A 112575-nucleotide genomic window follows, 5' to 3' on the forward strand; every position below is an offset into this window, starting at 1 on the left:
CGGTGTCGCGGGCACGCTCGCGGGCATGCCGATGCTGCCGCTGGGCACCCCGGTGGTCACCGCGCTCGGGGCCACCGCCGGTGCGGCGATGATCACCGTTCCGGCGGCCGTCGTCGGCGCGGCGATCGGCGCGGGCGTCGGCGCGGCGAGTGGATATCTCGCTCCGGCCGTCGATGCCGCCGCCCCCGATCCGGGAGTGGCAATCGTCGAGTGATCGACCGAGAACCAGGGCCGGGGCCGCCATCTGCGGCTCCGGCTTTTTCAGTTAACTGGTCGCTATACCAAGACATTTCGACGGGTTCGTATTTCCACCCATCCAGGACCGCCGCGGATCCGAATGCAGGTCGTCGAGCAGAGTCCGAGGAGAAAGGTCGTTATGGCCGCAGGTAAACACAGAGCCCCGAATCCGCACCGGCAACGGGTGAGCACCGCCTTCGCGGCCGGTGCCGTGCCGTTGGTGCTGGCCATCGTCGGGGGCGGAACGGCCAATGCCGCACCCGCCGAACCGAATACGACTGCCGCCGCACAGGACACGCCGCGGCCACAGTGGCCCGCCACCGACGCGCCCAATGTGCAGCCGTACGAGGGTCTGCACATTCCCGGTGACACCTACAGTTCCATGCAGAATGCGCGATCCCTGCCCGATCGCACCTACCTGGCCCCGGTCGGCGTGCTGCATCCTCCTGCGCCCGTCGCCCCGGTTCCGCCGATCGCTCCACCCCCGGGCAAGTTCCGCTTCGGTGACGTCCAGGTCGACGTGCCCGCCGGAATGGATCGTGAACAGGCGATCGAGATCAATGACCAGTCCGCGCAGATCGAGGCGAATTTCGCCACGTTCCTGGATTCGGTCGGCATGGAGCGCAGTCGCTCCGATCGCATCGCCGGACAGGCGGTCGGCACCGCGGCCATGGGCGCGGTCGCCGGTGCGGCCATGGCCTCGCCGTTCGCGCTCACCGGCGGTCTGGTCGGCGGCGTGCTCGGACTCGCCATCGGCCTGCCGTTCGTGCCGGTCGGCGTGATCGCCGGACCCGCGCTGGGCGCGGCCATGGGCGCGGGTGTCATCACCGTGCCCGCCGCGGCGGTCGGTGCGGCCGCGGGTGCGGTTGTCGGCGCGGTCAATTCGTTCAACGCCCCGCCGCGCGTAGTCGGCGACTGAGCACCACCGGATCTCCCGGGGCGGGGACGGCCGACGATGTCCGCTTCCCGCCCCGTTCGCGTGCCCTGTCCACCAGACACGAAAGGCGAACCCTATGAGCCCGTTCCGCATGCTTGTGCAGACCATGTCGGCCGAATGGCAGTTCGTCGCGACATCGTTCGAATCGTGGCTCTCACTACTGCTGTGCCCGTAGGCGATCAGACCGAGGCCAGTGCCGTCGCGGTCCGGGTGAACAGCGAACCGCCCGCGGCCAGCGGCAGCAGCGCCGCGTCCAGGCCCGCGGTATGGGCGGGACGGTCGTCGGGATAACGCAATTCGCTCTCCAGGGCGCGCGGCCCGGTGAGCCGATCGTCGGTGATCGCGTCCGCGCCCAGTTCCAGGCGATGCCGCAGCAGCGGCGTCTCACCCAGATCGGCGACGAGTTCGCCTGCCCACCACCCGATGTCCTCACCGGTGCGACCGATCTGCACCCGCTCCCGCAACCGCAGCCGGGCATCGCTCGAAAGCGCGACGCTCGTGCGTGCCTCGTGTTCCGCGCCGCCCGCGACGACCGTGGGTTCCGGATCGAAGTCCAGCTCGCCCCCGATCTCGAAGCGCCAGCGCGCCGATGACCGCGCGGTGGCCCGGCCGGGCAGCGCGATGGTCGCGGCGACCGAGCGCACCACCAGCCGCGCACCGGGTTCCACCACGATCGCGATATCGAGTTCGTCCCCGCCCAACGGCGTCGCGGCCGTGCCGATCAGATGTACGATATCCGGCCCGGTGCGCCGCGCCGCCAGCCCGCCGGTGGCGTGGATGTGCGGCAGCGCGCCGGGCCGGGCGTGGATGCGCAGTTCAGTGCGCAACTGCCCCATCCTGTTCGGCGATGACGCGCAATTGCTCACGGACCCAGGTCAATACGGGAGTCGCGGCCGGATCCTCGGTGAGCGAGGTGAACACGAACGGGCGGCCCTCGCGCACGGCCGTGGAATCCCGGTCCATCACACCCAGATCCGCGCCGACCAGCGGGGCCAGATCGGTTTTGTTGATCACCAGCAGGTCCGAGAAGGTCACGCCCGGACCGCCCTTGCGCGGCACCTTGTCGCCGCCGGCGACGTCGACGACGAAGATCTGCGCATCGATCAGCCCGGAGGAGAAGGTCGCGGTCAGATTGTCGCCGCCGGATTCGACCAGGATCAGATCCAGCGGCGGATTGGCCTCGATCAGATCGTCGATGGCGTCGAGGTTGGCGGTGATGTCGTCGCGGATCGCGGTGTGCGGGCAACCGCCGGTCTGCACCGCGGTGATGCGCTCGTCCGGCAGCACGGCGTGGCGGCGCAGGAAGTCGGCGTCCTCGGTGGTGTAGATGTCGTTGGTCAGCACGGCCAGCGACAGTTCCGTGCGCAGCTGCCGACACAGCGCCGCGACCAACGCGGTCTTACCCGATCCGACCGGGCCGCCGATGCCGATCCGCATCGGCTCGCCCGCGGTGCGCTCGCGCTTGGGGCGGTCGTGGGCGTGGTCGTGCGGTTCGCCGTCGATCAGATGTGGGGGCATGGTGGTGCATTCCTTTCTACGAAGCGAACAGCGGCATATCGCGCCCGATGTGGCGCTCGGCGAGGACGTCCTGGAGCGGATCCGACAGGGCGGCAAGACCTTTCACCGCCTCGGCGGCGGTGCGATCACAGACCGCCGTGAGCCGGACCGTACAGGCGGCCACGGCCGCGGGATCCAGGGCCAGCAACCGCTGCGCGGCCGTGGCAGCGCCGGTCATGGTGGTGTAGACGACGACGCCCGCGATCTGTTCCGGCGTCGCCCCGGCCACCCGGCCGACCTGTCCGAATACCGTGGACAAATGCGGCCGCGCGCCGAATGCGCGCCAATCCTGTTGCGGCCATACCTGTTTCGCCAGACGCGCGAGACCGCGCCCCTGCGCCCGCGACGCGTTGCGCGCCGCCGGGGCGGGCGTGCGCGCATCGGCCTCCGCCTCGGCCCGTCCCGGATCCAATTCCCCCGCGCACACCGCCGCCGCCAACGAGGCGGCCACCAGACCGGAGGTCCGCACCCGCCGCCGCAGATAGACCTCCACCGACCCCACATCCCGCACCAGACCGGAGGCAATCGCCTCCTCGACCCCGCCCGAATGTACGTGACCACCAATGGGCAGGCGGGAATCGGCCAGCGTCAACAACATCGCCAGACTCATCCGACAGCCTCGCTGACGCTCGGCCGCGGCATAGGTCTGTGATCACGCACCCCCCGATCCTACGGTCGGCCCGAACGGGCTCGACGGCGGCTCAGCGGCGACTCGACGCCGGGAAACCGCACGACGGCCCCGACCGACTTCCAGCGACTCAGCGCCGGAAACTGCGCGACATGAATCGTTGGCTGGGGCCGCGGGTGATATCGGTCCAGGCCTGCAGTGGTCCGGTCCACCACGGGGAGATCTCCAGCGGTTTGGCGACCACCGCGTGGCACACCACATCCGCGGCCTCCTCGGCCGTCAGGCCGGGCATACTGCCGAAATTGGTGGGCGCGCTCATGCGGGTGTGCACCAGCGGCATGTAGATGGAGGTGGTGGTGACATTGTCGTTGGCGATTTCGGTGGCCACGGTGCGTAACCACATGTCGAAGGCCGCTTTCGACGCGCCGTAGGCCGCCCAGCGCGGGGCCGGGGGCATGCGCAGACCCCAGGTGGAGATGTTGACGATATGTCCCTCGCGCCGCTCGCGCATGCCGGGCAGCAGGGTGAGCAGCAACCGCACCGGGCCCAGATAGTTGATATCCATCGTGCGGGTGAAATCGTGGAAGCGATCGTAGGAGTGGTCGATCGCGCGTCGAATCGACTTGCCCGCGTTGTTGATCACGACATCCACATGCCCGTGCGCGTCGAGCAGTTCGCGCCCGAGCCGATCGGTGGCATCCATATCGGACAGATCCGCGGTGTAGGCGAAGGCCTTACCGCCCGTGTCCGTGATCTCCGCGGCGATCTCGTCCAGATCCTCGCGCGACCGCGCCACCAGCAATACGGTCGCCCCCGCCCCGCCGAGCTTCTGCACGGTCGCCTTCCCGATTCCGTGCGACGCCCCCGTCACCAGGACCACCCGCTCCGAAACCGCTTCCCGCAAGGCCTTTTCCCGCGGCCGCGACGTCGGATACAACAGCCGGGTAGCCACCCGTTCGGCCAACGGCCGCCCGTTACCTGTGGTGTCGTTCACACCACGACTCTAAGCCCGCCCTTTGATCTTCGCCCGCAAACCCGACCCGCCGCCCATTCCGAAGGCCGAACGCGCCTCAGCGCGAAGCGCACTCGGCCGGGACGCGCGCCGATTCCTCCGAGGCGTCCGATCGGGTTCGGGAGCGCCCCGCGATCAGGGCGATGATCGCCATGCCGATCAGCAGCACCGCGCCGACGGTGGTGGCGGTATGCATTCCGGTAACGAAGGATTCGCGGGCGGCGTGGGCGAGGGCCGGATTGTTGGCGGCGTGGTCGAGGGTTTCGCCCAGGGTCGAGGCGAAATCGCCGCCGGAGCGGAAGACCAGGGCAGCGAGCGAACCCAGCAGCGACAGGCCCAGCGCATTGCCCAATTCGAAACTGGTCTCGGAGATCCCGACCGCCGAACCCGCCCGTTCGGCCGGAACCGAGGCAACCGAAACCTCCGAGACGAGGGTGAACACCACGCCGTAGCCGATGCCCGCGACGGTCGAACCGGCCACATACCACCCGACCCCGCCGTCCACGCCGACCCCGAACAGCATGAGATTGCCCACGGCGGCCGCGCCCAGCGCCAGCACGAACGAGGCCCGCACGCCGAGCCACCGCGCGACCTTGGCCCCGTTCATCGAGCACAGGAACACCACGATCGCCTGCGGAATGCCCAGCAGCGCCGCGGCCAGCGCATCGCGTCCGGTCACCGATTGCAGATACACGCTGGTCAAATAGCTCAGCGCGGCCAGTGACATCATGCCGATCGTGGACGAGCCGATCGCCACCGAGAACCAGCCCTGCCGAAACAGCGACAGATCCAGCAGCGGATCGGCCAGCTGCCGCTGCCGGCGCACGAACAACACCAACACCACCACACCGAATACGCCGATAACCGCCACCCGCGGATCGATCCCATCGGCCGCGGCCTGTTTGACCGCGTACACCAGCGGCAGAATGCCGCCGATCGACATCACCACGCTCAACAGATCCAACGGTCCCCGCCCGGTCGAGCGATGTTCCGGCAGCACGAACATCCCGAAGGCCAGCAGCACCAGCAACACCGGGGTGTTGATCAAGAACACCGTGCCCCACCAGAACTGATGCAGCAGTACGCCGCCCACGATCGGCCCGATCGCCGAACCGCCCGCGAAGAACGCCGTCCAGATCCCGATCGCGGTGCCGCGGGTGCGCGGATCCGGGAACAGGCTCGAGATCAGGGCCAGACTCGACGGCAGCAGCGTCGCCCCGCCCAGACCCATCAGCGCCCGGGCCGCGATCAGTACACCGGCGCTCGGCGCGAAGGCCGCCAGCACCGAGGCCACCCCGAACACCGTCGCACCGGCGAGCAGGATATTGCGCCGCCCGATCCGGTCGCCCAGATTGCCCATGGTGATCAGCAGCCCGGCGATCAGGAAGCCGTAGATGTCGAGAATCCACAGCTGCTGGGTCGCCGAGGGCGCCAGCGCCTCGGTGAGCGCGGGCATGGCCAGGTACAGCACCGACATATCCATCGACACCAGCAGTACGGGCAGGATCAGCACGGCCAATCCCAGCCAGGCACGCCGGGGCGTCGCGATGTCGTGGGTATCGATGCCAGTCATCACCTATCCTTTGCGAGTCGCGCGTACAACGTACGCGTCAGGGGCTGGGTACAGCGTACGCACCCGGGCGCCGAAACGAAAGCGAGTAGTTTGCATGACCGATCCGAAGCTCACTCGGACCGCCATCGTCGACACGGCGATCGAACTGGCCGACGAGGCCGGACTGGACGCCCTGTCGATGCGGCGCATCGCCGAGCGGATGGGAGTGGGCGCGATGTCGCTGTATCGGCATGTGCCGAACAAGGACTCGCTACTGGCCGATATGACCGACGAGGTCGCCCGGCGCAATCCGTATCCCGCGCCGGAATCGACTTGGACCTGGCGCGATCGGGTCCGCATCGCCGGGGAGATCGATTGGCGGCTGTATCGGGAACATCCGTGGGTGCTGTTCACCTTCGCCGTACCCCGCTACAACTTCGGCCCGTCGAGCCTGGCCTGCCTGGCGTGGCTCGTGGAGGGCTTCGGCGAGGTGACCGATGACACGCGCGAGGCGACGCGGATGTCGCTGTCGGTGTGGAGTTACATCGCCGGCATCGCCCTGCAGAACGTCAGCGCCGCGATGCTCGAACGCCGCGACGGCGAACAGGAGGAGTCGGCCTTCCGCGCGCTGCTCGACGGCAAACCGCGCTGGCCCACCCCGCCGCCGCTCGCACCGCTCGAGGGCACCGGCCGCGGCGATCTGCTCGATCCCGAACAGCTGATGTATTCCGGCCTCGCGGCCCTGTGCGACGGATTCGACCGCCGCCGATGAATCGGCCCGCGCCGCAGCGTCTGCATCATTGCATCGAGTGCCATCGCGCGTCGCGGCACTCCCGATCATGATCGAAGGAGAGACGTATGAGCGGCTTCGCCACCGGCGCGCCCTGCTGGTTCGACGTCACCGCACCCGATATCGACGCCGCGGGCGAGTTCTACAGCGCGCTGTTCGGCTGGACCGCCGAACGACCCGACCCCAGCGGCGGTGACTACGCCGTCCTGCGCCAGGACGGCGCATACGTGGCGGGCATCGCCTGCGCCACGACGCCCGACGGCGGCGTCAAACCCGCGCTGTGGCTGCCGTATTTCGCGGTCACCGAACTGGATCGGGCCGTGGCGGCCGCGACCGCCCACGGCGCAACGGTTTTCGCCGAACGCGTCGAGATCCCCGGCCAACTCGAATTCGCCATCCTCGCCGATCCGGCGGGCGCGGGCTACGGATTGGCGCATCTGACCGGCCATCCGGGCACCGAACGCTGGGGCGCGCCGAACAATCCGATCTGGGTGCAGTACACCGCGACCGGCACGCCGTCGCGGGCGATGGCCCACTACGCCACGGTACTGGACTGGACCTACCGCGACGCCGGCTGGGAGACCGCGACAGTCGACCCGTACCAGGCGTTGACCACCGCCGAGGGCGGCCGTGAATTCGGCGGCGCGGCCGCGGCGCAACCCGGTGAACCGGCCCCGTTCTGGGCGTTGACGATTCACGTCCTCGACTGCGACGCCACCGCCGCCCGCGCGGTCGAACTGGGCGGCAAGATCGTCGCGGAACCGCACGACAATCCCGGCCCCTCACGACTGGCCGTCATCTCCGATCCCGCGGGCGCGACCCTGGCCCTCATGGCATTCCCGCACTGAGTGCCGATCAGGCGGCCGGATAGAAGCTCCGGCCGCCGACCCCACCCGAGACCGACCACACCTCGACGATTCTCCCGTCCACGAAACGCAGGATGTCGGTCCCGCTGATATCCATCTCCCCCTCCGGCGTCGGCCGCCGCGCGCCGTAGGGCCGGGCCACAATGCCCGTTCGCGGTCCATCCAGACGGACCACCGCCTCGCCCTGCGCCTCGTAGCGCAGCCCCGGCCGCTCGGCCCGGAACCGCTCGATCTGCCGCGCCAGCGCCGCCGGATCGCCGATCGTGTCGAATGCGTCCGCACCGGGCTGCGCGTAACGCAGCGTGACATTCCGCGCAATGATCTCCTCGGCCACCGCGAGATCGCCGTTCCACAGCACCACCCAGCGATCGAACAGTTCGATACCGAAGTCGCTCATACCTTCTCCTCAATAGTCTCATTGATACCGTCGCGACGAGATCAAGCTATAGTCTCAATGAGATGGTGTCAACGAGAGGCAGAGGAGAGGCGGTTGTCCGAACTCGGACCGCAGGATCACGTCGTACTGGGTCTGATCGCCCGGCACGGTCCGCTCACGCCGTACGAGTTGAAGGCGCGGGTGGAGGAGAGCGTCGACTACTTCTGGCCGATCCCGCACGCACAGCTGTATCGGGTGCCGGTGCGCCTGGCCGAACAGGGCCTGCTGCGCGAGGAGGCCGAGGAGTCCGGACGCCGCCGCCGCGTCTTCCACCTCACCGCCGCGGGCCGTAAGGCGCTGCGGCACTGGCTGTCCGAACCGAAGTGCCCGCCCCCGGAGACCCGGGATCCGGCGCAGCTGAAACTGTTCTTCGCCGATCTGGGCGAACCGGGCGATGTGGTGGCCCTGGCCCACGATCAGGCGGCCGAGCACCGCCGATGGCTCGAGCTGTACCGCCGGTTGCGCGCCGAGATCGACCCGGACGACAGCGTCCGGGCCGAATCACGCTCACGCATCCTCGAACTCGCCGTCACGCACGAACAGGGCTATGTGGATTTCTGGGAGGGGCTGGCACAGCGGCCGAAACGCTCTCCCGGGCACTGAGAATCAGTCCAGCACGACCGCGTAGGCGAAACCGTCCCAGCCCTTGCTGCCGACCGTCTGCACCGCGGTGGCGTCCAGCCGCGGCTCGGCCGCGAGCAGTTCCAGCACCTCGCGGCTGCCGCGCACACCCGGCTCGTCGGAATCGGCCTGCAGCACAGCGCCGTACCGGACGACATTGTCGACGATGATCACCGAGCCCTGCCGGGTCAACTTCAGCGCCCAGCGCACGTAATTCGGATTGTTGACCTTGTCGGCGTCGATGAACACCAGATCGAACGGCTCCGGATGTTCCTGCGCGAGCACCGGCAGACTGTCCAGCGCGGCCCCGACCCGGATGTCGACCCGATCCCCCACGCCCTTGCCGTCCAGATTCTTGCGCGCCACCTCGGCGTGGTGCGGATCGTATTCCAGCGTCACGACCCGCCCCTCGGCCCCGACTGCCCGGGCCAGCCACAGGGTGCTGTATCCGCCGAGCGTGCCGATCTCGAGCGCCCGGCGCGCCCGGATGGACCGCGCGATCAGCGACAGGAATTTGCCCTGTGCCGGGGACACATCGATCGGCGGCAGATCCGCGGCCGCATTCGCCTCCAACACATCGGAATCGGCGTCGCCGACCAGCGTGTCGACCAGGTACGCATCGACATCGTTCCACCCGGATGCAGTCATGGCGACGAGTCTGCCACCACCGAGCGGCAGGCGTCAGAACAGGAAGTACCGCTGGGCCATGGGCAACTCGACCGCCGGATCCTCCGCCCACACCTCGCCGTCGACGCGAACGGTGAAGGTGTCCGGATCGACCTCGATGCGCGGCATGGCGTCATTGTGCGGAAGGTCCGCCTTGGTGCGTTTGCGAACATTGGCCACCGGCACCAGCTTCCGGCGCACGGACAGCCGCTCGGCCAGACCCGATTCGACGGCCTGCTCGGAGACGAAATGCATCGACGCGCCCGCGGCCACGGCCGGATTCGCGCCGAACATCGGCCGCGGCAGCACCGGCTGCGGGGTCGGGATCGAGGCATTGGCATCGCCCATCGCGGCCCAGGCGATCACCCCGCCCTTGAGCACCGCGTGCGGGCGCACGCCGAAGAACGCGGGCTCCCACAGCACCAGATCGGCCAGCTTGCCAACCTCGATCGAACCGATCTCGGCGTCCAGGCCGTGCGTGATCGCCGGGCAGATCGTGTATTTCGCGACATAGCGCCGCACCCGCATATTGTCGGCCGCCCCGTCGCCGGGCAGCGCGCCGCGGCGGCGCTTCATCACATGCGCGGTCTGCCAGGTGCGCAGCACCACCTCACCGATGCGGCCCATGGCCTGCGCGTCCGAGCCGATCATCGAGATCGCGCCCAGATCGTGCAGCAGATCCTCCGCGGCGATGGTCGAGGGCCGGATCCGGCTCTCGGCGAAGGCCAGATCCTCCGGAATCGCCGGATTGAGGTGATGGCACACCATGAGCATGTCCAGATGCTCGTCGAGGGTGTTGACCGTATGCGGCCGGGTCGGATTCGTCGAACTCGGCATGACATTGGGGTGGGAGGCGACGGTGATGATGTCGGGCGCGTGCCCGCCGCCCGCGCCCTCGGTGTGATACGAGTGGATCGCCCGGCCCGCGATCGCGGCCAGGGTGTCCTCCACGAATCCGGCCTCGTTGAGCGTGTCCGAATGCAGCGCGACCTGTACGCCCGCGGCGTCGGCGACGGTCAGGCAGGCGTCGATGGCCGCCGGGGTGGTGCCCCAGTCCTCGTGCAGTTTGAAACCGCCCGCGCCGCCGCGCAATTGCTCCCACAGCGCCTCGGACCGCACGGTATTGCCCTTGCCCAGCAGCAGAATGTTCACCGGCCAGCCGTCGGTCGCCTCGAGCATGCGGGCCAGATGCCAGGAGCCGGGGGTGACGGTGGTGGCCTTACTGCCCTCGGCCGGGCCGGTGCCGCCGCCGATCATCGTGGTGATGCCGCCGCTGAGCGCCTCGTCGAGGATCTGCGGACAGATGAAGTGCACGTGACAGTCGATGCCGCCCGCGGTGACGATGCGCCCGTTGCCGGAGATGATCTCCGTCGACGGACCCACCACCAGCCGTGGATGCACCCCGTCCATGATGTCCGGATTACCGGCCTTGCCGATCGCGCAGATGCGGCCGTCTCGAATGCCGATATCGGCCTTGATGATTCCCCAGTGGTCGACGATCACCACGCCGGTGATGACGGTATCGGGGGTGCCCTCGGCGCGGGTGGCCCGGGCCTGGCCCATCGACTCGCGCAGCACCTTGCCGCCGCCGAATACCGCCTCGTCGCCCGCGAAACCTGGTCCGCCGCTGCGATCCTCGGTGATCTCGATGAGCAGATCGGTGTCCGCCAGGCGAATTCGGTCGCCGGTGGTGGGCCCGAACAGTTCGGCGTAACGGGCGCGGGAGAGTTCGGCCATCAGGCGTCCAGCTTTCCGGGAGCGTCGAGGGAGATACCGTGCACCTCGCGGGCGCCGCGCAGCGGGATCAGCGAGATCCGCTGGGCCAGACCGGGTTCGAAGCGCACCGCGGTTCCGGCGGGAATATCGAGGCGGCGGCCGTGGGCGGCGGCGCGGTCGAATTCCAATGCCGCGTTGGCCTGCGGGAAGTGCACGTGGCTGCCGACCTGCACCGGGCGGTCGCCGGTATTGACCACATCCAGCGCGATCCGGTCCGCGCCCGGATTGATCTCGATGGGGTCGGCGGCACAGAGGTATTCACCGGGAATCATGGTCACGCCCTAGCCGATCGGATGGTGGACGGTGACGAGTTTGGTGCCGTCCGGGAAGGTCGCCTCCACCTGGACGTCCGCGATCATCTCCGGCACCCCGTCCATGACGTCGGCGCGGCCCAGAACCGTACGACCCGAGGCCATCAGCTCGGCGACCGTGCGGCCGTCGCGCGCGCCCTCGAGGACATGATCGGTGATGATCGCCACCGCCTCGGGGTGATTGAGCTTGAGCCCGCGCGCCTTTCGACGCCGGGCCAGCTCGGCCGCGTAGCTGAGCATCAGCCGTTCCTGCTCGTGCGGCGACAATCGCATGCGGTGCTCCTCGCGATTCCTCGTGGCGTGTGGCGCAATTCTGGCACGACCGCACCATGACGGTGCGGCGACGGGCTCAGCCCCCGGCCAGATTCTGCAGCCGCACCTGCCCGCGCGCGACCACGCGATCCTGTTCGTCGGTGATCACCACCTGCCACAGCTGCTGCAGCCGGCCGCGGTGCAGCGGGGTGGCCTCCCCGCGCAGCACGCCCTCGCGGACCGCGCGCAGGAAATCGGTGTTGTTGTTGACCCCGACCACGGTGCCGCGCTCGCCGAACCAGGCGCCGCCGCCCGTACTGGCCAGGGTTTCCACGACCGTGCAGTACACGCCGCCGTTGACGATGCCGAACGGCTGATGCAGTCGCGGCGACACGGTCCACTCCCCGACCACCCGATCGGGCCCGAGCTCGGTGAACTTCAGGCCGATCAGTTCCGAGAAGGTGCCCTCGCTCATCTTCGTCATGAGTTCGGGGGTCATCTGCCCCATCGAGCGAACCTCGGGCCGATCGTGCTGTGTCATGGAAAAACAGTTACACAAGGCAATCATCGAGCCGTGCGCGGGTGGGGGAAAACGATGCGGCGGGCCTCACCTCGAAGGTAAGGCCCGCCGCGGCACAGGATCGGGAGTCGACCGCAGCCCTCGGGACTCCACACGATCCGAACGCCGAGTCCCAGTGTAGGGCAGGCTTACCTAACAAGGCAAGAGCGTCGCACGGGCAATCCGAGATCCTCCATCGCGGCCAGCAGCGCCTGCCCGCGTTCGGCGCCGACGACCGAGGAGGTTCCGGCCAGATCGGGCACGTAAGTGGCCGCGCCGACGACGGTTTCGGCGACCAGCGGCCAGAATCGCCGCGCGCTCAACGCCGCGCAGCGAGACATGCTGTGCTGCACCAGTTTCAGCGCCCCCGCACAGCGATGGGCCAGCCACACCGTCAGCGCGCGCTCACACGGCAGCACGACCACGCCCTGCTCCCCCGCCAGCGGATCGCCGTCGACCACGCGAATCGTCGTGTCGGACAACCCCGCCCAGTCGATGCCGCCGTCGTTGTCGGTATGCACCCACAGATTCTCCAGACCGGGATCCCATGCGCGCCCCTCGGCCACCCACAGCGCCACCACGCGCCCGACCACGGCGTGGATCAGGGCGGTGGCCACCACCTCGGCGGCGATATCGGAGCTGATCATCTCCGCGGCGTGGCGGCGATACATCAACTCGATGCGACCCTCGCGCAATCCGTCGGCGAGACGCCACCAGCGCCGCCGACCCTGTTCGGCCATCGCGGCCATGGCGTAGACGCGCGGATGTTCCGGTTGCAGAGCGCGCAGCCGCCCGCAGGCCTGCCCGAAGGCGAGCTCGGAGGGGCGTGTCGGGCAGGCGGTCATCGGTTCGGGCATCGAACCTCCTCGTCGACGATTGACATTGCGGGCCGAAACGGAAGATAGGTTAGGCTTACCAGACTTACCGAGCAATGGAAGAAATCACGTCAGGAGTTATTCGTCGCCGTGCCCGCTGTAGTCACGTCCAAACGGCGCCGCGCGGCAGGACTCGCGCTCCTGGCCGCGCTGCTGCTGATCGCGGTGGTCGCGGGTATCGCCATCGGCGCGCGCGCATTGTCACCGCCGACGGTGCTGCACGCCCTGAGCTGCCCCGACGGTTGGCCGCTGACGTGTCCGGCCGCGACGCCCGCCGATCAGATCGTGCGTGAACTACGGCTGCCGCGAACGGCATTGGCGGTGCTCACCGGGCTGGCGCTGGGTATGGCCGGCGCGCTCATGCAGGGCTACACCCGCAATCCGCTGGCCGACTCCGGACTGCTCGGACTCAATGCCGGGGCCGCGTTCCTGGCGGCGCTCGGTATCCATCTGTTCGGGCTGTCGCATCCCCAGCAGTACATCTGGCTGGCCTTCGCGGGCGCGGCCGTCGCGGGCGTGGTGGTGTTCGCGGCCTCCTCGGCGGGCGGCGGCAAGGCCGGTCCGCTGAGTCTGGTGCTGGCGGGCGCGGCGGTGACCGCGCTGCTGCAGGCGCTCACCAATGCCGTTGTGCTGCTGGATCCCACGGCCACCGAGACCTATCGGTACTGGGTGATCGGCTCGGTCGCCGGACACGATATGTCGGTGCTGCGCCAGGTGCTGCCGTTCATCGCCGCCGGAGTTGTGCTGGCCCTGGCGGCCGCGCCCGGCCTCAACGCGCTGGGCCTCGGTGAGAACATGGCCCGCGGACTGGGTGTGAACATCGCCCGCAATCGGGCCCTCGGCCTGGCCGCAGTGGTGCTGCTGACCGGGGCCGCCACGGCCGCGGTCGGACCGATCGCCTTCCTCGGTTTGATCGCCCCGCATCTGGCCCGATTCGTCACCGGCCCGGATCATCGCTGGCTGCTGCCCTATTCGGCGGTGCTGGGCGCATTGCTGCTGCTGATCGCCGACATCGTGGGGCGGGTGATCGCGCTGCCCGGGGAATTGCAGGCCGGAATCATGCTGTCGGTACTCGGCGCTCCGTATTTCATCCTGCTGGTACGCCGTCGAAAGGCCGTGACGCTGTGAGATCTTCGCCGCCCACGACCACCGTCGCCCGCGTCCGGCCCGCGCTGCGGGTGGGCGCGGTCTCGACCGTCTGGCGAATCACCATGGTGCTGACCGTGATCGGACTGTCGGTGGCGCTGCTGGCGCTGTTCGCGGTGGACATCTCCATCGGAGAGTTCCAGATTCCGCTGGGCCGGGTGGTCGATGTGCTCACCGGCGGCGGGTCACGCGCGCAGCGATTCGTCATCCTCGACTCGCGGCTGCCGCGCGCGGTCACCGGCGTGGTGGCCGGTGCGGCGCTCGGAATCGCCGGGGCCGTCACACAATCGATCCTGCACAACCCGCTGGCCAGTCCCGATGTTCTGGGCATCACCTCCGGCGCGGGTTTCGCCGCGGTGGCCGTCCTCGCCGGAACCGGCGGCGCGACAACCGGATTCGCGGCCGCCTTCGGCGTTCCCCTGGCCGCGCTCGCGGGGGCGCTGCTCACCGCGACCGTCATCTACCTGCTGGCCTGGGGTCGTACCCACACCGGCGACCTCGGCGTCACCGGAATTCGGCTGGTGCTCATCGGCATCGGCGTCAATGCCGTACTGATGGCGGGCATCAGCTGGCTGCTCACCCGGGCCACGCTCGCCGACGCCGCCCGGGCCCAGCTGTGGCTCACCGGATCGCTGGACGCGGCGGACTGGACCCGCGCGGTCCCGGCCGCGGTCGGCCTCGGGCTGGTCCTGTTCGTCACCGCGGCCTCGGCCCGCACGCTCGCCGCGCTGCGCTTCGGCTCCGACACCACCCGCGCGCTGGGCGTGCGAATCCAAACTCAGCAGGGGTTGCTCATCGCCGCCGCGGTCGCCGCGGCCGGACTGGCCACCGCCGCGGTCGGGCCGCTGTCGTTCGTCGGTTTGGCCGCACCCCAATCGGCTCGACGGCTGCTGCGCACACCGGGCGAGCCGATCATCGGTTCGGCGATCACCGGCGCGCTGCTCGTGGTGGGCGCGGATATCCTGGCCCGCACCGTATTTCCCGTCGATCTGCCGGTCGGTATCGTGACCGCGGCACTGGGCGGCCCGTTCCTGCTGTTACTGCTCGTGCGCGTGAACCGGAAGGCGACCCTGGTATGACGACTCATCGACTATCCGCCGCCGAGCTGTCGCTGGGCTATGGCAATACCGTCGTCGTCGATGGTCTGTCGCTCACCGTGGAACCCGGTCTGATCACCACGATCATCGGACCCAACGGCTGCGGCAAATCCACACTGCTGCGCGCGCTGGGACGACTGCTGAAGCCGCGAGCGGGTCAGGTTCTGCTCGACGGCAAGGCGATAGCAACCCAGAAGACCCGCGATATCGCCCGTGTCCTGGGCATGCTGCCGCAGACGCCGATCGCCCCCGAGGGCCTCACCGTCGCCGATCTGGTCGCCCGCGGCCGCCACCCCCATCAGTCCTGGCTGCGACAGTGGTCGGCCGAGGACGAGACCGAGGTCGCCGCCGCGCTCGCCCAGACCGGCGTCGCCGACCTCGCCGAGCGCACCCTCGACGAGCTGTCCGGTGGCCAGCGCCAGCGCGCCTGGATCTCCATGACCCTGGCCCAGGGCACCGACATCCTGCTGCTCGACGAGCCCACCACCTATCTCGACCTGGCCCATTCCCTCGAGGTCCTGGATCTGGTCGACCGGCTGCACGACGAACTCGGCCGCACGGTCGTAATGGTGCTGCACGATCTGAATATGGCCATCCGCTACAGCGATCGGCTCGTGGTCATGCGCGAGGGCCGCGTTCTCGCCCAGGGCGCGCCCGCCGAGGTGATCGATGCCGAGTTGCTGCGCGCGGTCTTCGGGCTGCGCGCCGAGGTGCACACCGATCCGGTCTCGGGACGGCCGATGGTCGTGCCGATCGGGACGCGGCACGTGCTCGCGGCTCACGCGACGGGCCCGGAGGCGGCAGCTTGCGTAACCACGGAGGGCACCGCGTGAGCCGCCATCGAGCACCGGACGTTCGGCGACTTCGGATCGTGCCCTTCGCCACTATGAAAAATCCCACAGAGCTACCGACGGGTTACGACATCCAGTAGTACGCATTTGTGTCGGAGGCTCCGTAAACTGGTGTGATGGCAGGTCTTGGTGAACTCGAGAAAGCGGTCATGGACCAGTTGTGGTCGGCCGACGAACCCCAGACGGTCCGGCAGGTCCACGAGGCCCTCGCGGCGCGCCGCGAGCTCGCGTACACCACGGTGATGACCGTTCTGCAGCGACTGGCGAAGAAGAATCTGGTCGTGCAGCAGCGCGACGATCGCGCGCATCGCTATGCGCCGGTCCACACCCGCGACGAACTCGTGGCCAGTCTGATGGTCGACGCGCTGCAGCAAGCCGACGAGGTCGGCAGCCGCCGCGCCGCGCTCGTGCACTTCGTGGAGGCCGTTGGTAAGGACGAGGCTGCCGCGCTGCGAGACGCACTCGCTAAGCTCGAAGCTGCCGAGGCAGCGCGCAATGCGTCAGACGATGACAAAGGAGTCGCACCGCCGCAGTAACGCGCCGCGGCCTCGGGCCCCTGGCCCCACAACGCAGTGAGCTGAGCATGAATGCAACCGCGCCGGTATTCGCCGGTCTCGCTTTGCTTCTCGCGGGACCGGTCCCGTCCCTGCTCGCTCGATCCACCTGGCCCTACCGCACGCCCCGCGCCGCCCTGGTGCTGTGGCAGGCGGTCGCGCTGGCCGCGGTGTTGAGCGCGTTCGGATCCGGTCTGGCGATCGCGAGCGAGCTGCTGGTACCCGGACCCGACGGTCGGCCCACCACCTCACCCACCCGCGAGATCGATGCGCTGGGTCTGCCGCTGTGGCTGGCGTATGTGATCGTGTTCGCCCTCACCCTGCTGGTCGGCGCGCGCCTGATCTACGCCGCGATTCGCGTCGGCGTGCACACCCGCCGCCGCCGCGCCCGCCACCGCATGCTCGTGGATCTGCTCGATCAGGGCGGCGACTACCGCCACACCGATCCCAAGGCCGCCGATATCCGCGTGCTGGCCGCCGCCGAGCCCATCGCCTACTGTCTGCCCGGGCTGCGGCGGCGAGTCGTGTTGAGCCAGGGCACATTCGCCAATCTGACCGATGCCGAGCTGACCGCGATCGTCAGCCACGAGCGCTCCCATCTGCGGGCCCGCCACGATCTGGTGCTCGAGGCGTTCACCGCGGCGCACGAGGCCTTTCCGCGCTGGGTGCGCAGCAAATCGGCGCTGGATTCGGTGAAATTGCTGATCGAACTGCTCGCCGACGATTCCGCGGTCAAGGTGACCGGACCAACCCCGCTGGCCCGCGCGCTGGTGGCCTGTTCGAATTCCACCGCGCCACAGGGGGCGATGGCCGTCGGCGGACCCACCACCCTCATCCGCATCCAGCGCTTGGCCGGACCGCTGGGCGATCTACGCGTGGCGACCGCGGCCTATCTGGCGGCCACGGCCATCCTCGTCGTCCCGACCATGGCCGTGGCGATCCCGTGGCTGGTCGAGCTGAGCCGGTTGTTCAGTGCCTGATCCCCGTTTCGCCGAGCTCGGCCTGCCGGTCGCGCTGGTACAGGCGCTGCGGCGCATCGGACTCGAGACCGCCTTCCCGATCCAGGCCGCGGCGATTCCCGATATTCTCGCGGGCCGTGATGTATTGGGCCGGGCCGCAACGGGTTCGGGTAAGACGCTGGCCTTCGGGCTGCCGATGCTGGGCCGCTCCGGGGCCTCGGCACCGAGAAAACCACGCGGTCTGATTCTGACTCCGACCCGCGAACTCGCCCTGCAGATCGAGCGGGCGCTGGACGAACCGGCACTGGCGGCCGGTGCGCGCCTCGGCAGCGCGGTCGGCGGTGTGCCGATCAAGCGCCAGGCCGAGCGATTGACCCGCGGCGTCGATCTGCTGATCGCCACCCCGGGCCGCCTGGCCGATCTACTCGCACAGGGGGCCGTGGGACTGGACGCGGTGCGGGTGGTCGCGATCGACGAGGCCGATCACATGGCCGAACTCGGCTTCCTCGATCAGGTCACGCTGCTGCTGGACCGCATCCCCGCCGACAGTCAACATCTGCTGTTCTCGGCCACCCTGGACGAGGCCGTGGACACCCTCGTGCGGCGCTACCTGCGCGATCCCGTGCGGCACGCGGTGACCGATGCCGTTGCCGCCCCGGTCGATTCATCCACCACCGAACCATCGATCGCCCATCACCTCTTGGCGATCCGCAAGGCCGACAAGCGCGCGATCGTCACCGACATCGCCGCGCGCGAGGGCCGCACCCTGCTGTTCGTGCGCACCCAGTTCGCCGCCGACAAACTCGCCCGGCGGCTGCGCGAGGCCGGAATCGCCGCGGTCGCCCTGCACGGCGGCAAGGCCCAGAATCAGCGCAACCGCGCGCTGACCGCCTTCACCGACGGCCTCGCGCCCGTGTTGGTCGCCACCGATGTCGCCGCGCGCGGCATCCACGTCGACGACATCTCACTGGTCGTGCACGTCGACCCGCCCGAGGACCCCAAGGCCTATCTGCACCGCGCCGGCCGCACCGCCCGCGCGGGCGCGACCGGCACCGTGATCACCCTGGCCACCGACGAGGAGCGCGCGCCCACCGAACAGCTGCTGGCCGAGGCGAATATCTCCGCCGAGCTCCTGCGCGCCCGCCCCGGCGATCCGACCCTGATCGCCCTGACCGGCGCGCGCACCCCCTCGGGCACGCCGGTCCCCGATCCGGCCGCCGCTCCCGCATCCGAACCCGCTCCGCGAAATCGCCGACCCGCCAACAGGACTCACACGCGCCGTCGCCGACCCGCCTGATCGACCCGCTAAACTGTGCATAACGGACAGATCATCGAAGGAGATGGGATGACCGAACGCAAACCGCCGGGTCTGAGCCAGGAATCGTGGCTGGACAAGCAGATTCGCGATGCGACCGAACGCGGCGATTTCGACGATCTGCCCGGTAAGGGCAAACCGCTACCGGATGCGGGCCAGCGCTACGACGAGAACTGGTGGCTGAAGGACTATCTGCGCCGCGAGAACGTCGGCGGCGAGGGCATCCTGCCGCCCTCGCTGATCCTCAAACGCGATCTGGAGCGACTCCCGCAGACCCTCGCCCGCCTGAACTCCGAACAGCGCGTGCGCGAGCACATCGGCGAACTCAACGATCGCATCACGACCTGGCTGCGAATGCCGCACGGACCGTACGTACATCTCGCCCCGGTCGAGGTCGAGGAAACCGTGCGGCAGTGGCGAACCGCCAGGCAACGACCGCGACCGGACGCGAAACCCGCCCCGGCGCCGCCTCGTTCGCGCACCGGATGGTGGCGACGGCTGCTGGTCCGCGACTGACCCGTCATTTCGGCGTGCTTTTCCGCCTGGAAATATGCCGGAACGATCTCGGAGGCAGGCTCAGCACACCCCGGGCACTCCCGTAGAATTGCCGGAGTGCGATTTCTCCCGGGCCACACGCCGCCGTACGACCTGACCTACGACGACATCTTCCTGGTCCCGAACCAGACGGATGTGACGTCGCGTTTCGATGTCGACCTGTCGACGACCGACGGGACCGGCACCACCATCCCGATCGTCGTGGCGAATATGACGGCGGTCGCCGGTAAGCGGATGGCCGAGACGGTCGCCCGCCGCGGCGGCATCGTGGTGCTCCCGCAGGATCTTCCGATGAGCGCGGCCACCAAGACCATCTCCTACGTCAAGAGCCGCTCGCTCACCGCCGAGACCCCGGTCACCCTCGGCCCGGATCATTCGGTCTCCGAGGCGCTGGCGCTGATCCACAAGCGCGCCCACCGCGCGGTCGTGGTGATCCAGGACGGCAAGCCGGTCGGCGTGGTCAACGAGGACTCCTTCTCCGAGGTCGACCGCTTCGCGCGCCTGCACACCGTCGCGGTCACCGACTTCCTCACCGCCCCTGCCGAAACCGCCCCGCGCGAGCTGTTCGAACTACTCGAGACCCAGCACTCGCCGCTGGTCGTGCTGACCGAGGCCGACGGCACCCTCGCCGGTGTGATGACCCGCAAGGGCGCGGTCCGCGCCGGAATCTACGATCCGGCCGTCGACGCGCAGGGCAAACTGCGCGTGGCCGCCGCGGTCGGCATCAACGGCGATATCCCCGCCAAGGCAAAGGCGCTCGTCGACGCGGGCGCCGATGTGCTGGTCATCGACACCGCGCACGGCCATCAGCTCAAGATGCTCGAGGCGCTGCGCTCGGTCGCGGATCTGAAGCTGGGCGTGCCGCTGGTCGCGGGCAATGTGGTCTCCGCCGCCGGTACCCGCGACCTCGCGGCCGCGGGCGCGGACATCATCAAGGTCGGCGTGGGCCCCGGCGCGATGTGCACCACCCGCATGATGACCGGCGTGGGCCGCCCGCAGTTCTCCGCCGTCGCCGAATGTGCCGCGGCGGCAAAGGAACTGGGCGTGCACATCTGGGCCGACGGCGGCGTGCGCCACCCGCGCGATGTCGCCCTGGCGATCGCCGCGGGCGCGTCGAACGTGATGATCGGCTCCTGGTTCGCCGGAACCTACGAGTCGCCCGGCGATCTGCGCACCGACCGCGACGGCAATGTCTACAAGGAGAGCTTCGGCATGGCGTCCAAGCGCGCCGTCGCCGCTCGCACCGCCACCGACAGCGCCTTCGACCGGGCCCGCAAGGGTCTGTTCGAGGAGGGCATCTCCTCCTCGCGCATGCGACTGGATCCCGAGCGTCCCGGTGTCGAGGACCTCATCGACCACATCTGCTCGGGTGTGCGCAGCGCCTGCACCTACGCGGGCGCCCGCAGTTTGGCCGAACTGCACGAGAAGGCGGTCCTGGGCGTGCAGTCCGCCGCCGGCTTCGCCGAGGGCCGTCCGCTGCCCTCCGGTTGGTGATCTTCGTCCCGTCATTCCGGCGAAATCCCACGCCGGAATGACGGGACCGGGACACCCCCGACGCCGCGGCGGGCAAACCCCGTAAAGAACCCGGTAACATGTGGGACATCCGAGCCGTCTCGCGATACGAGACCGAGCGCGTAGCACACTCCCACCTGCGAAAGGAACCAGTTGTCACCCGCGTCCAAGGGCGCCACACAGGAGGGCTCCTCTACCGAGCCGGGTGACCAACCCGGCGCCTCCGATTCCGCAGTTCCTCCCGCCGTCGCGGGGTGGTGCTGACAGTGACCGTCGTGCTCACGGTGCTCAGCCTGGTGGGTTTCATCGCACTCACCGCGGGGACCGCGCTGTTCGTCGCCGCCGAATTCTCCCTCACCGCACTGGAACGCAGCACCGTCGAGGCGCATGCCAGAGACGGTGATCTGCGCGCCCGCCAGGTTCGCCAGGCGCATCGCACCCTGTCGTTCCAGCTGTCGGGCGCCCAGCTCGGCATCACCATCACCACCCTGGTCACCGGTTATATCGCCGAGCCCGTCCTGGCCCGGCTGATCGAACCGCTGTGCACCACGCTGGGCGCGAATGCCTCCACCGCGCACGGCATTTCGCTGGCGGTGGCCCTGGTGCTGGCCACCTCACTGTCGATGACCTACGGCGAGTTGGTGCCCAAGAACATCGCCATCTCCGCGCCGCTGACCACCGCCCGGTGGACCGCCGCGCCGATGATCTTCTTCTCCACGACCTTCGCCTGGCTGATCCGCTTCCTCAACGGCAGCGCCAACTGGGTGGTCCGCCAATTGGGCATCGAACCCGCCGAGGAATTGCGTTCGGCGCGCTCCCCGCAGGAGCTCGGCTCGCTGGTGCGCACCTCGGCCAAGCGCGGCGTGCTGGATCAGCGCACGGCGATGGTGGTGGACCGCTCCCTGGAATTCGGTGAGCGCAGCGCCGAGGAACTCATGACGCCCCGGGTGAAGATCGAAACCCTCGATCAGGACGATACGGTCGCCGACCTCATCGCCGCCGCGAGCCGCACCGGCTTCTCCCGCTTCCCGGTCATCGACGGCGATCTGGACGACACCCTCGGCGTGGTGCACATCAAACAGGCGTTCCTGCATCCGGTTTCGCAGCGCGGGCGGGTCAAACTGCGCTCGATCGCCCATCCGGTGCCCATCGTTCCGGCCAGCCTCGACGGCGACACCGTGCTCGAACGCGTGCGCGCCGACGGTATGCAGGTCGCCCTCGTCGTCGACGAATACGGCGGCACCGCGGGCCTGGTCACCATGGAGGACATCATCGAGGAGATCCTCGGCGACGTCCGCGACGAGCACGACGAGGAGGAACTCGACGTGCGCCGCACGGCCGCGGGCTGGAACTGCTCGGGTCTCATGCGCATCGATGAGGTCTCCCGCACCACCGGTTACGACGCCCCCGAGGGCGAATACGAAACCCTCGGCGGCCTGGTGCTCACCCGGCTGGGTCGCATACCGGTCGCCGGCGACGAGGTGCAGCTGCCCGAACCCAACCACGGCGGCCAGACCACCGGCGGCTGGCTCGCCCGCGTGGAACGCATGGAGGGCCGCCGCATCGACCGCGTGCTGATCCGGCCCGTCGACGCCGACGCGCTGCAGACCTGGGAGCTCAGCCATGGGTGATCTGTTCGGCATTCTGCTGGCGCTGGCGCTGCTCGCGGGCAACGCGTTCTTCGTCGGCGCGGAATTCGCGCTCATCACCGCGCGCCGCGACCGCCTGGAAGGGCTTGCCGCCCAGGGCAAACGGGGCGCGAATACGGTCATCCGCGCCGGTGAGCACCTATCGATGATGCTGGCCGCGGCGCAACTGGGCGTCACGATCTGCTCACTGCTGCTGGGCCGCATCGGCGAACCGGCGGCCTCGCATCTGTTGGAGCGGCCGTTCGCTCTGCTCGGCGTGCCCGACGAATTGCTGCACCCCATCGCGTTCGCGCTGGCGCTGGCCGTGGTGGTGATGCTGCACATGCTGCTGGGCGAGATGATCCCCAAGAACATCGCGCTGGCCGGACCGGAACGGGTTGCGCTGCTGCTGGTTCCGCTGCTGCTGCTCTGGCTGCGCCTGGCACGGCCGCTGATCACGCTGTACAACATGGCCGCGAATCTGACCCTGCGGGCCCTGCGCATCGAACCCAAGGACGAACTCGACGCCACGGTCTCCACGGTCGAATTGGCCGAGATGATCGGTGAATCCCGTTCCGAGGGCCTGCTCGACGAGGAGGAGCACCGCCGACTCACCCAGGCGCTGGGCACCACCGATCGCATCATCGCCGATGTCATGGTGCCGCTGGCCAAGACGCGCTGTGTCCCGCTGCGCGGCGACGGCACCACCCTGGGCGATATCGAGACCGCGGTGGCCGAGACCGGTTTCTCCCGCTATCCGGTCCGCACCTCCGACGGTTCGCTGGTCGGCTATCTGCATGTGAAGGATGTGCTGGACAAGGTCGCCGACGATTCGGCGGGCCCGTCCACGCCGATCCCGCGCACCGATATCCGCCCGCTGCCCACGGTCAGCATGGGCACCACGCTCTACGAGGCGCTGGCCCGCCTGCGCCGCACCAGCAGTCATCTCGGCCGCGTGATCGACTCGCGCGGCAATACCGTCGGCATCGTCGCGCTCGAGGATCTGGTGGAGGAGTTCGTGGGCACGGTCCGCGACGCCACCCACCGGATCGCGGAATGACGCTTCTCGAGGTCGTCCCCGAGCACGAATGGCGTGCTCGGGCAGCGACGCATCGAGACCGGGTGAACCAGCTGATCGGGCCGTACGTGGAACGCCGCGCGGCCGGGACGAAGCATCCGGTGATCGACTTCCTGTTCACCTACTACGGCCACAAGCCCGCACAGCTGCGCAGGTGGCATCCGGGCTACGGGGTCGGGCTGGAGAATGCCGCCGAGTACGCCGGTTCCCGGGGCTATCGCGAGCTTCCGGCAGAGTCCTCCGGCAGGCCTGGCGCGGAGACGATCACGGCAGGACCCGACAGCGGGCCAGCTCCACGGGTGTGGGCCGCCGACCCGGCCTTCCTGGCCAAACGCCGCGACACGGTCGATTTCATCGCGAACCTGTTGCGCGCCACCGCTACCCGCCCCACCCATCTGTCCTGTTTCGGCCTGCACGAGTGGGCCATGGTCTACCGCACCGACGACGTCCGCCACCACCAGGTCCCCCTGCGCCTGGGCCGGACCGGCACCGACGCGGTCGTCGAGTCGATGCCTTTACGCTGCACCCATTTCGACGCCTACCGCTTCTTCACCCCCGACGCCCTCCCCCGCAACGCCGCCCCCCTGACCCGCGACGACCAACTCACCCGCGAACAGCCCGGCTGCCTACACGCCAACATGGACCTCTACAAATGGGCCTTCAAACTGGTCCCCCTCATAGACTCCACCCTTCTGCTGGACTGCTTCGAACTCTCCTGCACCGCCCGCGAACTCGACATGCGAGCCAGCCCCTACGACCTCACCGACTTCGGCTACACCCCGGTCCCCATCGAAACCCCCTCCGGCCGCGCCGAGTACGTCCGAGGTCAGGCTGAGCTGGCCGAACAGGCCGCACCGCTGCGCGCGCGGCTGCTCGCGCACTGCACGAACCTGCTCGCACCGGTGGTGCCGTAGGATTGCCGTGCTACACGGCTTCGATCCGCCCCCGCCGACTCCGACCGATCGGGCAACTGGATCCTCGAATCGAGCCGAGGCAAGACGTGGGTGGGCGGCCTCACCAGGCTCGGTGACGACTTCCATTTGGTCAGCGTGGACTTCCGGCCCGACGGAAAGCGGATCCTGGATTGCCACCTGATCGGCCGGATCGGCCGGACGAGCACCCTGACCTGCCGCGACACCTGGGACGTACCGGGTGGAACACAGTCGACGACAATGACTTTCACGGGCCAGATGTCCTCGACCACATCACAGCGGGACGGCCGCAGCCGATTCCGCTTCACCGGCGATCCCACGGCCGAGTCCGAACTACAGGAACATGTGATCCTCCGCCCGCAGTAGTGACATCTCCCAACACGATCACTTTCCCAAAACCCCTCGCTCGAGACGATGAATGGGTTACCGTTTCGACGTATTGACGTAACCGGCGGTACGCGGAAACGCGGGATGCGTGGCGGCGGGTTGAGGTTCGAAGGTTGGGGGTGCCGCAATGTTGCGGTTCAACAGGTTTCGGCGGTCGCGGACGCTGATCGTACTGGCGGTATCGCTGCTCGGGGCGGCCGTGTTGCCGCTGGGCGGCGCGTCGGCGGATCTGCGGTCCGATATCGCCGATCAGGTTCGGCAGTTCCTCGATGTGGGTCAGGTGTCGGTGCCTCGGGCCGACTGTGGGCCGGGGTCGATGCCGGAAACCGGTCTGCAGGGCGATGTTCCGGCGGGCGATCGCGGGAGCGGGCGCAGTGCGCGCGGGTACAGCTGCAATATGTCGCGGGTCGGCGGGTTCGTCGGTCACGGCGGCGGCATCACCTCCACCACCTATGACCACTGCTCCTACACCGGCTCGTTCTTCCCGGGCAATCTGCTCGATCCGGCACAGGGCGTGCAGGTCATCGATGTCGCCGATCCGGCGCATCCGGTGCTGACCGGATCGCTCACCGAACCGGCCATGCTGCAGGGCACCTGGGAGAGCCTGAAGGTCAACGCCGAGCGAAAGCTGCTGGTGGGCACAGGCGTTCCGGTCGGCACCGGCGTCGGCTACCTGTCGGTCTACGACATCTCCGACTGCGCCCATCCCCGGCTGCTCAATCCCGGCTCGGGCACCAATCTGGCCATGCCGCTGCCCATCACGACCCACGAGGGCGGCTTCTCACCCGACGGTCGCACCTACTGGTCCTCGGGCATCGCCCCCGGTTTCGTCAGCGCCGTCGATCTCACCGATCCGACCAATCCCCATGTGATCTGGCAGGGCCTGACCGGTATCGAGGCGCACGGCTTCGGCATCAGCCCCGACGGCAATCGCATGTACCTGTCCGCGCTCGGCGGATTCACCGTGCTCGATATCAGCGCCGTCCAGCGCCGCGATCCCAATCCGCAGGTCAACCACATCGGCCGGGTGTTCTGGACCGACGGCTGGGCCACTCAGCACAGCGTCCCGGTGACCTACGACGGCAAGCCGTATCTGTTCACCGTCGACGAGGGCGGTTCCGGCGGGGTGAAGCTCGTCGATATCTCCGATGAGAACAACCCGAAGGTCGCCGCCAAAATCAAACTCGAGATCAACCTGCCCGCCAATCTCGACAGCCAATTGGCCTCGGCGATGGGCGGATCGGCGTTCTCCTACGATCCGCACTACTGTGCGGCCGACCGTCCCGACGATCCCACGGCGCTGGCCTGCGGCTGGGAATCCTCGGGCATCCGCGTCTTCGATGTGCGCGACCCGTTCGACGTGCACGAGATCGCCTACTACAACCCACCCGCGCGCACCGGACAGAACCTGGACCTGTGGAACTCCCCGCACGCGCTGGCCTCGATCATCGGTCCGCCGGTGATGCAGGGCTTCTCGATGGCACGCGCGGTGCTCAACGGGCAGTTCGATCCGGCACAGGCACTGTCGCAGCGCACCGGCATGCTCGCCTTCGGCGATGTGTCCTCCGACTGGTGTTTCGCCCCGCCGGAATGGCACGGCAGCCAGCTGTGGACGACCTGCAACGACAACGGTTTCATGGTGCTGCAACTCGACAACGACGTGTATTCGCCGCCGCCGGACCAGCATTCGATCGTCGGTTCGTGATGCGCGCCCTGGCCTACGCCGCCGCGGCGGTGATCCTGCTCGTCATGGGCGCGGCCCTGCGACCGCTGATACTCCCCGACAACGCAACCCCCCCACCGATTCTCAGCGATACCGAGATCGGCTTCGCCCAGGACATGACCGCCCACCACCAGCAGGCGATCCTGATGGTGGCGCGGCTGGATCCGGGCGTCGATCCGGCGGTGTGGCGGGTGGCCCAGCAAATAGATCAGACCCAGCGCACCGAGATCGGCACCATGCTGGGCTGGCTGCGGCTGGCCGATGCCTCCCCCACCGCTCGCCGTCCGATGGCCTGGATGAGCGATACCGTTGCCGCGCACCACGGTTCGACCCCGCCCGCGCCGCCGGAAATGACCACCATGCCCGGCCTCGCGTCCATGGCCGAGCTCGACCGGCTGGCCACCGCCCGCGGCCGCGACGCGGAGGTCCTGTTCCTGCAACTGATGTACCGCCACCACCAGGGCGGCATCGCCATGGCCCGCGCCGCGGACGCCGAAATCCACTCGGGCCCGGTCAAAGAGGCCGCGCGCGGCATGCTCAGCGGCCAGAGCCAAGAACTGGGTCTGATGGCGGTGATGCTGAATCAGCTTGGCGCACAGCCACTTCCGTAACCCCCGCGAACGCGGCGCAGCCCTACCAGCGCACCGGCAACCGCCGCACCCCGTGCACATTGCCGTGGCGCAGCGGCACCTCGCCCGGCTCGACCGCCAGAGCCAGATCGGGGAACCGGGACAGCAACGCGGGCAGGGCAACCCGCAGCTCCACCCGGGCCAGCTGATGCCCCAGGCACAGATGCGCGCCGTGCCCGAAGGCCACATGTCCGGTCGCGCGCCGCCGCACATCCAGAACGTTCGGATCCTCGAACCGATGCGGATCGCGATTGGCGGCGGCCATGGACAGCGCCACCGTGGTTCCCGCTTCGATCGTCTGCCCGCCCAATTCGACATCCTCGAGCGCGGTGCGGGCATTGGTGTGCGCGATCGACAGATAGCGCAGCAGCTCCTCCACCGCCGAATCCCACAGCTCCGGATCCGCGCGCAGCAGCGCGAGTTGATCCGGACGATCCAGCAGGACCAACACACCGAACGCGATCATATTGCGCGTGGTCTCGAGTCCCGCGCCGAGCAGGAAGGTGCCCAGACCCGCCAGTTCCGCGTCGTCGAGATCGGTTCCGGTGAGCTCGCTGAGCACATCGTCGGTGGGCGCGGCGCGCTTGGCCACGGCCAGCCGAGCGATGTAGTCCGCCAACCGATTCCACGCCTGCCCCAGCTGTTCCATCGACTCGGGCTCCATCACCTCCGACACCTGGCGTTGGAAGAACTCGTGATCGTCATAGGGCACGCCGAGCAACTCGCAGATGGTCAGCGCGGGCACCGGCTGCGCGTACGCGGCGACCAGATCCACGACCGGGCCCTGCCGCCGCATCGCGTCCAGATGATGCGCGCAGATCTGCCGGATGCGCTCGGTGAGCAGTCCCATCCGCCGCACGGTGAACCGCGAGGCCACCGCGCGCCGCAGCCGGGTGTGCTCGGGCGCGTCGACGCCGCTGAGATCGCCACTCGGGGCGGGACTCAGCGCGCCGCCCGCATCGTGGAACGGATCGTGCAGCAGTTCGTAGCGCGAGCTGAAGCGCGGATCGGCCAGCACCGCCCGGACCAGCTCGTGACTCGTCACCAGCCAACCCAGATGGCCGTCCGGAAAACGCATTCGTGCCAGCGCGGGTAGTTCGGTCAGCCCCGGCGGCAGTTCGAACGGCCGTCTCGCATCACGAATGAGCGGTAATGTCACTGTGTCACTGGGTATTTCGGTCATCTATCCTCCTCGGTCGCTGATCTCACGGTAGGAACCGTTCAACGCACCGGCAATGAAGTAATTCGTAAATCACCAGGACAGCACGCCATCTCATGTCGCTTTGTTGCAATGACCGTGCGGGATAATGCAATTCGATCGCAAATCCGTTGCAATGAGCTGCCGACGAATGTCACCCTGGAGGCGACCGCCGACCTCAGGAGCAACCCATGCCCGGCAGCCGACTCGCCTATCCCGAACGTCGCCAGATCACCGCGGGCCTGTCCGCCGGACTCACCTACGCCGAGATCGCGCGCCGCATCAACCGCCCGACCTCCACCATCAGCCGCGAGATCGCCCGCAACGGCGGCCCGGGCAACTACCGGGCAGAACCCGCGCAACGCGCCACCCAGCAGCGCGCGCGACGCAGACCGCCCGCCACGACCACGCCGCCGATCGACGCCCCACCCGCCGACGATGGCGCACTCGCCGCCGTCGACGCGGGACTGACCCTCGTCATGGTGCGAATGGGTTTGCCGCGCATGGCCTCCCGGGTCTTCATCCGCATGTTCCTGTCCGACGCCGAGGATCACACCGCCGCCGAACTGTCCGCCGCGCTACGGGTCAGCCCCGCCTCGATCTCCAAGGCGATGGGCTATCTCACCGATGTCGGCCTGGTCCTGCGCGAGCGCGACGGGCGCCGCGAGCGCTACCGCGTCGGCCGCGATGTCTGGTCCCGCGCCTGCTCGATCAGCGCCGAGCTGAACCAGACCCTGTCCGACACCGCCCGCCGCGGCGCGGAACTGCTCGGAGCGCGGACCCCGACCGGGGCACGGCTCACGGAGATGGCCTGGTGCTTCGAGAATCTGTACGGACTCGATACCCGCGGGGCGTCCCGCTGGGACGCCTTCCTCGAATACGCCGCGGGCGCACGACCTTACGATCCGGACATCCCGACCGCCCCGGCCGCGCTGCACTGCCCGGACTGCGGCGGCGCGGTCCCGATACCGGACCATCTGGTCGACAACCGGCTCGCCCGGTAGCGTCGGCGACATGAGTTTGCACGGACGCGTCGCCCTGGTGACCGGCGCGGGGCGGGGAATCGGCCGGGCCATCGCACTCGGACTGGCCGCGGACGGCGCGGATGTGGCGGTGAACTATCGCACCGACGCCGACGCGGCCGCCGCGACGGTGGCCGCGATCGAGGCGCTGGATCGGCGCGCGATCGCCGTTCGCGCGTCGGTCGATTCGATCGAGGACGACGAGCGCATGGTCGCCCGCGTGCTCGACGAACTCGGCCCGATCGACATCCTGGTCAACAATGCCGGAATCGCCAGCCGCGGTAACCCGGTGGCCGACACCGATCCCGCCGAACTGCAGCGCGTACTGGGCATCCACGCGCTCGGCGCCCATCACGTCACCCGGCTGGCGCTGCCCTCGATGCGCACCCGCCCGCGTGGCGACATCGTGATGGTGTCCAGTACCGCGGTGGCCCAGCACGCCGCGGGCAGCGCACCCTATGCCATGGGCAAGGCCGCGCTCGAGGCGCTGGCGCTGACCCTGGCGAACGAGGAGCGCCGCAACGGTATTCGCGTGAATATCGTCGCGCCCGGTCTGGTCGACACCGAGATGGGCCGCCGCCTGGTCCGGGCCGTCGCCGGTGTCGAGGACATCCGCCAGCTCGACGCGGCGTCGCCCTTCGGGCGGGTCTGCCGTCCCGAGGATGTGGCCAATACGGTCCGCTTCCTGGTGTCGGCCGACGCGGAATATCTCACCGGCCAGAAGATCACGGTCGACGGCGGCGGAGGCGAGCTCGGATGAGCGCGGACGAGCAGACCATCACCATCCCCGGCCATATCCAGGGCTATCCGGGCGTAGCGTTCGGCGGCTATGTCGCGGGACTGCTCGCGCAGCGCGCGGGCGGCGACAGTGTGCGGGTGAATTTCCGGCGGCCCATACCGGTCGAAACGCCCGTGCTGCTCGTCGAAACCGCCTCGGGCGCGGCGCTGTCCGACGCGGCGGGCGTCGTGCTGGCCGAGGCGCTGCACGACACCGACGCGGGCCTGACCATTCCGGAGCCGCCCTCGATGGCCGAGGCGAAGGCCGCCTCCGCGAAGGCCGCGCTGGTCCGGCAGCCGATGCCCTACTGCTACGGCTGCGGCAATGCCTGCCCGCCGGGCCGCGGCCTGCGGCTGTATCCGTGGGGTGTGCGCGAGCGCGATCAGGTGACCGCGGCGTGGATTCCCGATCGCGAACTCGCCGACGCCGACGGTCGCTTGCCGGTGGCCAATATCTGGTCCGCCCTGGATTGCCCGGGAGGCGGCGTCGCGATCGCGGTGTCGGGTATGGCCCCCGGGGCCGTCACCGCGGCCATGCGCGTGACCCGCTACCAGCCGGTCAGCGCGGGCGAGGAGTATCTGGTCCACGCCTGGCCGATCGCGGCGCAGGGTCGCAAATACACCGTGGGCGTGGCGCTCTCGACCCCCGACGGCACCGCGTGCGCGACGGCCGAGGCGCTGTGGATCGAACCGCGCGAATAACCCGAAACGCCGAATGCCACGGTCTCCCGTGGCATTCGGCGTATCTCGCGGTCAGCGTCTCACAGCGGCGGCGCACCGGCCGAGCCGGTGGTGGCCCAGCCCCAGAATGCGTTGATATGCGCGATGAGCACATTGGCGAGATCGATCACGGTGCTACCCATGGGATTCCTCACTACGGCGAGTGCACTTGCAGCGCCCAGGGTAACGGCAACATCACGACGCCGACGCGTTTTGCCCTCACTTCCCAGGCCTTGCCGCTTCCGATCGGAAGCACAATCATCACGTCATGCCCATCGCTGAGTTCTACAGATTGCCCACCGCGTGTTCGAGCCTGCGCGCGACCAGTTCGCGCGCCTGCTCGCGCAGCGCCGGGCGATAACCGCTGGGGTACACCGGATCCGCGGGGACGTACTGCTTGAGCACCTCCTTGGCGAGGGTGATCTTGTGCACCTCGGTGGGCCCGTCCGCGATCGCCATCACCTCGGCGTAGGCCAGCATGTCCAGGAACGGCAGATCCTCGCTCACGCCGAGCGCGCCGTGCAGATGCATCGCCCGATGCGCGATGTCGTGCATGACCTTGGGCATGGCGACCTTGATCGCGGCGATGTCCTTGCGCACCTTCAGATAGTTCTGCTCCCTATCGATGCGCCAGGCCGTGCGCAGCACCAGCAGCCGGAACTGTTCCATCTCGATCCAGGAATCGGCGATGCGCTCCTGGGTCATCTGCTTGCCGCCGAGTACGCCGTTGCCCATCGGCCGCGACACCGCGCGCTCGCACATCATGTCGAAAGCCTTGCGCACCAACGCGACCGTGCGCATGGCGTGATGTACGCGCCCGCCGCCGAGGCGGGTCTGCGCCACGATGAAACCCTGTCCCTCCGCGCCCAGCAGATGATCGGCGGGCACCCGCACATCGGTGAACCGCAGATGCGCCTCGTGCTCGCTGAACCCGTGCACCTGGAAGTTCTTCACGATCTCCACGCCCGGGGTGTCGGCGGGCACGATGAACATCGACAGCCGCTGATGCGGCGGCGCGTCGGGCGCCGTGACGACCATGACGATGTGGAACGTCGCGAATTCGGCGGCGGTGTTGAACCACTTCTCGCCGTTGATGACCCAGCTGTCGCCGTCGCGCACGGCGGTGGTCTTGAACGAGGTCGGATCCGATCCGCCGGTGGGCTCGGTCATCACGTAGCAGGAGCCGATCTCGCCGTCGAGCAGCGGCTGCAGATACTTCGCCTTCTGCTCGTCGGTGCCGTAGTGGGCGAGGATTTCGGCGTTACCGGAATCCGGCGCCTGACAACCGAATACCATCGGCGCCCACCCCGAGGTGCCGAGTACCTCGTTGAGCAGGGCCAGTTTCAGCTGTCCGTAACCGGGGCCGCCGAGTTCGGGACCGAGGTGGCAGGCCCACAGACCCTGCTCCTTGACCTGCTCCTGCAGCGGCCGCAGCAGCGACCGCACCTGCGGATCGGACTTGTTGTAGGGATTGAGTCCGATCAGATCGAGCGGTTCGACCTCCGTGCGGACGAATTCGGCGACCCAGTCCAGTTTGCGCTGGTACTCCGGGTCGGTCTCGAAATCCCAAGCCATGATCAGCCTTTCGTATCGGTCGTGTCCACGAGTCCGTCCAGGACCGTGCTGGCGAGTATGTCGGCGATTTGATCGGGGCTGCGCCCGCCGTGCGGGCGATACCACAGTGTGACCGAATTCAGCATGGCGAGAATGCCATTGGTGACGACGTGATCGGCGGTGCGCAGCGTCCCGGCGGCCCGTCCGGCATCGATCACATCCTGCCAGCGGCGCTGGATCAGATCGCGCAGCTCCTGGAGTTGCGCACCCCGCTCGCCGGTCAGCGCGGAGACGTCGCGCAGCTGGATGGCGACCTCGCGGCGATGTTCGATGACCAGGCGCAGATGGCTGTGAATCAGCTTGCGCAGCTTGGTGATCGGATCGTCGGCGCTCGCGGCGATGGCAGTCGCCTCGGCGTGCATCACCGCGGTGTAATCGCGCAGGATCTGGAACAGCAATTCTTCCTTGGAGCCGATGTGGTAGTACAGCGCGCCGCGTTGCACATCGGCACGGTCGCCGATCTCGGCGACGCCGGTGCCGTGAAAGCCCTTCTCCGCGAACAGTTCCACTGCCGCGCGCACGATGCGTTCGCGGGTCCGCTCCGCCGCCGCGGCCGGTGGTCGGCCGCGTCGCCGGGCCGGCGCGGCGGTCATCGCCAGCCGCCGTCGAGGGCCAGCGTCGCGCCGGAGCAGTAGCCCGAGGCGGCGGAGTCGGCGAAATACAGTGCCGCGCCGACTATTTCGTGCGGCTCGCCGACCCGGCCCGCGGCGGTGCGCTTGCCCAGTTCGGCCGCCGTGCCATCGGGCCACGCGGCGGAGATGTCGGTCGCGAACGGACCGCACTGAATCGTATTGACCCGCACGGCCGGACCATAGGTCTGGGCCAGGCCGAGCGTCAGGGCGTTCAGACCCGCCTTCGCCGCGGCGTAGGGCACCGCGAGCGGTTCGGGTCGGACCGCCTCGAGGGAGGACACATTGATGATCGCGCCACCGCCCGCCGCGGCCATCCGCGCGCCGATCAGGGCCGAAAGCCGGAACGGCCCTTTGAGATTCACGGCGACGACCTTGTCGAACAGCGCCTCGCTCACCTGGTCCAGACTCGGATACAGCGGCGAGAGCCCGGCATTGTTCACCAGTACGTCGACCCGGCCGAATTCGGCGTAGCAGGTTTGTACGAGCGCGTCGCACTGCGCCCACTCGCTCACATTGCACGCCACCGGAAGTGCGCGGCGGCCATGGACCTCGGTCACTCGCTTCGACAACTCGGCGCAGGCGTCGAATTTACGGCTGGCGATCACCACATCGGCTCCGGCCGCGGCGAAGGCGAGCACCATCTCCCGGCCGAGACCGCGGCTGCCGCCGGTGACCACAACGACCTTGTCCGCCAGACCCATCGGGCGCCTCCCAGGAGAAATGTTCCAACCAGTACATTAAATGTACCGGCCGATACAATCAAGGGCGAGGGCCACAACCGGCGACTTCTACCGCCGAGTAACATGACAGGCGTACTTTTTCCATCCGGCTTCTCGAAATGAGGCAGTACATGACAGAGCGGATTCAGGTCGGCGGGCTTCAGGTGGCGAAGGTGCTGCACACGTTCGTCGAGAACGAGGCGCTCCCCGGCTCCGGCGTCGATTCCGCCGCGTTCTGGTCGGGTGCCGAGCGGGTCATCAACGACCTCGCGCCGCGCAACCGCACGCTGCTGGCCGAACGCGACGAGATCCAAGGCAAACTCGATGCCTGGCATGCCGAGAACCCCGGCGCCGGCTACGACAAGGCCGCCTACAAGCGGTACCTCACCGAAATCGGCTATCTGCGCGACGAGCCGGCCGATTTCCAGATCGCGACCCAGAACGTCGACGACGAGATCGCCACCACCGCGGGCCCGCAGCTGGTCGTGCCGGTGATGAACGCGCGATTCGCCATCAACGCGGCCAATGCCCGCTGGGGCTCGCTCTACGACGCCCTGTACGGCACCGACGCCATCCCGGAGACCGGCGGCGCGGAGAAGGGCACGAGCTACAACAAGGTCCGCGGTGACAAGGTCATCGAATGGGCCCGCAACTTCCTCGACGATTCGGTGCCGCTGATCACCGGCTCGCATGTCGGCTCCAAGAAATACGCCATCGTCGACGGCGAGCTCGAGGTCACCCTCGAGGACGAGACCACCATCGGCCTGGGCGATCCGTCGGCGCTGGTCGGCTACCGCGGCGAGCCCGAGAATCCGACCTCGGTGCTGCTGAAGCACAACGGGCTGCACATCGAGATCCAGATCGATCCCGAGTCGCCGATCGGTAAGACCGACGACGCGGGCGTGAAGGATCTGCTCATCGAGTCCGCGGTCACCACGATCATGGACTTCGAGGATTCGGTCGCGGCGGTCGACGCCGAGGACAAGGTGCTCTGCTACCACAACTGGCTGGGCCTGATGAAGGGCGATCTGTCCGAAGAGGTTTCCAAGGGCGGCAAGACCTTCACCCGCACCATGAATCCGGACCGGGTCTACACCGCGCTCGACGGGTCGGAGCTGGTGCTGCACGGGCGTTCGCTGCTGTTCGTGCGCAATGTGGGTCATCTGATGACCTCCGACGCGATCCTCGACAAGGACGGCAACGAGGTGCCCGAGGGCATTCTCGACGGCCTGATCACCTCGCTGATCGCCACGCATTCGCTGCGCGACGACGCGAAGCTGCGCAACTCCCGCAAGGGCTCGGTCTACATCGTGAAGCCGAAGATGCACGGCCCGGACGAGGTGGCCTTCACCAGTGAGCTGTTCGGCCGCATCGAGGATGTGCTGGGCGTGCCCCGCAACACCCTCAAGGTCGGCATCATGGACGAGGAGCGCCGTACCACGGTCAACCTGAAGGCGTGTATCGCGGCCGCCAAGGAGCGCGTGGTCTTCATCAACACCGGCTTCCTCGACCGCACCGGCGACGAGATCCACACCTCCATGGAGGCCGGGCCGATGGTCCGCAAGGCCGAGATGAAGGCCCAGCAGTGGATCAAGGCCTACGAGGACTGGAACGTCGACACGGGCCTGGCGACCGGACTTCCGCACAAGGCGCAGATCGGTAAGGGCATGTGGGCCATGCCGGATCTGATGAAGGACATGCTCGAGCAGAAGATCGGCCACCCGCGCGCGGGCGCCACCACCGCGTGGGTGCCCTCGCCGACCGCCGCGACCCTGCACGCCACCCACTACCACCTGGTGGACGTGTTCAAGCGGCAGGCCGAGATCGCCAAGGACGGCCCGCGCGCGAGCGTGGACCAGTTGCTCGAGATCCCGCTCGCGGCCGAGACGAACTGGTCACCCGAGGAGATCCGCAGCGAACTGGACAACAACTCCCAGTCCATCCTCGGCTACGTCGTCCGCTGGATCGACCAGGGCGTCGGCTGCTCCAAGGTCCCCGACATCCACGATGTCGCCCTCATGGAAGACCGTGCGACCCTGCGCATTTCGAGCCAGCTCATGGCGAACTGGCTGCGCCACGGCATCGTCACCACCGACCAGGTCGTGGAAAGCCTCGAGCGCATGGCCCCGGTCGTCGACCGCCAGAACGCGAACGACAAGGCCTACAAGCCCATGTCCCCCGATTTCGCCGCCAGCGTCGCCTTCCAGGCCGCCAAGGAACTCATCCTCGAGGGCACCACCCAGCCCAACGGCTACACCGAACCCATCCTGCATCGGCGTCGGCGCGAGGCAAAGGCATTGGCCGAGAAGAACTGACGGTCCTCTTCAGGTGATGTCCTCGGCCGCGATGCGGCCGGGGACATCCCTTTTCCCAGCCCGCACTACTCCACGAAGAGGTCGTCGAGCGAAGCGGCAGTCACAGCCCGGTGCTGTCTCGGTCGTCAATGTCACCACCGCATCGGCCCGGTACTCCGTCGGATCGATATCGGGAAAATGGCGATGCGTTCACCCGTTGCCTGTGACCCAGCTAACAAACTCATCGGTACGGCTATAAGCAGGTATGAGTCATCTCTTCAAACTCGCGCCCTCGCTCCGGCGGATCGGGGTCGCGATCGCTACTCTCGCGCTCGGGATCGTTTTCCTCGCGGTTATGGCTCCGGCGGCCCCGGCCGAGGCCCAAGCCTGCACGTTGGCTCCTACCAATGGACCCGTCGAACACACCATCAAAAGCCCGTTCCCCTTGGAACACGGCGGCCTGATCGACGTCGACCGCACCTACATCCTCTACGTTCCGCCGGGCCTGACCGGTTCGGCTCCGCTGATGGTCCTCAACCACGGGGCCAATGCCACCGCCGAGAACATCGAGCAGAACACCGGCTGGGATCAGTACGCGACCGACCACCACTTCATCGTCGCCTACAGCCGGACCCTGGTTCGGACGGATCAGCTGCCGATCATCGGGCCGGTGATCGGGTCGATCATCTATCCCGGCAACGTCTGGTTCTTCAATCAGGACTCGTTCGATGTGGCGTATCTGAAAAACGTTGTCGCCGATATCAAGAGCTCGTACTGTGTCGACGCGAAGCGCGTCTACAACTGGGGCTTCTCCGAGGGCGCGATCATGGCCAATCGGATGGCCTGCGACGCGCCGGACGTCTTCGCCGCCGCCGTGTCGTGGGAGGGCTCCGACGCCACGGTCCCCAGCGCGAGCAGCCTCGACGCGGCGCTGAAACTCGGCCTCGGGCCGGTACTGGGCCTGACGCCGCTGACGGAGTGGATCTATCACCTGAATGTGCCGGTCTCACCGTGCAATCCGAGCAGACCGATCGCAGTAGGCGTCTATCAGGGCGATCAGGATCTGTTCTCCCAGCAGCCGGTCGGACGCCAGAACGTCTACCAGTGGAACCTCCGCAACGGCTGCCCCACCGATCCCAGCACCACGCAGACCAACGTCGGCTACTGGTCGGCCATCTACCAGTACAGCCCCTGCGCCGCAGGCATCACCGAGGTCTGGCAGACCATGGCCGGTGAACCCCACGGCTGGCCATCCGATCCGGCCAAGGCCGCCGCGCTACGCGACGCGCAGTGGAACTATCTGAGCTCCTACATCCTGCCCTGAAATTCACTGCGCAACCGAACAAGCCGACTCAGGCGGGCGGTTCCGGCCAGGTGTCGTCCACCGGCCAGCCGCCCGCCACCAGATGCGCCCGCACCCGCGCCAGATCCGATTCCCGCGGCATTTCGTCGGTCAGCCGGGTGATGATCACCCCGGCGTCGGCCCGCTCGGCGGGGACAGCCCCCTGCTCGACGAGCGCGGACGCCACCTGCCGCACCTCCTCCCGCGACAACCGCCGCGACAGCAGCGCCAGCAGGGGCAGGTAATCCGACTCCGGCACGCCCTGCGGATAGCCCGCGCGCAGCCAATCGACGACCTTGGCGAGGAATTCGGATAGCGGCATCGATCTCCAGTTCCGTTCGCGGCGACTATGTTTCAGGCATCGGACGGGTGCGCGAGCGGCCACCCTCCGGCCGCCAGTCGCGACGCCACCCGGGTGACATCGTCCTGGCTGGGCTTTTCGTACGCAAGCCGGGCGATCGCCGCTTCGATGTCGACGCGCTGGACCTCGGCGGCGGTGCCGTCGCGGACGAGCTCGTCGACGATCTCGTTCACTTCCTGCTCGGTCAGCTTACGATGCAGCACCGCGAACAGTGCGACGTAGTCCTCCCTCGGGACCCCGTGCGGATATCCGGCCCGCAGCCACGCCAGCACCGTGGCGAGAATGGATTGATGGCTCGTCATAGTGCTACTTCTTCGGGGGTTTGGCGCCGAACAATTGGACATCGAAGGTATGGCTGATGAAATCCTTTGCGATATAGAGGATTCCAGCGACCACCGCGACGATCACGACCGCGAAGCAGATATAGGCCACGGCCTGCGCGACCGGATTGCGCCGCGCGACCGCGCCATCGGGCCCGACGGTCTCCATCGACCAGAACCGGATGCCGAGCCCGAATACGATGGGCAGCCCGGCCCCCAGCACCACGGCGATGGCCACGACCTCGCCGAGCGATTTCACGATGGCGGTGAAGGTGTGCACGCTCGATCCTCCTATGCCGCCGCGCCGGTGGCGGTGTCGGCGAGATTGGACGGCGGAGTGAGCCCACCCTCCCAATCCTCGTTGACATTGTCGGTGTGCACCGGATTGCGCCGCGCCCGCAGATACATGTAGGTCGAGAGCCCGATCAGGATCGCGAGATCGAACAGCACGCCGCCCAGCCCGCCGATCAGATGCGCGATGCCCCAGCACAGCGCGCCGGTCAGCGCGGCCAGCGGCAGCGTGAGCACCCACGCGACCACCATCCGGCCCATTACGCCCCAGCGCACCTCCGCACCCGGCTTGCCCAACCCGGTGCCGAGGATCGAACCGGTCGCGGTATGCGTGGTCGACAGCGGCAGACCGAACTGAGCCGAGGTGAGGATAATTGCGGCCGAGGAGGATTCGGCGGCGAAACCCTGCGGCGGATCGATTTCCACCAACCCCTTGCCGAGGGTGCGAATAATCCGCCAGCCACCCAGATAGGTGCCCGCGGCGATGGCCACCGCACAGCAGATCTTCACCCAGATCGGTATGTCGTCCGCATTGGTGTAGGTGCCGTGCGCGACCAAAGCCATGAAGATCACGCCCATGGTCTTCTGCGCGTCGTTGGTGCCGTGCGCCAGCGAGACCAGCGAGGCCGAACCGATCTGACCCCACCGGAATCCGGATTTCACCTTGTTCTCCGCGGAGCCGCGGGTGAGCCGATAGATGACGAAGGTGCCCAGCGCCGCGACCAGGGCCGCGACGAAGGGCGCCAGCAGCGCCGGAACGATGATCTTGTTGATCAGACCGGTGCTCTTGTCACCGGTCCAGATCACCCCGCCGGCGCCGAGTGCGGCGATCGCCGCCCCGATCAGCCCACCGAACAGGGCATGGGTGGAACTCGACGGCAGACCCAGCAGCCAGGTGAGCAGATTCCAGAGGATGCCGCCGACCAGGCCGGCGAACACGATCTGCAGCAGGGCCATACCGTGCACGGAGGAGATGTTGAGCAGACCGCCGGAGACGGTCTTGGCGACCTCCACCGACAGGAATGCGCCGACCAGATTCAGTACCGCCGAAAGCCCCACCGCGACACGGGGTCCCAGCGCCCCTGTAGCGATCGAGGTGGCCATGGCGTTGGCGGTGTCGTGGAACCCGTTCGTGAAATCGAAGGCGAGTGCGGTAACGATCACAATCGTGAGCACAATGATTTCTGCGGTCACGCGTCCAGTGTTCGCCGCCCGGGGCGCGGAGGCGAGACGGGTTGCTGTCAATTCATGGAATGTTCAGCCGGGGCGGCCCGGGCAATAGTTCCATCGGGACGGAATTGCTTGTCCGCGAGTGGAACAAATCCGGCAGGCCCCTCGTTGTATCCGAGACGGGCGGCCCGTCGCGGCCCCGCCCCCCGAAAAATCACCCGACAACGGCGTAACGCTGTGTCACCATTGGCGATGATCACTCCGGCGAGCACCAGGAAGGAGGAGGTGGCCGATGCAGCCCGACCATATGAATGACCGTGGCATACAGCGACTTTCGAGTCACGAGCGGCGATCGCCGTACGGCCGCCTCCCGGCACGGGCCTGACCCTCCCCTTCCCGATACCTCCCGCTTTCACGAAACATGGTGACTCCCATGCTGTTCCGCCGCGCCGCCGAGGCGACCCCCGATCCCGACAACTGGATACACACCGACGTCCTGGTGCTCAATGCCTCCTACGAGGCGCTCACCGAGGTCGGCGCCGACCGCGCGGTGGTGCTGCTGGTCTCCGGCGTGGCCGAGACCGTCGCCGCCCGGGAACCGTATTTCCCGATTCGCTCGAAGCATCTGGAAATAGCCCTGCCCGAGACGATTCGGCTGCTGCGTTACGTCTATCTCGAACACAAGGTGCTCGTGGAGGACGAGAGCCGGGCCACCCTCGCCGGTGTGCTGCGCCGCGACCGGCACCGGTGCGGATACTGCGCCGGTTGGGCCCGCACCGTAGACCACATCCGCCCGCGCAGCCGGGGCGGACCGAACACCTGGAACAACCTCATCGCCGCGTGCGGTCCCTGCAACACCCGCAAGGCCGACCGCACGCCCGAGGAGGCCGGGATGCGACTGCTGTGGGAGCCCAAGGCGCCCACCGAGCCGGCCCGGACCCAACGGCGGATCTGGAAGGACCTGGCCGCCGCCACCTGAGAACCCCGAGAAGGAGGGGACCGGAAATGACCAACGCAGTACACGAGCTCACACTGGTGGATCTGCTCCCGCTCTCGGATTCGCAGAGCTGGGAGCAGGCCGCCTGCAAGGGTGATCCGAACCACGAGGCGTGGTTCCCGTACCCGTCGCAGGACTTCACCTACGCGCGGAGCATATGCGCCGAGTGCCCGATTCGTCGTCAGTGCGGTGAGTTCGCCGCGGCCACGAGCCAGACCGGCGTCTGGGGCGGGCACGAGTACGACCGCGGCCGCCTGGTCCGGGAGTAGTCACCCTAAACTGGCACTTCGTGGGTACACATCGCAGTGCGGGCGGTTCACGGGGCGTCAGCAAGGGGCTGGTCATATCCGTGGTGGCCGTGCTGCTGGCAGTCGCGGCGGTCGTCGGCTGGTTCTGGCTCAGCCATCGCGCCGCCGACGAGAGCCGCAGCGCGGCCGCCGAGTGCGTCGAGGGCGCGGCCAGCCTGAGCGTCACCGTCGACCCGGATCTGCTGACTCCCGTGCGGGCCGCGGCGGACCGCTTCAACGCCACCGCGCCCAAGGTCCGCGATCACTGCGCGAGCGTGCGGGTGATCGCCCAACCCTCGACCGCGATGGTGGCCGGATTCACCGCCCCCGCATGGAATCCCGCCCTCGGCGCGCAGCCCGCGCTGTGGATCGCGAACTCCTCGCGGTCGGTGGAGGCGATGCGGGTGCCCGGACTGGTCGAGGGCACGCCGACGCCGGTCGCGGCGAGCCCCATCGTGCTGGCGGTGCCCGATCCGCTGCGCCAGGCGCTCGAGACCGCGAAGACCGGCTGGGCGGATCTGCCCAAGCTGCAGCAGGGTTCGCTCGGCGAGATCGGACTCCAGGGTTGGGGCGGGCTGCGGTTGGCATTGCCCGGCGGCGACGGCTTACAGCCGGGAACCCCGGTCGAGGACGACACCCTGGCCGTCGCGGCCACGGTCGGCGCAGCGCTCGCGACCGATGATCCGCTCACCGTGGAGGAGGCCAAGTCCGGCCAGGTCGTCGCCGCCATCTCCAAACTCGCCGCGGGCGCGCCGAAGGCGACCGACTCGGCCGCCGCGTTGGCCGCCCTCGCCGAACCCGGCGATCCGGCCAAGGCCCCGATTCACGCCGTCCCGGTGACCGAACAGCGGCTGAAGGCCAAGGGCGGGATCGCGGAATTCCGCCCCGCCGGAACCGCGCCGGTGGCCGACTATCCGGCCGCGCTGTTGAACGGCCCGTGGGTCGACAAGACCCAGAACCTCATCGCGGGCCTGTTCGTCGACTACCTGCGCGCACCCGAACAGCAGAAGCTGTTCGCCGACAACGGATTCGCCGCCACCCCCGCGACCGCGACCGCATCGCCCGCGAAAGCCGTTCTGGAGCAGGTTCGTTCGGTGCTGGCCAATCCGGTGCTGGGCGTGCAGGCGACCGTCCTGATCGACACCTCCGCGGCCATGGGCGTCAATGACGGCACGCTGACCCGTCTCGGCAACACCCTCGGCGCGCTGCAGTCGACGATGAACACCATGCCACCGGACTTCGGTCTGGGCGTGTGGACCTACGCCCACGACACCGATGGCGACACTCCGTACAAGATCGTCTCCCCGACCGGTCCGCTCACCCAGCAGCACCGCACGGAAATGGCCAAGGCCCTCGCCGATGTCAGCGCCACCACCGCGAAGACCGATCGCACCTATCCGGCCCTCGAGGCGGCCTACCGCAGCGCCGCGAGCGGATTCGCCGCGGGGCGAACCAATTCCGTGGTGTTGATCACCGGCGGCCCCAACGACGATTCGAATATCACCGGCGATCAGCTCATCGCCGATATCGCCGCCGCGACCGATCCGGCCCATCCGATCCGCATCGACATCATCGTCATCGGCTCGAAGACCAGTCCGACCCTGCAGACCCTGGCGCAGAAGTCCGGCGGCACGCTGACCCGCGTCGCCAGCACCGACGATCTGGCCTTCGGTACGGCGATGAGTCAGACCCTCACCACGCCCTGACGCCGTTCAGACGATCGAGCGACGCAGGACGGCATCGCGCAGGGCGCTGGCGGCATTGTCGGCGCCTCGTTTGAGAATGCTCTCGATCGCGCGGTCCAGCGGTTGGATATCGGTGGCGACGCGGCCCTCGCTGAGCAGCGCCACCCCGAGCAGGCGTTGATCGGCGAATCCGCACACCCCGCGTTCCCCGCCGCCGCGCACCTTCTCCGGCGGCAGCCGCACGGTATCCGGCCGCGCCGCGGCGATCAGCAGGAAACCACCGGTGGCGAATCCGGTCAGCGCCCCCAGCGACCACTCCTCGATGCGGCCCTCTTCGGTCGTCTTCACCCCGAAGCCGGTCTGGGTGCTCGCGGCCTCCTCGCTGGGTTTGTCATCGCGCGCGGGCCCCGGCCACAGTCCGCCGAAGGTCTCGTAGGTCATGATGTTCAACGCCTGCGTCGGGTCGGTTCCCCGCGTGATCACCACGAACTGCGCCTGCTCGAGCTTGCCCAGCTCCTTGTCCTGCGCCCGCTGCGCCCGGGTCAATTGCAGGGCCCGGCTCTGATTCTCCTTGTCTCCCAGAAACTTCCGACAGGTCTCCGCATCGGCCTGCCACTTGGCCACCCGCGCCTGCGCCAGCCGATGCAGCTTCCGGTAGGCCGCGATCACATCGGCGTCGGTGAACATCTGCTCGGAATCCCGAATGGCCTCCTCCACCACCACGGCGAGCAGTTTGTGCAACACCCCCGCCCCGCCGGTCGGCGGATCCACCCGCCCCGCGAGCGCTTTCGCCGCCGCGGAGAAATCCTTCTGCGGAACCTCCCGCGAGCCCTCGGGCGCGGACTTATCGATGAATACGAGCATGACGTCTCTCCAGCACACCGGTAGGTCGAACCCCCTCAGTGTGCGCCGCCCGGGAAGCCACCAGACCGGAAACCAACAACCAAGCGCCACAGTATGTTTCGCGAACAGACCATACGAACCGGTTCGCCCGCACCCGCACCTGTCGGTACCGCGTGGGATCCTCTCACCCATGGGGAGGAGACAGTGGATCCCGTGCACCTACATCATGGCCGACAGGCCACAGGGCATGCTGTACGTGGGCGCGACACGCAATCTCGTGGGGCGGATCTGGCAGCACAAGAACAATGTCGTCCCGAGCTACACCAGACGCCACGGCATTCACACGCTGGTCTGGTACGAGGCACACGCAACCTTGGAGAACGCCCTACTCCGCGAACGACGGCTGAAGGGGTACAGCCGCCCTCGCAAGATCGCGTTGATCGAGGCATCCAACCCGGACTGGGACGATCTGTACCGATCGCTGCTGTAGCGGATTCACAACGGCGCGAACCCCCCGGACGTCCGCTACCGAGCCCCTGCCCGTGAGCGGACGTCCGGATCGCTGGAGGCCTACTCCGCGTACGCTTCCAGCGGCGGGCATGAGCACACCAGGTTGCGGTCGCCGAAGGCGCCATCGATGCGGCGGACCGCGGGCCAGACCTTGGCGCGGGCGGCGTGGACGCCCTGGGGGTAGACGGCCGTTTCGCGGGAGTAGGGGTAGTCCCACTCTCCGACCAGTGCGGCGGCGGTGTGGGGAGCCCCACGCAGCGGGCTGTTCTCCACCGGCCACGCGCCCTCGGTTACCTGATCGATCTCCGCCTTGATCGCGATCATCGCGTCGATGAAAGCGTCCAGTTCTTCGAGGTTTTCGCTTTCGGTGGGCTCGACCATGAGGGTGCCCGCTACGGGGAAACTCATGGTGGGAGCGTGGAAGCCGTAGTCGGCCAGCCGCTTCGCCACATCGTCGACCGTGACGCCGGTGCGCTTGGTGATCTCGCGCAGGTCCAGGATGCACTCGTGGGCGACCATGCCGTTCTCGCCGGTGTAGAGCACCGGGAAGTGCGGATCCAGCCGCCGCGCAATGTAATTGGCCGACGCGATGGCGGTCAGGGTGGCGCGGCGCAGGCCGTCGGCGCCCATCATGCGGATGTAGGCCCAGGTGATCGGGAGGATCGAGGCCGAACCGTAGAGCGCGGCGGAGACCGCGTGCGAGCCGGATTCGAGCGGATCGCCGGGCAGGTACTTCGCCAGATGTTCGCGCACCGCCACCGGGCCCACGCCGGGACCGCCGCCGCCGTGCGGGATGCAGAAGGTCTTGTGCAGGTTCAGATGCGAGACGTCGCCGCCGAAGCGGCCTGGACGGGCAAGTCCCACAAGGGCATTGAGGTTCGCGCCGTCGACGTACACCTGACCGCCCGCGTCGTGCACCAGCGCGCACAGTTCGGCGACCTCGTGCTCGTACACGCCGTGCGTGGACGGGTAGGTGATCATGATGCAGGCCAGCCGATCGGCGTGGTCGGCGATCTTGGCGCGCAGATCGTCCAGATCGACGTCACCGTTGTCACGGCACTTCACGACCTCCACGCGCAGCCCGGCCATGGCCGCCGAGGCCGCGTTGGTGCCGTGCGCGCTCGACGGGATCAGGCACGTATCCCGGTGGGTGTCACCGCGATCGAGGTGGTAACGCCGAATGGCCAGCAGTCCGGCGTACTCGCCCTGGCTGCCCGCGTTGGGCTGCAGGCTGACCCGGTCGTAGCCGGTGACCGCCGAGAGCCAGCCCTCCAGATCCTCGATCACCCGCAGCATGCCGGGCACGTCCTCGACCGGCGCGTACGGATGCAGCCGGGAGAAGCCGGGCCAGGTGATGGGTTCCATCTCCGCGGTGGCGTTGAGCTTCATGGTGCAGGAGCCGAGCGGAATCATGCTGCGGTCCAAGGCGATATCCTTGTCCGACAGGCGGCGCAGATACCGCAGCATGGCGGTTTCGGTGTGGTAGCTGGTGAACGCCGGGTGGGTCAGATACTTCGAGGTGCGAGTCTCGATCGAGGGCAGCTCACCCTCGCCCGCGACACCGTCGGCGCCGAAGCTCTCCAGCACGATCGCGACATGCGCGTCGGTGGTCGCCTCATCGCAGGCGACGGCGACGTGATCGGCGTCGGCCAGGCGCAGATTGATCCCGCGCCCCTTGGCCTTGGCCACCACGGCCTCCGCCCCGCCGGGCACATGCACCAGCACGGTGTCGAAGAACCGTTCGTGCACAACGGCTTCGCCGAGTCCGGCCGCCAGTCGCGCGGCCAGCCCGTGCACCCGGCGCGCGATCGCGCGCAGTCCGTCGGCCCCGTGATAGCTGGCGTACATGGCGGCCACGATGGCCAGCAGCACCTGCGCGGTGCAGATATTGGAGGTCGCCTTCTCGCGGCGGATGTGCTGCTCACGGGTCTGCAGCGCCAGGCGGTAGGCCCGGTTGCCGTCGGCGTCGACCGAGACGCCGACCAGACGGCCCGGCAGCTGCCGCGCGTGGGCGTTGCGCACCGCGAGATAGCCCGCGTGCGGGCCGCCGAAGCCCAGCGGCACGCCGAAACGCTGCGTGGTGCCGAAACAGACATCCGCGCCCTGCTCGCCGGGCGAGGTGATCAGCGTCAGCGCCAGCAGATCCGCGCCCGCGGCGACCAGCGCGCCGCGCTCGTGCGCGGCGGCGATCAGCGCGGTCCAGTCGACGATGCGGCCCGAGGCGCCCGGGGCTTGGACCAGCACGCCGAAGAAATCGCCCTCGGGCAGCACGCCGGAACTCAGGTCCGCCTCGACGATCTCGATGCCCAGCGGCTCGGCCCGGGTGAACAGCACCGTGCGGGTCTGCGGGAACAGATCGGTGTCGATGAGCAGTCGGGCGGACTTGCTGACGCGGTTGGCGCGCTGCAGCAGCGTCATGGCCTCAGCGGCCGCGGTGGCCTCGTCGAGCATGGACGCGTTGGCGACCTCCATGCCGGTCAGATCCGACACCATGGTCTGGAAGTTCAGCAGCGCCTCGAGCCGGCCCTGGCTGATCTCGGGCTGATACGGGGTGTAGGCGGTGTACCAGGCCGGATTTTCCAGCAGGCTGCGCACCAGCACCGGCGGGGTCAGCGTGTCGTAGTAGCCGAGGCCGATCATCGAGGTGGCCACGGTATTCGAATGCGCCAGGGCGGCAAGTTCGTTCAGTGCCTCGTGCTCGGAGGCCGGGGCGGGCAGCACGCTCAGATCGTTGCCGGCGGGGTCGTCGAGGATGCTCGCCGGGACCGCGCGGGCGGCCAGCTCGTCCAGCGAGCCGATGCCCAGGGTGCGGAGGATGTGATCGACGGCAGCGGAATCGGGTCCGATGTGACGATCGGCAAAGGAACGGGTCACGGCAGCTCCCAGGAGGGTCGGGTCGGGCCCTCCCCCTCTGTCGTGGCGCCTGAGAGATTCAGGGCCCCGGACTCGGGCTCCCTTTTCCCCATGGGCGGGTGGTCTGCATTGTGTGCAGCCACCTCTTTCCAGAGGCGTCGAGTGTCCGTACGGTCCCTGGTGCCTGAGAGATTGACGGGGAGGTGCTGCTCCTTCGGCGTCCGGTTACCCGGAACTCTCCCGCACGGCGGCGACGCAACCGCCAGTCTAAGCAATGGAAGGTGAACAGCGTATTACCGACCCGGTCTAACCCGTCTTGCTCATGCGCGCCTTGCGCCGGAACGCCAGTTCGTCCTCCGGGCGGTCGCTCGAGGATTGGACCTCGGCGCGTTCGGCCGGGAAGTTGGCGATCGCACCGGTCAGCTCGCGCATGGCCCCGCTCACGGCGATGCCGAAGACGCCCTGTCCGCCCTGCAGTAAATCGACGACCTCTTCCGGGGAGGTGCATTCGTAGACGGTGGCGCCGTCGGAGAACAGGGTGATGCCCGCGAGATCTTCCACGCCGCGGCTGCGTAGGTGGTCGACGGCGATGCGGATGTTCTGTAGCGAGATGCCCGCGTCGAGCAGCCGCTTGACGATCTTGAGGACCAGGATGTCCTTGAACGAATACAGTCGCTGGCTGCCCGAACCCGAGGCGCTGCGGATCGAGGGCACGACCAGACCCGTCCGGGCCCAGTAGTCGAGCTGGCGGTAGGTGATGCCCGCCACCTGGCACGCGCTCGGGACCCGGTAGCCCACCAGTTCGTCGGGGACCGTGTCATCGGGGAACAGCCCTGGCTGCACCACACCCTGCTGCGGTTGATCTGCCACGAACAACTCCCCTCACTGCTTCGCCGAAGTAGAACAACGGCCTAACTATCGAGGCTACTCCCTCGATTGTCTCGGCTCGATCGGCCTCGGATCAAACTCCGCGAGCGGCGTGTTTTTCAACCTCAACGTGAGGTTGAAGGGTGAATCCGTACCAAAAGGACTCTAACTGTCGGTGGCCTTGAAATCGTCCGGCGACACCGACTCGAGAAATTCCTTGAACTTCTCCACCTCGTCCTCGCGCTCGTCGGGCATGACGAGCCCGGCCTCCTCGAGGACCGGCTCCTCCGCGTAGATCGGGCAACCCACCCGCAAGGCGATGGCAACCGAATCCGAGGGACGCGCGGAGATGCGTAAGTCGTTCTCGAAGACCAGATCGGCGTAGAAGGTGCCCTCCTGCAGGTCCACGATCCGGACCTCCTTGAGGGTATGGCCCAACTCGTGCACGAGGATCTTGATCAGATCGTGGGTCAGCGGCCGGATCGGCGTGACGCCCTCCTGCTCGAGGACGATCGCCGTCGCCTCCGCCTGCCCGATCCAAATGGGTAGGTACCGATCCCCATCAACCTCGCGGAGCAGCAGCACAGGCTGGTTCTGGGGCTGCTCGACACGAATGCCGATCACACGCATCTCACTCATGACTCCACCTCGCTGGCGCTCGCTCGCTGGCGCTCGACGGCCGTATCACCGAGTCTAGGCGAAGATTTCAGCCACCGAGGGCAGCGCGCACCGAGGTCTTCACCAGACTGGTATGCAATGTCAACGACAGCGCCGCGAGCTCGCGGACCGTCTCTTCCGCCCGGGCGCGCGCGTCGGCGTCGCGCCCCTTGGCGATCGGCGCGGCGATCTGGGCGACCATGGCGGCCTCCCGATCGGCGGCGAGTTTGAAGGCGCGCAGATGCCTTGCCTCCAAACCGAATTCGCTCATCGCCTTGGCCGTACGGGCCAGGATCACCGCCTCGGCGTCGAAGAATCCCGCGGCGCCCGGGGTGATCAGATTGGCTCGGATCAGTTCGGTGAGAAATTTCTCATCGATACCGGCCTGTTCGAGCAGATCCGTTCGCGTGACCCGGATTTCGTGATCGAATCGCAGCTCGTCCGGCGAGATCTCACCCGGTACCACGCCGAGCCTCCGCGGTGGGTTCAGACCATTGGCCGCGGTGACGGAGTCGGGCGCACGCCCCGCTCCGGCCGCGTCGACGCCGTCGGCCCGGGCGCGCGCCTCGCGCACCCCGAGCGTCGCGGCGCCGCTGTCGATCGCCTCCAACTGCTCCTTGATCACCTTCAACGGCAGGTACTGGTCGCGCTGAGCGGTCAGGACGAATTTCAACCGCTCGACGTCGGCCACCGAGAACCTGCGATAGCCCGAGGGCGTGCGCTCCGGGCTGATCAGCCCCTCGGATTCGAGGAAGCGGATCTTGGAAATGGTGATATCCGGAAAGTCCGGACGCAGCAGGTCCAGCACGGAGCCGATCGACATACCTCCGCGGGTCCACTGCGCTGCGCCTGTCATCTACGATCCCGGCCGGTTAGAGCGCGCCCGCCGCATCGCTCTGGGCGGGCCGCGGGCCGGTCAGGAAGACCAGCCGGAACTTGCCGATCTGCACCTCGTCACCGTTCTGCAGCTCCGAGGAGTCCACCGGCTCCCGGTTCACATAGGTGCCGTTCAAGCTGCCCACATCGACGACCTGGAAGGTGTCGTCGTCCTGACGGAACTCCGCGTGACGACGCGAGACCGTGACATCGTCGAGAAAAATGTCGCTGTCGGGGTGACGCCCCGCAGAGGTGGTGGGCTGATCCAACAGGAACCGCGAGCCCGCGTTCGGACCCCGCTTGACCACCAGCAGGGCAGCACCCGGAGGCAGACCCTCGACCCCTTGGACCGGCTGTTCGCCGGTCGCTTCCCCGGAGCGCGACGCGTCGACCTCGTTGAGGAAGTCAGCGCGGAACACCGATGTCGTCTCGGCCGCGCTCTCCCCGTACCCCGGGTCTTTGTTCTCGCTCACCCTTGCTCTCCTCCTCGAACCGATTATCCGTACAAGCTTGTCGAAGCCGTCACCCAACGCGACCGGCTGTCGCGCCCTTGGAAATTCCGGCACCGGCCGCCGGCACATCTGTTGGCATTGACCGTACCCTGCCAGGGCGATCCCGTGCAGGTAGAACTGTGAAGGCGGCTTCAGCCCCCGATAACTCCTTGATAACCTGCGGCATCGAGCAGTTCACCGAGGGTCGCGTCGAGCGTTGCGGCGTCGTCCACCTTCAGCTCGAACATCCATCCGTCGCCGTAGGGATCGGTGTTCAACGTCTCCGGCTCGGAATCCAGAAGATCGTTCACCGCAACGACTTTCGCGCTCAGCGGCGCGTAGATGTCGGAGACGCTCTTGGTGGATTCCACCTCCGCGATGCCCTCCTCGGCCTTGACATCCGCATCGACCGCGGGCAACTGCACGAACACCACGTCACCGAGCTGTGACTGAGCGTAGTCGGTGATGCCGACACGCACACGAGTCGGATCGATCCGGCGCACCCATTCGTGCTGCTCGGTGTAGCGCAGATCCTCGGGAATGGAGGTCACTGGTGCAGTCCTTTCACAGGGCTCGTACTCACTCGCGTCGTGCTCACCTTATCGGCTCCCGGCTGCCGTGCGGCACAGCCGGTATCGCTCGGGCCACGGCCAGCGCCTTACCGAGGTAGAGCACACCGGTCCAGACGTAGGCGGCCGTACCCCAGATCATCAGCGCCCAGCCGAAGGCATGACCGAAACCCGCTGCGGCCCAATCCATCTCACCCGCCAGCAGCCACGGCAGCGCCGACATCAGCGCGAAGGTGGCGGCCTTGCCGAGATAGATCACATCCGGCGGCGGCAGCTCGCGGCGGCGGTAGATCACCAGCGTTGCGGTCAGGATCGCCTCGCGCACGAGCAGAATCGCCACCACCTGCCAGGGCAGGATGCCGCGCAGCAGCAGGGCCAGGATGGTGGCGATCAGATACAGCCGGTCCACGAACGGATCCAGCAGCGCGCCCAGCCGCGAGGACTGATCCAGCAGCCGAGCCAGCTTGCCGTCCAGGAAGTCGGTCACGCCGCTGACGATCAGCAAGGTGAACGCCCAGCCATCGGCCCGCTCGACCAGCAGCAACCACAGCAGCACCGGCACCCCGATCAACCGCAGCACACTCAGCGCGTTGGGCACGGTGAGGATGCGGTCGCTGCCGGGATCGTCCGGGTCCGAGGCGGGTTCGGTGGTCACAGCCTGTTGCATACCCGAATCCCGTCGACACCGCCATTCGGGCACGCCGCGCGGGGTGGCGGCGGGAGGATGAGAATCGGGATCCACGCGGACTTTCCCGTCGTCACAGCGAAGTGACAGAATGAGTCGCAAATCGTTTCATTTGTGCGGTGCAGAGAGGATGGCCATGCCCGACTTCGACTACGACGTGGTGGTGATCGGCTCCGGTTTCGGAGGGAGCGTGAGCGCACTGCGGCTGACCGAGAAGGGTTACCGGGTGGCCGTGCTCGAATCCGGTCGCCGCTGGCCCGCGGAGGCCATTCCCAAGACGAATTGGAATGTGCGCAAGTCGATCTGGGCGCCGCGACTGGGGCTGACCGGCCCGCAGCGGATCAGCGTGCTGGGCAAATGCGCGGTGTTCTCCGCGTCCGGGGTCGGCGGCGGATCGCTGATCTACGGCAATACCCTCTACGAACCGCTGCCCAACTTCTATCGCGACAAGCAGTGGGCGCACATCACCGACTGGCAGAGCGAACTCGCGCCCTACTACGACCAGGCCAAGCGCATGCTGGGCGTGGCGCCGAATCCGCGCATGACACCCGCCGACGAGGTGATCCGCTCGATCGCCGAGGACATGGGCGTGGCCGACACCTTCCACCCGACCAATGTCGGCGTCTTCTTCAACGAGGACGATCCGGGCGTCGAGGTCGACGATCCCTATTTCGGCGGCGTCGGCCCGCGCCGCAGTGGCTGCATCCACTGCGCGCGCTGCTTCACCGGCTGTCCGCACAACGCCAAGAACACCACACCCACGAACTATCTGTATCTGGCCGAGCAGGCCGGGGCCAAGGTGTTCGAACTCACCACCGCCACCCGGGTGCGGCCGATGGTCAAGGGCGGCTACGCCATCGAGACCGCGCGTTCGGATCGCTGGATCCGCAAGCAGCGCAGAACCTTCACCGCCGAGCAGGTGGTATTCGCCGCGGCCGCGCTGGGCACGCAGAAGCTGCTGCACAAGATGCGCGACGAGCGGGTGCTGCCGAATCTGTCGCCGCGCCTGGGCGAGCTGACCCGCAGTAATTCCGAGGCCATTCTCAATGTGGTCAGCCGCGCCCGCGACGATTTCGCCGAGGGCATCGCGATCACCTCCTCGATCCATCCCGAACCCGACACCCATATCGAGGTGTGCCACTACGGAAAGGGGCAGAACGCGCTGTTCCCGCTGTCGGCGCCGATCGTGGACGGCGGGGCGTTCCGGTTCCTGCGCTTCCTGCTGGCGATGTTCGCCCATCCGATGGTGTTCCTGCGCAGCCTCAATGCCCGTCGGGCGTCGGAGAAGTCGGTGATCCTGCTGGTGATGCAGTCGCTGGACAACTCGCTGACCTCGTTCCGGCGCTGGGGCCAGCTCAAGACCCGCCAGGGCACCGGCGAGCCCAATCCGACCTGGATTCCACTGGCGCACGAGGTCGGTCGCCGCTTCGGGGAGAAGGTCGACGGCGATGTGCAGGGTCTGGTGATGGACGTGTTCAATATCCCGGCGACCGCGCACTACATCGGCGGCTGCGTGATCGGCGAGGATCCGCAGAGCGGCGTGGTGGATCCGTATCAGCGCGTATTCGGCCATCCCGGTCTGCATATCGCGGACGGTTCGTGCGTGACCGCCAATCTCGGGGTCAATCCCTCGCTCACCATCACCGCCCAGGCCGAGCGCGCAATGGCCTTCTGGCCCAACAACGGCGAGGCCGACACCCGTCCGGAGCTCGGCGGCGGCTACCGCCGCATCCAGCCGGTGCGCCCGCACTTCCCGACGGTCCCGGATGCCGCCTTCGGCGCATTGCGCCTGCCCATCAGCCCGGTGGAGGGACGCCACGCCGCCCGACCGCTGAGCTCGACCACGCCCGAATAGACCGATAGCGCGGCGATACCCGCTCGAACCGGCGCGCCCACTTATGCTTTCGAGTACGAGTGTCGACGCAGAAGGGCGGGTCCGCATGCTGGTGCGAGTGCAGAACGCTGCGGGCACCCTGGCCGAGCGGGTGCTGATCGACTGGCTGCGCACCTGGAAGGGGCCCGGGGATCCGCACGGCGTGGCGACGGTGAATTCCAGTCTGTTCCACGCCGATCGGCTGCATCAGTTCGACGCGGTGGTGTGGACGCCGGGCAGCTGCGTGATCATCGAGACCGAGGCGCTGGTGGAGCGGGTGAGCGGTGAGCTCGAGGTGCCGCTCAACGGGCCGTGGCGGGTCGGCGGTCAGATGGTCACCCTCGAGGGCGCCGATCGCCGCACGCCGCTGGACAAATCGCGCGAGCACACCTTCGCGCTGCAGAGCTGGCTGGCCGAGCGCGGTCTCGGCCAACGGGTCGTCCACGGTGTGGTGCTCGTGGTCCCGCCGCACGGGGCGAATCTGCGGATCCGCCAGCTGTGGAACGATCCCAGCTTCCAGGTGCTGCTGGGTGATGATCAGCGCAAACTGGCCGACTATCTGAATACGCTGGCCTCCCAGGGCCGGGCGCAGTGGACGGTCAACGATGTGGCCATGGCGTTTCGCGGTCTGGGCATCCTGCCGTATCTGCCCTCACCGCAGGATCTGGTCGCCGAGGGCTTCGGCGGTCCGGTCGACACCACGCTGTGGTTCGGCGGTCCGCAGCAGGCGCAGGCCGAGGCGTTCCTCGAACAGCAGGCCCTCGCCGCACAATCCTCGGCGGGCCCGCTCGCTTTCCGCGCGCCCTGGTACAGCCCGTGGGAGCTGTATCCGAAGGAGTCCGAACACATCGATATGGGCCGGGCGTTCCTGCGCATCACCATGGCCCTGGGCATGCTCATCGCGGCGGCGTGGGTGCTGTGGTTCGTGATCTCGGTGCTGCTGACCTACGCGCCCTGAGCGCGCACAGTCCCGCGTACAGCGCGGTCACCGCCGCGATCGCCGCGCCCGTACCGCCGAGCACATCGGTCGGATAGTGATATCCGAGCCCGATCATGCCCACCGCTATTCCGGCCAGGACCACCGCCGCCACCACGATCGTCACGACGCGGGTGCGCGTCCGCTCGGCCACGAGCACGAAAGCCGTTGCCACGGAGACGAATTGGACAGTGTGCCCGCTCGGATACGCCAGGTAGTCGTGTAAGTGCCGATGCCACAGAGGCTTCAGCGCCACCGCGTTGACCGCCACCACCAACTCCGGTGCCACGAGCAGGAATCCGACGATCCACCACTGCCGCCGCCCGGCGTACCAGACGGCACCGATGACCAGCAGCGGCAGCACGATGTACCCGTTGCTGGGAATCACCAGCGCCTCGAATACGCCCGGATGCGTGCCCAGCGCACGATCGATCCCGTCCCCGATCCACCGATCGAAGCCGGTCGGCCCGCCGTCGTTCGGAATCACCGCGCCGATCGCGATGGTCGTGATCGTCGCGACGACCACCGCGACCAGCAACCACAACTCCCTACTCCCCCTGATGCGAGCTCGGATCGTCGAGCATGGCCGCGTGCAGCATCGCCTCGGGTACGCCCAGGGCCTCGACCAGGGTCGGTGCGTGCGGGCGCAGGCGGTCGACCAGTTCGTTCACGCCGCGGCGGACGGATTTCGCGCGGTCCACGGACATGAAGCGGTGCATGATGAACCACGCCTGGTTCTGTTCGATGGTCGAGTAGACGAACAGATCGCAGACGCTGTCGGCCAATTCGCGGGCCTCGGGATCGTCGATTCCGGCGATGCCCTCGATGAACGCCTCCAGGATCAGCCGCTCGATATGGGCCTCGCCCGCCAGCAGGATGTGGTCCTGCGCGTTGTTGAACGCCTCGAACGGATTGGTGTCCTGGGCCCGGGCGCGCAGCCGGTGCGCGGCCGTGCGGACCAGATAGTCCTCGCGGTCGGCGAACAGCTGCAGTTGCACCGAGCGGCGGGCCAGATCGCCGTCGTCCACGCCGTTGTCGGACAGATCGCGCAGCCGCTGGATCAGCTGGCGCACACCGGAACTCTCGCGCACCACGTCGCGGGCCATGGTCGCGGCGAACCGCACCCAGCCCAGCGCGTCCAGATCGCGCACCTCATCGGCGTAGGAGGTCAGCAGTTCCTTGGCCACCAGCTGGGTCAGCACCAGATTGTCACCCTCGAAGGTGGTGAACACATCGGTATCGGCCTTCAGCGTCACCAGCCGGTTCTCGGTGAGATAGCCCGCGCCGCCGCACGCTTCGCGACATTCCTGGATGGCGATGGTGGCGTGCCGGGTCTGCGCGGCCTTCAGGCCCGCCGCCCGCTTCTCCAGCGCCCGCTGCGCGGTCGGATCCAGATCCTGTCCGGTCTGGATGACATGCATGCGCCGCACCAGATCGTTCTGCGCGAACGCCAGCGCGAACGAACGCGCCACCAGCGGCAGTAGGCGACGCTGATGGCTGCGGTAGTCCAACAGCACCGTCTCCTCGCCGGTCTCGGGGTCCTTGAACTGCCGCCGCTTCTCGGCGTAGCGCAGCGCGATACTCAACGCCACCCGCGCACCGGCCGCGGCCGCGCCGCCGACGCTGACCCGCCCGCGCACCAGCGTGCCCAGGGTGGTGAAGAAGCGTCGGCTCTGATTCTCGATCTCCGAGCTGTAGGTGCCGTCGGGTTCCACGTCGGCGTAGCGGTTGAGCAGGTTCTCGCGCGGAATTCGCACGTGGTCGAACAGGATTCGGCCGTTGTCCACACCGGCCAGCCCACCCTTGAGCCCGCAGTCGGAGGTGGTGACCCCGGGCAGATCGTTACCCTCCTCGTCGCGGATCGGGACCAGGAAGCAATGCACGCCCCGACCTTCGCCATCGGTGATCAGCTGCGCGAACACCGCGGCCATGCGGGCGTGTTCGGCCGCACCGCCGATGTAGTCCTTGCGCGCGGACGCGGTCGGGCTGTGCACCACGAATTCTCGCGTCGCGGGATCGTAGGTCGCGGTGGTCTCCAGATTCGCGACATCGCTGCCGTGCCCGGATTCGGTCATCGCGAAGCAGCCGAGCAGATCCAGCGACAGCAGCTGCTTGACCACATCGTCGTGGCGCTCGGTGCCCAGATTCTCCACCGCGCCGCCGAACAGACCCCACTGCACGCCGGATTTCACCCACAGCGACAGATCCGCGTAGGCCAGCATCTCCAAGCCGGTGACCGCCGCGCCGGGCTCGCCGGTGCCGCCGTGCTCGAGCCGGAAACCCTTTTCGGCGAGGCCGAATTCGGTGACCAGCCGCATCTGGTCGAGCACCCGCGCCCGCGCGCCCTTGTAGTCCAGATAGGGATCGGCGAACAGGCGGTCGTCGCACAGTTGCCGACGCGCCTGCTCGCGAACCTCCCGCCACGGCCCGTCGAGTGCCGCGCGTAGATGATCCGCCGAGGTCTTGGATTCGGTCGCCATAACTCGACCCTAACGGCGTGACCGGCGCCCGCCCTCGTGATCGGCCTCACGTGTCGTGCGAGCCGAGGCTGACGATCCGTGCGGTCGCTACTACTTTTGCGAGGTATGAGCGATGAGGTGCAGACGCAACCTATCCAGGTGCTGCCGGTGCCCGAACAACAGAATCGCGTCCGGCAGGTGCTCGGCCGCGTCGTCGACCGGCTCGTGGCCGAACGTCAGGCGACCGTCGACGCCGTCGTGCCCGCGCCCACCCCGCTGCAACCGGTCGATCTCACCGACGACGCCCGCGTCACCCAGGTGCTGGAACTGGCCGAGCGCGTCGGGGATGTGGTGCTGGCCTCGGGCACCTCGGTCATGGACACCACCAATCACGTCGAATTCATCGCCTCGACCTACGGTCTGTCCCAATGCGATATCGACGTCACCTACAACGCGATCCGCATCTCCGCCGACCGCGGCCCGTCGCTGCCGCCCGCGAGCACCATGCGCGTGGTCAACCACCGATCGCTGGATTTCACCCGCTTGGCCGCGGTGGACCGGCTCACCCGACGCATCCGCCGCGAGGTGGTGCCGCCGGAGGACGCGCAGCAGGCGCTCGAGGCGATCACCACCGCACCGCATCCGTACAACCGCTGGGTGGCGACCTTCGGCTGGTCACTGCTGGCCGCCGCGATCGGATTCCTGGTCGGCGGCGGCGTTCTGGTGGCCGCGGTCAGCTCGATCGCCACCGCGCTCATCGACCGTACCAATCGCGCGCTCAACCGTCGCGGCCTGCCGTTCTTCTTCCAGGCCATCGCCGGCGGCGCGATCGCCACCGCGCCCGCGATCCTACTGGCCACCTTCGCCGGTCGGCTCGAGGCCAATCCGTCGCTGATCGTCGCGGCCGGAATCACCGTGCTGCTCAGTGGATTACAACTGGTCGGCGCGGTCGAGGACGCGATCACCGGCGCACCCATCACCGCCGCGGCCCGCATGCTCGAGGTGCTCATGATGACCGCGGGCATCATCGCCGGAGTGGCCCTGGCGCTGCGATTGGCCGAGCCGCTGCACGCGGTGTCGCCGACGATCGATATGCAGTCCTCGTCCGATATCACCAATCTGCCGCTGAAGGTGACCGCCGGTGCGGTGGCCTCCCTGGCCTTCGCGCTGGCCTGCTACGCGGAGCGTCGGGCCCTGGCGGCGGCCGGACTCAGCGGTGCGGTGGCCACCGTCTGCTATCTGGTCACCCAACACGCCAACTTCGGTCCCGTCGTGGCCTCCGGCGCGGCCGCCACCGTGGTGGGTCTGGCCGGTGGTCTGATGGCCCGCCGCGCGCTCACCCCGCCGCTGGTGGTCGCGATGGCCGGAATCACCCCGCTGCTACCGGGTTTGACGGTCTACCGCGGCCTGCAGGCGCTGCTGGCATCGGAACCGCTGATGGGCCTGAGCAAACTGTTCGCCGCGTTCGCGATCGGCTGCGCGCTGGCCGCCGGTGTCGTACTCGGTGAATGGTTCGCCCGCTTCCTGCGCCGCCCGCGACTGCTGCTGCGATTCCAGGGAATTCGACGCCCGACCATGGCCGGACCCGACAGCTAGGCGCCTTCGACACCCAATCCGATCGTGCGCGCCAGATCGGCCAGCGTGGCATCGAACAGCGCGTCCGGATCGCCCACGGGCATCGGATAATTGCCGAACACCTCGAGGGTCACATGCCCGTACAGCCGCGCCCACAGCTGGATCATCAGATAGGTCACCCCCAGGTCCAGCTTCTCGGCGGGGAATTTATGTTCCGAGGCGGCCAGGAGCGCGGCTTGGAAGCCGATGAGGTCCTCGCGCAATGCCTCCGGAATCACCTCGGCCGGGGGCGTGACGATGTCGTAGGTCGCCAGCAGCCGGCCCGCCGCCGCCAGGAAGATCTGCCCGAACGGCTCGTCGACCTGCCGCATGGCGCTGGGCCCGGATCCGGTGGGCGAGGCGAACACCAGCGTGAATTCCCGCGCGTGCGCCAGCGCCCAGTGCCGAAATCCCTTGCAGATGGCGAACAATTGCACCACCCCGTCATCGGGTAACTCCGCCGCCTGTGCCGCGAGTTCCGCGGCCAGATCCGCGCAGATGTCGTGGCGCAACCCCGCCACCAACTCCTCGCGCGAGGAGTAATACCGATACAGCGCGGGCGCGGTGATGCCCAGCTCCCGCGCGATCGCGCGCAACGTCACCGCCTCCGGACCCTGCTGTACCAGAAGCGTTCTCGCCACCCGCCGAATGTCCCCATCATTCACCGCGGGCACCCGACCCCGGCGCGCGGGCTGGTTCATCCCTCTCCGACCTGCTAGTTCCCGATTTCTGTATTGGGACGAGCCTAACGGGCCCAGCATTCTCCCGTGGCGGCGGAGGATCCGTCCGCCGTAACCCGTTGTGCCCCATTTTCGTATCGGCGACGGCCGCGCCGTCCTAGCATTTTTCCGTGGCGGCGGAGGATCTGATCTCCGGGGGACTCACCGAACTGCTCGGTGGCATCTTCGGCGGGGTCGTACTGGCGGGGGTGGCGACGATCGCCCTGACCAAACTCGCGGACAAACTAGGCGAGGGTCTCTACGGATTGCTCACCGCGCTGCCTCGCCGGGCGGCCGACCGAATCGCGCTGGTGCTCAGCGAGGACAAGCGGATCACCCGCTATCGCGCGGGCATACCCGATCGGTACGGCAGGCATGTGCTCACCCGGCAGCGGCGCATCGATGTGGAGTCGCTGTATGTGGCGCTGCAGTACGAATACGGCGGACGCCGCCACGACCTGCGACGCAAGGTGCTTCGCGAACGAGCGGTGCTACTGCTCGGCGAGGCCGGGGCGGGCAAATCGCTGCTGTCGAAGTATCTGCTGCTGCGCTGGGCCGAGCTGCCGCGCAAAGCTCGTGCCGCGCAGCAGATTCCGGTGCTGGTAGAGTTGCACCGCTGCACCGGCGACATCGACCTGATCGGCCTGATCGCCCAGCGCTTCCGGCTCCCCCGCGACCGCGACGACACGCGAGCGCGTGAATTCGTGGCGCGCAGACTCGACGACGGCGCGCTGCGCGTGATTTTCGACGGCCTCGACGAGGTCGCCACCGATCAGCAGTCCGCCGTGATGGCCGAGCTGGAGACCTTCCGCGAGGACCACGCGGGCGGCGTGGGTACCAATGCGGTGATGGTCACCTGTCGCGAATCCGCGTACACCGGCGCCCTGGGCAATTTCGAGCGGGTCACCATCGCGGGCTTCGACGATTCGTCGATCCTGCGCTTCCTCGACCTGTGGCTGACAATCGAACGCGCACCGCAGGGCGGGCTCAGCGAGTCGGAGAAGACCGAATTAGGTACGGCCGAAAGCTTTTTCGATCGAATCCGGCAGAGCCCGCAACTGCATCAGCTGGCCCGCACCCCGCTGCTGTTGAATCTGCTCGCCGACCTCTACACCGGCAGTCTGGTCCGCCGCGGCCGCACTCTGCCGACCTCTCGCGCCGCGTTCTACGCCCGGGTCACCGATCATATGATCACCCGGGACCTGCTGCTGGACCGCGGCGAACGCGCCTCCCCGTACGAACCGGGCGACAAACTCGCGGTGCTGCGGCGGGTGGCGCTGACCATGACCGAGGAACCCGCACCCAACGGCGACCGGCTCATCATCGAGCGAGAACGCCTGCGCAAGACCATCACCAATACCCTCACCGCATTGGACCTGCGCCTCGAATACGGCCGCGAACTGCTGCGCGATCTGCTCGATCGCAGCCAGATGCTGATCGGCTCCGACGCCGGGGACCGATACTGGTTCCCGCACCGCAGCTTTCAGGAGTACTTCACCGCCCGCGCCCTGGCAGGACCGACCGGCGTCGATCGCCTGCTCGCCGGATACCGGTCCGATCCCGCCTTCTGGCACGACACCGTCAGTTTCTGGTGCGGCCTGGACGGCACCGACGCGACCGCCGTGGTGGAACCGCTGTTCGCCGCCGAGGACGCGCAACATCGGGTACTCGCATTGGAATGTCTGGCCGAGGCGAGCGAGATCGCCGAGGATCTCGCCGACCGCATCGTCGCCCACTTTCTCGCGCAATTGCCTACGGCCCAGCATATTTCGGAGCTCAATTCCACCATCGCCGCGCTCGGTTCGCTGGCGGGGCGCAATACCGAACGCGGACGACTCGTACGCGCCCGCCTCGAGGAGTACGCCGAAACCCATCTCGGCGCCGCCATTCTCGCACTCGCCCGATCCGGCCGCGCCGACGCCGCCGAATTCCTCGTACGCCTCGCCGTGCGCGTTCCCGACAGCACACGCATCGCTCAGGGCTTGCGGTCGATGGGCGATACCGCGGTCCCGGCACTGACCGAGGCCGCCGAGCGGGGCAGGCTGTGGGCGCTGGACATTCTCGGCGACATCGGCACACCGAGCGCCGCGATCGCCCTCGCCGGATTCCTCTGGGATCGGCGCGAGCGCACCGAGCCGACACGGGTACGGGCCGCGTGGTGGCTGGCAGTACGCCTGCGCCGGTTCACCGTCGAGTCCGCCCTCGCCGACCGAGCGCCGCTGGGCGACCGCAAAGGCGACTATTCGGCGGTGGACAACGCCTGGGCTCCGTTCACCGACGAGCCGCACGGACGCCTGGCACAGCTGGTGGGGCGCATCGCGTTCCTGGCCGATCAGTCGGAGCCGCCGTCACATCTGGCCGAGCGCGTCGATCCGCGGATCGCGATCCTGCTCGCCAGCCTGATGCTGCTGCGCACCCCGAGGGAGGGCTTCTCACAGTATCTGCAATCGGTCGCACCCCAGGAACACGCCGTCTACGAGCGCGAGCGCTACGGTCCGGTCGGCACCCGGCACACCCCGGTCGCCCCGGAACGGGTCATTGCCTACCTGCGCGATCTGCCCACGCCGCGAGCCCGCATCCGCATGCTGAAGGCCATGCCGAAGGCGGTGCGCCAGGCGCTGTTCGAGGTGCTGGTCATCTTTCCGGCCAACCGCCCGTATGACGACGCCGAACGGGCGAGTCAATGGTCACGCGCGGCCCGCGACACCGAACATCGCACCCGGGAACTGCATTTCGCTTGGGTGACGCTGCTGACCGCCGCCGTCCTCGCGACCATGGGGGCCGGAATCTACCGGATGATCGCGACCGTCACGCACACCTGGCCGTGGGCTACGGTCGGTCTGGCCTGGACCATCCTGCTCATGGCCGCGGGCTGGACCGTGGCCTTCGTCGTCTTCATCCTGTTGGACGAGTGGGACTTCGGGGACTGGTTCCTACCCGCGGTGCTGGCGGCCCTGGCCGATCTGCTGTGCTTCGTGGGCTTCGCCGTCGCCGGGGTGCAGACCATTGTGTCCTGGTTCGGCTCGCGATTGTCGGCCGTGGTGCTCGCCGCGACGCTGATGGCGATCGTCCTGCTCGGCAGCCTCGCCCGACGGCTGGACCGGGAGAGCAACAACCCGTTCCGTCGCGTCATCCACGCCCACCGCCGCGCCGCGTCCCGGCATTCAGCGTGATCCGCTGTCCCCCAACCCGATCGAGGTCGCGATATCACCCAGCGTCGCATCGAACAGCGCGTCCGGATCGGTCACCATCAGCGGATAGTTGCCGAACGCCTCGAGGGTCACATGTCCGTAGAGCCGGGCCCAGGACTGGATCATGACGTAGCTGATGCCGAGGTTCAGCTTCTCGGCGGGAAACTTCACCCCCGACTCCGACAGCACGCGCAGCAGTTCGGTCTGGAAGGCGACCAGATCCCCGCGCAGACCGTCGGGGATGAATTCGGTAGGCGGGGTGACGATCTCGTATTCGGTGAGTAATCGGCCCGCCGCCGCCAGGAACAGCCGACCCACCGGTTCGCCGAACTGGCGCATGGCACTGGGCGTTCCGGGGCCGGCGGGCGAGGCGAACACCAGGGTGAATTCGCGCGAGTGGGTCAGCGCCCACTGCCGGAAACCGCGCAGCACCGCGAAGAACCGGACCCCGGCATCGTCGGGTGCGCCGTCGTGGGCGGCGGTCAGATCCACGGCCAGATCGTCGCAGACATCCGAGCGCAGGGTGGCCAGCAGATCGTCGCGCGAACCGTAGTAGCGGTAGAGCGCGGGAGCGGTGATGCCGAGCTCCCGCGCGATCGCGCGCAGGGTCACCGCCTCGGGACCCTGATCGACCAGGAGCGCCCTGGCCACCCGCCGGATGTCCGCGTCGTTGACCGCGGGCGCCCGGCCCCTGCGCGCCGGAATCGTCATTCGTATGCGACCTGCCAGCTCTTGATGCCGTTCAACCATCCCGAGCGTAGCCGCTTGGGCTCGGAAATCTGGCGCAGGTTGGGCATCACGTCGGCAATCGCGTTGAAGATCAGATCCAGTTGCAGCCGGGCCAGATTCGCGCCGAGGCAGTAGTGCGTGCCCGTGCCGCCGAAGCCCACGTGCGGGTTGGGATTGCGCATCACGTCGAATTCGAAGGGCCGCTCGAAGTGATCCTCGTCGAAATTGGCCGAGGCGTAGAACAGTCCGACGCGCTGCCCCTTCTTGATCGGAGTGCCGCCGATCTCGGTATCGCAGGTGGTGGTGCGCTGGAACGCGGTGACCGGGGTGGCCCAGCGGACGATCTCGTCCGGCGCGGTGCGCGGCCGCTCGGCCCGGTAGCGCTCCCACTGCTCGGGATTGTCGACGAAGGCCTTCATACCGTGGGTGGTGGCATTGCGCGTGGTCTCGTTGCCCGCGGTGGACAGCAGGATCACGAACCAGGCGAACTCCTCGGAGTTCAGCGCCTCACCGTCGCGGTCGGCCTGCAGCAGCGTGGAGGCGATGTCGTTCACCGGACACCGCTGCTTCTCCTCGGCCAGGTTGTAGGCGTAGCCCATGATCTGCGCGTTGGCCATCCGGAAATCGCCGTCGAAGTCCGGATCGTCGTAGGAGATCATGTGATTGGTCCACTCGAAGATCTTGTGCCGATCCTCCTGCGGGATGCCGACCAGTTCGGCGATCGTCTGCAGGGGCAGCTCGCAGGCCACCTGCTGGACGAAATCCCCGCCGCCGTTCTTGCGCGCCTCGTGCACGATGCGTTCGGCGCGCTCGGTCAGCGCTGCGCGCAGGCTCTCCACCGCGCGCGGGGTGAAGCCCTTGGAGATGATGCGCCGGCTCTTGGTGTGCACCGGCGGATCCATATTGATCAACAGTCCGGCCTGGATGTCGATCTCCGCGCGCGTGATGTCCGGATTGAACCGGATGATCGCCGAATTCGCGGTCGAGGAGAAGATCTCGGGATGCTTGGAGATCTCCTTGATGTGATCGAGTTTGGTGACGACCCAATAGCCGCCGTCGTCGAAACCGCTGACCCCGGCCGGCTGGGGGTTCCACCACACCGGCGCCGTGCGGCGCAGTTCGGCGAACTCCTCGATCGGCAGCCTGGTGGCCCACAGATCCGGATCGGTGAAATCGAACCCGGCGGGGATCGAGGGCAGGGACGGTGCTGACACGGGAACCTCCTTTGGAACACGTTCCAGAGGAGTGAACCACATCACAACCCATTTGTGAACGGGTATTAGTAAATATCGTTCACAAACGTCGCCGGGGGCATTGACGGCGGATCAATAGGCGCCGTCCCCGCGCGTGACCACGCCGATCGTCCGCGCGATGAGCAGCAGATCCAGCACCATCGACCAGTTCTCCACATAGGACAGATCCAGTCGTACCGAATCCTCGAGCGACAGATCCGAACGCCCGCTGACCTGCCACAGCCCGGTCACGCCGGGTTTGACCAGCAGCCGCCGCCGCATCATGCCGTCGTAGGAGTCGACCTCGCGACGCACCTGCGGACGCGGGCCCACCACGCTCATATCGCCGCGCAGCACATTGAAGAACTGCGGCAGCTCGTCGAGGGAGTACTTGCGGATCACCCGGCCCACGGGCGTGATGCGCGGATCCTCGCGCAGCTTGAAGAACAGCGGATTGCCGCCGTTGGCATCGATCAGCGCGCCGACGTGAGCGTCGGCGTCGGCGAACATACTGCGGAACTTCACCATCCGGAACGGCTTGCCGTCCCGGCCGATTCGCTCCGACAGATAGAACACCGGCCCCGGACTGGTCAGTTTGACCGCGGCCGCGATGCCGATCAGCATCGGCGCGATGGCCAGCAGCGCCGCCGCGGCGAAGCAGAAGTCGAACACGCCCTTGCCGATCGAACCGGCCCGGCTGTACTGCGGCCGTCCGACGTGCAGCATCGGCATATCGGCGACCAGCCGATGGGTGAGCCGGGTCTCGGCGATATCGACCAGCCCCGGCGCGACGATGAGCTCCACCCCCAGCGGCGCCAGCTCCCAGGCCATGTACCGGAAATCGGCCGGGCCCAGATTGTCGGTGGCGGTCACCGCCACGGTGTCCGCACCCGTGCGCCGCACCGCCTCGAGCACCGAACGATCGTCTCCCACAACGGGAACGGTTCGTTTGTCCACACTCAGATCCGGTGCGGAGCCGTCGGGTGTACAGACCCCTACCACCTGATAGCCGGAGGTCAGTTCGCGCGAGAACGCGGCGACCATAGCGGTGGCCGAGCTGCGGCTGCCGACCACGAGTACGCGGGTCGAATATCCGCCCGCCACCCGGCGTCTGGCGACCCAGCCGCGCCACAGCCGCCGCTGCACCATCAGGCCCACCACCCCCAGCGGGAGCGCGATGGCCAGATAACCGCGAGCGATATCGAAGCCGACGATCAGCGAGCCGATCGCGACCACGCCGAACAGCTTCAGCGTCGCCGCGACGATTCGACGGTATTCCTCTGTGCCGCAGCCGATCACGCGCGGTGAGCGGGTCCCGGCCGCGGCCAGCAGGCCCGCCCACACGACCCCGAGCAGCAGCGAGACCGCGGTGTAGCGCACCTCCCCGGGTAATCGCATGGCCAACGGCGGATCCGCGGGCCCGCCGAAGCGAATCACCTGCGCGGCGGCGACGGCCAGGCCGACGACCACGAGATCGCCGATCCACAGCCGCCGAACGTATTCGCTCTGCCATCGCTCTCGTTCGGAGCGTGGCCGCGCCGCTGCGCGCGCGGGAGTACCCGCGCGGAGTTCGAAACTCATGAATGAACGCACCTCCCCCATGGGAGAACTCGGTTCCCGTTCCGATCCCCGCTGACCGGTTCCCCATGGGATTCAAGACCATGACACCCGATGGGTTCGACGATGTTTCGCCGACCAGAAGCCGAATGTTACTGGGGTACGTGCGGCCGTGTGCGCCGAATGCGCTCGGGGCCAACGTATCCCGGAGATAGCCCAGAAAGTGGCAACCGGTTCCTTCTCACACACCCCCATTCGGACCTTACCGACGTACCCGCAGGTGCGACCGTCCAGTCGGCCCCGAAACCCTGTGTGAGTCTTTCATTCCGAGGATTTGCGGAGTAGCTCCTGGAATACTGCCGGGTTTGCGCGAATAAATACCGACCGGAATTCGCGGGAAGGTCCTCTCAATCTCGGCGCGTCGCCGGTGAAAGGTGTTGTAACGTAACGACAGTCGACGTCGACGTGCAGTTCGTATCGGCGGTTCCGCCGACGATTCCGACCCTGCGAAAGGTGGGGGAATTCTCTCGTGCGTTGCCGTCTGTGTGACTCCGAACGTCTGGTGAGCGTGGTCGATCTGGGCGCCACACCGCCCTGCGAAAAGTTCCTCACCGCAGCCGAACTCGATCTTCCCGAGCCGACCTTCCCGCTGCATCTGCGGGTGTGCGCGGATTGTCTGCTGCTGCAGCTGCCCGCGCTGATCACCCCCGCGGAGACGTTCACCGAGTACGCCTACTTCTCCTCCTACTCCGACAGCTGGGTCCGGCACGCGAAAGCGTTTGTCGATCAAGCGATCACGGAGCTGGCGCTGCGCCCTGACTCGTTCGTGGTGGAGGTGGCCAGCAACGACGGCTACCTGCTGCAGCACATGGTCGACGCCGGGGTGGGCTGTCTGGGCATCGAGCCGTCGGTCAATGTCGGGGCGGCCGCCCGCGACAAGGGCGTGCCGACGGTCACCGCGTTCCTCACCGAGGAACTGGCCAAGGACATCCGCACCGAACACGGTCCGGCGGATCTGGTGGTGGCCAACAATGTCTACGCCCATGTCCCGGATCTGCGCGATTTCACCCGCGCGCTGCGCGAACTGCTCGCCGACGACGGCTGGCTGTCTATCGAGGTGCACCACGCGCTGAATCTGGTGCGGCTGGGCCAGTTCGACACCATCTATCACGAACATTTCCAGTACTACACGGTCCTGTCGATCCAGGCCGCCCTGGCCACCGCCGGGCTGACCGTGGTCGACGTGGAACTGCTGCCCACCCACGGCGGATCGCTGCGGGTCTGGGCGCGGCCCCGGCCGGTCGCGCAGGTCCGTCCGCGGGTGGCCGATCTGCTGCGTGTCGAGGCCGAGGCCGGATTACACAGTGTCGCAGGCTATTCCGGGCTGCGACCGCGCGCCGAACGGGTGCGCCAGGAGCTGCTGCGCTTCCTGCTGGACTGTCGCGCCGAGGGGCGGCGGGTGGTCGGCTACGGTGCGCCCGGCAAGGGCAACACACTGCTCAACTACTGCGGCATCCGGCCGGATCTACTGCCCTACACCGTGGATCGCAACCCGTACAAGCACGGCCGCTACACCCCCGGCACCCGAATTCCGATTCTGGCCCCCGAACGCCTCGAGGACGATCGGCCGGATGTGGTGCTGGTGCTGCCGTGGAATCTCGAAGCCGAGATCACCGCGCAGTTGCGGCATATCGGCTCGTGGGGCGCGGAGCTGGTGTATCCGCTGCCCACATTGCATCGCGTGGAACCCGCAGGGAGTTATTCGTGAAAGTCGTTCTGTTCTGTGGCGGTTACGGCATGCGCATGCGCGGCGGCACCGAGGATCCGGTACCCAAGCCCATGCAGCTGGTCGGGCCGCGGCCGCTGATCTGGCACGTCATGCGCTACTACGCGCATTACGGGCACAAGGATTTCGTACTGTGCCTGGGCTACGGCGCGGCCCACATCAAGAACTTCTTCCTGACCTATCAGGAGTCGGTGTCCAACGACTTCGTCATCCGAGGCGGGCAGGTGGAGCTGCTGGCCTCCGATATCAGCGACTGGACCATCACCTTCGTCGATACCGGTCTGGAATCGGCCATCGGCGAACGCCTGCGCCGGGTGCGCGAACATCTGACCGGGGAGCGCTACTTCCTCGCCAACTACGCCGATGTGCTCACCGACGCGCCGCTGGACGAGATGATCGACAAGACCGTCTCCGCGGGCGCGGCCGCCTCGATGATGATCGTGCCGCCGCAGTCGTCGTTCCACTGCGTGGATGTCGACGCCGCCGGCAGCGTCGAGCACATCACGCCGGTCTCACGCCTGCCGATCTGGGAGAACGGGGGCTATTTCGTCCTCACCCAGGAGGTTTTCGATCTGCTGCCGCCCGGCGGTGATCTGGTCGAGGACGCCTGCGGCGCATTGGCCGCGCAGGGCCGATTGGTCGGCTATCAGCATCTGGGCTTCTGGAAACCGGCCGACACCTTCAAGGAGCGCGCCGAACTCGACGCCGCCTACCACTCCGGGCAGCGGCCGTGGATGGTGTGGGAGCGGAGCCGGGCCGCATGCTGAGCCTGCGCGGCGACGTGCACGAGATCGCGCTGGTCGGCGCGCACTGCGACGATCTGGCGATCGGCGCGGGCGGCACACTGCTGACCCTCGCCGAGGCGACGCCCGGACTGCGGGTCCGGGCGCTGGTGCTGTGCGGCGGGGATACCGACCGCGCGTCCGAGGAGCGGGCCGCGCTCGAATCCTTCTGCCCCGGAGCCGATCTCGAACTGACCGTGCTGACGCTGCCGGACGGGCGCACCCCGTCCCACTGGGGTATCGCCAAGTCCGCGGTGCACGAGCTGAGCCGCCGCGGCGCACCGGATCTGGTGTTCGCCCCGCAGCCCGGCGACGCCCATCAGGATCACCGGCTGCTCGCCGAGCTGGTGCCCACCGAATTCCGCGATCAGCTGGTGCTCGGCTACGAGATCCTCAAGTGGGAGACCGATACGCCGCGGCCCACGCTGTTTCATCCGCTCAGCACGCAGATCGCGCTGCGCAAGGCGGAGCTGTTGATCAAACACTATCCCTCCCAGCGGGATCGGGACTGGTTCGACGAACAGTCCTTCCTCGGGCTGGCCCGGCTGCGCGGTGTGCAGTGCCGCGCCCGCTACGCCGAGGCATTCGTGATCGATAAGGCCGCCGTCGTCTTCGGAGGTAAGTGACCATGCGGGTTCTGCTCACCGGACATCAGGGATATCTCGGCACGGTCATGGCGCCCGTGCTCGCCGCGGCCGGACACGAGGTGACCGGGCTGGACATCGGCTACTTCGCCGACTGCGTACTCGGCGAGGCCCCGACCGATCCGCCGGGCGTCACCGCCGATCTGCGCGAACTGACCGCCGAACATCTGGCCGGATTCGACGCGGTGGTGCATCTGGCGGCGCTGTCCAACGATCCGCTCGGCGCGCTGGCCCCGCAGATCACCTACGACATCAACTATCACGCCTCGGTGCGGCTGGCCGAACTGGCCAAGGCCGCCGGGGTGCGACGGTTCCTGTACGCCTCGACGTGTTCGGTCTACGGTGCGGCCGGGGACGGGCTCGTCGGAGAGGACGCGCCACTGCGACCGCTCACGCCCTATGCGGAGAGCAAGGTGCGGGTCGAAGACAATGTCGCCGCGCTCGCCGATTCCGGGTTCTGCCCGGTATTCCTGCGCAATGCCACCGCCTTCGGCTTCTCGCCGCGGCTGCGCGCCGATATCGTGCTCAACAATCTGGTCGGCTACGCGGTACTGACCGGTGAGGTGCGGGTGCTGTCGGACGGCACACCGTGGCGTCCGCTCGTGCACGCCGCCGATATCGCCGCCGCCTTCGCGGCCTGCCTCACCGCGCCCGCCGAGCGAATCTCCGCGCGCGCCTACAATATCGGCGACGAATCGAACAATCTGACCGTCGCGCAGATCGCCCAGGCGGTGGTCGAGGCGGTTCCCGGCGCCACGCTCGCCATCACCGGCGAGACCGGCTCGGATCCGCGCTCCTACCGGGTCGACTTCTCCCGGGCGCGCGCCGAACTGAACTTCCGGGCGGAGTGGAGTGTGGCCGCGGGCGCGGTCGAGCTGGCGCGGGAGTACCGCGCGCGCGGGCTCACCGCCGCGGATTTCCACTCGCGCTTCACCCGACTGGCTCAGCTGCGCGAGCTCAAAGACACCGGCGCACTGGATGATTCGCTGCGCCGCCTCACGATCGGGGCGTGAGGTGCCCGGCGGCGCGCAGTGCGGCCCAACTGCCCGCGGCGCGGTCGCGGGCCGAGACGACGGTGATCGGGCTCGGCCAGGCGATGGCCAGTTCGGGATCGTCGTGGGCGACCGCCAGGTCCTCGGCCGGATCGTGCGGGCGGTCGATGCGGTAGCACACGTCGGCGACCTCGGTCAGCGCCTGGAATCCGTGCAGGAACCCCGGCGGGACGTACAGAGTGCGAAAGTCGTTGTCGTCCAGCAGGAATGCCTGACAGCCTCCGAAGGTGGGCGAATCCGGACGGATATCGATCAGCACGTCGTACACCGCGCCGTGCGCGCAGCGCACCAGCTTCGCCTCGCCGCGCCCGGACCGGCCGTGCAGACCGCGAACCACCCCGCGCACCGAACGCGACTGCGAATCCTGCACGAAGGCCGCCGCGGCCCCGGCGACACCCAGCCGGGCGTCGAATTCCTGCGCGTCGAAAGTGCGTGTGAACAAACCTCTTTCGTCGCGATGCGGTTGCGGGGTCAGCACCAGGACGTCCGCCAGTTCGGCCGGTTCGATGAGCACCAGGCCATGGTGTCACGCGACGGATGCGCCGAGCGAGCGAATGGCGAGGCGACGCCGTGAACCGTTCCGAAACGTCTCCCCCCGCCGTCGCGGGCTGTCGGGCCTGCGGTTCGACGATGCTGCGCACCGTGCTGGATCTGGGCGAAATGCCCGCGGCCGATCATTTTCCGCACCGCGAGGAATCATTCGACGCCGACCCCCTACACGCCCTGGCGATGGCGCTGTGCGAGCGCTGCGGACTGGCCCAGCTGGCCGAGGACGATACGGTCACCGACGAACCGCGCGGCGTCGAACCGCGGGCGCTGCGCGAACAGGCCGCCGACGCGGTCCGGCGTATCGCCGCCACGGGCATGCTGCGCGGACGCACGGTTCGCGAATTCGGCAGTCCGCACGGCGGCACCTGGCTGCCGCTGCTCGCCGCCCACGGCTGCCTCGAAATCGCGCACGCCCCGGCCGATATCGTGGTGGACAGCTTCGGCATCATGCACGCGCCCGACCAACGCGCCGCCGCGGCCGAGCGCGCGGCCGCGGTCCGCGCGGGCGGGGTGCTGCTACTGCAATTCCATTCGCTGGCCGCGATTCTCGCGCAGCGCCAGTGGAACGCGCTGCGCCACGGCCACTTCGCCTACTACTCGCTGACCGCCCTGTGCGAGCTGTTCGCCGCGGCCGGACTGTATCCGGCCACCGCCTGGGAATTCGATCTGTACGGCGGCACGGTACTGGTCGCATTCGTGCACCGGGCGGTGACGCCCGATCCGCGCGTGCGCGAGATCCTCGAATCCGAGGCCGGGCTCACCGATCCGGCGACGCTGGCGCCCCTGCAGGACAGTGCCGATCGCCAGGCCGCGGCGCTGCGTCACTGGCTCGGCCACGAGGCCGATCGCCATCACCGGATCTACGCCTACGGCGCGGCCTCGCGCGCGGTCGCGCTGTTCGCCCGCGCCGGTCTGCGTCGCTCGCAGCTGGCCGGTGTTGCCGACGCCTCGCTCACCAAACAGGGTCGACGCATGCCGGGCACCGATATTCCGATCATCTGTCCGGCCGAACTCGTTGCGGCACAGCCGGATCGAATCTTACTGACCCTGCCCGACCTCGCCCGCGAGGTCGAGGAGAGTCTGCCCAGCCTGCGTGGGCGCTGGGTGGTGGAGATACCGCAACCGCCGTGAGAACCGGCCGTGCGGGGTGTTCCACAGATCGGGGCCGCACCCGGGTGGGTGCGGAGATGACACACAGGGACGACGCGTCCGGCACGACGCGCCGGTAGATGAGGAATCGCAAACCATGAAGCACACGACCCAGCGCGCGCTCGCGCGCACCACCGTCGCCGCGGCCGCGGCAGCGGGTTTGATCGCCGGAACCGGTATCGCCGATGCCGGGGTCGACAGCGCCAACAGCATCGTCGATCACAGCCAACGCACCGTCCAGGCGATCTCCGAGGACACCCACATCAATTTCGTCCCGCCGCTGGACGGCAATCCGCTCACCCGTGAGTGGTTCCACAACGGCCGGGCCAGCTACAAGGTGTCCGGTCCCGAGGCCGAGAAGTGGCACGGGCACATCACCATCGGCTACATGGTCGGCTACCCGGCCACGCTCAACGGCAAGATCAAGTTCCAGTACCAGACCCCCGGCCTGGAACTCGAACTCGGTGATACGCCGAAGCTGGACTTCTTCGATCTGATTCCCCGGCTGGGGGTCGAGGTGGAGGTCGGCTTCGGTCCCGGCATCCAGAGCATCGACTGCGCCGGCGGGGACGTCTCCGGGACCGAGGGCTTCATCCAGATGTCCGGCTTCCACGGCACCGTCACCGGCGTGATCGGCCAGACCACCATCCGGCCCTATGTGAAAGTGGTCAGCGACCAGGGCGATACCGTGATCACCTACGGTCCGCTCTCGACCATCTGAACAGTCCCGCCGCACGAACCCGCAGCCGCTCGGCCGCCTGTCCGACCAGGCGCAGATCTCCGGTCAACACATCGGAGGTCGCGATCAGGTCCGGATATTCGCGGCCGAGCCGGTGGTGGAACCGCGCCATCTCGGTGAGCTTGGATACCGTCGAGGTGCTGCTGCACAGGTTGAACGACGAATTGCGCCAAGCCGCGAGGATATTGGTCATTCCGTAGAACAGCCCGAACTCACAGACGCGGGCGAACAGATCCACATCCATCGGGAACACCAGATCGCCGCGGAAGCCGCCGACGCGTTCGAAATCGCCGCGCCGGAACATCGCCGCCGCGGTCGGACCGAAATCGGCCGGGCCGCGCCGCACGATGGTGCGCATGAGCGCCCGGGCGGGCTGCGGGCCCAGCAGACCCGGCAGCCCCAGATCGGTCTCCTCGACCTCGCCCGCCTCGTCGATCACCTCGAATTTCGATGCGCTGCACGCGATATCGCGATCGGCCATCAACTCCAGCTGCGCCTTCAACGCTCCGGGCAGCAGGATGTCGTCGGCGCACACCACCTTCACCAGTTCACCGGACGACAGCGCGATCGCCTTGTTCCAGTTCTCCCCGATGTCGAGGACGTACTCGTTGCGGTGCAGTCGAATTCGGTGATCGTCGAAGGAGTTCACGATCGCCGAGGTGGCATCGGTGCTGGCATTGTCGAGCACCGCGATCTCGGCCTCGACATCCTGGTCGAGGATCGAGCGCAGCGTGGTCTCCAGGGTGCGGGCGGCATTGTAGGCCGGAACGCACACCGACAGTGAGGTCATCTGTCCCCCTTGGCCGGAACCGTCGACGGTACGCCCTCGACGAGCCGGACGATCCGGTCCAGCCCGCAGCGGGCGGCATCGATCTGTTCGATCGCTTTGTGCCGCAACGGCTCCCGCAGTGCGGGCGCCTGCTCCCACTGCTCACGGATGGCCGCGGTCAGCGTGCGGCCCAGCGCGGCGTCGCGCAGATCGACCACCCGCAGGCCGGTGCCGAACATTTCGGCCAAGCCGTGGAATTTGTCGTCGTAGTAGCGCGAGGCAGTGATGCCGACCGCCGGAATGCCCTGGGAGAGCGCGAAAACCGCCAGATGGTAGGCGCTGGTGACGACCACCCGGCAGCGCGAGACCTGCCGCGCGACGTCGGCCGCGGTGGCGCCACGACCCACCGGCCGCCGCGTCCGCACCGCACCCGCGAGCAGCGGCAGGGTGCAGCGCCGGTCCTCGGAGTCGTATTCGGAGATGATCAGCGGCGACAGGGCGGCGTCGAATTCGGCCGCCAGCCCGCGCGCCGTACTGCCCAGCACGGCCCGCGCCTCCACACTGACACGCGCGTAATCGGCCACGCGCAAACAGATTCCGAGGTCGGGGCCGATACTCGCGGTGCGCAGCCGATATGCCAGCTCCACCGCGTCGTCGCCGGTGACCAGGATCCGATCCGCGGACACGCCCAGTTCGGCCAGCAGCGCCGGACCGCGGCGGCCCTCGCGCAGCGCGATGAATCCGACCTCGGGCAACACCTTCGCGGCCCGACCGAGCAGCTGCGGATCGTCGATCGGCCCGATGCCCTGTCCGATCATGGCCGTCGGAATGCCGTGGGCCTGAGCGTATTCGAGCAGATTCAGCGTGCGATGCGCCTGATACCGGTCGACGTCGGTGAAGTAGCCGCCGCCCTGCGCCAGCACCAGCGAGGCCCCGGCGACCGCCGCGGGCAACGGCGGTGCGGGCGGCTCGCCCGCGGACCCGCCGCCACCGCGCCGCAATCGGCGCACCCACGATTTCGGCCCGTCGGTGCGCGCCCGCCACTGCAGCGCGGCCACACCCACAGCCCGGTCCCATGCCCGCGTCCCGGGCCAATCCCCGCCGCTGTCCAGGCAGATCGGTTCCGCCTGCGGCAGTAGGGCCCGCAGAATTCGCGGCTGATCGGTGAGCATCCCGATCCGCGCATCCGGCCAGCGCTCCCGCAACCGCCGTACGGTCACGTCCATCATGGCGATATCGCCGCGGTTACGCAGCCAGTACTCACCATTCTCGACCAGTACTCGGATGTCCGCGGCATCGGATCTGGCGCCGAACTTCCCCACTCTGTCGTTCCTTCCGCACGTCCGGCCCCACCGGCTCATCGGTTTCGGAGAAGCAGCACTGCCACCTGAACCACCATCGCACCATGCCGCGACCCCGTTACGCAATATTGCGAAATGCGTTCGGTACCAAAGGGTTCCGGTCGGTTCTCTTCGCCGCCCCGGCCGATTACGGCACCAGAGCCGTGGGCTCCTCGCCGCCGGTGCCGGTGTTAATTTTCTCGTAGAAAGGGGGCTTTCGACGATGACACCGCAAGCCGATCTGACCAAACTCGGCATCATGGCCGATACGCTGCACGGATCGGGCGGCCAGGCCGCCGGATTCAACGGGATCGAGGGGTCCCGGCGGCGCTGCTCCTCCCCAGTTGGATTCACTGGGGCGTGACGCTGCGGGCGGTCGCCGAAGCCGCGAAGTTGGCCGTCAACGTTCAAGACGTCCTGATACCAGCGGTTTCCGCGCGACTGCGGGAGATCGGCGATCTCATGCACGCCGCACCGTCGAATTCAGGCGGCGATATACAGACCGCCCTGGTGATGTGAGGGCCTGAAGGTCGCGCGACAAAATGGAGCAGGCCAAGGAGGACGGCAAGACCGTGCCGCAGATCGAGCACGGCCACTGATGGCGGCCACGGGGTCCCATCGTCTGCGTGAGCGCCAGCGCGGTGGCCCGCGGGGGCGACGGTACTGCTGCTCGGGCGCATCTGGCAGGCCGGCGATATCGGCGTGAACGCCACGACCAACGGGTCGGCGCTGGTGCTGCTGCATCTGCCCGCCGTCTTCGCCGTCGCGCTCGCGGCCAGCGGGGGTGTCTACGCGCTCGCGCGAAGTACCGGCGGCGCAACGGTTCTCGCCGGTTCGGGCGCGGTGGTCGCGGCGGGACTGGTCGTATGGCTCACGCTGTGGCGGTTCCACGGCGGCGACTACCCCTCGGACTGTGTTGCCGGTGCGCCGTCGTGGTGGCCCGGGTGGATTCCGCTGTAGCTAGCGCATGCGCTCCTGCAGGGCGAGCACGCGACGCAGCGCCGCGCGGTCGCTCACCACGGTGTCGTAGAGCCACGCCAGATCGTATTTGAGCGCGGTACGCGACGCGCCGTCCAGGTAGATCATGTGGCCGGAGGGGTAGAAGCGGATGTGCAGGTTCCCGCGGACCGTCGCATCCTCGAGCGGCATCTGCTGCAGATCCAGGACGGTCTGGAAGAACGGGGTCACGAAGTCGTAGAAACCGTTGGCCGACAACACTTTCAGATCGATATTGATGGCCATGAGCGCCGCCAGGTCGGCGGCGGTGTAGAGCGCGTCGGGACCCTGCTTCGCGCCGGTGGGATCGACATGGGTGTAGTCCCAGTTCTGGAAGACCTGGTCGTTGAGGTCGGTGTAGGCCGAGTTCGAGGTGAACTTCAGCTGCTCGTTGAGGTACAGATTCCACATCGCGGTGTAGACGCCCGAGACCGCGGCCATGGTCGGATCGTTACCGCCCGAGGCCGGATCGACCTTGCCCGCGATACCGGAGTCGATCCCGGTGACCCGCCCGTCGTAGGCGCCGAGCGCCCGGCTGCGATCCGCGAGCAATGCGGTCAAAAACGGCCAGCCGATGAACAGACTCCAGGACAGCAGGGTGTTCTTGTCGATGCCGGTGTAGGACGCGAGCTGGTCCACTGTCGCCGGATCGGATTTCGGAAAATCCTGCAGCGCTTGCAGATACGGTCCGACGGAAAACCGCTCCACCTCGGTCGCGAAGGCGGGCAGATCCGGCGGCGGCGGGTCGATGCCGAGGCGCTTGTGATACCAGGCATCGGCCGCCGCGGTCGGCAGCAGCCCGATCGGATTGCCGACCTGGCGGTAGTCCAGGATCGACGACTGCAGCGTCACCCCGTTCAGATCGACGCCGTCCTCGTGCAGCCGGTAGGCCACCACACAGCTGCGCGCGGTGCCGTAGGATTCGCCGAACAGGAACTTCGGCGAGTTCCAGCGGTTGTTCTTCGTCAGATACCGCTTGATGAAGTCCTTGATCGAATTCGCATCGGCGTCGGTGCCCCAGAACTCCCGATTCCGATGCGGCGCGACCGCCGCGGAATAGCCGGTGCCGACCGGATTGATGAAGACCAGATCGCTGCGATCGATCAGGCTGTCGGTATTGTCCTCCATCGAATAGGGCGCGGGCGGCGTGAAATCCGGCATCTTGGTCTTGATCCGCCGCGGCGCGAACGATCCCAGCAGCACGAACACCGCCGAGGAGCCGGGCCCGCCGTTGTAGAAGAAGGTGACCGGCCGGGTCTCCTCTCGCTGCCCGTCCTGAGTGAACGCGACGTAGAAGATCTTCGCGTTCGGGGCGGAACTGCTCGGATCGACCGTGACCAGATGGCCCGCGGTCGCGGTGTAGACGATCTCCCGCCCGTCGATCGTGATCGAATGATGCGTCACCGCCGCGGTTTCGGTGGTATCGGTGACGCTGTCGTCCGGCCCGTTGCCGTACACGACCGGATCGAAGAAAGGCTGATCGCCGCTCTCGTCGAGAAACGGACCCACGACTCCACTCACCCGCACCGACCCCCTACGTCGCCGGATCCCCTGCACAACCAGGGGTTTCAAGCCTACGCTCGACGCGCGGGCCCGGCGTCGGCCGTTACGGACGCGATACCGATCGGCGCACCGCGACGATACTGCCGGTGCCGGGGTCGGACACCGCGACCGGACGGCCGAGCGGGGCGACCATATCGTTCCACGCGCGGAACTCGGTGGCCCAGCCGAGATCGTCGAGCCAGCCCTCGGCGTCGAACTCCGGGACACCGTCGGGGATTTTCGCGGCGGGTTCGGACGCGCCCGCCACGAGGCGACGCAGGCCGCGGTAGGGCTCGCCGTCGGGGACAGTCACGAATCGGGCCGTGCCGAACAGGCTGCCGGCGGCCGACAGATCGGTGAGGGTTCGCACCACGCCCCGGCTCCAGTCCCGCGACAGCGAGCCCAGGGTGCCCTCGTCCACCCAGAATGTCGGCAGCTCGGGCCGAAACCCTCCGTCCAACAGCGCGTTCCGCCATTCGCCGCCCAGATCGGCGATCAGAACATGCCGCGCGCACGTCGGGACGGCCCCCGCCTGCCGCAGCACCGGCTCCTTGAACGCGAAAAGCTCGGGTAGGTCGATCTCGAAGACGGCCGTCTCCGCCGGTAATCCCATCCGGAACGCCCGGGTGTCCAAACCCGCACCGAGCAGGACGATCTGGCGGATCCCGCGCGCCAGCGCCTCCCGGAACCGATCGTCGACCAACCGCACCCCGACCGTGCGCCCCTCGTAGAACTGATCGGCCACGGTCAGCATCTGCTCCCACCGTGCCGCCTCGAACCCCGCCCGCGCCGCCGCCACGAACGCACCGGCCAGCGGATCCTCGTACAACCGATCCGCCCGCTCGCTCTCCCGCGCGCGAATGACCGCCACCCCGATCGCCGTCACCGCGATGCCGTCCACCGGCACATTCGACACCGACTCGAACATGACCCCTCCCTCGAATTAACTTGTCGCCCGGCTAGTAATCCGCGCGTACGCCAGACGCTAGGCTCCTACTTGCCGGTCGTCAAGCAAATGAGAGGGGCCGATGGACAGGCGACGCAGTGATACCCGCGAGCGGATTCGCGCCGTGGCGATGGAGTTGTTCGCCGAGCGCGGCTACGACAAGACCTCGCTGCGCGAGATCGCCGAACGCCTCCAGGTCACCAAAGCCGCGCTCTACTACCACTTCCGCACCAAAGAGGACATCGTCGCCAGCCTGTCGGAGGATCTGCGCCGCGGCATCGACGAGATCGTGCGCTGGGCCGAGACCACTCCACCGGGCAGCGAACGCGCCGAGCAGATCGTGCTGCGCTACGGCGTGCTGCTGCACGGCCTCGGCAAGGAGATGATCCGCTTCTGGGCCGAAAACCAGTCCGCCTTCCGCGATCTCGGCATCGGCGCCAGCCTGCGCTACCAGTTCCGGGTGCTGGCGGATCTCATGACCGCACCCGACCACACCCCGCTGGCCGTCTTCCACGCCCGCCAGGCGCTGTTGGCCATCAGCTGGAGTCTGTCGATGATGGGGGATCTGGAGCTCGACGACGAGCACAGCCGCGCGGCCGCCACCCGCATCGCCCTCGATATCGTCGCCCGCATGTGACTCACTCGCCGGGCAGCCAACTGCGCCCGGGTGTAGTCCACCCGTGCGCCTTGATCATTCGTCGGGCCTCGCGCCGATTGCGCCCGATGAGCCGTTCCAGATACAGCCGCCCCGACAGATGGTCGGTCTCGTGCTGCAGGCACCGCGCCAGATATCCGGTCGCCTCGACCACGACCTCCGCACCGGTCACATCCACTCCGCGCACCCGCGCCCAGTCCGCGCGCCCGGTCGGAAACCACTCCCCCGGCACCGACAGACATCCCTCGAGATCTGCCTCCGGATCGGGCATGGTCTCGGGCAGTTCAGCAGTCTCCAGCATCGGATTCACCACGCAACCCCGGTGTCGCACACCATCATCGACCAGGTCGTAGACGAATACCGCACGCGGATCGCCGATCTGATTGGCCGCCAGACCCGCGCCGTTCGCCGCCGTATTCGTTTCGAACAGATCCGCCACGAACCGCGCCAGCTCCCTGTCGAATTCGGTGACAGCGGTGGCGGCAGTCGTGAGTCGGGGATCACCGGCGATGAGAATCGGATGCACAGCCATACGATCGAGAGTACTCAAATGCGAGTAGTCGTGTCAGACTGGGCGAGTGAACGAGACCCGGTTGTTCGTCCTGGCCGCCCTCGCCCGCCGGGGACCGATGCACGGCCATCAGCTTCGCCGCGACGCGCGGCTGGATCGCGCCGATCTGTGGTCGCGGGTCAAACCGGGTTCGCTCTACGGCGCGCTGCATCGGATGGAGAGCGAGGGGCTGATCCGCCCGCTGCGCACCGAACAGCAGGGCGCGCTGCCCGCGCGGACGGTCTACGAGATCACCGAGGAGGGCCGTCACGAGTTGCGCGCCCTGCGCGACGAGGCGTTCACCGATGTCGAATTGCGGCCGGACCCAGTTGATCTCGCTCTCGCCGCCGGCGCGGACCTGTCCCCCGAGGTGCTGCGCGGCTATCTCGAGGACCGGGTCGCGGCCCTGCGCGCCCAGGCGCTGCGCATCGAACATCAGCTCGAGCGCCGCTGGCCGGATCAGAGCGCGGCCGACGATCTGGTGGTCGAACACGCGCGTATGCGGATTCAGGCCGAAATCGACTGGCACGAGAAGGTTCTCACTCAAATGATTGCCACCGGTTGACCATCGCGCGCGCCCGCGTTCGCTTAAACTGTGGCACGACAGGGGTTCGTGTCACGGTCGCGGCCGGGACAATTCGATCGACTCAGGGGTCGTATGGTGGGTTTGCGGGTGCATATGACCGGGTCGGAATGGTTTTCCACGGCGCCCGGTGGATTGAACAGATACTTCACCGATCTCCACTGCGCCCTGCGGGGGCTGGACGAGATCACTCTCACCGCAACAGCTTTCGGCACCGCGCCACGCGGTGGCCGCACCTGGGGACCGACCGGTGGCAGCACCGCATATCGCGCCCGGCGCGCATTTATGGACCGGTCGGAATTATCCCCGAAAACCATCCTGGACAGACATTTCTGCCTCTATGGACCACCCACCGCCGGACCACTCGTGGTGCATTTCCACGGCCCTTGGGCACAGGAAAGCCGGGCCGCCGGAGAAACCGACCGGACCGTGCGGGCGAAGTATCTGCTCGAACGCCTCCGATACGCCCGCGCAGACCGATTCGTGGTGCTGTCCGGGCATTTTCGTGACATTCTCCGCAACGACTACCACGTCCCCGCCGACCGGATCACCGTCATCCCGCCCGGCGTCGACCTGGACCGTTTCACGATATCCGAACCGCCACAGGACGATTCCGTACCGACCGTGCTGTGTGTACGACGGCTCGAACGTCGCATGGGCATCGATGTACTGCTGCGCTGCTGGCCCGCGGTCACCGACCGCCATCCCGACGCCCGGCTGATCATCGTCGGAACCGGCAGTGCCGAACCGGAATTGCGCGCCCGGGCCGCCACCGACGAATCGGTGATCTTCACCGGACGCGTCGACGATACCGAGCTCACCCGCCTCTACACACGCGCCACCTGCACCGCGATCCCCTCGCTGACCCTCGAGGGCTTCGGCCTCATCGCCCTGGAATCGCTGGCCGCGGGCCGCCCGCCCATCGTCACCGACTGCGGCGGCCTCCCCGATTCGGTCCGCGACCTCGACCCCTCGCTGATCGTCGCGCCCGGCGACCCCGACGCCCTCGCCGAACGCCTGGCCACCGCACTCGACGGCGACGCACCCACCCCGAAACAGTGCCGCGCGCACGCGGAGTCGTTCAGCTGGGACCGCGCCGCCCGCCGCCACCTCGAGCTGTATCGCGAGCTGTCGGCATGAGCGGCCAGGGCCGAAGGCGGCAGCGAAGCGTAACCACGCGGGCCCCCGCTCATGTCGCGGAGGACACAGCATGAGGGCGGTCTTCCTCACCCACACCGCGGCCCCGTCGGGAGCCGAACTCGCCACGCTGCGACTGGTTTCGGCGCTGCGCACCCGGCTGGACCCGGCGCTGATCTACACCGCCGACGGTCCGATGGTCGAGCGCACCCGCGCCCGCGGCATCGAAACCCGGGTGGTACGCAACAATTTCGACAGCCGAGCGATGACAATCCAGAAGGCGGATCCGCGTCGGCTGCTCATCGGAGCCCTCGCGCTGGTGCGCATCGGCTGGGCGCTGGGCGCCACGGTCCGGGAACTGGAGGGCGCGGTGCTGATCGCGCAGAGCTCGAAGGCGCTGCTGATGGGCGCGGTCGCCGCCCGGCGCGCGCGGGTCCCGCTGATCTGGCAGGTCCACGATCGCATCGCCGCCGACTACTTCGGCCGCGTCCTGGCTCCGCTGATCCGAGTACTCGGCTGGCTGCTCGCGCACGGCTACATCGCCAACAGCCACACCACCCTGGCGACCCTCTACACCTGGCGGCGCGCCACGACCGTCGCCCATCCCGGTCTGGAACCCCGCCCGCCCCGGGCCTCACGCCCGGCCCAGCGACCGCCCGCAGACACGGTCGTCGCCATGGTCGGCAGGCTCGCCCCGTGGAAGGGCCAGGACCTGTTCCTGCGCGCGATCGCCGAGGTGAAAACCGTTCCCCGCCAAATATTTCTGATCGGCGGGACCTTCTTCGACGAACAGCCCTACCGCGCCGAACTCGAACGCCTGGCCGCCGAGCTGAACCTCCCGGTCACCTTCACCGGCCACGTCGACGATCCCGAGGACCACCTGCACCGCGCCGATATCCTCGTGCACTGCTCGGTCCTGCCCGAACCGTTCGGCCAGGTCGTTGCCGAGGGTATGCGGGCGGGCTGCGCGGTGATCGCCACCCGTCCCGGCGGCCCGGCCGAAATCGTCGACCCCGGCCACAGCGGGCTGCTGGTCGACGCCGGGGATCGCCCCGCGCTCACCGCGGCCCTGGACACCCTGATCGAAAATCCGGAATTGCGTGCGAAACTCGCCGACGCCGCCCAGGTCCGCGCGCAGCAGTTCGATATCGCCGAGACGGCCCGCACGGTCGCGGAGCTGCTGCACTCGGTGTTGCGAAAGCGAGTGGGACATGGTTGATCTCCGATTCGGCGCGGTCGGGGGTGTGCTGCGCGATATCGGCTACGTCAGCTTCGGCAAATACGGTCAATACGTCATTACCGTGGTCACACTGCCGCTGATCGCGCGTCAGCTCGGCACGCACGGGGTGGGTCTGCTCGCCATCGGGATGTCGGCGTATTTCATCGGTTCGCTCGCGGTCGATCTGGGTATCACCTCATTTCTCGCCGCCAAGGTGCACGACGCCCACGGCGACACCGATATCAATCAGTTGCGCGGCACCTATCTGACCATTCGCGTCACCACCCTGACCCTGCTCGGCCTGGCCCTCGCCGCGGGCCTGGCGACCGAGGTCCGCCCGCAAGTACACATGATCCTGCTGGGGTTGTTCGCCGGTGGCATCTGGTCGATCTCGGAGGACTGGCTGCTCATCGGGCAGGGCCGGTTCGGGGCGTCGACGCTGTATCAGGGCGCGGGCCGGGTGGGCTATCTCATCCTGCTGCTGGTGCTGCTGCCGCGCTTTCCGAGCGCGTCCGTGGCGATGGTGTGCCTGCTGCTGTCTTCCCTCCTGACCGTCGCGCTCACCTGGTGGGACGCCTTCCGCACCTACGGAATTCCGGGTCGGCCGGGGCAGCTGCGCCGGGTGCTGCGCATCGGTGCGCCGGTGGTGGCCTCGCGTGCGCTGGTGACCAGTTACGGACAGGGTTCGGCGGCGGTGTATTCGGCGGTGCTCGACGCCGCCTCGCTCGGATTGTATTCCGCCGGAGACCGTTTGGTCCGCGCCATCCAATCGCTGCTCGATCCCATCGGATTCGCGCTGCTGCCCCGGATGGCGCGGCGCAGTACCGACGAATCGTTCTGGCGCAGTTCGATGCGCTCGCTGTCCGCCTGCGTCTGCGCGGCCCTGATCGCGGTGCTGGCCGTCTGGGCGGCCGCGCCGCTGCTGATCCACATCATGTTCGGCAGCGCGTTCGTCAGCGCGGTACCGCTACTGCGGGTGGAGGTGCTCATCCTGCCCGCCACCACGATCACCTCCTTCGTCACCACGGCCGTACTGCCGGTGCGCCAGGACACCGCGGGCGTCCTGATCGGCGCGGTCGTCGGGACCGCGGTCGCGGCCGGCGCGCTGATCGTGGCGATGCAGACCCAGTCGGTGTGGACGCTGGTGTACGGCACCGTCTGCGCCGAGGTCACCGTCGCGCTGTGGTACCTGACCCGGATGCGCTGGCTGGTGCTTCGCGAACGCGCGCAACGCGATCACACACCGCCGCCGACGACCGTGCCCGCCCTGGAGGGAGACCCGTCGTGAGGATTCTCTACCTCGGCGACGACTGGCTCGGCAGCAATGCCCGATCGCTGGCCGACGGCTTCCGCGAGGCCGGACACGATGTGGTCGTGGTCGATACCACCGCGGTCACCCTGCCCGCGCGGCTGTCGCCCGCGTGGTGGTACGCCAAGGGCTCGCCCCGCCGCGCGCCCTGGTCGGTGGCCGCCCTGCACGACCGCATCGATGCCCTGGCCGCCGATTTCGCACCCGATATGCTGTTCGCCTTCAAGGCCGTCCATCTCGACCAGCAACGGCTGCTGTCGATTCCGGCCGCGGTGCGCGTGCACTACAGCCCCGACGATGTCGCCAACCCGGAGAACATCAGCGCCGACTACCTGGCCTACGAATCCCAGTGGGATCTGATCGTCACCACCAAACGCCACAATGTCGACGAACTGCGCGCCCGCGGCGCGGGGGCGATCATTTTCGTGCCCAGCGCCTACGACCCGGCCTGGCATCACCCGTGCGCTCGCCGCGGCGGCGATGCCTTCCTCGTCGGATTCATCGGCGCGCAGCGACCCGATCGGCGTCCGCTGCTGGTCGACCTCGCGCGCGAATACGGCCGCGGTCTGGTGGTTTACGGTCCGGGCTGGCGGCGGGTGCCCGCGCTGCGCCGCTCGGCCGCGGCCGTGCGCGGGGCCGTCTACGGCCAGCAGTTCTCCATCGCCGTCGCCTCCGTCACCGCGAATCTGGTGCTGCTCAACTCCGCCAACCGCGACACCCACACCTGTCGCAGCTTCGAAATACCCGCCGCCGGTGGGCTTTTCGTCGGCGAACGGACCGAGGAGCACGCCGCGCTGCTCAGCGAGGGCGCCGAATGCTTCCTGTTCTCCTCCCCCGAGGAACTGCGCGAGATCCTCGACCGCTGCGCCCGTCATCCCGACCAGGCGATCAAAGTGGCCGAGGCGGGCTATCGGCGCATCCTCGCCGGGGGACATCGCTACGTCGATCGCGCCCGCGAGATCATTCATGCGATCGGGTAACGACACGGCCTTCGGCTCGGACATACGGGTGATGGAGGTCATGCTGTGACGGGCGTCGCGCTGCCCCAAGTCGCCCTCGTCGCAGGGGCTTTGGCGAGTATCGTGCTCGCCGGTCTGTGGCTGCCCGGACCGGTGCGGGTATTCCTGGTCGCGCAGAGCGCGCATTGGTCGCTGTCGTATGTGGCGCGGCCGGTGGTGCTGCTGTGGGTGCAGCCCGAACCGCACTACGGCGACAATCTGCCCGACCCGCGGCTGGCGGCGCTCGGCTACGACGCCGGAATCGCGACCGTGCTCGGACCGGTGGTATTCGGATTGTGGTTCTACGCGGGACTGGTTGTGGCATACGCGATCTGGACCCGTTCGCGGCAGGGACGCGAACCGGCGTCGCACCCGTTCGTCCATTTCGCGCACGATCCGGTGTTCACCCGCACCCTGGCCGTGCTCTACGCGCTCGGCACGCTCGGCCGCCTGGCCGCGGTCGCCACCGGAAACAACGGGCGCGCAGGGGAATTGGAGAGCCCGAATCCGATCGTCAATCTCATCACCATCCTGGCCACCATCGGCGCGGTCGGTTTGATCGTCTACGTGCGCACCGATCGCGTCCGCGACACCCTGCTGATCATCGGCGCGCTCACCGCGGGCGAGCTGCTGTGGACCGCGGCCGTACAGTCCAAGACCCCGATCATGGGCGCGGCCCTGGCGATCGCGGTGCGCTGCGCCATGACCGGTTGGACCCGGGCGAATCTGACCGCGGTCCTGGCGATCACCGCGGTGGCGGTCGGCGGCTTCGGCTGGCTGCAATCGCTCAAGGCCACCGATACCGCCAAGGCCGAAGCGGCCGTGACGGATTCGAGCTATCCCCCGCTGGTTCACCCGTTCCTGAGCCTGCTGCGCCGCTTCGACGGACTGGAGGCGGCCACCGACGCCTACTACGCCGGACCGCATTCCTGGCTCAGCCCCGAGCAGGTGCTCGTCCACGCCGTGCAGAGTCTCATCCCGAGTCAGCTGCTGGGCGCGGAGAAGTTCCGTTCGGGGGCCGAATGGGCCATGCAGGTGCGCGGCCAATCGGTGGATATGGGTCAGGTGTCGGTGTCGCTGGCCGAGGGCAATATCAACGAAGGGTATGTACTCGGCGGCTATTTCGGTGTGGCGCTGGGTGTTTCGATCACCTTCGCGCTACTGCTGGTCTGGGAGCGCTCGCTCTACAGTCGATTCGTGGCCCTGCCGGTATTCGGGCTGGCCCTGATCGAGGTGCCGGTGCTGTTCGAGCGCGGCATGCTCGGCACCATCGAAACCCTCGGAAAATATCTCCAGGCCATGGTCCTGGTCTGGATCACCTATCTGTTCGTGGCGCAGTACCGGCGGCAGGCGTCGACCGGGGAATCGAGGACGGCACAATGGGTTTGACCGATTTATGGCGACTGGCCAGGCGGCGCTGGCCGATCATCGCGATCACCGCGGTGCTCTGCCTGGCCGCCGCGTTCGGCTACGCGCAGACCCAGCCGGTCGTCTACACCGCCTCGAGCACCTGCTATGTCTCGATGGCCACCGGCACCTCGGTCAACGACTCCTATCAGGGCGGGCTCGCGGCCCAGCAGCGCGTGCGGTCGTATCTGGACCTGGTCACCAGTCAGACCGTCGCGCAGCGCGTGAAGGATCAACTGGGCCTGCCCATTTCGGCCGACGAGCTGCGCGGTCGCATCACCGCGGCCTCCCCGCCTGCCACCACGATCCTGGTGATCTCGGTCAGCGACAGCACCGCCGACGGCGCACGCCGGCTCACCGACGAGGTGGTCTCCCAATTCCGGCATCTGATCGACCAATTGGAGACCATCCAGGTCGACGCCGCCCCCGCCGCCCGCGTCGCGGTGGTCGACAAGGCGCAGATGCCGATGTCGCCGAGCGGCCCGCAGTCCAAACGCCTGCTGATCCTGGGCCTGCTGGCCGGGCTGGTCCTCGGCGGACTCGCGGCCCTGATCCGCGACCGCCTCGACCGGCGGCTGCAAACCTCGAGCGCGATCGAACGGGTCGTCCCCGCGCCCATTCTGGGCATCGTCGACGACGGACGACCCGGCGCGGCCGGGGAACTGCGCCGACTGCGCACCCGGCTGGCCGATCAGCCCGATACCAGCGTTCTGCTCACCGCGCTGTCGCGCCGCTCCCAGCCGGATGTGGCCATCGGACTGGCCCGCGCCCTGGCCGATACCGATCACCGGGTCGTGCTGATCGACGCCGACACCAGCGGCGAGGGCAGTTCGTCTCGACTACCCGAGCCGACCGGCGCCGGACTGGCCGAGCTACTACGCCGGACCACGCCGCTCGACGACGCGATCACCCGCTGGCCGGAGGTCGGCATCGAGGTGCTGCCGCTGGGCGTGACCGATCTGCGCACCCCGGATCTGCTGGCCTCGGAGCGATTCGAGGAGATCCTGGCCAAACTGCGCGGCGAATTCGATCACATCCTCGTCGAGGCGGCCCCGGTGAGCACCGCCGCCGACGCCGTCGCGCTGGCCCGCCGCTGCGATACCACCATCGGCGTGATCGAACTCGGCGCGACCGCACCGCAGATCCGCGGCGCGGTCGCCACCGTGGGCGCGGACCGGCTCAGCGGCGTGGTGGTCTACTCCCGCCCCGACGACTCGCCTCGGAAACTGCTGCCACACTTCGGGAGACGAGGATGACACCGATGACCGGACCCGTCGGCAGACGCCGCATGCTGGCGGTCACCCTGGGCGCGGCCGCGGCCGGATCGCTGGCCGCCTGCACCGACGACCCCGCCCCGAAGATCGAATTCCGCTCACCGCACGTCACCGACGCCCCCTCGGCACGCAATCTGCGCGATTTCGGCGCGATCGGCGACGGTAAGGCCGACGACACCGCCGCCCTGGCCACGGCCGTCGCGACCGGCGACCGCCCGCTGGTGCTGTATCTGCCCTCGGGGCAGTACCGGATCACCCGCTGGCCCGAAATACCCGACTACGCCACGATTCTCGGCGACGGTGCCGATGTCACGAGCATCTACTACGACGGCAACGCACCGCTGATCGAGCTGAAGGGCAAGCAGCGGGTGCGGTTCTCCCGGCTCGGGTTCTATCTCACCGGCGAGAAGGCCACGGCCGTCCATCTGACCGAATGCTTCCGCTGCTCCTTCGAATCGGTGGTGCTGCGCGGCAATCACATCGCCGAGACCTTCCCCCGCTACATCGATCAGCGCGGGGTGGTGCTCGACGGCAATACCGGCGGCACGGCGTTCATCGACTGCGATATCAACAACTTCGGCTACGGCCTGGTGACCTCGTGCATCCAGAACTACATCACCTCCAGCAAATTCACCAGCAACCGCGTCGGGATACTGGGCACCGGCAGCGATCACAATGCCGGACTCGCCCTGTCCAATGTCGAATTCGTCTCCGACAACGATCCGCGCACCACCGACCGGCAGATCGTCATCGACGGCCCCGCCAACGACTGGTGGTTCACCAATGTCTGGTTCGAGGGCGCCGACACCGCGCTGTCGATCGGCACCGAGGCGGGCGGGCCCGCGCAGTTCGGCATGGTCAACTGCAAGGTGGCCGCGCGGCGAACGTGCTTGCAGATCAACCACTGTCGCCAGCCGTATCTGGCCAACGTCCAGTTCGATCCGGATCTGGACACCCCGCCGATCGAGGTACAGATCGATGTGCGCGGCTGTCCGGAGGGCACGGCCGTCAATCTCATCTCCGGCTCGTTCAACGAGGTCGATCCGCGGGCGTTTCCCGAGGGCTGGCATGTGATCGGGCGCGGGCGGGTGCACGGGGCGAAATTCGCCGGGACCATGGTCGTACAGGCCGGGCCGCCCGACACCGACATCGTCCTGGTGCAGGACCATACGGGCGCGGCGTTGTCGTCGATCCTGCCCAGCGGCGCGTATCTGTCCGACCGCGCCGACGGCGGTGTCGTACTGCGCGATCCGGGCGGGAGCTATTGGCGGCTGTCGGTGGGTATCGACGGCGTCGTGAAGACCGCGCCGCTGGGTAAACAGCGGCCGCGGACATGAGCCGCGCGCGGCTGGGCCCGGCGCGGTTGCACGGGTCCGCCGTGGTAATCCGGCCGCCGCGCCTGGCCGATTATCCGGCGTGGCGGCGGATCCGGCTGCGCGATCAGCGGCTCATCGAGCCGTTCTGGTACAGCTCGCCGTCGAGCTGGACCGATCGTCATACCGAAAAGCAGTGGCTGCGTGAATATCTCGTCGCGACCTTCGAGGCGCGGGCCGGGCGGCGGGTGGCCGGGGTGATCGAGATCGACGGGCGCTTCACCGGCCAGTGCGAGCTGGTCGCCATCGACCGGCGCTGCCGCACAGCCGAATTGAGCATCTGGATCGATTCCCGGCTCGGGCGGCACGGATTCGCCGGACTGGCCGCGGGGCTGGTTCTCGACCACGGCTTCCAGACGCTGGGTTTGGAGCGCATCGTCGCGCCCATCTCCCCCGCCAATATCGGTGCGGCGCACGGGGCCGAGCAGTTGGGCTTCGTGCGCGAGGCGTTGATGGCGCGCTACTTCGATGTCGGCGGCGCGCGTCGCGATCACGATCTGTGGGCCGTGACGCGCGCCGATGTGCCCGCCGACGGCTTCGCCGGGCGCTGGGTGCGCCGCATCGAGGCCAAAGCCACCGGGATCGTTCCGGTTCTGGTCGAACATGATCCCGACGAGGGACTGCGGCGGCGCGCGCTGCTGGTCGCGCCCGTACTCGCGCGTCTGCTGGCCGGGCGGGTGCGACGGCGACTGCTGTTCCTGCGCGGCGCGGGCCCGATCCGACTGCCGGTCCCGGGACATCCCGGCGCGGTCGTGCGCAGCCGCCGACTCGCCGACGGCCCCGGCTGGCGCGATGCCCACCCGGCCGCCCGACCGCTCGGCCGCTGCGCCTGGTGGCGCGAATTCTCGCGCAGCCGTGGGGGTTTGCGCTCGCCGGGCGGTCTGGTGCTGGTCCTCGACATCGACGGCTACGCCGGGGAGTTTCGGCTGTTCGATCTGGATATGTTCGACCGCAATGCCCGGCTGTTCGCCTGGGCCGACCCCGCCCGCGCCGACATCGGTGTCCGCACGGCGGCCACCCGAGCGGTGGTGGATTACGCCTTCCACACCCTCGGCCTGTACCGCGTGGCGACCGAAATCGACGCCACCGACACCGAATCCGCCGCGGTCGTCGCGCGCGCGGGTCTGCTCGAGGAGGGAATCATGCGCAACCATGCCGGGCCCACGGGCCGGCGCGGTGATCACGCGCTGTGGGCATCGACCATCGCCACCCGGCCGGGTCGCGCCTGATGCGAGAGTTCACGCGCAGCAACGCGATTCAGGCCCGCCTGCACGAACTCGTGCCCGGCGGCGCGCACACCTATGCCCGCGGCTCCGATCAGTATCCGGAGCGGATGACTCCGATCCTGGTGCGCGGCAGCGGATCCCACGTCTGGGACAGCGACGGCAACGAATACGTCGAATACGGCATGGGCCTGCGCTCGGTGACGCTCGGGCACGGATACGCCCCGGTGGTCGAGGCGGTCAGCCGGGCGATCGCCGACGGGGTGAACTTCTCCCGCCCGACCGAACTGGAACTGGCCGCGGCCGAGGACTTCCTGACGCTGGTACCGGGCGCGGATATGGTGAAATTCGCCAAGAACGGCTCCGACGCCACCACCGCGGCGGTGCGACTGGCCCGCGCGGCGACCGGACGCGAAACCGTCGCGATCTGCGAGCAGCCGTTCTTCTCGGTGGACGACTGGTTCATCGGGACCACGGCCATGAACGCCGGAATCCCCGAGCGGGAGCGCACCGCGCGCTTCCCCTACAACGATCTGGAAGCCCTTGCCGCCGTATTGGATTCGCGGCAAGTGGCGTGTGTGGTGATGGAGGCGGCGACCGCGCTGTCCGAACCGGATCCGGGATATCTGGCCGGGGTGCGGGCGCTGTGCGACCGGTTCGGCACGCTCCTGGTGTTCGACGAGATGATCACCGGCTTCCGCTGGTCGGTCGGCGGGGCGCAGCGGGTGTACGGGATTGTCCCGGATCTGTCGTGCTGGGGTAAGGCGATGGGCAATGGTTTCCCGATCTCCGCGCTGGCGGGGAAGCGGGAGTTCATGGAGCTGGGCGGGTTACGCACCGAGCGCGATCGGGTCTTTTTGCTCTCCACCACCCACGGCCCGGAAACCGGCTCGCTGGCCGCCTTCCGGGCCGTGGTGCGGGCCTACGCGCGGACCGATCCCGTCGCCCGCATGGAATACGCGGGTCGGCGACTGGCCGAGGGCGTCAACAAGATCGCCGCGGAACTCGGTATCGGCGACCACCTCCAGGTGACCGGCCGCCCGTCCTGCCTGATCTTCATCACCCGCGACCCCGACGGCCACCCCTCCCAGCCCTATCGCACCCTGTTCCTGCAGGAACTGCTCGAGCGCGGCATCCTCGGCCAATCCTTCGTCACCTCCGCCGCCCACACCGACTCCGATATCGATCGGACCGTCGAGGCCTGCCGCGAGGCGGCCGAAATCTATTGCCGGGCACTGCATTCCGGAACCGTCGACGGCCTGCTGCGGGGGCGACCGGTCGCCCCGGCGCTGCGCCGCCGCGCCGCGCCGCGCTACATCGACCCGGAAGTCCGCCCATGACGCCCCGCATCGCCGTCGTCCACGAGCGCTTCACCGAATACGGCGGGTCGGAGGCCGTGGTCGCGGAGTTCCTGAAGATCTGGCCCAGCGCCGCGGTGTACGCACCCATCGCGACCGCGGACTGTCTCGCCGCAGTACGGGCGGCCGCCACACTCGAACCGCGAACCGGACCGGCGGACTTCACCTTTCACACGTCCTGGCTGAGTCGCGCGCACGCCCTGGCCGGCGGACGCTCACACGCGCCACTGCTTCCCTTCGTGCCCGCGACGCTGCGGCGGCTGCCGGTGCGCGCGGAGGTGGACGCGCTGGTGATCAGCCATCATTCGTTCGCCACACAGGCCGCCCTGGCCGCCGACGTGCCGGTGATCGCCTATGTGCACAGTCCCGCCCGATGGGCGTGGGATCCGGCGTTCCGGGCGCGGGAGGCGGGTGGCCGCGCCGGACAGGCGGCGCTGGCGGCGCTCGGCAGGCTGGCTCGGCGGTGCGAATCGCGGGCCGCGCCTCGGCTGACGCATGTGGTGGCGAATTCGCGTGCGGTGGCGGACCGGGTGGGCGATTGGTGGGGTCTACCCGCGACCGTGGTGAATCCACCGGTCCGTATCGATCGCTTCGCACCCGATCCCGAGGTGAAGCGCGAGGACTTCTTCCTCGTCGCCGGACGGCTGGTGCCCTACAAGCGGGCGGATCTGGCCGTGCGCGCCGCACGCAGGGCCGGATGCAGGCTGGTCGTGCTGGGCGACGGTCGATTTCGCGCCCAACTGGCGAGTATCGCCGGTCCGGAGACGACCTTTCTCGGCGCGGCTCCCGACGAGGTGCTGCTCGACGCCTATCGCCGCTGCCGCGCCCTGCTCATGCCCGGCGTGGAGGATTTCGGCATCGTCCCGGTCGAGGCGATGGCCTGCGGCACACCGGTTCTCGCGGTCGGGGCGGGCGGCGCGCTCGACACCGTCCGCCCCGGCCTGTCCGGCGAACTCCTCGAATTCGGCGAGGACGACGCCGTGGTCTCCGAATTCGCCCGCGCCATGCGCGAATTCGATCCCGACGCCTACGATCCCGACGCGATCCGCGCCCACGCCGAGTCCTACTCCCCCGCCGCCTTCCGCACCCGAATCGCCTCGATCGTCGACGACGCTCTGATACCGAAGCCGGATTCAGCGCGCTGACGGTGTGAGTGGTTTCAGCACCCGCTCCACCAGCGCCGTATCGCAATGTTCGATGATCTCCACGATCCGCCCGTCGGCGATGCGGAAGATGAAACAGTAGGTCTGGTGATACGGCTCGCCATCGGTCGTGGTGGCGTAGCCGCGGGCCTGTACGACCACCCGATCACCGTCGGCCAGTACGAAATCGGCCTCATTGCGATAGCCGTCGGCGAATTGACCGGCCAGGGGACGCAACAGCCCCTCCAGCACCGCCGACCTCGGCTCCCATACCCCCGACCACGACCAATTGCCCGGAAACACCCACCGGCACTCCTCTGCCATGGCCGCGCCGAGCGCGCCCGAATTGCCCTGGGCCAGTTGCCGGAAGATCTGTTCGACGAATTGTTTGTTCTCACTGCTGCTCACTCGACCGAACTTAGAAGCGGGCGAGCCGCCCGACCAACGACACTCTCGCATGACCGGTATGCGCGCAGCGCATGATCGAGGGTGCTTGCGGGGCAAGCCTTTGCCGTGACCCGCGCTCGCGCAGGGTAGCAACTTGCTACGATTTTCTGGGTTGCCGAGGAGGCGTGGTGGTATCGGAAGACAGGAGGGTGCCGGAAGGCGTCGATCCGTCCAAACCCAATGCCGCCCGAGTGTACGACTATCTGCTGGGCGGTAAGGACAACTACGAAGTCGACCGAATGCTGGCCGACCGAATGCTCGCGGTCGCACCGGACAATCGGACGCTTGCGTGGTTCAGTCGGCAATTCCTGTTGCAGGCCGTACGCTTGGCCGCCGAATCCGGGATCCGGCAATTTCTCGATATCGGTGCGGGCATTCCGACCTCGCCGAGCGTGCACGAAGTGGCACAGAAGGTCGATCCGGACGCGCGAGTGGTGTCCATCGATTACGACCCGGTCGTCTACGCGCACACCAACGGCATGCTGTCCGGAATACCCGGTGTGACGCCGATGTTGGCCGATGCCCGCGATCCCGACATCATCATCGAGCGTTCCCGGGCCGAGGCCGGAATAGATTTTCAGCGGCCGGTCGCGATTCTGCTCGTGGGCGTGCTGCATTTCATCATGGACGACGAGCGCCCCGATCGGATGATCGCGCGGTATCGCGACGCCATGGCGTCGGGTAGTTATTTCGCCTTCACACACGGATCGGTCGAAAGCGATGAGGAATTCGTCAATCAGACGCTGAAGGCGACGGTCGGAAGTACCGCCCAGTTCGTCTTTCGCTCGCGCGCGAAGGTCCGGACATTTCTCGACGGCTTCGAGATTCTCGAACCCGGCGTCGTTCCGCTGCAGGATTGGCTCGGCGGCGATCTGCCCCCGACCGTCGTGAACATCATGTCCGGGCTCTGTCGCAAACCTTGAGCGGGTCTGTCCGAATTACCGCAATTCCTCGGCCGCGGCCATCATCACCTCGCGCGACCGCTCCGGCCGTTCGGACTGCACGGCCAGGCGGTCCATCACCTCGCGGTACAGCTCGATATCGTCGCGGCGGTCCAGATACAGCGCGCTGGTGAGCTGTTCGAGGTAGACGACATCGGGCAGTTCCGTTTCGGCGAAGCGCAGCATGGTGAACGAACTCCCCGCCGCCGCATGGCCGCCCGCGGCGTAGGGCAGGATCTGAATCGTCACATTGCGCCGGTAGGACATCTCGACCAGGTGGTCGATCTGCTCGCGCAGCACGATCTTTCCGCCGATCGGCCGATGCAGCACCGCCTCGTCGAGCACCGCCCACAGCGTCGGCCCGCCACGCACCTCGAGGATCTCCTGACGCTTGCGACGCAGTTCGACCCGCCGGGCGGCATTGGTGTTCTCGTGGCCGAGCGCGACGACCGCGCTGGCGTAGTCCTCGGTCTGCAGCAGGCCCGGAACCAATTGGCCCTCGAAGGTTCGGATCGCCATGGCCGCGCCCTCGAGACCGAGATAGGTCTCGAACCAGGACGGCAGCAGATCGCCGTAGCGGTGCCACCAGCCCGGTTGATTCGCCTTACGCACCAGGTCCAGGAAGGCGTCGCGCTGACCGTCATCAGTGACGCCGTACAGGTCCAGCAGATCGCGGATATCGCGTTCCTTGAAACCCGTGCGCCCGAGCTCGAGTCGGCTGATCTTGGCGTGTGAACCCCGAATGTAGTCGCCCGCACCCTCACGCGTGATACCGCTCTGTTCGCGTAACTTGCGCAGCTGACCGCCGATCGCGATCCGCAATGCCGTCGGACCCCGTTCCGCGACATGCGAATCGACGACGTCGATCCGAATCTGTTCACCGACCATGGGGCCCACTCCGACATCCGAAGGTCATCGACGGGCCGCGCCGAACCCGCCGCGACCCACACCGCATTGCCCCATCGTAACGCCGGTCCCCCGAATTCATCGCATTCCGTGTCGAGACGCCCAGACCGCCCCCCTCCGGCAACGACGCCGCAACCACAATGCCCAGGTCAGCGACCTGCGCGTACCCGCGCGGCCAACCGACCGGTCCGGCACGCCGGCGCCCGAAGCCGCTGCCCGTCAACCGAATTGGAAATCCGGCGGACGATCGTTGCTGCGTGGTGGCGTGCGCCCATCCGGATACCTTGCACCGAGCGGTCTTTCGGTTTCGCATCCGAGCGACCCCGCGCCGATACCCATGGACACCTCGCTTTCGTCCGAAAGTTTGATTCTCGAGCGCAGGTCGGCGGGTATCGTCGGTAGGGTAGTTAGGGTACCCATACCTGGGGCCCTTCGGGTGAGTGGGACGAGGTAGTGGTGATATCGGAAACCAGTGGTCAGCCGGAGCCGTTCTCCGCGCAGATTCGCAGCGCGACCGCGGTGCAGCATGCGGAGGCGGAGAATACGACGTTCATGAGCGATATGCTCGGCGGGGCGCTGGGGGTCGAGGCGTTCTATCGGTACACCGGGCAGCTGTGGCATGTGTATCGCGCACTCGAGGCGCAGTGGGACGCGCTCGCGGAGGATCCGGTCGCGGGGCCGTTCGTGCGGCCCGAATTGGCCCGGCTCGCGCATCTGGAAGAGGATCTGGACCATCTGGGCGGCGAGAACTGGCGCGACGATATCGATCCGCTGCCGTCGACCGCGACCTATGCCGCCCGGATCGAGGAGTGCGCGCGCGACTGGCCCGCGGGTTACGTCGCGCATCACTACACCCGCTACCTCGGCGATCTGTCCGGCGGTCAGGTCATTCGCGGCACCGCGGAGAAGCTGTGGCAGCTACCCAAGCGCGGGGACGGCGTGCGGTTCTACGTCTTCGACCAGATTCCGAATCCGGCCGCATTCAAGCGTGAGTACCGAATCATGCTCGATCAGCTGGCGGTCGATGATCTCGAGAAGCAGCGCGTACTCGGCGAATGCCGCCGCGCCTTCGATCTGAACACCGCCATGTTCCGCGAACTCGGGGCCGAATTCCCGGTCCGGCAGCGGGGCTGACACTCAACTGGACAGCCGACCGGATGGTTGCCGGTCGGTTACCAACTGCATCCGACGGTTACATCAAAACCGTTGTCACACAGAAATTTCGGCGCTTCCACGTGGTGACACGTCCCACACCACGGGGAGCGCCGTTTGGTTGCGCGCACTCCGTGACCGCCGCTAAAGTTACTCATCAGTTAGGCACGAAGGTGTTCCTACCTCGGCCCGACTTCTGTTAGGGGGCCGATTCATCCACGTCCGCATCCACCGACGCATGTCGGACGAGCAATGTTGTGCGACAACAGCGTTCGAATGCAGGAGGGGCGATGGTTTCCTACATCGTGACGGGCGGCACCGGATTTCTCGGGCGCCGGGTGGTCCAGCGACTGCTGGCACGTGACCACGACGCGGTGGTGCATGTGCTGGTGCGCGAGGCCTCCGCGGCCAAACTGGCCGAGCTCGCCGCAAGCTGGGGCGCGGGCGATCGGGTCTTCCCGCTCATCGGCGACCTGACGGCCGAAAACCTTGGGCTGCAAGACGATCCGCCGCAGGCCGAACATGTGCTGCACCTGGGCGCGATCTACGATATGACCGCCGACGAGCAGGCATCCCACGCCGCCAATGTCGAGGGCACCCGCGCGGTGATCGCGCTGGCCACCGAGCTCGGGGCCATGCTGCATCACGTCTCGTCGGTGGCCGTCGCGGGCGATCACAAGGGCAAATTCTTCGAGGACGATTTCGACCTCGGCCAGAATCTCACCTCCCCGTATCACCGCACCAAATTCGCGGCCGAGAAGTCGGTGCGCGAGGCCGCGGGCCTGCGGTGGCGGGTGTATCGACCGGCGATCATCGTCGGCGATTCCCGCACCGGCGAGATGGACAAGATCGACGGGCCCTACTACTTCTTCCCGGCGATCGCGCGCCTGGCCGCGCTGCCGGATCTGCCGCTGCCGCTGCCGGATCTGGGCGCGACCAATATCGTCCCGGTCGACTACGTCGCCGACGCCATGGTCGAGTTGGTGCTGCGACCCGGGCTGAACCGGCGCACCTTCCACCTGGTCAATCCGGAACCGCAGTCCTTCGGCGATATCTACGCCGCGATCGCCCGCGAGGCCGGAGCGCCGACCGGAATCGGCACGGTGCCGGGCAGCCACGCCGCCCTCGGCGCGCTCGGGCACCTGCCCGGGGTGGCGCAGGTGCGCGATTTCCTGTTGCAGCAGTTGGGAATTCCCGCCGAGGTCGCCCCGCACACCTCCTTCGCCTCGGAGTTCGTCTCCGATTCCACCCGCGCCCAGCTGCGCGGCACCGGGCTGGCCGTGCCGCGATTCGAGGACTACGTCGGCAAGCTGTGGGAGTACTGGAGTGCGCATCTGGATCCCGATCGCGCCCGGCGCGGCGCGGGTAAGGATCCGCTGCGCGGGCGAATCGTGCTCATCACCGGCGCCTCCTCGGGCATCGGACTGGCCACCGCACACGCGGTCGCCGAGCGCGGCGCGACCGTGCTGATGGTGGCGCGCGGACTCGACGAGTTGGAGGCGGCCGCCGCGGCGGTGCGCGCCGAAGGCGGTTCCGCTCAGGCGTATCAGTGCGACATCACCGACGAGAAGGCGGTGGAGCTGCTGGTCAAACAGGTACTCGCCGATCACGGTCACGTCGACTACGCGGTCAACAACGCGGGCCGCTCGATCCGCCGCTCGGTACTCAACTCCACCGATCGCATGCATGATTTCGAGCGGACCATGGCCGTCAACTATTTCGGCGCGGTGCGGCTGATTCTGGCCCTGCTGCCGTCGATGCGCGAACGCCGCTTCGGTCATTTCGTCAACATCTCCTCGATCGCGGTGCAGACGAAGGTGCCGCGGTTCGCCGCATACGTGGCGAGCAAATCCGCGCTGGACACCTTCAGCGAAATCGCCGCGGTCGAAAACGCCGACGCCGGAATCACCTTCACCTCGGTGCGCATGCCGCTGGTCCGCACCCCGATGATCGCCCCGACCGATCTGTACCGCTCGATCCCGGTGCACACCCCCCAGCAGGCCGCCGATATCGTGGTGCGCGCCCTCGAACATCGCCCGGCCCGCATCGACACCCCCATCGGCACCTTCGCCCAGCTGGTAGATACGGTCATGCCCTCGCTGAAGAAGACGATCCTGCACCAGGGCTATCGCATGTTCGGCGAATCCGCTGCGGCCAAGTCCGATTCGACCTCACCCCCGGCGACCCCGAGCAAACCCGCCCGCAGCCCGCTGCTGGCCCTCGCCCCGGTCGTCCAGCCACTGATGGGCCTCCCGGCCCCAGCCGCCCGCATCGCCAACCGAATCCCGGGCCTGCACTGGTGATATCGCGGCCCGCGAGCACATCCGGTCGGCGGCTGTCGCAAACTCGCACACACTGCTAGGTTGCGGCGCGTGAAACGCAGGGTGCTGCTCGCGGGCGCGGGTGTGCTGGTTGTCGTGCTGGCGGCGTGTGCCGGGCTGTATGTATTGATGAATGCGCGCGGCTTTCAGCTCGCCGGGAAACTGGTGAATCGGGTCGAGACCGCGGAGAAGCTGGTGGCGCTCACCATCGACGACGGGCCCACCGAGCAGACCCCGGCGATTCTGGGGGTCCTTGCGGCGCAGCAGGTTCCGGTGACTTTCTATCTGGTCGGCCGGGATCTGGACGCGCGGCCGGAGTATGGGCGCGCGATCATGGCGGGTGGCCACGAGATCGGCAATCACAGCTATACCCATCGGCGGCTCGTCTTCGTATCCCCGGCGACCGTGCGCGCGGAGGTCGAGCGGACCGATGCCGCCATCGCCCGCATCGGGTATCGCGGGCCGGTCACGTTCCGGCCGCCCTACGGCAAGAAGCTGCTCGCGCTGCCGTCATATCTGGCCGATCACGATCGGACCACGGTGATGTGGGACGTCGAACCGGATTCCACGGGCGGGGCGAGCACCGAGCGGATCGTCGCCGACACCCTCGACGAGGCTCGACCGGGTTCGATCATCCTGCTGCACGCCATGTATCAGCCCAATTCGCTGGCCGCCATCGCGCCGATCGTGTCCGGACTGCGCGCCCGGGGCTATCAGTTCGTCACGGTGTCGCATCTGATGCGGCACTGAGACGGCGAAATTCACCGAGCCGCCGTGCGCGCGCCAATCCGATCTGCCAGAGTCGTGCCATGCGCGCTCGCCAACGTGTCCTCGGGATATGTGCCACGCTGTCGGTCCTGTCGCTGGTCGCGGGATGCGGCGGCGGTTCGGACAAACCCGCCGCCTCGCCGACGCCCGGCCCGGTTCCGCTGATCGGCACCGACAATCTGCCCGAACCGCAGCCGGGCGAGGTACATCTGTTCGCGATCAACGATCTGCACGGCAATCTGCAACCGCCGTCGGGCAGCAACGGCCAGATCGGCAGTTACACCGCGGGCGGCGCGGCCTATCTGGCCGCCCACCTGAACAGGTTGAAGGCGCGTTATCCGGCGAGCGCGATGCTGTCGGCCGGGGACAATGTCAGCGCCAGCCCGCTGGTGTCGGCACTGTTCCACGACGAGCCCACCATCGACTTCCTCGATACGGTCGGCCTGTCGGCCTCCTCGGTCGGCAATCACGAATTCGACCACGGCGTCCAGGAACTGGCCCGGCTGCAGACCGGCGGCTGCGCACCCGACGGTTGTTCGCCGGGTGCGCCGTTCACCGGCGCGAAGTTCCCCTATCTCGCGGCCAATGTCGGCGACGCCACCGGCCAGTTGCCACCCGCGCTGCGCCCCTGGACGGTCCTCGACATCGGCGGCCACAAGATCGGCGTGATCGGCGTCGTCACACCCACCACCGCCGATATCGTGCTGCCCGAGGGCATTCGGGGCTACCACTTCGGCGACGAGGTCGACGCGATCAACAAGACCGTGCCCGCGGTCCAGGCCGCCGGGGCCGAAACCGTGGTCGCGGTGCTGCACGACGGCGGCGCGCAACAGCCGAAGGGCCCGCTGGACTACAACGGCTGCGAGAACATCTCCCCCTCGGTGACCGATATGGCCCAGCGCACGGATCCGGCCGTGCGCGTACTGGTCACCGGCCACACCCATCAGGCCTACAACTGCACCATCGGCGGCAAACTCGTCACCCAGGCCGCCTCCTACGGCCGCCTCATCAGCGATATCTCGTTGCGCTTCCACGACGGCACGGTCGACGCCAAGGCCACCAACCGCGTGGTCACCCGCGATATCGCACCGGATCCCGACGCGGCCGCGCTGGTCGACTTCTACGCCGCCCAGGCCGAGCCGCTCGCCAAACGCCTCCTGGGCACGGCCACCGCACCGCTGCCGAACAAAGCGCTGCCGGGCGGGGATTCGCCCCTCGGTGACGTCATCGCCGATTCGATGCTCGCCGCACTCGCCCCCGAGGCGGTCGCGGCCTTCATGAATCCGGGCGGGGTGCGCGCGGATCTGCCCGCGGGCCCGATCACTTACGCCCAGGCTTATACCGTGCAACCGTTCGGCAATCAGGTGGTGAGCGTGCGGCTCACCGGACAGCAGATTCTGAGTCTGCTCGAACAGCAGTGGGACAACGTCAGCAAACCCAATACCCTGTCGGTCGCGGGCATCACCTACGCCTTCAGCGACGCCGCGCCCAAAGGTCACAAGGTTCTCGCCGACACCGTCCGCATCGGCGGACAACCGCTCAATCCCGTGGCCGTGTACACCGTGTCCACCAACAACTTCCTGGCCTCCGGCGGTGACGGATTCACCGTCTTCACCCAGGGCAGCCCGGCACGCGTCGGCCCGACGGATCTCGACGCCCTCGAGTCGTATCTGAAAACTCACGGTGCGGTCGAGCCCCCGTCGGGCCGGATCGAGCGCCGCTAGAGGCGGTCGGCGGCGAAGTTCGCCGCGGCCACGAAGTCGGCGCCGTAGGCGACATGCGCGGCCGGGTTCAGCCCGCCCGCGCATACCGGATCGCCGGTGGTGCAATAGTTTCCGGTCCGCCACAGATAGCCCTCGGGCAGATTCCAGCCGATCAGCCGCAGCGGATCACCGAACAGCAGCACCACCGCCACTCGCGAGCCCAGATCCCCGTCCACCCGGACCGCGCCCGGCACATCGAGGGTGGCTCCGGTGCCCAGCGCCGTGTGTACGACCGCCGCGCCCTGCGAGTAGCCGACCAGGACGAATCGCTGCGCGGGACATACCGCGGCCTGATGGGCCAGGTGCGCAACGAGATCCGCGCTGCCGTCGCCTATGGAGTAGGTGTCGGTCAGATCGGCCGGGTAGTTCACCCGGTAGGCGCTGGTGCCCATCGGCAACCGATCGCTCAGCACGCCGTAGAGCGGATCGCCCACCTCGCTGCCCAGATAACCCGGTTCCTGAGTTCCCCTGGCCACCACCACATCCACATCGGCGCACGATCGCGCGGTGGCCTGCGGCGTCGGGTACAGCAGACCCGTGCTCACCAGTGCTGCGGCGAATACCCAAGCGGCATGCCATTTTCCGGACAGCCGCACCTTCCGGTCGCCCATTGTTCTCACCTTCTCACGCCGTTGTGAGCAGGCCCGCTTCGTGACTGTTGTCAAAGACTATTGTCTCGGCCTGATATGGCCCAAGGTAAGGAGGAATCAAGGGAACGGCAACGAGATCTACGGGAGAGATACCCAATCGCCGCGCAACCGTATCCGGCCGAAAGTAACGTTCCACCAGCGATTTCGATTCGACGAACCAACCGGTATGTGACAGATCTCCCGATCATTCCCCCCGAACGCTAGAACAGGTTCTCATAGGCTGGACGCATGGAACGAATGACCGGGCTGGACGCCAGCTTTCTGTATCTGGAGACCGATACCCAACTTCTGCACGTCTGCGCGCTGATCGTCCTGGACCCCGTGGCCGACGGCGCGAACTACCAATTCGCCGATCTGAAGGCCGAACTCGGCCGCCGGTTGCATCTGGTGCCCTCGATGCGCCGCCACATCCATCGGGTGCCGTTCGATCTCGATCATCCGGTCTGGGTCGAGGACACCCACTTCGATCTGGATTATCACGTGCGGCGCATCGGAATTCCGTCGCCGGGCGGACGTCGCGAGCTGGCCGAACTGGTGGCCGATATCGCGGGCCGTCCGCTCGATCGAGACCGGCCGCTGTGGCAGCTGTGGGTGGTCGAGGGGGTGGCCGACGGGAAGATCGCGATCATCTCGAAGTATCACCACGCGGCGGTGGACGGGATCACCGGCACGCAGATGATGATGCATCTGTGCGATCTGGAACCGGGCGTGCGCTATCCGGAACCGGATGAGCGACGGCCCGCCGAATCCTCGCCCAACGACCTGCTTCTCGCGGCCGAGGGTCTGCTGCGGTTCCCGACCAAGCTCGGCGCGTTCGGCATGCTGCCCAAAACCCTCGGCATGGTCGGCGGTTTCATCGGACGACGGCGAAAGACCGAGAAGGGCATGGCGATTCCGTTCACCGCGCCGCGCACACCGTTCAATCGCACGATCAGCCCGCATCGTTCGGTCGCGTTCACCAAGACCGCCCTGGGTGACATCAAGGAGATCAAGGCGGCGTTCGGGGTGAAGGTCAACGATGTGGTGCTGGCCGTGGTCGGCGGCGCGCTGCGCGAATATCTCGACGCTCACGGCGAATTGCCCGACAGCTCGCTGTTCGCGTCGGTGCCGGTGTCCACCCACACCACCTCCCGCCACGACCGGGGTATCAACAAGGTGTCGACGCTGTTCTGCCGGCTCTACACCGATGTGGCCGATCCGGTCGAGCGGCTGCGCCTGATCGCCGAGGCCAATCGGGGCGCCAAACAGGAGCACGATCTGATCGGCGCCGACTTTCTGCAGGACTGGGCGAAGTACGCCCCGCCCAACACCTTTCAACTGGCCGCGCGGGTGTACTCCTCGTTCAAGCTGGCCGAGCGGCATCCGGTCGTGCACAATCTGGTCATCTCGAATGTGCCCGGGCCGCAGGCGCCGATGTATTTCCTCGGCTATCGGATCGATTCGATGTATCCGTTCGGACCCGTCTTCCACGGGGCCGGACTCAATGTCACCGTGCTGTCGGTCGGTGGCAGCCTCGACTACGGTTTCATCGCCTGCCGGGAGCTGATACCCGATCTCGAGGCGATGGCCGACGCCGTGCACGACGCGGTCGCCGAGTTGCTGAAGGCGGCCCGCGCACAGGGCTGAGCGCTCACAGCCTCGCGGTCACCGCCGCACAGGCCTCGAGGAGCACAGGGACAAAGGCGTCCGCCTCGAGTACGCACGCCGCGTGTCCGGCGCGCGCCAGGAAGATCTCCGCCCCGTCGATCAGCTTCGCCATCTCCAACTGCCGATGGACCGGCAGAGCCCGGTCGTGTGTCGTGATCACCACCGACACCGGCAGTTTCAGGCTCTCGAGCCACGGCTCGGAATCGAATTTCCCCAGCGCCGCGACGGCCTGCGCCATCGCCCAGCCATTGGCCGTGCGCAATTCCCCCAGCGCCCACCGATCGATCCGCCCCGGATTCCAGGACACCTGCGGCAGATCCGGCAACCGCGCCGCCGCCCGGGCCACCCGCCGCGCCGCCAATTCCGCCGCGGTGGTCGCGAATACGCTCATCGTGCGATGGAACGCCCGCTCGCGCCACTTCTCCTGGAACCGATAGGTCGTGGCGCACAGCACGAGCCCGCCGATACGCCCCGGATGCCGATGCGCGGCAAGCTGACCGACGATCCCGCCCATCGAATATCCGACCAGTACGGGTTTGTCGATACCGAGCAGATCGGCCACCGCGACGGCGTCATCGGCGAGATCGTCCAGCACGAACCGCTCCGAGCGAATCCCGTGCCCGTGCCAGCGCTGGTCGTAGAGCACCACCCGATACCGCCGCGACAATTCCTCGAGGGCCGGAAACCAGTTGAGCATCGCGGTGGTGACCACCCCGTGCAGCAGCATCAGCGTGGGCGCGTCCGGCGGCCCGGGAATATCGACCAGATACGTCCTACCCCGCCCCGGCAGCTCCACGAGGGTTCCGCCCGGCACCTCGCGCATTCGCGAAACCCGTTCACCGAAGCGCCGATTCGACCGAGCCTGCGCCATCGACTGCCTCCCGCCGCGTACCCGCCGAGCCGACGGATTAGAACGTGTTGCAGTTCATGATGCCACAGCGGTGTACCCGGCGGATGATCGCGTCTACGTACAGGCGGCGATGCTGTTCGCGGTCGTCGCCGGGGCGACGGTTGTGATCGGGGCGGGAGTGGTGACGACGGTCGGCGGCGGGGGCGGGTTGTACAGACGCAGGCCGGTCGAACGAATCTCACCGGGGGTGACGGCCAGGTCGGGGATCTGTAATTGGTTGCCGTCGATATCGGTGATCAGCGCGGTGAACGGGCCGGGGCCCGCGCCGGAGATGGACCAGTAGTTGTCCATCCCGCGGTTGAGGACGTGGCCGGGGCCGCCCGCGTCGGGGCGGATCTCGACGCGGCTCAACGGGTTTCCGGTGTCGGCGAACAGCAGGCCGATCCAGGCGTCGGAGGAGCCGTCCTGGACGCGGTAGCGCACTTCCGGAGGCGGTCCGGGATCGTGTACGCGGCTCAGGTGGATCCCGGCCACACCGGGTTTCTGTTCGGCGATCCGGGTGAATGCCGCGGTGCTCAGGTCGTATTGGTGCGCGCCGCAACCGGGGCAGCGATCGACGACCTGGGCGCGCACGCTGCCGAGCGGGCCCGCGATGTCGAGATAGGTGCCGCAGGCCGCGCCGCCCGCGTATTCGTCGGTGGGCACGCCGACGTAGTAGCCGTCCATCGGCAGATCGGGAAATGAGCAGGAGACATTCTGATTGAACACGTAGTAGCGAGCCTGTCCGCTGCTCGCGGGATCGCGGCGCTCACCCCCCGGAACCGGTTCGGCGACGGGCGGATTCGTCGTCGGCACGACGAACCGCGTGGTCGTGGAGGGTAACGCGCCGACCGACGCCGATCGGCAGGTGGGCGACTGCGGATGTACCACCCACACCACGAAGCTCACCACGCCCGCCAGAACCAGCGCGCCCAGCACCCACGGCCATGCGGCACGGACGTGTTGCTGCTGTGTTACCCGATGCATGTCCCCTGCCTCCGGTTCACCTCACGCCGCTTTCTTCACAGCAAAGCAGCAGTACCCGGTGTGTTGGACATGAATCGCGAACTAGGAGTGTGGGAGTCGGCGTGTCTGCGGCGTGTCAGGGTACGAGGACGGCTGCGCCGGCAAACTTTCCGTGCGCCAGATCCGACAGCGCGCGGGCGGCGTCATCCAGCGGGTACGGATGGACGGTCACCTCGAGGCGATGTTGCGCGGCGAACGCCAGGAATTCGCGGGCGTCGTTTCGAGTGTTGGCGGTGACCGAGCGGATCTCGCGCTCCTGGAACAGATGTCGCTCATAGTTCAGGGCCGGGATGTCGCTGAGGTGAATACCCGCGATCGACAGCACCCCGCCGCGATCGAGCGCGGTCAGCGCGGGTAGCGCCAACTCGCCGACCGGCGCGAACAGAATCGCCGCGTCCAGGGCGACCGGCGGCGGATCGGCCGCGCCCTGCGCCGAGGCCGCACCGAGGGCCAGCGCGAGCTCGCGGGCCTTCGGGTCCCGGGTCATGACATGGATTTCCGCGCCGCGGGCCAGGGCGACCTGCGCGGCGAGATGGGCGCTGCCGCCGAATCCGTAGATACCCAATCGGCCACCGTCGGGCAGCGACGCCCGTTGCAGAGCGCGGTAGCCGATGATGCCCGCGCACAGCAGCGGGGCCAATTCGGCGTCGGTGTAGCCGTCCGGCAGCGGGTGTGCGTAATCGGCGGGCACGGTCGCGAATTCGGCGTAGCCACCGTCGGCGTCCCAGCCGGTGTAGCGGGAGTTCGGGCACAGGTTCTCCGCACCGCGCAAGCAATACCTACAGGCTCCGCACGTGTACCGCAGCCACGCGATACCCACTCGATCGCCGACGGCGAATTCCGCATCGGCTCGCGGTCCGAGCTCGATCACCTCGCCGACCACTTCATGCCCCGGCACCACCCCCGGCCGATGCACCGCCAGATCCCCTTCGGCCACATGCAGATCCGTGCGGCACACCCCGCAGGCCAGCACCCGCACCAGCAACTCCCCCGGCCCCGGCTCGGGGACCGCCACGCGCGAGCGCTCGAGCGGACCGTTGTCGATCGGTCCCGGCCGGACCACCCGCCAGGCCGTCATCGTCGCGTCACTCACCCGCCATCAATCCTTCCATTCGGATGCATTCGAGATTAATCCCATCTCCGCGTCGCGTTCGCCTGCCGTTGACCTGCCTCGTCGAAGTTGTTTTCGAGGTTCGAAACAGTAACGGCGGCAACGTGATTCAAATGGAGAGGAAGTTCTCGATGCGTGGTAGAGCAGCCCTGGTGGGCGCCTTCGCGGTCGTGGCGACACTGCTGACGACGGCCCCCTCGTACGCCTGGGGCGAACAGGGCCACAATGTCGCCGCCGCGATCGCCGAGCTGCGGTTGAGCCCGGCGGCCCGTGACGAGGTCGCACGGCTGCTGTCCGATGAGGCCGATCCTACCCTGGCCGGGGTCTCCACCTGGGCCGACGACATCCGCAAGAGCGATCCGGATCTGGGTAAGCGTTCGGCGCCCTGGCATTACGTCAATATCGCCGAGAACGACTGCGCCTACGCGCCCGCGGTCAACGGCAACGACGGCCAGAACGTCATCGAGGCGCTGCGAGCCCAGACCGCGATCCTCGCCGACAGGTCCCGCTCCGACGACGACCGCAATCAGGCGCTGAAATTCGTCGTCCACTTCGTCGGCGACGTCCACCAGCCGCTGCACGCCGGCTACGCCCGCGACCGCGGCGGCAACGAGGTCAAGGTGACCTATCTGGGCCGCACTACCAATCTGCATTCGGTCTGGGATGCCCGCCTGCTCGATACCCGGCACGCGAGCAACGACGACGAGGTCAAGCGCGTCCTGGCCCTGCCCGCCCCCGATCTGCCCGCGCCCCAGCCGGATACCGATCCGATCGCCTGGGCGCAGGAGAGCTGCCGCATCGTCAAGCAGCCGGGCTTCTACCCGGAGTCGTCGACCATCGGCGACGACTACACCCGCCGATTCCTGCCGGTCGCCGAATCCCAGCTGCGCCTCGCCGGTGAGCGCCTCGGGCGGCTGTTGAACGCGGTGCTGGATCCCGCGGGCGGCAAATAGGTCACTGCTGCGTGCCCCGCGGGGGTTGCAGGGCACGCAGCAGTGTTTCGGCGAGGGTGTCCAGGTAGCCGGGTTCGATCGAGGCGCCGCGCACCGACTGCCGCCAATACAGGGGGGCGGCAAGCAGATCCAGCGCCAGTTCGATATCCAGATCGGTCGCGAGTTCGCCGCGGTCGATGGCGCGCCGCAGCACCTCGACGCCGCGTTCGCGGCGCGGAAGGCCGATCGTGGCGGTAATCGCCTCTCGCAGTGCGGGATTGCGCGCCGATTCGGCGACCAGATCGGGCAGGATGCGCGCGAAACGCGGATGGGTCAGCCAATCGAACACCGCGTCGAGCAGGGCGCGCACATCACCGCGCAGCGATCCGGTGTCCGGGACCGCGGCGTGGTCGAGGCTGAATTCGGAGACGACCGCGATGACCATGTCGTGTTTGGCGGGCCAGCGGCGATACAGCGCGCTCTTGCCCACACCGGCGCGCTTCGCGACGGCCTCCATCGAGAGCCGCGCGTAGCCCTGATCGGCCAACTCGTCGAGGACGGCCTCGGTGATGGATCGGGTGATCTCCGGCTGCAGTACGGCCGCGCCGGTCGGTGTGCGACGTCCCATGCGGGCAGTATAGCGAGTGGACGGGACGGTACCGTCCCGTTTACCATCGTCGGGACGGTACCGTACCGTCCACCCCTTGACGGAGAGTGTCATGACCCCTCGCGAACTCGTCGGCCAGGCCCTGCGCCTGCTATTGGACAAGGACATGGCCGGATTCGCCGGTCTGTGGGCGCCCGACGGCGTCATGGAATTCCCGTTCGCCCCGCCCGGATATCCGCGGCGGCTCGACGGCCGCGCCGCGATCGCGGAGTATCTGCGCGGATATCCGGACATCCTCGACATTCGCGAGATCTCCGAGGTGCGCGTCCATCAGAGTCTCGATCCGGCCGTGGTCGTCGTCGAATTCCGGGCGGCCGGAATCGCCGTGGCGACCGGACAGCCCTATCGGCTCGACTACATCGCGGTGATCACGGTGCGCGACAACGCGATCGCGCACTATCGCGACTATTGGGATCCGGTCGCGGCCGTCACGGCCATCGGCGGTCTCGACCGGCTGATCGACGCCTTCACCGGGTGGTCGCGATGAGCGACGTGCTGATCCTCGGCGCGACCGGAACGACCGGCAGACGGGTTTCGGCATTCCTTGCCGCGCGGGGCATTACGACCCGCCTCGCCTCCCGCTCGCCGGGCTCGGATCCCGCGCGGGTGCGATTCGATTGGACCGAGCCCAGCACCCACGCCGACGCGGTCGCGGGAGTGCGGGCGATCTATCTCGTCGCGCCGGTCGGTGTGCACGATCCCGTGCCGCTGGTCGAACCGTTCCTGCAACTCGCTCGGCGGCACGGGGTTCGGCGGGTGGTGGCGCTCGGATCCTCCGCGGTGCCCGAGGCCGATGCCGGTATGGGCGGTATCTATCGTGCCGTGCGCGCGATCATGCCCGAATGGACCGTCTTGCGACCGTCGTGGTTCATGCAGAATTTCGTCGGCGAACATGCGCTCGCGCGCGGTGTACACGACGGGGAGATCGTGTCGGCGACCGCGCGCGGCCGCATCGGATTCATCGATGCCGGTGATATCGCCGCGGTCGCCGGACATGCGCTGATCGACGAGATCGCGCACAACACCGAACATGTGCTGACCGGTCCGCGCGCCCTCGGGTACGACGAGGCCGCGCGGATCATCTCCGAATCGACCGGACGCCGGGTGCGCCACCGATCGATCCCCGCCGACGAGTTGGCCCGGCGCTGGGAAGCCCGCGGTCTCGCACCCGAATTCGCCGCCATGCTCGCCGCGCTCGATGAGGATATCGGCCGGGGCGGCGAGGACCGGGTCACCGATACGGTCGTCCGGATCACGGGTCGCACGCCGCGCGCGTTCGCCGAATTCGTCGAACGGGAGATGATTCCCGGCCGATCGATCAATTCTCGAGGTGGTCGAACATGCCGGGTTCGTAGGATCCGCCGGGCATGCGGGTGATGACGCCGAGGCGGTTGGCCGCGTTGATCAGGGCCACCGTGTAGACCAGGGCGGCGATCTGCTCGGCGTCGTAGTGCTTGCCCACCTCCTCCCAGGTCGCATCGGAGACGCCCGGGTTGGCATCGGCCAGGCGGGTGCCCTCCTCGGTCAGGGCCAGCGCGGCCCGCTCGGGCTCGGTGAACACCGACGATTCCCGCCATACGGCAACCAGATTGATCCGGACGGCGCTCTCGCCGGCGGCGGCGAGCTCCTTGGTGTGCAGATCGGTGCACCAGCCGCAGCCGTTGATCTGGCTGGCGCGCAGTTCCATCAGCTCCAGGGTGGATTTGGGCACTGTCGACTGCATGATCGCCAGGCCGATATTGGCGAACCGCTTGCCGATCTTGGCGCCGATGACGCTGTCGTTGAGATTGATTCGGGGTTCCATGAGGGGCTCCTCACTGATCGTGCGGTGGTTTCGTTCGTGACGAACACCAGACGACGACCGACCGGGCCGCGTAACAACATCTCGAAGTGACGTGCGCCACGGCGTTTCGGTGTTACGCGGCGGCCGGGTCCGGCGTCTGGTGGTCATGGACTCGGCCACCGAGGCGTTCGTCGCCCACCGCAATCTGCTGTTCACCGTCGCCTACGAGATGCTCGGCTCCGCCGCGGATGCCGAGGATGTGCTGCAGGAGAGTTGGTTGCGCTGGGCTGGGGTCGATCCGGACACCGTGCGGGATCGGCGGGCCTATCTGGTCCGGATCGTCACCCGTCAGGCGCTCGACCGGCTGCGGGCCCTCGGGCGGCGGCGGGAGTCCTATGTCGGTCCGTGGCTGCCCGAACCGCTGCTGACCGCGCCGGATGTGGCAGAGGATGTGGAACTCGCCGAGAATGTCTCGCTGGCAATGCTTTTGGTGCTCGAGACCCTGAGCCCGATCGAGCGGGCGGTATTCGTGCTGCGCGAGGTGTTCGATCTGGACTACGACGAGATCGCCGACGCCGTCGACAAGAGCGCCGCGGCGGTGCGTCAGCTCGCGTATCGGGCGCGCTCGCATGTGGCCGCCCGCAGACCGCGCGGCGTGGCGTCCGCGACCGAGACCCGGGCCGCCCTCGCGGCGTTCCAGCAGGCGATCGAAACCGGCGAGCTGCGAAATCTGCTCGATATCCTCGCACCGGATGTGGTGTTCCTCGGCGACGGCGGCGGCGTTGCCAAGGCGGCGCTGTCACCGATCGTGGGCGCGGCGAAGGTGGCCCGCTTCCTGTCCGGCACACTGGGCAATCTCGCCGTGGTGACCCGGGAAGCCGTGCAGATCAACGGCTTTCCCGCGCTGATCATGCGACGGGACGGCGAGATCGACACCGTCGTGGCGATCCGAATCGGCGACGGCCTCATCACCGGCCTCTACGCCGTCCGCAATCCGGCCAAGTTGTCACGACTGCGCGACGAGACCGCCCTGTCCCGCCGCGGCGGCGAATAACCTTGCCCCACACCGATGTCCGGAGTGGCTGTCGTCACGTCCGGCGACCCGATGGATTGCCGATGCGTGGGTATTCGCCGCGTGAACACAGACCGCAGTCGCAGGAGGGAGTTCGACATGCCCACCCCACACGCCAAACGACATTCCGTGCACGCGGAACCGCGCTTCGGCACCGCCCGCTCGGCCCGACACCTGATCATGCTGTGGATCGCATTCGTAGCCGCCCTCGGCACGGTACTCGTCCTACTCTGACGATTCGAACATATATTCGATTCTCGAGCTATGCTCGTCCGCATGGTCAGCTCCCGTCACGAGGTCATGCACAGGATCTTCCAGCACGATCCGGCGGTCTTCGGGCGCGCGTTCCACGCCCTGGGTCTGCCGTTTCCCGAACCGATCGAGGTGGTCTTGGAGGCCACCGATCTCACCGAGATCAAACCCATGGAACGCCGGGTCGACACCGCGCTGCGGTTCGTCACGGCGCAGGGAGCTTTCCTACTCTTGATCGAGGCGCAGCAGCAGGACGACAACGACAAACCGCCCGCCTGGGCGTATTACGTCGCGTACTGCCATTCGAAATTCCGCATCCCGGTCGTCCTGCTCGTGGTCTGCCACGACCGCACCACCGCCACCTGGGCGGCCAAACGGATCGAGATCGGGCTGCCGGAGTGGCCCACGATGACCGTCATGCCGCTGGTCCTCGGGCCGCACAATGTCCCCGTCGTCACCGATATCGAGGAAGCGGCGCAGGACATCCCGCTCGCCACCCTGTCCGCGATCACCCACGCCAGCGATCCGTATATCGGTGACATACTGAAAACTCTGGCCACGGCATTGAAACGCCTCGACCCGGGTGACGACAATGCCATTACCTTCAGCGAACTGACCGAACTCGGTCTGGGCAACACCCGGCCGCCGACCTGTGGAGAAAGCTGATGCCTATCGACCGATCCTTCTTCCGTTCGGTCAGCTCCCAGAAACTGTTCGCCGAGATTCGTGAGGAAGCTCGCGCGGAGACACTGCAACGAAGCCTGCTGACGATCCTCACCCATCGCGGTTTCGAGCTGGCGCAGGCCGATCGCGACCGCATCGCCGCCTGTGACGATTCCGACCGACTTCAGACGTGGTTGGAACGAGCGATCGACTGCGCCACCGTCGACGAGGTCTTCGGCACTAAGTGATCGCGCCGGGCGGCAAGAGTCCGCGGCGGCGCTGTGCCATCCGCTCCCGCTCCTCGGGCGACAACGCCGCCGCCGCATCGGCTCGTCGCTTCGACATCGCCGCCAACTCCTCCGGGCTCAGTCGCGACGCGTACTCCGCACGCTGGCGCGACATCCGCTCGAATTCCGCTAGGGACAGGGGCTGATTCATGGTGATCGTCTCCTCGATCAATCGCAGGAATTCCGTTGCCGAGGGCTCGACCGCACGGTCGAGCCCGCCGAGCACACCGAGGAGCCGCGATCGCAGGCGCAGGGCGCGGGCGATCCGCTCGTCCACCGCCGCGAGTTGACGGTGCACGAGATCACGGGGATCGGGGGCGGGCTCGGCGTCGAGCAGCCGTCCGATCTCGTCGAGGGCGAAGCCGAATTCGCGCAGGGCGATGATGCGATGCAGCCGCCGGACGTCGGACTCGGTGTAGCAGCGGTGTCCGCCGCCGGTTCGCGACGACGGGGTCAGCAGGCCGAGCCGGTCGTAATGATGCAGCGCCCGCACCGTGATCCCGGTCGCCCGGGCCAATTCACCGACCCGCCATTCCCGTTCGGCCACAACCCACCTCCTCGATGTGCACCTTCGACGCTAGAACCTGACGCTGCGTCGGATTCAAGGGTGCGACGGGTCACATCGCGGAATCAGTCGGCGGGCAGCTCCACACCGGTGTCCGCGGCCTTGGCCGCGACATCCTCGGGGAAGACATTGCGGAACAGGAAAAGATCCTGGCCCAGACGCCAACCGGGGGCCAGGGCCACGGCATAACGCTCGAAGTAGCCCAGCTGCTTACCCATGAGAATCAGCTGTTCGGGGCCGAAGGCGCCGCGGCGCTTACCGAATTCGACCAGGCGGGCGGCCACCTTGCCCATATCCAACTGGGCGAGTTTGCCCGACAGCACCGGGGCCAGCGCGGTGGCGAGCTGGCGGCCGATGGTGGCGTCGTCGCCCGAATCGCCCTCCACCAGATCCAATTCGCGCAGCGCCCGAGCGACGGGACGGAAGTCTCCGTCGATCGCGCTGGCATGGAACAGCGCCCGCACGAATTCGCGCCACTGCGGGGTCATCTTGCCGACGATGCCGAAGTCGAGCATGGCCGCGCGGCCGTCGTCGAGCAGCCACAGATTCCCGGCGTGCACATCGCCGTGGAAAAGCCCGTGCACCACAACGCTTTCCACCCACGCCTTCACCAGTCGCCGGATCAGCAGTTCCGGATCGG

Annotated in this window: 114 protein-coding genes, 2 pseudogenes and 1 riboswitch (1 of these 117 only partly in view); of the genes and pseudogenes, 66 read left to right on the forward strand and 50 right to left on the reverse strand. The window is 67.9% G+C overall.

Annotated elements, in window-relative coordinates; translation table 11 throughout:
• A pseudogene (locus NP4_RS41760) lies at nt 1-214 on the forward strand (hypothetical protein); the annotation flags it as partial.
• Nucleotides 215-376: 162 nt separating this feature from the next.
• Nucleotides 377-1156 carry a hypothetical protein gene (locus NP4_RS29910; RefSeq protein WP_068005136.1) on the forward strand — a complete coding sequence of 260 codons (780 nt, stop codon included), beginning with the start codon at nt 377-379 and terminating at the stop codon, nt 1154-1156.
• Nucleotides 1157-1353: 197 nt separating this feature from the next.
• Here NP4_RS29910 and NP4_RS29915 read toward each other — a convergent pair whose 3' ends face one another.
• From NP4_RS29915 to NP4_RS29935, 5 genes are all read right to left on the reverse strand, one after another.
• Nucleotides 1354-2001, reverse strand: a complete 648-nt coding sequence (locus NP4_RS29915; RefSeq protein WP_068005304.1) for an urease accessory protein UreD — start codon at nt 1999-2001, stop codon at nt 1354-1356.
• On the reverse strand, nt 1991-2692 hold the full coding sequence (gene ureG, locus NP4_RS29920; RefSeq protein ID WP_068005138.1) for an urease accessory protein UreG: 702 nt from the start codon (nt 2690-2692) through the stop codon (nt 1991-1993). Before ureG ends, NP4_RS29915 begins: the two co-directional genes overlap by 11 nt.
• Nucleotides 2693-2708: 16 nt before the next feature.
• Nucleotides 2709-3341, reverse strand: coding sequence for an urease accessory protein UreF (locus NP4_RS29925; protein WP_068005140.1), 633 nt, complete (start codon nt 3339-3341; stop codon nt 2709-2711).
• 148 nt (nt 3342-3489) lie between these two features.
• A complete protein-coding gene (locus tag NP4_RS29930; RefSeq protein WP_245997077.1) occupies nt 3490-4353 on the reverse strand; it encodes an SDR family NAD(P)-dependent oxidoreductase in 864 nt (287 codons plus the stop codon).
• A 76-nt stretch (nt 4354-4429) separates the two neighbouring features.
• The gene (locus tag NP4_RS29935; RefSeq protein WP_068005142.1) at nt 4430-5944 is read right to left on the reverse strand and encodes an MFS transporter; all 1515 of its coding nucleotides are present in this window, start codon (nt 5942-5944) and stop codon (nt 4430-4432) included.
• Nucleotides 5945-6038: 94 nt separating this feature from the next.
• Between NP4_RS29935 and NP4_RS29940 the strand changes: the two genes are divergently transcribed.
• Together NP4_RS29940 and NP4_RS29945 are read left to right on the forward strand one after the other, a co-directional pair.
• A complete protein-coding gene (locus NP4_RS29940; protein WP_068005144.1) occupies nt 6039-6695 on the forward strand; it encodes a TetR/AcrR family transcriptional regulator in 657 nt (218 codons plus the stop codon).
• 86 nt (nt 6696-6781) lie between these two features.
• Nucleotides 6782-7561 (forward strand): VOC family protein, encoded by a 780-nt coding sequence (locus NP4_RS29945; RefSeq protein WP_068005146.1) that lies wholly within the window; start codon nt 6782-6784, stop codon nt 7559-7561.
• A gap of 7 nt (nt 7562-7568) precedes the next feature.
• Here NP4_RS29945 and NP4_RS29950 read toward each other — a convergent pair whose 3' ends face one another.
• Nucleotides 7569-7976 (reverse strand): nuclear transport factor 2 family protein, encoded by a 408-nt coding sequence (locus NP4_RS29950; RefSeq protein ID WP_068005148.1) that lies wholly within the window; start codon nt 7974-7976, stop codon nt 7569-7571.
• A 93-nt stretch (nt 7977-8069) separates the two neighbouring features.
• Here NP4_RS29950 and NP4_RS29955 point away from each other — a divergent pair, with 93 nt between their 5' ends.
• A complete protein-coding gene (locus NP4_RS29955; RefSeq protein WP_169813824.1) occupies nt 8070-8618 on the forward strand; it encodes a PadR family transcriptional regulator in 549 nt (182 codons plus the stop codon).
• A 3-nt stretch (nt 8619-8621) separates the two neighbouring features.
• On the opposite strand, the gene NP4_RS29960 is transcribed toward NP4_RS29955, so the two are convergent.
• The 6 genes from NP4_RS29960 to NP4_RS29985 form a co-directional block, all read right to left on the reverse strand.
• Complete coding sequence (locus NP4_RS29960) at nt 8622-9284, reverse strand: O-methyltransferase (RefSeq protein ID WP_068005153.1); 663 nt, start codon at nt 9282-9284, stop codon at nt 8622-8624.
• 33 nt (nt 9285-9317) lie between these two features.
• Nucleotides 9318-11039 carry an urease subunit alpha gene (locus NP4_RS29965; RefSeq protein WP_068005155.1) on the reverse strand — a complete coding sequence of 574 codons (1722 nt, stop codon included), beginning with the start codon at nt 11037-11039 and terminating at the stop codon, nt 9318-9320.
• The gene (locus NP4_RS29970; RefSeq protein WP_068005157.1) at nt 11039-11350 is read right to left on the reverse strand and encodes an urease subunit beta; all 312 of its coding nucleotides are present in this window, start codon (nt 11348-11350) and stop codon (nt 11039-11041) included. Before NP4_RS29970 ends, NP4_RS29965 begins: the two co-directional genes overlap by 1 nt.
• A 9-nt stretch (nt 11351-11359) precedes the next feature.
• Entirely contained in the window at nt 11360-11662 is a 303-nt protein-coding gene (locus NP4_RS29975; protein ID WP_062503485.1) for an urease subunit gamma, read from the reverse strand.
• Nucleotides 11663-11738: 76 nt separating this feature from the next.
• Complete coding sequence (locus NP4_RS29980; RefSeq protein ID WP_068005309.1) at nt 11739-12140, reverse strand: PaaI family thioesterase; 402 nt, start codon at nt 12138-12140, stop codon at nt 11739-11741.
• A 209-nt stretch (nt 12141-12349) separates the two neighbouring features.
• Nucleotides 12350-13057: a hypothetical protein gene (locus tag NP4_RS29985; protein WP_068005159.1), complete on the reverse strand. Its 708-nt coding sequence runs from the start codon at nt 13055-13057 to the stop codon at nt 12350-12352.
• Between the two features lie 108 nt (nt 13058-13165).
• On the opposite strand from NP4_RS29985, the gene NP4_RS29990 reads away from it, so the two are divergent.
• From NP4_RS29990 to NP4_RS30055, 14 genes are all read left to right on the forward strand, one after another.
• A complete protein-coding gene (locus NP4_RS29990; RefSeq protein WP_068005162.1) occupies nt 13166-14203 on the forward strand; it encodes a FecCD family ABC transporter permease in 1038 nt (345 codons plus the stop codon).
• Nucleotides 14200-15300, forward strand: a complete 1101-nt coding sequence (locus NP4_RS29995; protein WP_068005164.1) for a FecCD family ABC transporter permease — start codon at nt 14200-14202, stop codon at nt 15298-15300. The genes NP4_RS29990 and NP4_RS29995 overlap by 4 nt, the downstream gene beginning before the upstream one ends.
• Nucleotides 15297-16151, forward strand: a complete 855-nt coding sequence (locus NP4_RS30000; RefSeq protein ID WP_068005166.1) for an ABC transporter ATP-binding protein — start codon at nt 15297-15299, stop codon at nt 16149-16151. Before NP4_RS29995 ends, NP4_RS30000 begins: the two co-directional genes overlap by 4 nt.
• Nucleotides 16152-16285: 134 nt before the next feature.
• Nucleotides 16286-16705 (forward strand): BlaI/MecI/CopY family transcriptional regulator, encoded by a 420-nt coding sequence (locus tag NP4_RS30005; protein ID WP_068005169.1) that lies wholly within the window; start codon nt 16286-16288, stop codon nt 16703-16705.
• A 47-nt stretch (nt 16706-16752) separates the two neighbouring features.
• Complete coding sequence (locus NP4_RS30010; RefSeq protein ID WP_068005171.1) at nt 16753-17703, forward strand: M56 family metallopeptidase; 951 nt, start codon at nt 16753-16755, stop codon at nt 17701-17703.
• Nucleotides 17696-18979 carry a DEAD/DEAH box helicase gene (locus NP4_RS30015; RefSeq protein WP_082876339.1) on the forward strand — a complete coding sequence of 428 codons (1284 nt, stop codon included), beginning with the start codon at nt 17696-17698 and terminating at the stop codon, nt 18977-18979. Before NP4_RS30010 ends, NP4_RS30015 begins: the two co-directional genes overlap by 8 nt.
• Nucleotides 18980-19027: 48 nt before the next feature.
• Nucleotides 19028-19513 carry a DnaJ family domain-containing protein gene (locus NP4_RS30020; protein WP_068005172.1) on the forward strand — a complete coding sequence of 162 codons (486 nt, stop codon included), beginning with the start codon at nt 19028-19030 and terminating at the stop codon, nt 19511-19513.
• Between the two features lie 96 nt (nt 19514-19609).
• Nucleotides 19610-21046, forward strand: a complete 1437-nt coding sequence (locus NP4_RS30025) for a GuaB1 family IMP dehydrogenase-related protein (protein ID WP_062503503.1) — start codon at nt 19610-19612, stop codon at nt 21044-21046.
• Between the two features lie 284 nt (nt 21047-21330).
• Nucleotides 21331-22695 (forward strand): hemolysin family protein, encoded by a 1365-nt coding sequence (locus tag NP4_RS30030; protein WP_068005311.1) that lies wholly within the window; start codon nt 21331-21333, stop codon nt 22693-22695.
• Nucleotides 22688-23752 carry a hemolysin family protein gene (locus tag NP4_RS30035; protein WP_068005173.1) on the forward strand — a complete coding sequence of 355 codons (1065 nt, stop codon included), beginning with the start codon at nt 22688-22690 and terminating at the stop codon, nt 23750-23752. The genes NP4_RS30030 and NP4_RS30035 overlap by 8 nt, the downstream gene beginning before the upstream one ends.
• Entirely contained in the window at nt 23749-24684 is a 936-nt protein-coding gene (locus tag NP4_RS30040) for a 3-methyladenine DNA glycosylase (RefSeq protein WP_068005174.1), read from the forward strand. Before NP4_RS30035 ends, NP4_RS30040 begins: the two co-directional genes overlap by 4 nt.
• Nucleotides 24685-24942: 258 nt before the next feature.
• Entirely contained in the window at nt 24943-25068 is a 126-nt protein-coding gene (locus NP4_RS42855) for a hypothetical protein (protein WP_255285570.1), read from the forward strand.
• A 148-nt stretch (nt 25069-25216) separates the two neighbouring features.
• Complete coding sequence (locus tag NP4_RS30050) at nt 25217-26794, forward strand: LVIVD repeat-containing protein (protein WP_068005177.1); 1578 nt, start codon at nt 25217-25219, stop codon at nt 26792-26794.
• On the forward strand, nt 26794-27423 hold the full coding sequence (locus NP4_RS30055) for a DUF305 domain-containing protein (RefSeq protein WP_068005178.1): 630 nt from the start codon (nt 26794-26796) through the stop codon (nt 27421-27423). Before NP4_RS30050 ends, NP4_RS30055 begins: the two co-directional genes overlap by 1 nt.
• Before the next feature lie 22 nt (nt 27424-27445).
• On the opposite strand, the gene NP4_RS30060 is transcribed toward NP4_RS30055, so the two are convergent.
• Nucleotides 27446-28624: a cytochrome P450 gene (locus NP4_RS30060; RefSeq protein WP_068005179.1), complete on the reverse strand. Its 1179-nt coding sequence runs from the start codon at nt 28622-28624 to the stop codon at nt 27446-27448.
• A 206-nt stretch (nt 28625-28830) separates the two neighbouring features.
• Between NP4_RS30060 and NP4_RS30065 the strand changes: the two genes are divergently transcribed.
• Genes NP4_RS30065 through NP4_RS30075 form a run of 3 tightly spaced genes read left to right on the forward strand, consistent with a single transcriptional unit; the run spans nt 28831 to nt 31140 of the window.
• Nucleotides 28831-29643, forward strand: coding sequence for a GbsR/MarR family transcriptional regulator (locus NP4_RS30065; protein ID WP_068005180.1), 813 nt, complete (start codon nt 28831-28833; stop codon nt 29641-29643).
• 10 nt (nt 29644-29653) lie between these two features.
• A complete protein-coding gene (locus NP4_RS30070; RefSeq protein WP_068005182.1) occupies nt 29654-30421 on the forward strand; it encodes an SDR family NAD(P)-dependent oxidoreductase in 768 nt (255 codons plus the stop codon).
• Nucleotides 30418-31140 (forward strand): hotdog fold domain-containing protein, encoded by a 723-nt coding sequence (locus tag NP4_RS30075; protein ID WP_068005184.1) that lies wholly within the window; start codon nt 30418-30420, stop codon nt 31138-31140. The genes NP4_RS30070 and NP4_RS30075 overlap by 4 nt, the downstream gene beginning before the upstream one ends.
• Before the next feature lie 303 nt (nt 31141-31443).
• On the opposite strand, the gene NP4_RS30080 is transcribed toward NP4_RS30075, so the two are convergent.
• Genes NP4_RS30080 through NP4_RS30090 form a run of 3 tightly spaced genes read right to left on the reverse strand, consistent with a single transcriptional unit; the run spans nt 31444 to nt 34105 of the window.
• The gene (locus NP4_RS30080) at nt 31444-32733 is read right to left on the reverse strand and encodes an acyl-CoA dehydrogenase family protein (protein ID WP_068005186.1); all 1290 of its coding nucleotides are present in this window, start codon (nt 32731-32733) and stop codon (nt 31444-31446) included.
• A 2-nt stretch (nt 32734-32735) separates the two neighbouring features.
• A complete protein-coding gene (locus NP4_RS30085; RefSeq protein WP_068005188.1) occupies nt 32736-33365 on the reverse strand; it encodes a TetR/AcrR family transcriptional regulator in 630 nt (209 codons plus the stop codon).
• Nucleotides 33362-34105 carry an SDR family NAD(P)-dependent oxidoreductase gene (locus tag NP4_RS30090; RefSeq protein WP_068005190.1) on the reverse strand — a complete coding sequence of 248 codons (744 nt, stop codon included), beginning with the start codon at nt 34103-34105 and terminating at the stop codon, nt 33362-33364. Before NP4_RS30090 ends, NP4_RS30085 begins: the two co-directional genes overlap by 4 nt.
• Nucleotides 34106-34254: 149 nt before the next feature.
• Here NP4_RS30090 and NP4_RS30095 point away from each other — a divergent pair, with 149 nt between their 5' ends.
• Together NP4_RS30095 and NP4_RS30100 are read left to right on the forward strand one after the other, a co-directional pair.
• The gene (locus NP4_RS30095; protein ID WP_068005192.1) at nt 34255-36438 is read left to right on the forward strand and encodes a malate synthase G; all 2184 of its coding nucleotides are present in this window, start codon (nt 34255-34257) and stop codon (nt 36436-36438) included.
• A 334-nt stretch (nt 36439-36772) separates the two neighbouring features.
• Nucleotides 36773-37741 (forward strand): CE1 family esterase, encoded by a 969-nt coding sequence (locus NP4_RS30100; RefSeq protein WP_218023993.1) that lies wholly within the window; start codon nt 36773-36775, stop codon nt 37739-37741.
• Between the two features lie 28 nt (nt 37742-37769).
• Here the strand turns inward: NP4_RS30100 and NP4_RS30105 are convergent, their stop codons facing one another.
• The 4 genes from NP4_RS30105 to NP4_RS30120 are packed head-to-tail and all read right to left on the reverse strand — an operon-like array spanning nt 37770 to nt 39925.
• Nucleotides 37770-38081, reverse strand: coding sequence for a DUF3349 domain-containing protein (locus tag NP4_RS30105; protein ID WP_068005195.1), 312 nt, complete (start codon nt 38079-38081; stop codon nt 37770-37772).
• Nucleotides 38082-38113: 32 nt separating this feature from the next.
• Nucleotides 38114-38422, reverse strand: a complete 309-nt coding sequence (locus NP4_RS30110) for a DUF3349 domain-containing protein (protein ID WP_082876340.1) — start codon at nt 38420-38422, stop codon at nt 38114-38116.
• 4 nt (nt 38423-38426) lie between these two features.
• Nucleotides 38427-38720, reverse strand: a complete 294-nt coding sequence (locus NP4_RS30115) for a hypothetical protein (protein ID WP_068005198.1) — start codon at nt 38718-38720, stop codon at nt 38427-38429.
• Nucleotides 38721-38731: 11 nt separating this feature from the next.
• The gene (locus tag NP4_RS30120; protein ID WP_068005200.1) at nt 38732-39925 is read right to left on the reverse strand and encodes an inorganic phosphate transporter; all 1194 of its coding nucleotides are present in this window, start codon (nt 39923-39925) and stop codon (nt 38732-38734) included.
• Nucleotides 39926-40334: 409 nt separating this feature from the next.
• Between NP4_RS30120 and NP4_RS30125 the strand changes: the two genes are divergently transcribed.
• From NP4_RS30125 to NP4_RS30135, 3 genes are read left to right on the forward strand one after another with little or no spacing between them, the layout of a single operon-like run.
• Nucleotides 40335-40880, forward strand: a complete 546-nt coding sequence (locus tag NP4_RS30125) for an HNH endonuclease (protein ID WP_068005202.1) — start codon at nt 40335-40337, stop codon at nt 40878-40880.
• Between the two features lie 26 nt (nt 40881-40906).
• Complete coding sequence (locus tag NP4_RS30130; RefSeq protein ID WP_068005204.1) at nt 40907-41167, forward strand: WhiB family transcriptional regulator; 261 nt, start codon at nt 40907-40909, stop codon at nt 41165-41167.
• Between the two features lie 20 nt (nt 41168-41187).
• Nucleotides 41188-42891 (forward strand): substrate-binding domain-containing protein, encoded by a 1704-nt coding sequence (locus tag NP4_RS30135; protein WP_068005206.1) that lies wholly within the window; start codon nt 41188-41190, stop codon nt 42889-42891.
• Nucleotides 42892-42897: 6 nt separating this feature from the next.
• Here NP4_RS30135 and NP4_RS41260 read toward each other — a convergent pair whose 3' ends face one another.
• Nucleotides 42898-43734 (reverse strand): hypothetical protein, encoded by an 837-nt coding sequence (locus tag NP4_RS41260; RefSeq protein ID WP_068005208.1) that lies wholly within the window; start codon nt 43732-43734, stop codon nt 42898-42900.
• Nucleotides 43735-43903: 169 nt separating this feature from the next.
• Between NP4_RS41260 and NP4_RS30145 the strand changes: the two genes are divergently transcribed.
• Nucleotides 43904-44203 carry a GIY-YIG nuclease family protein gene (locus tag NP4_RS30145; RefSeq protein WP_068005209.1) on the forward strand — a complete coding sequence of 100 codons (300 nt, stop codon included), beginning with the start codon at nt 43904-43906 and terminating at the stop codon, nt 44201-44203.
• Between the two features lie 80 nt (nt 44204-44283).
• Here NP4_RS30145 and gcvP read toward each other — a convergent pair whose 3' ends face one another.
• From gcvP to NP4_RS30180, 7 genes and pseudogenes are all read right to left on the reverse strand, one after another.
• Nucleotides 44284-47097, reverse strand: coding sequence for an aminomethyl-transferring glycine dehydrogenase (gene gcvP / locus NP4_RS30150; protein ID WP_082876343.1), 2814 nt, complete (start codon nt 47095-47097; stop codon nt 44284-44286).
• A 140-nt stretch (nt 47098-47237) separates the two neighbouring features.
• Nucleotides 47238-47329, reverse strand: a riboswitch (glycine riboswitch).
• Between the two features lie 53 nt (nt 47330-47382).
• Nucleotides 47383-47925, reverse strand: a pseudogene (locus tag NP4_RS30155) (MerR family transcriptional regulator); the annotation flags it as partial.
• A 183-nt stretch (nt 47926-48108) separates the two neighbouring features.
• Entirely contained in the window at nt 48109-48582 is a 474-nt protein-coding gene (locus NP4_RS30160) for a bifunctional nuclease family protein (protein ID WP_062503553.1), read from the reverse strand.
• 67 nt (nt 48583-48649) lie between these two features.
• A complete protein-coding gene (gene ftsR, locus NP4_RS30165; RefSeq protein WP_114755492.1) occupies nt 48650-49423 on the reverse strand; it encodes a transcriptional regulator FtsR in 774 nt (257 codons plus the stop codon).
• A 49-nt stretch (nt 49424-49472) separates the two neighbouring features.
• Nucleotides 49473-49949, reverse strand: a complete 477-nt coding sequence (gene odhI, locus NP4_RS30170; RefSeq protein ID WP_062503557.1) for an oxoglutarate dehydrogenase inhibitor Odhl — start codon at nt 49947-49949, stop codon at nt 49473-49475.
• Between the two features lie 170 nt (nt 49950-50119).
• Nucleotides 50120-50518 carry a glycine cleavage system protein GcvH gene (gene gcvH / locus NP4_RS30175; RefSeq protein ID WP_068005212.1) on the reverse strand — a complete coding sequence of 133 codons (399 nt, stop codon included), beginning with the start codon at nt 50516-50518 and terminating at the stop codon, nt 50120-50122.
• Between the two features lie 43 nt (nt 50519-50561).
• Complete coding sequence (locus NP4_RS30180; protein ID WP_068005214.1) at nt 50562-51203, reverse strand: CDP-alcohol phosphatidyltransferase family protein; 642 nt, start codon at nt 51201-51203, stop codon at nt 50562-50564.
• A 154-nt stretch (nt 51204-51357) separates the two neighbouring features.
• On the opposite strand from NP4_RS30180, the gene NP4_RS30185 reads away from it, so the two are divergent.
• Both NP4_RS30185 and NP4_RS30190 read left to right on the forward strand, forming a co-directional pair.
• Nucleotides 51358-53076 carry a GMC oxidoreductase gene (locus NP4_RS30185; RefSeq protein ID WP_068005315.1) on the forward strand — a complete coding sequence of 573 codons (1719 nt, stop codon included), beginning with the start codon at nt 51358-51360 and terminating at the stop codon, nt 53074-53076.
• A gap of 85 nt (nt 53077-53161) precedes the next feature.
• Entirely contained in the window at nt 53162-54052 is an 891-nt protein-coding gene (locus tag NP4_RS30190; protein ID WP_068005216.1) for a nuclease-related domain-containing protein, read from the forward strand.
• Here the strand turns inward: NP4_RS30190 and NP4_RS30195 are convergent.
• Both NP4_RS30195 and NP4_RS30200 read right to left on the reverse strand, forming a co-directional pair.
• On the reverse strand, nt 53991-54614 hold the full coding sequence (locus NP4_RS30195; RefSeq protein ID WP_068005217.1) for a phosphatase PAP2 family protein: 624 nt from the start codon (nt 54612-54614) through the stop codon (nt 53991-53993). The two genes, NP4_RS30190 and NP4_RS30195, sit on opposite strands and share 62 nt — an antisense overlap.
• Before the next feature lie 4 nt (nt 54615-54618).
• Entirely contained in the window at nt 54619-56550 is a 1932-nt protein-coding gene (locus NP4_RS30200) for an acyl-CoA dehydrogenase family protein (protein WP_068005219.1), read from the reverse strand.
• A gap of 105 nt (nt 56551-56655) precedes the next feature.
• On the opposite strand from NP4_RS30200, the gene NP4_RS30205 reads away from it, so the two are divergent.
• Complete coding sequence (locus NP4_RS30205) at nt 56656-58125, forward strand: threonine/serine exporter family protein (RefSeq protein WP_082876345.1); 1470 nt, start codon at nt 56656-56658, stop codon at nt 58123-58125.
• On the opposite strand, the gene NP4_RS30210 is transcribed toward NP4_RS30205, so the two are convergent.
• Nucleotides 58122-58784, reverse strand: coding sequence for a TetR/AcrR family transcriptional regulator (locus NP4_RS30210; RefSeq protein WP_425464073.1), 663 nt, complete (start codon nt 58782-58784; stop codon nt 58122-58124). The two genes, NP4_RS30205 and NP4_RS30210, sit on opposite strands and share 4 nt — an antisense overlap.
• Before the next feature lie 209 nt (nt 58785-58993).
• Here NP4_RS30210 and NP4_RS30215 point away from each other — a divergent pair, with 209 nt between their 5' ends.
• Nucleotides 58994-62035, forward strand: a complete 3042-nt coding sequence (locus NP4_RS30215; protein ID WP_068005223.1) for an NACHT domain-containing protein — start codon at nt 58994-58996, stop codon at nt 62033-62035.
• Here NP4_RS30215 and NP4_RS30220 read toward each other — a convergent pair.
• From NP4_RS30220 to NP4_RS30230, 3 genes are all read right to left on the reverse strand, one after another.
• A complete protein-coding gene (locus NP4_RS30220; protein WP_068005226.1) occupies nt 62027-62764 on the reverse strand; it encodes a TetR/AcrR family transcriptional regulator in 738 nt (245 codons plus the stop codon). The genes NP4_RS30215 and NP4_RS30220 overlap by 9 nt on opposite strands.
• Nucleotides 62761-63996 (reverse strand): cytochrome P450, encoded by a 1236-nt coding sequence (locus NP4_RS30225; protein WP_245997082.1) that lies wholly within the window; start codon nt 63994-63996, stop codon nt 62761-62763. The genes NP4_RS30220 and NP4_RS30225 overlap by 4 nt, the downstream gene beginning before the upstream one ends.
• A gap of 111 nt (nt 63997-64107) precedes the next feature.
• Nucleotides 64108-65595, reverse strand: a complete 1488-nt coding sequence (locus NP4_RS30230) for a sugar transferase (protein WP_068005320.1) — start codon at nt 65593-65595, stop codon at nt 64108-64110.
• 505 nt (nt 65596-66100) lie between these two features.
• On the opposite strand from NP4_RS30230, the gene NP4_RS30235 reads away from it, so the two are divergent.
• The 4 genes from NP4_RS30235 to NP4_RS30250 are packed head-to-tail and all read left to right on the forward strand — an operon-like array spanning nt 66101 to nt 69796.
• Complete coding sequence (locus tag NP4_RS30235; RefSeq protein ID WP_068005230.1) at nt 66101-67339, forward strand: class I SAM-dependent methyltransferase; 1239 nt, start codon at nt 66101-66103, stop codon at nt 67337-67339.
• The gene (locus NP4_RS30240; protein ID WP_068005231.1) at nt 67336-68124 is read left to right on the forward strand and encodes a sugar phosphate nucleotidyltransferase; all 789 of its coding nucleotides are present in this window, start codon (nt 67336-67338) and stop codon (nt 68122-68124) included. The genes NP4_RS30235 and NP4_RS30240 overlap by 4 nt, the downstream gene beginning before the upstream one ends.
• Complete coding sequence (locus NP4_RS30245; protein WP_068005322.1) at nt 68118-68765, forward strand: PIG-L deacetylase family protein; 648 nt, start codon at nt 68118-68120, stop codon at nt 68763-68765. Before NP4_RS30240 ends, NP4_RS30245 begins: the two co-directional genes overlap by 7 nt.
• Before the next feature lie 2 nt (nt 68766-68767).
• Nucleotides 68768-69796, forward strand: a complete 1029-nt coding sequence (locus NP4_RS30250) for an NAD-dependent epimerase/dehydratase family protein (RefSeq protein WP_068005232.1) — start codon at nt 68768-68770, stop codon at nt 69794-69796.
• Here NP4_RS30250 and NP4_RS30255 read toward each other — a convergent pair.
• Nucleotides 69780-70349 carry a dTDP-4-dehydrorhamnose 3,5-epimerase family protein gene (locus tag NP4_RS30255; RefSeq protein ID WP_068005233.1) on the reverse strand — a complete coding sequence of 190 codons (570 nt, stop codon included), beginning with the start codon at nt 70347-70349 and terminating at the stop codon, nt 69780-69782. The two genes, NP4_RS30250 and NP4_RS30255, sit on opposite strands and share 17 nt — an antisense overlap.
• Before the next feature lie 56 nt (nt 70350-70405).
• Between NP4_RS30255 and NP4_RS30260 the strand changes: the two genes are divergently transcribed.
• Together NP4_RS30260 and NP4_RS30265 are read left to right on the forward strand one after the other, a co-directional pair.
• Complete coding sequence (locus tag NP4_RS30260) at nt 70406-71515, forward strand: class I SAM-dependent methyltransferase (RefSeq protein WP_255285574.1); 1110 nt, start codon at nt 70406-70408, stop codon at nt 71513-71515.
• 115 nt (nt 71516-71630) lie between these two features.
• Nucleotides 71631-72254: an MspA family porin gene (locus NP4_RS30265; protein ID WP_068005236.1), complete on the forward strand. Its 624-nt coding sequence runs from the start codon at nt 71631-71633 to the stop codon at nt 72252-72254.
• On the opposite strand, the gene NP4_RS30270 is transcribed toward NP4_RS30265, so the two are convergent.
• Both NP4_RS30270 and NP4_RS30275 read right to left on the reverse strand, forming a co-directional pair.
• The gene (locus NP4_RS30270) at nt 72226-73062 is read right to left on the reverse strand and encodes a glycosyltransferase family 2 protein (protein WP_068005238.1); all 837 of its coding nucleotides are present in this window, start codon (nt 73060-73062) and stop codon (nt 72226-72228) included. The genes NP4_RS30265 and NP4_RS30270 overlap by 29 nt on opposite strands.
• Nucleotides 73059-74363, reverse strand: a complete 1305-nt coding sequence (locus tag NP4_RS30275; RefSeq protein WP_068005240.1) for a polysaccharide pyruvyl transferase family protein — start codon at nt 74361-74363, stop codon at nt 73059-73061. Before NP4_RS30275 ends, NP4_RS30270 begins: the two co-directional genes overlap by 4 nt.
• Before the next feature lie 241 nt (nt 74364-74604).
• Between NP4_RS30275 and NP4_RS41265 the strand changes: the two genes are divergently transcribed.
• From NP4_RS41265 to NP4_RS30280, 3 genes are all read left to right on the forward strand, one after another.
• Nucleotides 74605-74745, forward strand: coding sequence for a hypothetical protein (locus tag NP4_RS41265; protein WP_156524953.1), 141 nt, complete (start codon nt 74605-74607; stop codon nt 74743-74745).
• Entirely contained in the window at nt 74742-74900 is a 159-nt protein-coding gene (locus NP4_RS41270) for a hypothetical protein (protein WP_156524954.1), read from the forward strand. The genes NP4_RS41265 and NP4_RS41270 overlap by 4 nt, the downstream gene beginning before the upstream one ends.
• A 183-nt stretch (nt 74901-75083) precedes the next feature.
• The gene (locus tag NP4_RS30280; protein ID WP_068005241.1) at nt 75084-75341 is read left to right on the forward strand and encodes a hypothetical protein; all 258 of its coding nucleotides are present in this window, start codon (nt 75084-75086) and stop codon (nt 75339-75341) included.
• On the opposite strand, the gene NP4_RS30285 is transcribed toward NP4_RS30280, so the two are convergent.
• On the reverse strand, nt 75342-76898 hold the full coding sequence (locus NP4_RS30285) for a S10 family peptidase (protein WP_211335769.1): 1557 nt from the start codon (nt 76896-76898) through the stop codon (nt 75342-75344).
• Nucleotides 76899-76983: 85 nt separating this feature from the next.
• The gene (locus tag NP4_RS30290; protein ID WP_245997087.1) at nt 76984-77847 is read right to left on the reverse strand and encodes an SAM-dependent methyltransferase; all 864 of its coding nucleotides are present in this window, start codon (nt 77845-77847) and stop codon (nt 76984-76986) included.
• Nucleotides 77848-77947: 100 nt separating this feature from the next.
• Between NP4_RS30290 and NP4_RS30295 the strand changes: the two genes are divergently transcribed.
• Nucleotides 77948-78502: a TetR/AcrR family transcriptional regulator gene (locus tag NP4_RS30295; protein ID WP_068005243.1), complete on the forward strand. Its 555-nt coding sequence runs from the start codon at nt 77948-77950 to the stop codon at nt 78500-78502.
• A gap of 1 nt (nt 78503) precedes the next feature.
• Here NP4_RS30295 and NP4_RS30300 read toward each other — a convergent pair whose 3' ends face one another.
• The gene (locus tag NP4_RS30300; RefSeq protein WP_068005244.1) at nt 78504-79052 is read right to left on the reverse strand and encodes a peptide deformylase; all 549 of its coding nucleotides are present in this window, start codon (nt 79050-79052) and stop codon (nt 78504-78506) included.
• Between the two features lie 46 nt (nt 79053-79098).
• Here NP4_RS30300 and NP4_RS30305 point away from each other — a divergent pair, with 46 nt between their 5' ends.
• From NP4_RS30305 to NP4_RS30355, 11 genes are all read left to right on the forward strand, one after another.
• Nucleotides 79099-79635 (forward strand): PadR family transcriptional regulator, encoded by a 537-nt coding sequence (locus NP4_RS30305; protein WP_068005248.1) that lies wholly within the window; start codon nt 79099-79101, stop codon nt 79633-79635.
• Between the two features lie 114 nt (nt 79636-79749).
• Entirely contained in the window at nt 79750-80793 is a 1044-nt protein-coding gene (locus tag NP4_RS30310; RefSeq protein ID WP_068005330.1) for a glycosyltransferase family 4 protein, read from the forward strand.
• A 70-nt stretch (nt 80794-80863) separates the two neighbouring features.
• On the forward strand, nt 80864-82009 hold the full coding sequence (locus NP4_RS30315; protein WP_068005249.1) for a glycosyltransferase: 1146 nt from the start codon (nt 80864-80866) through the stop codon (nt 82007-82009).
• The gene (locus tag NP4_RS30320) at nt 82002-83297 is read left to right on the forward strand and encodes a lipopolysaccharide biosynthesis protein (RefSeq protein ID WP_068005250.1); all 1296 of its coding nucleotides are present in this window, start codon (nt 82002-82004) and stop codon (nt 83295-83297) included. Before NP4_RS30315 ends, NP4_RS30320 begins: the two co-directional genes overlap by 8 nt.
• On the forward strand, nt 83294-84298 hold the full coding sequence (locus NP4_RS30325; protein ID WP_068005251.1) for a CgeB family protein: 1005 nt from the start codon (nt 83294-83296) through the stop codon (nt 84296-84298). Before NP4_RS30320 ends, NP4_RS30325 begins: the two co-directional genes overlap by 4 nt.
• A gap of 45 nt (nt 84299-84343) precedes the next feature.
• A complete protein-coding gene (locus NP4_RS30330) occupies nt 84344-85705 on the forward strand; it encodes a hypothetical protein (protein ID WP_245997090.1) in 1362 nt (453 codons plus the stop codon).
• Entirely contained in the window at nt 85696-86979 is a 1284-nt protein-coding gene (locus NP4_RS30335; protein ID WP_068005254.1) for a tyrosine-protein kinase domain-containing protein, read from the forward strand. Before NP4_RS30330 ends, NP4_RS30335 begins: the two co-directional genes overlap by 10 nt.
• A 5-nt stretch (nt 86980-86984) precedes the next feature.
• Nucleotides 86985-88334, forward strand: a complete 1350-nt coding sequence (locus NP4_RS30340) for a glycosyl hydrolase family 28-related protein (RefSeq protein ID WP_068005258.1) — start codon at nt 86985-86987, stop codon at nt 88332-88334.
• Nucleotides 88331-89599, forward strand: coding sequence for a GNAT family N-acetyltransferase (locus tag NP4_RS30345; protein WP_068005260.1), 1269 nt, complete (start codon nt 88331-88333; stop codon nt 89597-89599). Before NP4_RS30340 ends, NP4_RS30345 begins: the two co-directional genes overlap by 4 nt.
• A complete protein-coding gene (locus tag NP4_RS30350; protein ID WP_068005336.1) occupies nt 89599-90933 on the forward strand; it encodes a glutamate-1-semialdehyde 2,1-aminomutase in 1335 nt (444 codons plus the stop codon). The genes NP4_RS30345 and NP4_RS30350 overlap by 1 nt, the downstream gene beginning before the upstream one ends.
• Nucleotides 90930-92096 (forward strand): glycosyltransferase, encoded by a 1167-nt coding sequence (locus NP4_RS30355; RefSeq protein WP_068005261.1) that lies wholly within the window; start codon nt 90930-90932, stop codon nt 92094-92096. Before NP4_RS30350 ends, NP4_RS30355 begins: the two co-directional genes overlap by 4 nt.
• Here the strand turns inward: NP4_RS30355 and NP4_RS30360 are convergent.
• Complete coding sequence (locus tag NP4_RS30360; protein ID WP_068005263.1) at nt 92085-92501, reverse strand: nuclear transport factor 2 family protein; 417 nt, start codon at nt 92499-92501, stop codon at nt 92085-92087. The two genes, NP4_RS30355 and NP4_RS30360, sit on opposite strands and share 12 nt — an antisense overlap.
• A 167-nt stretch (nt 92502-92668) precedes the next feature.
• Here NP4_RS30360 and NP4_RS30365 point away from each other — a divergent pair, with 167 nt between their 5' ends.
• Nucleotides 92669-93463, forward strand: a complete 795-nt coding sequence (locus tag NP4_RS30365) for an SAM-dependent methyltransferase (RefSeq protein ID WP_068005338.1) — start codon at nt 92669-92671, stop codon at nt 93461-93463.
• A gap of 15 nt (nt 93464-93478) precedes the next feature.
• Here the strand turns inward: NP4_RS30365 and NP4_RS30370 are convergent, their stop codons facing one another.
• The gene (locus tag NP4_RS30370) at nt 93479-94369 is read right to left on the reverse strand and encodes a Sco1979 family transcriptional regulator (protein WP_068005267.1); all 891 of its coding nucleotides are present in this window, start codon (nt 94367-94369) and stop codon (nt 93479-93481) included.
• 471 nt (nt 94370-94840) lie between these two features.
• On the opposite strand from NP4_RS30370, the gene NP4_RS30375 reads away from it, so the two are divergent.
• From NP4_RS30375 to NP4_RS30390, 4 genes are all read left to right on the forward strand, one after another.
• Nucleotides 94841-95521 carry a biliverdin-producing heme oxygenase gene (locus tag NP4_RS30375; protein ID WP_245997092.1) on the forward strand — a complete coding sequence of 227 codons (681 nt, stop codon included), beginning with the start codon at nt 94841-94843 and terminating at the stop codon, nt 95519-95521.
• 308 nt (nt 95522-95829) lie between these two features.
• Nucleotides 95830-97842, forward strand: a complete 2013-nt coding sequence (locus tag NP4_RS30380) for an SDR family oxidoreductase (protein ID WP_068005268.1) — start codon at nt 95830-95832, stop codon at nt 97840-97842.
• Nucleotides 97843-97911: 69 nt separating this feature from the next.
• On the forward strand, nt 97912-98610 hold the full coding sequence (locus NP4_RS30385; RefSeq protein ID WP_068005270.1) for a polysaccharide deacetylase family protein: 699 nt from the start codon (nt 97912-97914) through the stop codon (nt 98608-98610).
• Between the two features lie 59 nt (nt 98611-98669).
• Nucleotides 98670-100352: a bifunctional metallophosphatase/5'-nucleotidase gene (locus NP4_RS30390; RefSeq protein WP_068005272.1), complete on the forward strand. Its 1683-nt coding sequence runs from the start codon at nt 98670-98672 to the stop codon at nt 100350-100352.
• On the opposite strand, the gene NP4_RS30395 is transcribed toward NP4_RS30390, so the two are convergent.
• The gene (locus NP4_RS30395) at nt 100349-101002 is read right to left on the reverse strand and encodes a cutinase family protein (protein WP_068005274.1); all 654 of its coding nucleotides are present in this window, start codon (nt 101000-101002) and stop codon (nt 100349-100351) included. The two genes, NP4_RS30390 and NP4_RS30395, sit on opposite strands and share 4 nt — an antisense overlap.
• Nucleotides 101003-101269: 267 nt before the next feature.
• Here NP4_RS30395 and NP4_RS30400 point away from each other — a divergent pair, with 267 nt between their 5' ends.
• Nucleotides 101270-102667 carry a WS/DGAT/MGAT family O-acyltransferase gene (locus NP4_RS30400; RefSeq protein ID WP_068005276.1) on the forward strand — a complete coding sequence of 466 codons (1398 nt, stop codon included), beginning with the start codon at nt 101270-101272 and terminating at the stop codon, nt 102665-102667.
• A 4-nt stretch (nt 102668-102671) separates the two neighbouring features.
• On the opposite strand, the gene NP4_RS30405 is transcribed toward NP4_RS30400, so the two are convergent.
• From NP4_RS30405 to NP4_RS30415, 3 genes are all read right to left on the reverse strand, one after another.
• Nucleotides 102672-103559 carry an alpha/beta fold hydrolase gene (locus NP4_RS30405; protein ID WP_068005278.1) on the reverse strand — a complete coding sequence of 296 codons (888 nt, stop codon included), beginning with the start codon at nt 103557-103559 and terminating at the stop codon, nt 102672-102674.
• 93 nt (nt 103560-103652) lie between these two features.
• The gene (locus tag NP4_RS30410) at nt 103653-104564 is read right to left on the reverse strand and encodes an expansin EXLX1 family cellulose-binding protein (protein WP_147287846.1); all 912 of its coding nucleotides are present in this window, start codon (nt 104562-104564) and stop codon (nt 103653-103655) included.
• A gap of 115 nt (nt 104565-104679) precedes the next feature.
• Complete coding sequence (locus tag NP4_RS30415; RefSeq protein ID WP_068005282.1) at nt 104680-105681, reverse strand: zinc-binding alcohol dehydrogenase family protein; 1002 nt, start codon at nt 105679-105681, stop codon at nt 104680-104682.
• Between the two features lie 164 nt (nt 105682-105845).
• On the opposite strand from NP4_RS30415, the gene NP4_RS30420 reads away from it, so the two are divergent.
• Nucleotides 105846-106667, forward strand: a complete 822-nt coding sequence (locus NP4_RS30420) for a S1/P1 nuclease (RefSeq protein ID WP_068005343.1) — start codon at nt 105846-105848, stop codon at nt 106665-106667.
• Between the two features lies 1 nt (nt 106668).
• On the opposite strand, the gene NP4_RS30425 is transcribed toward NP4_RS30420, so the two are convergent.
• On the reverse strand, nt 106669-107274 hold the full coding sequence (locus NP4_RS30425; protein ID WP_068005284.1) for a TetR/AcrR family transcriptional regulator: 606 nt from the start codon (nt 107272-107274) through the stop codon (nt 106669-106671).
• 91 nt (nt 107275-107365) lie between these two features.
• Between NP4_RS30425 and NP4_RS30430 the strand changes: the two genes are divergently transcribed.
• Both NP4_RS30430 and NP4_RS30435 read left to right on the forward strand, forming a co-directional pair.
• Nucleotides 107366-107800, forward strand: a complete 435-nt coding sequence (locus NP4_RS30430; protein WP_068005286.1) for a nuclear transport factor 2 family protein — start codon at nt 107366-107368, stop codon at nt 107798-107800.
• Nucleotides 107797-108690, forward strand: a complete 894-nt coding sequence (locus NP4_RS30435; RefSeq protein ID WP_082876353.1) for an NAD(P)H-binding protein — start codon at nt 107797-107799, stop codon at nt 108688-108690. Before NP4_RS30430 ends, NP4_RS30435 begins: the two co-directional genes overlap by 4 nt.
• Here the strand turns inward: NP4_RS30435 and NP4_RS30440 are convergent.
• A complete protein-coding gene (locus NP4_RS30440; protein ID WP_068005290.1) occupies nt 108632-109117 on the reverse strand; it encodes a carboxymuconolactone decarboxylase family protein in 486 nt (161 codons plus the stop codon). The two genes, NP4_RS30435 and NP4_RS30440, sit on opposite strands and share 59 nt — an antisense overlap.
• 145 nt (nt 109118-109262) lie before the next feature.
• Here NP4_RS30440 and NP4_RS30445 point away from each other — a divergent pair, with 145 nt between their 5' ends.
• From NP4_RS30445 to NP4_RS42205, 4 genes are all read left to right on the forward strand, one after another.
• Nucleotides 109263-110150, forward strand: a complete 888-nt coding sequence (locus NP4_RS30445) for an RNA polymerase sigma-70 factor (RefSeq protein ID WP_068005346.1) — start codon at nt 109263-109265, stop codon at nt 110148-110150.
• Nucleotides 110151-110267: 117 nt separating this feature from the next.
• Nucleotides 110268-110402, forward strand: coding sequence for a hypothetical protein (locus tag NP4_RS42860; RefSeq protein WP_255285577.1), 135 nt, complete (start codon nt 110268-110270; stop codon nt 110400-110402).
• 42 nt (nt 110403-110444) lie between these two features.
• Complete coding sequence (locus tag NP4_RS30450; RefSeq protein ID WP_211335771.1) at nt 110445-111086, forward strand: hypothetical protein; 642 nt, start codon at nt 110445-110447, stop codon at nt 111084-111086.
• Complete coding sequence (locus NP4_RS42205; RefSeq protein WP_068005293.1) at nt 111086-111331, forward strand: hypothetical protein; 246 nt, start codon at nt 111086-111088, stop codon at nt 111329-111331. The genes NP4_RS30450 and NP4_RS42205 overlap by 1 nt, the downstream gene beginning before the upstream one ends.
• Here NP4_RS42205 and NP4_RS30460 read toward each other — a convergent pair.
• Both NP4_RS30460 and NP4_RS30465 read right to left on the reverse strand, forming a co-directional pair.
• Entirely contained in the window at nt 111324-111917 is a 594-nt protein-coding gene (locus tag NP4_RS30460) for a MerR family transcriptional regulator (RefSeq protein WP_068005295.1), read from the reverse strand. The two genes, NP4_RS42205 and NP4_RS30460, sit on opposite strands and share 8 nt — an antisense overlap.
• 83 nt (nt 111918-112000) lie before the next feature.
• Nucleotides 112001-112575, reverse strand: the 3' end of a protein-coding gene (locus tag NP4_RS30465; RefSeq protein ID WP_068005297.1) for an ABC1 kinase family protein. It continues 811 nt past the right edge of the window; only the last 575 of its 1386 coding nucleotides appear in the window; the start codon falls outside the window, past its right edge; its stop codon occupies nt 112001-112003.

The organism is Nocardia pseudobrasiliensis NBRC 108224, from assembly GCF_001613105.1.
Lineage (GTDB): Bacteria > Actinomycetota > Actinomycetes > Mycobacteriales > Mycobacteriaceae > Nocardia > Nocardia pseudobrasiliensis.

Excerpts from the sequence above, each read along its gene's own strand:
- NP4_RS30005 (WP_068005169.1), top strand. The coding sequence starts at position 16,286 with ATGGCAGGTCTTGGTGAACTCGAGAAAGCGGTCATGGACCAGTTGTGG.
- NP4_RS30080 (WP_068005186.1), bottom strand. The coding sequence starts at position 32,733 with ATGGCTTGGGATTTCGAGACCGACCCGGAGTACCAGCGCAAACTGGAC.
- NP4_RS30370 (WP_068005267.1), bottom strand. The coding sequence starts at position 94,369 with ATGGTCGGTGAACAGATTCGGATCGACGTCGTCGATTCGCATGTCGCG.
- NP4_RS42860 (WP_255285577.1), top strand. The coding sequence starts at position 110,268 with ATGCCCACCCCACACGCCAAACGACATTCCGTGCACGCGGAACCGCGC.
- NP4_RS30420 (WP_068005343.1), top strand. The coding sequence starts at position 105,846 with ATGCGTGGTAGAGCAGCCCTGGTGGGCGCCTTCGCGGTCGTGGCGACA.
- NP4_RS30200 (WP_068005219.1), bottom strand. The coding sequence starts at position 56,550 with ATGGCGACCGAATCCAAGACCTCGGCGGATCATCTACGCGCGGCACTC.
- NP4_RS30230 (WP_068005320.1), bottom strand. The coding sequence starts at position 65,595 with ATGAGTTTCGAACTCCGCGCGGGTACTCCCGCGCGCGCAGCGGCGCGG.
- NP4_RS30090 (WP_068005190.1), bottom strand. The coding sequence starts at position 34,105 with ATGGGTCTGGCGGACAAGGTCGTTGTGGTCACCGGCGGCAGCCGCGGT.
- NP4_RS42205 (WP_068005293.1), top strand. The coding sequence starts at position 111,086 with ATGCCTATCGACCGATCCTTCTTCCGTTCGGTCAGCTCCCAGAAACTG.
- NP4_RS30270 (WP_068005238.1), bottom strand. The coding sequence starts at position 73,062 with ATGACCTCACTGTCGGTGTGCGTTCCGGCCTACAATGCCGCCCGCACC.
- NP4_RS29965 (WP_068005155.1), bottom strand. The coding sequence starts at position 11,039 with ATGGCCGAACTCTCCCGCGCCCGTTACGCCGAACTGTTCGGGCCCACC.
- NP4_RS30265 (WP_068005236.1), top strand. The coding sequence starts at position 71,631 with ATGAAGCACACGACCCAGCGCGCGCTCGCGCGCACCACCGTCGCCGCG.
- NP4_RS30190 (WP_068005216.1), top strand. The coding sequence starts at position 53,162 with ATGCTGGTGCGAGTGCAGAACGCTGCGGGCACCCTGGCCGAGCGGGTG.
- NP4_RS30180 (WP_068005214.1), bottom strand. The coding sequence starts at position 51,203 with ATGCAACAGGCTGTGACCACCGAACCCGCCTCGGACCCGGACGATCCC.
- NP4_RS30400 (WP_068005276.1), top strand. The coding sequence starts at position 101,270 with ATGGAACGAATGACCGGGCTGGACGCCAGCTTTCTGTATCTGGAGACC.
- NP4_RS30405 (WP_068005278.1), bottom strand. The coding sequence starts at position 103,559 with ATGGCGCAGGCTCGGTCGAATCGGCGCTTCGGTGAACGGGTTTCGCGA.
- NP4_RS29960 (WP_068005153.1), bottom strand. The coding sequence starts at position 9,284 with ATGACTGCATCCGGGTGGAACGATGTCGATGCGTACCTGGTCGACACG.
- NP4_RS30020 (WP_068005172.1), top strand. The coding sequence starts at position 19,028 with ATGACCGAACGCAAACCGCCGGGTCTGAGCCAGGAATCGTGGCTGGAC.
- NP4_RS30440 (WP_068005290.1), bottom strand. The coding sequence starts at position 109,117 with ATGGAACCCCGAATCAATCTCAACGACAGCGTCATCGGCGCCAAGATC.
- NP4_RS30185 (WP_068005315.1), top strand. The coding sequence starts at position 51,358 with ATGCCCGACTTCGACTACGACGTGGTGGTGATCGGCTCCGGTTTCGGA.
- NP4_RS30085 (WP_068005188.1), bottom strand. The coding sequence starts at position 33,365 with ATGACCGCCGCGCCGGCCCGGCGACGCGGCCGACCACCGGCCGCGGCG.
- NP4_RS30075 (WP_068005184.1), top strand. The coding sequence starts at position 30,418 with ATGAGCGCGGACGAGCAGACCATCACCATCCCCGGCCATATCCAGGGC.
- NP4_RS30390 (WP_068005272.1), top strand. The coding sequence starts at position 98,670 with ATGCGCGCTCGCCAACGTGTCCTCGGGATATGTGCCACGCTGTCGGTC.
- NP4_RS30205 (WP_082876345.1), top strand. The coding sequence starts at position 56,656 with ATGAGCGATGAGGTGCAGACGCAACCTATCCAGGTGCTGCCGGTGCCC.
- NP4_RS29935 (WP_068005142.1), bottom strand. The coding sequence starts at position 5,944 with ATGACTGGCATCGATACCCACGACATCGCGACGCCCCGGCGTGCCTGG.
- NP4_RS30220 (WP_068005226.1), bottom strand. The coding sequence starts at position 62,764 with ATGACGATTCCGGCGCGCAGGGGCCGGGCGCCCGCGGTCAACGACGCG.
- NP4_RS30040 (WP_068005174.1), top strand. The coding sequence starts at position 23,749 with ATGACGCTTCTCGAGGTCGTCCCCGAGCACGAATGGCGTGCTCGGGCA.
- NP4_RS29940 (WP_068005144.1), top strand. The coding sequence starts at position 6,039 with ATGACCGATCCGAAGCTCACTCGGACCGCCATCGTCGACACGGCGATC.
- NP4_RS30095 (WP_068005192.1), top strand. The coding sequence starts at position 34,255 with ATGACAGAGCGGATTCAGGTCGGCGGGCTTCAGGTGGCGAAGGTGCTG.
- NP4_RS30410 (WP_147287846.1), bottom strand. The coding sequence starts at position 104,564 with ATGCATCGGGTAACACAGCAGCAACACGTCCGTGCCGCATGGCCGTGG.
- NP4_RS30070 (WP_068005182.1), top strand. The coding sequence starts at position 29,654 with ATGAGTTTGCACGGACGCGTCGCCCTGGTGACCGGCGCGGGGCGGGGA.
- NP4_RS30435 (WP_082876353.1), top strand. The coding sequence starts at position 107,797 with ATGAGCGACGTGCTGATCCTCGGCGCGACCGGAACGACCGGCAGACGG.
- NP4_RS30055 (WP_068005178.1), top strand. The coding sequence starts at position 26,794 with ATGCGCGCCCTGGCCTACGCCGCCGCGGCGGTGATCCTGCTCGTCATG.
- NP4_RS30380 (WP_068005268.1), top strand. The coding sequence starts at position 95,830 with ATGGTTTCCTACATCGTGACGGGCGGCACCGGATTTCTCGGGCGCCGG.
- NP4_RS29970 (WP_068005157.1), bottom strand. The coding sequence starts at position 11,350 with ATGATTCCCGGTGAATACCTCTGTGCCGCCGACCCCATCGAGATCAAT.
- NP4_RS29975 (WP_062503485.1), bottom strand. The coding sequence starts at position 11,662 with ATGCGATTGTCGCCGCACGAGCAGGAACGGCTGATGCTCAGCTACGCG.
- NP4_RS30315 (WP_068005249.1), top strand. The coding sequence starts at position 80,864 with ATGAGGGCGGTCTTCCTCACCCACACCGCGGCCCCGTCGGGAGCCGAA.
- NP4_RS41265 (WP_156524953.1), top strand. The coding sequence starts at position 74,605 with ATGACACCGCAAGCCGATCTGACCAAACTCGGCATCATGGCCGATACG.
- NP4_RS30445 (WP_068005346.1), top strand. The coding sequence starts at position 109,263 with ATGGACTCGGCCACCGAGGCGTTCGTCGCCCACCGCAATCTGCTGTTC.
- ureG (WP_068005138.1), bottom strand. The coding sequence starts at position 2,692 with ATGCCCCCACATCTGATCGACGGCGAACCGCACGACCACGCCCACGAC.
- NP4_RS30310 (WP_068005330.1), top strand. The coding sequence starts at position 79,750 with ATGACCGGGTCGGAATGGTTTTCCACGGCGCCCGGTGGATTGAACAGA.
- NP4_RS30160 (WP_062503553.1), bottom strand. The coding sequence starts at position 48,582 with ATGAGTGAGATGCGTGTGATCGGCATTCGTGTCGAGCAGCCCCAGAAC.
- NP4_RS30345 (WP_068005260.1), top strand. The coding sequence starts at position 88,331 with ATGAGCCGCGCGCGGCTGGGCCCGGCGCGGTTGCACGGGTCCGCCGTG.
- NP4_RS30065 (WP_068005180.1), top strand. The coding sequence starts at position 28,831 with ATGCCCGGCAGCCGACTCGCCTATCCCGAACGTCGCCAGATCACCGCG.
- NP4_RS30145 (WP_068005209.1), top strand. The coding sequence starts at position 43,904 with ATGGGGAGGAGACAGTGGATCCCGTGCACCTACATCATGGCCGACAGG.
- NP4_RS30105 (WP_068005195.1), bottom strand. The coding sequence starts at position 38,081 with ATGCCGCTATCCGAATTCCTCGCCAAGGTCGTCGATTGGCTGCGCGCG.
- NP4_RS30395 (WP_068005274.1), bottom strand. The coding sequence starts at position 101,002 with ATGGGCGACCGGAAGGTGCGGCTGTCCGGAAAATGGCATGCCGCTTGG.
- NP4_RS42855 (WP_255285570.1), top strand. The coding sequence starts at position 24,943 with ATGACTTTCACGGGCCAGATGTCCTCGACCACATCACAGCGGGACGGC.
- NP4_RS30355 (WP_068005261.1), top strand. The coding sequence starts at position 90,930 with ATGACGCCCCGCATCGCCGTCGTCCACGAGCGCTTCACCGAATACGGC.
- NP4_RS30110 (WP_082876340.1), bottom strand. The coding sequence starts at position 38,422 with ATGACGAGCCATCAATCCATTCTCGCCACGGTGCTGGCGTGGCTGCGG.
- ftsR (WP_114755492.1), bottom strand. The coding sequence starts at position 49,423 with ATGTCGATCGGCTCCGTGCTGGACCTGCTGCGTCCGGACTTTCCGGAT.
- NP4_RS30300 (WP_068005244.1), bottom strand. The coding sequence starts at position 79,052 with ATGGCTGTGCATCCGATTCTCATCGCCGGTGATCCCCGACTCACGACT.
- NP4_RS30290 (WP_245997087.1), bottom strand. The coding sequence starts at position 77,847 with ATGTTCGAGTCGGTGTCGAATGTGCCGGTGGACGGCATCGCGGTGACG.
- NP4_RS29950 (WP_068005148.1), bottom strand. The coding sequence starts at position 7,976 with ATGAGCGACTTCGGTATCGAACTGTTCGATCGCTGGGTGGTGCTGTGG.
- NP4_RS30245 (WP_068005322.1), top strand. The coding sequence starts at position 68,118 with ATGCTGAGCCTGCGCGGCGACGTGCACGAGATCGCGCTGGTCGGCGCG.
- NP4_RS30250 (WP_068005232.1), top strand. The coding sequence starts at position 68,768 with ATGCGGGTTCTGCTCACCGGACATCAGGGATATCTCGGCACGGTCATG.
- NP4_RS30320 (WP_068005250.1), top strand. The coding sequence starts at position 82,002 with ATGGTTGATCTCCGATTCGGCGCGGTCGGGGGTGTGCTGCGCGATATC.
- NP4_RS30350 (WP_068005336.1), top strand. The coding sequence starts at position 89,599 with ATGCGAGAGTTCACGCGCAGCAACGCGATTCAGGCCCGCCTGCACGAA.
- NP4_RS30125 (WP_068005202.1), top strand. The coding sequence starts at position 40,335 with ATGCTGTTCCGCCGCGCCGCCGAGGCGACCCCCGATCCCGACAACTGG.
- NP4_RS30415 (WP_068005282.1), bottom strand. The coding sequence starts at position 105,681 with ATGACGGCCTGGCGGGTGGTCCGGCCGGGACCGATCGACAACGGTCCG.
- NP4_RS30100 (WP_218023993.1), top strand. The coding sequence starts at position 36,773 with ATGGCTCCGGCGGCCCCGGCCGAGGCCCAAGCCTGCACGTTGGCTCCT.
- NP4_RS29910 (WP_068005136.1), top strand. The coding sequence starts at position 377 with ATGGCCGCAGGTAAACACAGAGCCCCGAATCCGCACCGGCAACGGGTG.
- NP4_RS30340 (WP_068005258.1), top strand. The coding sequence starts at position 86,985 with ATGACCGGACCCGTCGGCAGACGCCGCATGCTGGCGGTCACCCTGGGC.
- NP4_RS30450 (WP_211335771.1), top strand. The coding sequence starts at position 110,445 with ATGGTCAGCTCCCGTCACGAGGTCATGCACAGGATCTTCCAGCACGAT.
- NP4_RS41260 (WP_068005208.1), bottom strand. The coding sequence starts at position 43,734 with ATGCTCGTATTCATCGATAAGTCCGCGCCCGAGGGCTCGCGGGAGGTT.
- NP4_RS29945 (WP_068005146.1), top strand. The coding sequence starts at position 6,782 with ATGAGCGGCTTCGCCACCGGCGCGCCCTGCTGGTTCGACGTCACCGCA.
- NP4_RS30060 (WP_068005179.1), bottom strand. The coding sequence starts at position 28,624 with ATGACCGAAATACCCAGTGACACAGTGACATTACCGCTCATTCGTGAT.
- NP4_RS30050 (WP_068005177.1), top strand. The coding sequence starts at position 25,217 with ATGTTGCGGTTCAACAGGTTTCGGCGGTCGCGGACGCTGATCGTACTG.
- NP4_RS29985 (WP_068005159.1), bottom strand. The coding sequence starts at position 13,057 with ATGCCCGAACCGATGACCGCCTGCCCGACACGCCCCTCCGAGCTCGCC.
- NP4_RS30425 (WP_068005284.1), bottom strand. The coding sequence starts at position 107,274 with ATGGGACGTCGCACACCGACCGGCGCGGCCGTACTGCAGCCGGAGATC.
- NP4_RS29925 (WP_068005140.1), bottom strand. The coding sequence starts at position 3,341 with ATGAGTCTGGCGATGTTGTTGACGCTGGCCGATTCCCGCCTGCCCATT.
- NP4_RS30000 (WP_068005166.1), top strand. The coding sequence starts at position 15,297 with ATGACGACTCATCGACTATCCGCCGCCGAGCTGTCGCTGGGCTATGGC.
- NP4_RS30010 (WP_068005171.1), top strand. The coding sequence starts at position 16,753 with ATGAATGCAACCGCGCCGGTATTCGCCGGTCTCGCTTTGCTTCTCGCG.
- NP4_RS30295 (WP_068005243.1), top strand. The coding sequence starts at position 77,948 with ATGGACAGGCGACGCAGTGATACCCGCGAGCGGATTCGCGCCGTGGCG.
- NP4_RS29980 (WP_068005309.1), bottom strand. The coding sequence starts at position 12,140 with ATGACCCCCGAACTCATGACGAAGATGAGCGAGGGCACCTTCTCGGAA.
- NP4_RS30430 (WP_068005286.1), top strand. The coding sequence starts at position 107,366 with ATGACCCCTCGCGAACTCGTCGGCCAGGCCCTGCGCCTGCTATTGGAC.
- NP4_RS30035 (WP_068005173.1), top strand. The coding sequence starts at position 22,688 with ATGGGTGATCTGTTCGGCATTCTGCTGGCGCTGGCGCTGCTCGCGGGC.
- NP4_RS30130 (WP_068005204.1), top strand. The coding sequence starts at position 40,907 with ATGACCAACGCAGTACACGAGCTCACACTGGTGGATCTGCTCCCGCTC.
- NP4_RS30335 (WP_068005254.1), top strand. The coding sequence starts at position 85,696 with ATGGGTTTGACCGATTTATGGCGACTGGCCAGGCGGCGCTGGCCGATC.